This is a genomic window from Ornithinimicrobium sp. F0845 (assembly GCF_023015765.1).
In the GTDB taxonomy this organism is placed as follows: domain Bacteria; phylum Actinomycetota; class Actinomycetes; order Actinomycetales; family Dermatophilaceae; genus Ornithinicoccus.
In genome coordinates, this window is the sequence record NZ_JALKAL010000015.1 from 1 (window position 1) to 104,549 (window position 104,549).

Sequence of the window (104,549 nt, forward strand, 5' to 3'; positions counted from 1 at the left end):
GCCACCGGCGAGATCACCGACCTGGTGTCCCTGGCCACCGCCCCGGCCGCGGTGACCGGCCCGGTCGAGCGTGCGATGGCCGCCGGGGAAGCGGGCTGGACGCTGGTGCGCCGCTACCACCGCGCCTGCGCCGACCTGGACACCACCGACGCTGCCGCCCTGGCCAACGGCTTCTTCGGCCACGACCCGGGCGCCGCGGTCACCGAACGCCTGGACTCCACCGGGCAGCTCACCGGCGGGCCCTGGCCCCACACCGAGTTCAACCGGGCCCTGGACCGGGAAGTGGGCAAGGTCAAGAGCCGCGACCCCGAGCAGGCCGCCAAGGCCCGGGAACGGGCCGCGGCCAACGCCGACGTCCGGCTACGCCTGGACAAGGAAGGCACCGCCACCCTGTCCATCGCCTGCACCCCCACCCAGGGCGCCCTGGTAGCCGACCGCATCGAACGTGCCGCTCGCGCGGCCCGCGCCGCCGGCGAGCCCCGCACCCTGCGACAACTACGCACCGCCTTCGCCACCGCCCTGCTGCTGCACGGCACCCTGGACACCACCGACCTACCCGAAGACCCCGACCGGGTCAGCGTCGAACAGGCCGCGGAACTGTCCAAGATCCTGGGCGCCCTACCCCCCGCCCAGCTCAACGTCATCGTCCCCCTGTCCACCCTGCTCGGCACCACCGGCCCCCACACCACCACCGGGCACGGAGTGGAGGCCGACACCCAGCCCGGGACCATGGACGCCGCCGGTCACCCCCTACCCGCAGCCTTCGCACGCCCACCCGGCTGCACCTGCCCCTGTACCTGTCCCGCCAACAACACCCCACCACCCGATCCCCCACCACCCGATGCCCCACCACCGGATGCCCCACCACCGGATGCCGCACCACCGGATGCCTCACCGCCTGATGGCCCACCACCTGATGCCCGACCGCCGGATGCCCGACCGCCGGGTGGCGACCCGGGCGAGGCGGAGCCGGGACCGGACCCGGCCGGCGGGCAGGAGCCGGCCGGTGAGGACGGCGTCGCGGAGGTCATCGGCCGGCACAGCCTCTTCCTGTCCGGGCAGGAGGCCCGGATCCTGGCGCTGACCCCGGGCTCGACGCTGTACCGGTTGGTGACCGACCCGGCCACCGGGGCCCTCATCGAGCGCTCCACCACGGCCTACAAGTTCGACAAGGCGATGCGCGCCCACATCATCGCCGCCGACGTCTTCTGTCGCATGCCTGGCTGCCTGCGTCCGGCCTCCCGCGCCCAGATCGACCACGTCCAGGAACACGGCACCGCCGGCGGGCACACCTGCATCGGCAACGGCCAACCCCTGGACGAACCCCACCACGACCTGAAGACCAAGAAACACTGGGACGCGGTCATCCACGCCAACCGCGACGTCACCTGGACCACCCTGCTCGACCGCATCTACCGCACCAAGACCCACGACTACACCCAGTACACCAAGCTCCTGGCCGCCGCCACCACCGCCATCGACGACGCCATCGCCGGTGGACAAGCCCGGGCCGAGGCCATCGACGACGCGATCTACCAGGCCCTGACCTACCGGCCACCCAACGCACCACTACGAGCCGAGGACGACAACCCCTGGAACGAAGACGCCTTCACCGCCTGGGACATCCTGGACACCACCCACCTCAACCCCACCACCGGACGACGCACCTACCACCCCCACCCCGACACCCTCCACAACGAGAAACAACGCCACCACCACACCAGCAACACCACACGCCGCAGCGGCGATGACACAGACCCTCGCAGCAGCCAGAACACCCGTCGCCAGAGCCAGAACACCGGTCGTCGCCGGAGCAAGAACACCGACCCAGACCAGACCAGGCCCAACAACACCACACCGACCACCCCCTGGACCAACGACCCCGACGCCCCACCACCCTTCTAACAGCGGATCGCGCAGCACGGTCGCCGCCCAGGGTGAGGCCAAGGCGCACGAGCCAGGGGCGATTGATTAGCCGATCGTGCGACGCAGGGCGGTCAGCTCCGCCGCAAGGGCCACCGGATCCAGGCCAGCCTCGCCGTAGTCGTAGACCATGACGCGCAACTGGTCCATCAGCACAGCCGGACCGAGGTCGGGGACCGGAGCACACGGCATACTCTCGGCGGCGGCGACGCGGTCGGCGAGGTCCTGCACCACGTCGCGGACCCGCGGAGACACAGAGAGCGCGTGGTCCAGCGGCAGCTGCTGCCACCGGCGGACCACGCGCCCCAACTCTGTCCCGATCACCTCGCGCGCCGCGCGCGGGTCGGGGTCGGTCATGTGCGTCAGTCGCTCTGCAGGATCGCGAACAGGCGCAGGAACTCGATGTAGAGCCACACCAGGCTGGCCACTAGGCCGTGACCCATCAGCCAGGAGTACTTCTCCGGGGCACCAGCCTGGATGCCACGGTCCACGGAGTCGAAGTCGACAGCCAGCGAGTAGGACGCCAGCGCCACACCGAGCACGGAGATCAGGATCCCGAGCGGGCCCATGCCGAACACGCCCCAGCCGTCGCCGAAGCCCATGAAGCTGGCACCGAGGTTGACCAGCAGGAACACGAGGTAACCCATGGCCATCATGCCGAAGATGCGACGCGACTTGCTGGTGACCTTGATGAAGCCGACCTTCCAGGCGATGAACATGCCCGCGAAGGTGCCCATCGTGGCGACGACGGCGGTGGTCACGACGCCCGGCCACATGGCGTTGAAGGTGACGCTCACGGCTCCGAGGAACATGCCCTGCAGCACCGCGTGAGCGACGATCAGCGGGACGTTGACCTTCTTCTGGAAGGCGATGGCAAAGCTGAGTCCGAGCGAGCCGAACATGCCCAGCAGCCAGACCGGCATCGCCACCTCAGGCTGAGCACCGACGAAGAACCACGCACCGGCGGCCACGACCAGCACGATCCCGAACAGGGCCAGGGACTTCATGACCACGTCATCGAGCGTCAGACGACCGGTCTCCGCCGGCCCGGCGGGGGCCTGGCGGTACATCTGCTCGAGCTGCTCGGGGCTCATGGACTCCGAGGCACCGGGGTAGCCCATCGGCATCTGCGGCTGGCCCTGCGGCGGACCATAGCCCTGCGGGGCCCCGTAGCCCTGCTGGGGGTGCCCCTGAGGGGCGGCCTGGCCCTGCTGCGGTGCCTGATTGAAGCCGGCGTACTGCTGGGCTTCCTTGTCGATACGGTTAAAAACAGGGTTGGTCGCCATCTCTGGCCCTCCTCGTTAGCGGCACGCGTGTGTCGTCACGTCACAGTTTAGAGCGAACAGATGGCCCTGGTTGTTCCCGCCCCACACACGGGCCTCATTGTCCACAGGATTCCTCGCTTCTGAGGGTGCCCAGGGGCTACCATGAACACTCCCCCGCACGGTTGTGCCATTCCAACGACGGAGTCTGGATGTTGCGTTCTGCACCCGCGCGCCTGGCGTGCGTCACCGCCGCGGCAGCCCTTGCCGTGGCGGGAGCGGGCGTGCCCGGGGCCATGTCCGCCCCCGACGTCGCTGCGGTGGAGGTGTCCCTCGCACCCACCGAGGCCCCCCAGGGCTACCCCCGGCAGAACATCCTCGCCGAGCCGCCGGTGGACTCCTCGGACGCGGCGATCCGGCTGGGCCTGACCCCCTACCACGACATCGCACCGCAGTTGAATGCTCTGCAGCGCAGCTCCCAGCGGGTCAGCGCCGAGGCGATCGGGCAGACCGTGACCGGCCGGGAGGTCTACCTGGTCACGCTCACCGCCCCCGAGACCCGCGGCGAGACTCGACAGCAGGAGCGGATGCGTGAGCGCATCCTCACCCAGCCACAGCAGGCCGCGAAGGACCGGGGCCTGGCGCGCAAGTACAAGACGCCGATCTTCATCAACGCCAACATCCACGGCAACGAGTGGGAAGGCACCGACGCGGCGCTGCGCCTCATCGAGGACTACGCGACCAGCGACGACCCCGAGGTCGTGGAGACACTCGAGCGGAGCCGCATCTATCTCGTCATCACGATGAACCCCGACGGTCGCCACGACAACACGCGCGCCAACGCCTCGGGCTTCGACATGAACCGCGACTTCATCACGGCGACGCAGCCGGAGGTCGTCGCGGTCCGCGACGCGTTGATCCGCACGCAACCGCTGGTGATGCTCGACCTGCACGGCTACGTCAACGGCACGTTGATCGAGCCCACCACCCCGCCGCACGGCGAGAACTACGAGTACGACCTGTTCATCAAGCACGCCTACCCCAACGGCCTGGGCATGGAGCAGGCAGTGCTCGAGCTCGGCTACACGCCGGAGGACGACGGCGTGAACCCGCCCCAGATCCCCTTCCGCGACTGGGACGAGGGGTGGGACGACTGGCCACCGATCTTCACGCCGCAGTACGCCGCCTACCACGGGGCCGTCGCGCACACCGTCGAGATCCCGCTGCGCGTCAACAACGCCAGCTACAACCTGCCCGAGGAGGAGCTGCACCGTCGCTCGGCGATCAACACCAACATCGCGCACGCGGCGATCACGTCCTCGATCGGCTACGTGCAGGCCAACCGCGCGGAGCTGCTGGCGGACCAGATCGAGATCTTCCGCCGAGGGGTCACCGGGGCCGAGCCGGTCGAGGTCACCGACGAGCTGTTCCCCGAGATCGGCCCCGAGGACGTCTACCTCACCGAGTACCCCCGCGCCTACATCATCCCCGTCGGGGACGAGCAGCGCTCCGCCCCTGCCGCGGCCCGCCTCGTCGACCACCTGATCGCCAATGGCGTCGAGGTCCGCACCACCCGCGTGCCGGTCACCGTCGACGGCCAGACCTACCCGGCCGGCAGCTACGTCGTCGACATGCACCAGGCCCGCCGTGGGCTGGCGAACACCATCCTCGGGCCAGGCACCGACATCAGCGACCGGGTCGACTCGATGTATGACATCTCCGGGTGGAGCCTGGGTCTGCTCTGGGGCGCGGACGTCGCGACCATCCCCCAGGACGGCAGTATGCCGAGGGCTGGCCGGCCGATCGCGTCCGCCGAGCCGACGGGTCAGGTCACGGGCGACGGCGATCTGCTCCTGCACCTGAACGACCCGGCCGACCTGGCCGCGCTGAACCACCTGGCCCGCTCCGACGCCGGTGCGGAGTGGCTGGCCGACGGGTCCGTCCTGGTCCCGGAGGAGTCGGCCGACCGGGCCCGCGCCACGGCCGACGCCTTCGGCGTCACCTTCTCCGCGGCCCCGGTGGGGGCGAGCGGTGAGCCCGTCGACGAGCTCGTCGTTGCGGCGGCCGCTACCCCGGAGGAGCGCTGGGCCCTGAACGAGATGGGCTTCGAGGTCCGGGAGATCAACGCGACCGTCCTCAACGACGGCTTCAACTACTCCGACGTCGACGCCCTCTACGTCTCGACCGCCGCCGTCTCGTGGTCCTCGCTGGAGGACGAGGCCCGCAACGACATGGCCTCCTTCCTGCGCGACGGCGGTGGCCTCGTGGGGCGAGGCCTCCACGGTGTGCGCCTCAACGGCGAGCTCCAGCTGCTCGACGTGACGCTCGAGCTCGGCAATGGCGACGGCAACGGCGTGGTGGCGGTCGACAGCGCCGACACTGCCATCGGCAGCGGCGCGACACCACACTCCTTCGTCTACTCCCCCGCCTGGTTCACCGGCCTCGGCGAGGACATCACCGTCGACCAGCGCTACGCCAGCGAGGACGTCCTGGTCAGCGGCCACTGGGCGGGGACCGCCGAAGAGGGTGGTCAGGACGCCGCGGCCGGAGCTCCCGTGATCGTCAGCGGCACCAACGACCACGGCTCCGCCGTGCTGTTCGGCAGCCAGCCGCTGTTCCGGGCCCACCCCAAGGGTCAGTACTCCCTCGTCGGCCGCGCCCTCTTCTGGTCCACCCTCCAGGACTGAGCCGATGGCCCGCTCGCCGCAGCCCGGCGCGGACCTGGTCGTCCCGGCGGGTCCGGGACTCCCCCAGGGCATGACCATCCCTGCGGGAGAACTGCTGGAGCACTTCTCCCGCGCCGCCGGCCCGGGCGGCCAGGGGGTCAACACCACGGACAGCCGGGTGCAACTGACCTACCGTCCGGCTTCGTCCATCGCGGTGGCCGAGCTGTCGGAGGCGACCCGCGACCGGCTGCTGCGCCAGCTCGAACCACGGCTGACCGGCGGGCAGTTGGTCGTCGTGGCCGCCGAGCACCGGGCCCAGCGCCAGAACCGTCAGGCCGCCCGCGAGCGCCTGATCGAGCTGCTGCGCAAGGCGGCCGCTCCGCCGCCTCCGCCCCGTCGGGCAACCCGGCCCACACGAGGCAGCCAGCGCCGGCGACTGGAGACCAAGCGCCAGCGTTCGCAGATCAAGGCCGGTCGCGGCCGGGTCACTGGAGAGGGACACTGAGTGAGGCACACACCGCACTACCTGATGACCGACCCCGACGAGGTCAGGCGGCTCATCGTCAACAACCCCTGGGCGACGATCGTCTCCCCGACCAGCAAGGGTCTGGTCGCCTCGCACTATCCGGTGCTGCTGGATGAGGATCCACCCGCCACCACAGGTCAGGACTCACCCTCCGCCGCAGGCCAGGACTCACCACCGATCAGCATCGTCAGTCACGTCGGCCGCCCGGACGAGCAGCTGCACGAGCTCGGGCAGCACGAGGTGCTGGTGATCATCCAGGGACCGCACGACTACGTCTCGGCCAGCTGGTACGAGCCCGGCGACCTGGTCGCGACCTGGAACCACGTCACCGCCCACCTCTACGGAGTGCCGGAGATCCTGTCCGAGGAGGAGAACTACGCCGTCCTGTCCCGGCTGACCGACCACTTCGAGCACGGCCGCCCCGGCGCTCGCAGCCTGTCCGAGGACGAGGCCGGCACCCGCCGGGCTGCCAAGGGCACCGTGGGCCTGCGGCTGCGCGTCACGCGCTTCGACGCCCGCGCCAAGCTCAGCCAGAACAAGCCGTCGGCCGTCCAGGACCGGATCGTGGAGGAGCTCGGGTCCACCAACCCCGCCCTCGCCGAGGAGATGCGACGGGTTCGGTGACCGCCGACGGGCGTCCCGGCGGTTTCCTGGGTGCCCCGAAAGTTTCCGGGTGTCCTGACGGTTTCCCGGGTGCCCCCGACACGGGTGCCCCCGACGGGATTCGAACCCGCACTGGACCCATTTTAAGTGGGCTGCCTCTGCCGGTTGGGCTACGGGGGCGCCGCCAGCCTACCCATCTCCTCCCGCCGGCTGAGCGACCCGGTGACGGTCTTGCCGACGCGGGGGGGCGTCGTAGGGTGTGCCTCGACCAGGAGAGGAGGGGCGATGACGACGAGCCGTTCACGACGCGCAGCCGTCCTCGTGACGGCGCTGCTGATCGGCACCGCCTGCTCCTCGGGGGACGGCGAGAACGCCCAGGATCCGCCCGGCGACGCCTCGCCCCCTGCGGCGCCAGCACCCGCAGAATCCGCACCCCCCGATCCGGCATCCCCCACCCCGACGGCCGGGTCCGGCCGGTGGGACCCGCAGGCCTGGGAGCCAACGGTCCAGGTCACCCTGGGCACGCTCTCGTCCGCCGACCGCGAGCAGTGGCGGGCCGACTACCTGGCCCAGCTCGGTGACCAGCTCGATGGCCCCGTCCCCGACGTGCCGCTGGAGCGCTGGGTCCACCCGAAGGCGGAGTGGGACGCGGCCATGTCCGCGTGCATGGGCGACTCCGGGTTCCCGGTCGAGGTCGAGGGCGGCGGCATCTCCTACCCCGGCGGTCCCCCACCGGCGGACCAGCTGTCAGCGTGGGACCTGGCCTGGTATCAGTGCAACGCCCGGTTCACCCCGGACCCCGACTACATGCGCGACTGGACGGAGGAGCAGATCGGGCTGGTCTACGACTACTGGGACCAGTACTTCATCCCCTGCATGGAGGCGCACGGACACCCGATCAACACAGCGGTGCAGCCCAGCCGGGGCACCTACATCTCGACGTTCTTCACCCCCGAGCCCTCCTGGTGGCCCAACCGGTACATCGAGATGCTGCCGCCCGCGGAGAGGGAACGGCTGGCGCCGACCTGCGCGCCCTACCCGCCGGACGACGTCTTCTACGGGTTCTGAGCGAGGCCCCGCACGATCACAGCGACGCGATGACCTCGTCGAGCATCGCCTCGGTCAGCTTCCCGGTGAAGGTGTTCTGCTGGCTGACGTGATAGCTGCCCACCAGGCGCACCACCCGCCCGTCCGGCGTGCCCAGCTCGGCGGTGGCACCGTGACCGAACCTGGGCTTGGGCCTGGGCACGGTCCAGCCCAGCTCCCGCACGGTCCGCAGCGTGGCGTCCCAGCCGATGGAGCCCAGCGCCATGATCGAGCGCAGCGTCGGCAGCGCCAGCTCCAGCTCCCGGTGCAGCCACGGCGCACAGGTCGCCTTCTCCTGTGTCGTCGGCTTGTTCTGCGGCGGGGCGCACCGCACCGCCGAGACGATGCGGATGCCGCGCAGCTCCAGCCCGTCGCCGGCGTGCTCGGCGGTGGGCTGGTTGGCGTAGCCAGCGCGGTGCAGCGCGGCATAGATCCAGTCCCCGGACCGGTCGCCGGTGAACATCCGCCCCGTGCGGTTCGCCCCGTTCGCGGCCGGCGCGAGGCCGACCACGAGCACCGGGGCACCGGCTGGGCCGAAGCCCGCGGCGGGCCGGCCCCAGTAGGGCTGGTCGGCGAAGGAGGCCCGTCGCCCCGTCGTGGCCACGGACTCGCGCCATCGCACCAGGCGCGGGCAGGCACGGCACACGGTCACTGCTGCGTCCAGCTCGTCGGTGGTGGTGGCGCGCCGGGCCAGCCGGGCCACCTGCGCCGGGGTCCGGGCCACCGGAGTGTCGGCGGTGGCGGGATCACCTGGCCACCCGGTCCCGGGCGGGACGGGTGAGGGGAACTCCTGGCCGGTGACCGGGTGCGAGTCGGTGGTGGACATGGAGGGCAGGGAGTATGCCGTGGGTCAGGCCGGGCGCGCCTGTGACAGCGCGATCCCGTCCAGGATGTCGTGCTCGGAGGCGCGCACGGTGCTCAGCCCGGAGTCGTGCTGGACCCGCTGGATGATGCTGCGCCACACCAGTGCGCCGGCCCCGATCACGTCGACCCGGCCCTCGTGCATGTAGGGCAGGGCGGCGCGGTCCGCCCGGCTCATCTGGGCCAGCTCCGTGCACGCGGTGATCGCCTGGTCGACCGGGATCTCTGCCCCGTGGATGCGGGCGCTGTCGTAGGAGTCCAGCCGCAGCGCGTGCGCGGTTACGGTCGTCACCGAGCCCGCCACGCCGACGAGGGTCCCGACCCCCGTGAGGTCGACGTCCTCGGCGGCGCTGTTGACGGCCATCGTGATGTCCCCCAGGGCCGGCCAGATCTCGGCCTCGGACGGCGGGTCGCTCCTCAGGTGCCGCTCGGCCATCCGGACACAGCCGATGTCGACCGAGGCGGACTGCTCGACCGCCCCGTCGCCCCGGACGAACTCGGTGGAGCCACCACCGATGTCGACGACCAGGTAAGGGGCCAGTCCTCCCGTCAGGCCCGTCGTCGCCCCCGCGAAGGAGAGCTCCGCCTCCTCCCGACCGGTGATCACCTCGGGGCTGGTGCCGAACGCCGCGAAGACCTCGGTGACCCCGGACACGAACTCGTCGGCGTTGGCGGCGTCGCGCGAGGCCGAGGTGGCCACGAAACGCACCGACTCACAGCCCGCCTGCTCGCACTGTGCCGCATAGTCGGCCGCTGCCGTCAACGTGCGGGCCATCGGCTCCGCCCCGATCCGCCCCGTGGCGTCGACGCCGTGACCGAGCCGGACGATCCGCATCTCACGGTGCACCTCCTCGAGCCCGCCAGCGCCGACATCGGCGATCAGCAGCCGGATCGAGTTGGTGCCGCAGTCGATCGCGCCGACACGAGTCATGAGGTCTCCTCGGTCTCCTGCGGTTCGGCACAGCACCCGTCGTGCCACCACTCCGGCAGTGCCGCCAGCGCCTCGTCGCCGAGCGGGTTGACACCCGGTCCGACCGCGAGTGAGTGGGCGACCAGCACGTGCAGGCACTTGACCCGGGTCGGCATCCCACCGGCCGAGATGCCCTCGATCTCGGGCACCGACCCGAGCTCCGCCCGGCGGGCGAGATAGTCCTCGTGCGCCACGGCATACTGCCTGGCCAGCTCGGCATCCTGCCCGAGCCGCTCGGTCATCTCGCGCATCATCCCCTCGCTCTCCAGCGTGGAGATGGCACCGGTCAGGCGGGGGCAGGTGGCGTAGAACGAGGTCGGGAACGGGGTGCCGTCGGGCAGCCGCGGCTCGGTGCGCACCACCGTGGGGCAGCCGCAGGGGCAGCGGTGGGCGATGGCCACGACGCCGCGCGCGGGGCGGCCCAACTGCCGCTGGATGGTCAGCAGGTCCTCGTCGGTGGGGACCTCGTGGTGGTCAGGGACGCTCGGCGACATCGGTCTCCGGGAGGCCCTCGTTGGCGGTGACGACCGACTCCCAGACCTGGCCGAACCAGGGGCGGTGGGCGTGCGTGTCCTCCGTGAGCGGTGTCATGCCCGGGAGCGGCTCGCTCAGCTGCTCACCGGTGTCGTCGAGCACCGTGAAGGCCACCTCACCGGGCTTGACGAAACGCAGCCGCTCGCGGGCCTGCTGCTCGACATAGGCGTCGTCCTCCCACCGCTCCAGCTCGCTCTCGATCCGGGCGATGTCCTCCTGCTCGGCGGCGATCTGCTGCTCCGCTTTGGAGATCGCGGCGCGCTGGTCGAGGTAGCCGCGCAGCGTAGGCGTCAGGAACAGCGCGAGGAACCCGATGAGCACGATGAGGGCGCCGAGCCGCCACAGGTGCGGCGGCGTCTGTCGTCGGGCGCTGCCGCTGGAGGAGGTGGAGCGGGCCGCGGTCCGGGGTGCGCTGGCCGCCTTCGCCCGCGGCGCGGGCCGTTTGGCGGCAGGACGGGACGAGCCGCGGCCGGGGCCTCGCGTGGTGGCCATCTGCTCGTCCTCCTCCGGGGAGTATGTCGTGTGCTGGGTCTGTGAGGTTCTGCGCGGTCTGTCCGGGTGGTGGGTCAGTGGGCCGCCGCCGGCCAGGTGGTTAGGCCGACGGGGTGAAGCGCGGGAAGGCTGCGGCGCCGGCATACTCCGCGGCGTCGTCCAGCTCCTCCTCGATCCGCAGGAGCTGGTTGTACTTGGCGACGCGCTCGGAGCGAGCCGGTGCCCCGGTCTTGATCTGGCCGCAGTTGGTGGCGACCGCGAGGTCGGCGATCGTGACGTCCTCGGTCTCGCCGGAGCGGTGGCTCATCATGCAGCGGTAGCCGTTGCTCTGGGCCAGGGTCACCGCGTCGAGCGTCTCGGTCAGCGTGCCGATCTGGTTGACCTTGACGAGCAGCGCGTTGCCGACTCCCTCGGTGATGCCGCGCTGCAGCCGCTCGGGATTGGTGACGAACAGGTCGTCGCCGACCAGCTGGACGCGGTCGCCCAGACGCTCGGTCATCGCCTTCCAGCCGGCCCAGTCCTCCTCGTTCAGGGGGTCCTCGATCGACACCAGGGGGTAGCTGTCGACGAGCTCGGCGTAGTAGTCGATCATCTCCTCGGCGCTCTTGCTGCCGCCCTCGAAGGTGTAGACGCCGTCGTCGTGGAACTCGCTGGCGGCCACGTCGAGGGCCAGCGCGATGTCGCTGCCGGCGGTGTAGCCGGCCTTGCCGATGGCCTCGACGATGAGGTCGAGCGCGGCCCGGTTGGACTCCAGGTTGGGCGCGAAGCCACCCTCGTCACCGAGGCCCGTGCTCAGCGCGCGCTCCTTCAGCACCCCTTTGAGCGCGTGGTAGACCTCGGTCCCCCAGCGCAGCGCCTCGCGGAAGGAACCGGCGCCGATCGGGGCGATCATGAACTCCTGGATGTCCACGTTGGAGTCGGCGTGGGAGCCGCCGTTGAGGATGTTCATCATCGGGACCGGCAACAGGTGCGCGTTGGGGCCGCCGACGTAGCGGAACAGCGGCAGCTGCGCGGAGTCCGCCGCGGCGTGGGCCACCGCCAGGCTGACTCCGAGGATCGCGTTGGCGCCGACCTCGGCCTTGTTGTCGGTGCCGTCGACGGCCAGCATCTCCGCGTCGACGAGGCGCTGCTCGCTGGCCTCGAAGCCCAGCAGCCGCGGCTCGAGGTCGTCCATCACTGCGGTGACTGCCTGCTCGACGCCCTTGCCGAGGTATCGGCCCTCGTCGCCGTCCCGACGCTCGACGGCCTCGAAGGCCCCGGTGGACGCGCCCGAGGGCACGGCCGCACGGCCCACGGTCCCGTCGTCCAGGCCGACCTCGACCTCGACGGTCGGGTTGCCGCGAGAGTCCAGGATCTCGCGGGCGATGATCGCGTCGATGACAGCCACGACTACTCCTTGCTGGGGATGCACACGTCCGGTCGCCTTGAGCCTAACGGCCCGCGCCGCCCAACCCCCACCGGGCGCGCGGCGTTGCGTCAACAGCCCCGGAGTGCCTGTCGCTGGCGCAGTGCCTCGTGCAGCACGACCGAGCCGGCCACCGCGGCGTTCAGCGAGCTCGCGGACCCCACCATCGGGATGCTCACCACGGCGTCACACGCCTCACGCCAGGCACGGGTCAGCCCGCGGGTCTCGTTGCCGACGACCAGCACGGTCGGGCCGCTCAGATCGGCCTCGACCAGCGGCAGGTCGCCGCCCTCGTCCAGGCCCAGGACCTGCCACGCGGCCCCGTCCGCAGACCGGCCACGCACCCAGGCCAGCACCTCGGCGTGCGAGGGCACCCGCACCACCGGCACGCTCAGCAGGGATCCGGTGCTCGCCCGCACGCACCGCGGGTCGTAGGGGTCGGCCGCGTGCCCGGTCACCACGACCCCGCTGCCGCCGAAGGCGTCGACCGACCGCACCAGCGTCCCGATGTTCCCGGGGCTGCCGGGTCGGTCGAAGACCGTGACCAGCGGCTGGTGCGCCCGGCCTGGGTCGACCAAGCGGTCCAGGTCGTCGGCCGGGAGCTCCAGGACAGCCAGCAACTCGGGGGCCGACTCGTCCTTGCCGCCCAGCTCGGCCATCAGCTCCTGCGGCAGTATGACGTGCGCCTGCGCCGCGGTCCCCTGCCAGACTCCCTCGGCCCAGGAGGACAGCGGGGCCTGCGTGCGTAGCAGGGCGCGCACCGTCCACCCGCGCTCCAGCGCCAGGGTCAGCGGACGGACGCCCTGCACGACGAACTCCCGCCGCCGGGAGCGCTTGGTCCGGTTGCCCAGCAGGGCGTGCCACTCCTGGAAGGTCGCGTTGCGGCTGTGGATGCGCAGCTCGGGGCTCATGACGAGCCGGCGGCCGGGTCGGTCGCCCCCAGGTCGCGCAGCAGCCCGCGCAGCGCGGACGACGGGTCGACGCCGGCGGCCCGCGCGGCCAGCACCACGTCCATGAGCCGTGCGGCGATCACTCCGTCTGCGCCCGCACCGTCCGGGCCCACACCGACCGTGCCCGCGCCATCGTGCCCCCCGTCGTCTGAGCCCACAACAGCGAGCCGCCCATCGACCTCAGCGCGCAACCACGCGCGCAGACCGGCCCGCTCCAGGCGGGTGGCGACCTTGGTCGCGCGGGCGAGCGCCGACATACCGGCGGGGATGCCCTCGAGCGGATGCTCGCGGTGCGGCTTCTCGGTCGCCTTGAGCTGCTCCCAGTTGGCCTCGACGGCCGCCGCGTCCGCGGCCTCGACATCGGCGAAGACGTGCGGGTGGCGGTGCACGAGCTTGTCAACCAGCCGTCCGGCGATGTCGTCGATGTCGAAGCCATCCTCGCGCTCGGCGGCCACCCGCGCGTGGAAGACCACCTGCAGCAGCACGTCCCCGAGCTCCTCGGCGATGTGGCCGTCATCGCCGGACTCCAGCGCCTCGACCGCCTCGTGCGCCTCCTCGATCAGGTAGGGCACCAGGCTCTGATGGGTCTGCGCCGCGTCCCACGGGCAGCCGCCGGGCGACCGGAGCCGGTCCATGACGGCGACAACGTCGAGCAGCCGGGCACCGGGTTGGTCCCAGGACCCGACCAGGACCTCGAGCTCGGGGGCGTCGCGGCGGGTCGCCTCGGCGGCGAGTGCGTCGGTCAGGCCGGGGTCACCGTCGGGCGAGCCTACCCACGCGACGGCAGCGTCGGCAGCCCGGTCGAGCAGCTCCCGGGCCAGTGCGCGCACCTCACCGTCCGCGGCGGAGACCGCGATGCCGGCAGCGAGTATGGCGCGGGGCTGGGGATCGGTGAGGGTGCGGGCCAGCACGACGTCGGCCTCCTCGAGACTGCGCCACGCCTCGCGCGACAGCAGGCCGGGGGCCAACCGCGGTGAGGTCAGCAGCAGGCTGAGGCGACCGCTCAGTTCTGCACCTCGGCGGAGACCTCGGTGATCCAGCTCGGGGACTCCGCCATCACCTGGCGGGCCTCCGCGTCCCAGGTGCCGAAGCGCGGGTTGACCTCGATCTCGACGCCTTCGGTCGAGGGCACGTCGCCCGCCCCCTGGAGGTGGACGATCGTGCGATAGAGGTCAACCAGGTCCTGGCTGGGCTCCTCGATGCCCGCGCCCCGCAGCTGGGTGATCACCTGCGACTCGCTGATCGGTGGGTTGCCCGCGCCGGCGTAGGCCTCGGCCGCCGCGTCGCGGTAGATCAGCAGCGTGAGCACCTCGGTCGGCGCCACCGGGGTCACCGGCAGCTGGTTGAAGTCCGCGGTGGCCGCCTGCAGCTGCTTGACGGTGATCACCTCGCCGTCAACGACGGCGGCGGTGCTGCCGGACATGCCGCAACCGGTGAGCACGAGAGCCCCGACTGCCAGGGCAGTCACCGGACGGGCGGCGCGGGTCAGAGACGTTGTTGCGATCCTCACGGCGCCCATCATGTCACCCCGCCGTCGCGGCGACGGCATCCCTCGCGGACTCGACCGCTGGTCCCGCACCACTGGCGCTCACAAGTGAGCAACCTCAGTTGTCGGCACCCAACAGGCATTGTCCCGGCGCCCACCCTCCCCGTTCCATGAAGGGGTTCGTTCCGCACCCACCGTTGCGTGGGGTACCCGAAGGAAGAAGATGCGATCCACAGCACGCAAGCGCCGGGGGGTGGGCGGCGCCAGCCTGGCAGTCGCTGCCGTCTCCGGCCTGATCCTGTCCGCCCTGCCGGCCGCCAACGCCACGCCGGAGGACCTGCCCGCGGCCCCGGGGGTGGCAGTGACCGGCGACCGCACCGACAACGCCGAGACCGACACGCCGTCGATGGTCACCGGACTGCAGGCCACGACCGAGCCGGGGCAGTCCGCCGCCCAGGCAGCACGCGGGTTCCTGGCTGCCCAGCAGGGACGCTTCCACATCGACAATCCCGCCCGCACCTTGACGGAGGTGGCCACCCACCGGACGCCCGGCCAGGAGGTGGTGCGTTTCCAGCAGCAGTACCAGGGCGTCGATGTCCTGGGGGCTCAGTACGTCGTGCGCATGGAGACCACGCAGGATGCCCGCACCGTCACCGGCACCTCCGGGAAGTACTTCACCGACCTGAGCCTGGAGTCCGTTCAGCCGTCGGTGTCGGAGGAGGTGGCGGTCGAGCGCGCTGTCGCTGCTGTCGGCACTCAGTTCGGCCCCGCCCCCCTGCGGCGGGATGCCCTGACAGACGCGGCGGACACCCCACTGACCGGCACCGCCCAGGGTCTGACCATCCTGCCGCGGGGAGACGGCGTCCTCACCCGGCACGTCACCGTCACCGGGGTCAACTCAGCTGACGGCACGCCCGTCCGTCAGGAGGTGTACGTCGATGCGCAGGCGGGCTTCCCGGTGCTGAGCTACAGCTCGATCAAGTCCTTCGCCAGCGCCGACCAGGCCACCGCGAGGGGTGCAGCCGCCACCTCCGGGGCCGCCGCGACCGCCACCCCCACGAGCACCCAGTTGGTCACCGAGGGGACGGGTGTCCGCTACAACGGCTCGGAGGTGCCGCTCAACCTCTATCAGGCGGCCAACGGGTCCTACCAGATGTACGACTACGGCTTCCGCGATGATGCCACGCCCTTCGTGGGCACACTGCTCGGGACCTGGGATGCCCGCGGTGTCGACGCGACCCATGCCGCTGGCGGGTGGCCCAGCAGCGTCAAGATCTTCGCGTCCGACTCGACCCACCTCGAGGGAGAGTTCACCGAGTCGGGAGCGGTGGACGCCCACTGGGCGGCACACCAGGTCTACGACTACTACCGCACCCACTTCGGGCGGAAGGGTCTGGACGACAAGGACGGCTTCATCAACTCCCTGGTCGGCGTGACGGCCAACGGGGGTCCCTACCTCAACGCCTTCTGGGACGGCACGAAGATGGTGTACGGCCAGGGAGCCGGGGAGTATCGCACCTTTTCCGCCGATACCGACGTCGTCGGACACGAGATGACACACGGCGTCATCCAGCACAGCGCAAACCTGGTCTACGCCGGCCAGCCCGGGGCGGTCAGTGAGGCCATCGCAGACTACTTCGGCAACGCCATCGACCTGGAGGCCGAGGGAATGTCGATGAGCGATCCCGACGCCGGACTGCTCGGGGAGGACCTGTGCCGCACGCTGAGCCCCCGCGAGTGCGCCCTGCGCGACCTGGACAACGACCTCACCACCTACGACGACCTCATCGGCACCACCTTTGCCGGTGACAACGGTGGGGTGCACCTGAACTCACCGATCTTCAGCGGCGCCCTGTGGGACATCCGCCATGGGCTCGGTGGCGAGCGCGCCGACCAGATCGTCTACCGCGCACTGACTGCCTACATGACGCCCCTGGACGGATTCACGGACAGTCGTGCCGCGGTCATCGGCGCGGCCGAGGAACTCGGTGCGACCAGCGCCGAGCTGCGCACCATCTCGGACTCCTTCGCCGACCACGGCATCGTCCCGGGCTGGGAGACCGAGCTCGGCGTCGACACGACGACCCTGCTGCCCTACCTGAACATCGCCGGCACCGGAGTCGGTGCCGGCGGCGGCCACTACGCGGTGTCGCGCTCCAATGCCGACGGCAGCGAGCCGTACTCCATCTGGGTCGGTGACACCGACGGCAGGACCGAGCCACGGCTGATGAGCCCAAACAACGGCTCGTTCAACGTCTACGCCGACACCGATGGCGAGTCGGTGGTGTGGGCCGAGTACACCGGCACCGTCATCGACTTCTGGTCCCGCCCGCTGGGGCGCGGCGTGGCGACACCGATCGTGTTCAGTCACAACGGCCCCACGTCGTCCCTGGCCGTCGACGGTGATCTCGTCGTGAAGACCGTCACCGACTACACCACCGGCGTCCAGCACGTCGCCTACACCAACACCCGCACCGGAGCGAAAGGCCTCGTCGACACCGGCACTCCGGCTGTGATCACCGCCCTGCCCTCGGTGAAGGACGGCCGGATCGCCTACGCGAAGATGTGGGCTGCCAGCGACGGCTACAAGCTGGGCGTCGAGGTGTTCGACACCGAGGCGGGCACCAAGACCCTGATGCCTATCGACCCGGACGGCGTGATGGCCATCGGTCAGACCGCGCTCACCTCCGACGCCGTCTACTGGATCGAGGACAACGATGACACCGACCAGCGCAAGGCCGCGGTGCGTGGCGCCAGGCTCGACGGCACCGGCCTGAGGGAGTTGTCCGCAGAGACCGGTCCCGCCGCGCTCGCTGCATACTCGTTGACCGCGTCCGAGGACGCGGTCACCGTCACCAGCATCGCGCCGGCAACGGACTACGCCAACGAGACGCTGCCCAAGCTCTACCAGTTGTCCATCGACGGGAAGTCCAAGCGCAACCCGAGCCCGCTGCGGATGTCGTGCAACCGTGGCGAGCAGATATTCGCGGCTGCCGACGAGGGCAAGCGCGTGCTGTGGCTCGACGGCACGACCGGTGAGACGCACCTGGTGGTCCAGGATCGTCCCAAGCGTCACTGCTGACGCCAAAGCTGACATCAGCGGCTGGCTCCCCCGCCCTCCATGGGGGAGCCAGCCGCCCCTGTCTCGGGCCTGGGTCGGCGCGCCAAGGCCGCCCAATAGACTCCGTCGCATGCCTGAAGACGGCCCCGACGCGGGCGTGGCGGCAGTCCTCGCGGCAACGCCCTGGCTCGGTCTGAACCCCGAGGACGTGCACGTCTATCGCGCCATCCTGGACGCCGGAGACGCCACGGACCTCCCGGCGCTGGGCGCGACGACCGATCTGGCGCAGGAGAACATCGAGTCAGCCATCGATCGGCTGGCGCAGCGCGGGTTCATCTCAGGTCGGGTGCCGACGTCGCCGGGCAACGCGGTGCGGGCGTTCCTCCACGCGCGGATGGCCGAGGTTCACGCCGAGACGTCCGAGCTCGAGCATGCCGCCGGGCGCATTGATGAGGTCGTCACCCGGCTGGTGGGTCAGCTCCCCGAGGCTGTGGGCGCTGACGGCGTCGAGCTGGTCAACGGGGCGCGAGCCGTAGGTGAGCGAGCCACCGCAGTGATGTCCTCGGCCCGCAGCGAGGTCCTGGTCCTCAACGCGCCGCCCTATGCCCAGCTCAGCACTCCGGAGTATGCGGACCAGGCCGAGGATGCCACACCCTCGGATGCCCCTGTGAGCCCGGACCACCCCCTCAAGTCAGCGGTGAACGACGTCGCGGGGCAGGCCCTCCTGCGCGGAGTGAAGGTCCGCCACGTGATTGCCCAGCAGGGCATCGACATCCCGCATCGGATGGCTGAGATGAACGAGTTGGCCGCACTGGGGCTCGAGGTGCGGGTCCGACCGACCCTGCCGACAAAAATGATCGTCGTGGATCGCGTCACCGCCATGGTGCCGCCCTCCGCGCTGGCCGACCCAGGCTCAGCGGCCCTGGTGATCAGCAATGGTCTGCTGATGAACATCTTCTTGCCGCTGTTCGAGGAGATGTGGTCCAGCGCCCTGCCTCTGGGCACGGACGCGGAACGGGGACCGACCGAGGATGAGCGCGTGCTGCTCGGGCTCCTGGCAAGTGGGTCGAAGGACGAGGCGATCGCCCGCCAGCTCGACGTCCACGTGCACACCGCACGCCGCCGCATCTCCGCCCTGCTGCAACGACTCGGCACCGCAACCCGATTTCAGGCAGGCCTGCAGGCCACCCGACGGGGTTGGCTGTGACGGGCCGCGGCTGAGGGGGTCCAGGGGGTTGGCTGTGACTGGCCACGGCTCCGAACGGGTCCACGGCTGACCGCAGGTCACGCCACCCCAACGTCGCGTCGCCGGAAGCCCAGCACGGCCAGGGCCAGCAGCAGCCCTGCGAGCACACTGAGCGATAACGCCACACCCCAGTCCATCGACTCCAGCGGCATCCGCGGCGTCAGGTTGAACGGCGACAGGTTGCGCACCGCCTCCGGGATCTCGAGCAGGTCGCCGAGCCAGCCGACGACGAAGCACCCGGCCAGGACGACCCAGACGAGGAGGCTGAGCCGGGGTGCCCACCCGTGCAGCGCCGCGGCGAGGCCACCGATGACGGCAATGGCAGGCAGGTAGGCCGCGGTCGCAGCCAGCAGCTCACCGAAGCGTTCGGCAGACCCGCTGACCAGCGTGTCCGCGACGGCGACACCGACCCCGGTGGCCAGCGTGACGAGCACCGTGCCGACCGCGGTCACGCCGAGCCAGCCGAGCTGCCAGGACGCCCGCGGCGTGCGTGTGGCCAGCACGAGCTCGGCCCTGGCGGCGGCCTCCTCGGAGCGTAGGCGCTGCACCGAGGACACGGTGAAGCAGGCAACGATGAGCACCAGGATCAGCAGGATCAGCCCGAAGTAGCCGGCCACCAGGTCGTCCCCGCCACCGCCCAGCAGCTCGCCGAGCTCCGGGTTGTCCTCCAGCATCGTGGTGACCTCCTCCCCGAACGACCCGAACGCAAGGCCAGCCAGGAAGAGGCCGACCGACCACCACAGCAGCGACGACCGCTGCTGCCGGAGCGCCAGGCCCGGCACCGAGGAGAGCAGGTGGGAGGCCCGTGCGGGTCCCGGTCGTGGCGGCACCAGTCCCGCGCCGACGTCGCGACGACGGGTCAGCTCGACCGCGACGGCGGTGAGGCCGACGGCGGTCGCGACCGGGAGCAGCAGGGGCCACCAGCGCTCGGCGCCGAACGCGTGCACCGCCTGGACCCACCCGACCGGCGAGGCCCAGGTCAGGGCCGACTCCCGGACGTCCCCGAGGGAGCGCAGCGCCCAGGCGACACCGAGGACCGCCACGGACATCCCCAGCGCGGCGCGCGCGTGCTCGGTGAGCTGGGCGGCGACCGCGGTCACCGCACAGAAGACGACGCCCAGGCAGGCCATCGACGACCCGAAGAGCATCGACCCGCTGGCCGGCAGCCCCAGTCCAGTCAGCGAAGCCGCGAGGAGCAGACCCACCAGCAGGCTCGCACCCCCGACCACGATGAGAGCGGCGGCCAGCGGGGCGTGGCGGCCCAGCACCCCGGCCCGCAGCAGCTCGGTCCGCCCGGCCTCCTCCTCGGCGCGGGTGTGCCGCACGGTCAGGAAGATCGCCATCAGTGAGACACCGACCGCTGCGGTCAGGTTGATCTCGAACAGGGTGATGCCACCGACCGTGTCGAGCGCCTGCGGCGGCCCGCTCATGGCGATCGCGGCGGGACTGTTGGTGACGGTCGCGGCATACCCCGCCCGCAGCTCCGGGGTCGTGTAGAGGCCCTGCACGGCCGATGCGGAGGCCGCGACGATCCCGACGATGCCCACGATCCACAGCGGCAGGTGGACCCGGTCCAGCCGGAGGAAGAGCCGGACCAGCTGGCCCGTGCCGATCAGCCCGCTCACGGCCGGCCTCCCTCCACGCCGCGCTGCTGACCGGGATCGGCACCCGCCTGATCGGAGTCCGCACCCGATCGATCGGAGACCGCACCCGACTGATCGGAGTCCGCACCCGGCTGACCGGAGCCGGCGTGCTCGGGCAACCGGTCGCCATACTGCGTGAGGAAGAGCTCCTCCAGGGTCGGCGGGTGGCTGATGAGCGACCGGATCCCCAGGCTCGACAGGTGCGCCACGGCCCCGTCCAGGTGCTTGGTGTCCACCTGGAAGGTGACGCGGCCGTCGGTGCGCTCCAGGTCGCTGACCCCCGTGACCCCGGCCAGGCCGTCCGCGGGGCGGACCGTCTCGGCGATGACCGTGGTCGTGGTCAGGTGACGCAGGTCGGCCAGCGTGCCGCTCTGCACGGTGGCGCCGGCCCGGATGATCGAGACCCGGTCGCAGAGCGCCTCGACCTCGGCCAGGATGTGGCTGCTCAGCAGGACGGTGTGCCCCTCGTCCTTGACCCGCCGGATCCACGTCTGGAAGACCTCGGCCATCAGCGGGTCCAGCCCGTTGGTCGGCTCGTCGAGGATCAACAGGTCGGCCCGCGAGGCGAGCGCGGCCACGAGCGCGACCTTCTGCCGGTTGCCCTTGGAGTAGGTGCGGCTCTTCTTGGTCGCGTCGAGCTCGAAGTCCCGCAGCAGCTCGGCGCGCCGGGTCTCGTCCAGCCCGCCGCGCAGCCGGCCGATCAGGTCGATGACCTCGCCGCCGGACAGGCCGGGCCACAGCGCCACGTCACCGGGCACGTAGGCCAGGTGCCGGTGCAGCGTCGCCGCGTCCCGCCACGGGTCGCCGCCGAGCAGCACGGCCCGCCCCGCGTCCGGTCGCAGCAGCCCCAGCAGCACCCGAATGGTGGTGGACTTGCCCGAGCCGTTGGGCCCGAGGAACCCGTGCACCTCCCCCTGCTCGGCCCTCAGGTCGAGCCCGTCCAGCGCGTGGGTCGACCCGAAGGACTTGTGCAGCTGCTCCACGACAATCGGTGCATCCATACTGTAGAATCTACAGGAACTTCACGATTTTGTGAATCTAATTAACCGAGGAGGCCAGGGTGGCGGAGCAGAGTGTGCCGGAGGGCTTCACGCCCGAGCAGCTCGCCTACGTCGAGGAGCTCGCCGCGACGATCACGGCCTCCGGGGTGCAGCGGATGCCCTCCCGCGTCTACGCCGCGATCCTGGTCAGCGAGGGCGGCAGTATGACGGCGGCCGAGCTGGCCGCGACGCTGCAGGTCAGCCCGGCCGCGGTCTCGACGGCGGTCCGCTGGCTCACCCAGATCGGCATGGTGTCCCGACGCAGCGTGCCGGGAACCCGCCGCGAGCAGTATGTCGTGGACAGCGACTCCCTCATCCGCCTCATCGCGCACGACACCAGGGCCCTGCAGGCCTGGGTGGTCGGCTTCGGGCGCGGCCTGGCCGTCGTCGAGCCCGGAGGGTCCGCGGCCCGGCGCCTGACCGAGCTGCAGGAGTTCTTCGGCTTCCTCCTGGAGGAGATGGACGGGGTGATGCAGCGGTGGTACGCACGCAGCCGCGGCACCGACCCGAGTCAGTCCAGCCCGAGCCGCTCAGCCAGGAAGCGGTAGGCCAGCGCCTGCATGTGCGCGAGCTGGCCGTTGGTCGCCGCTCCCCCGTGGCCCCCCTCGATGTTCTCGTAGTAGGTCACGTCCTTGCCCGCCGCGAGCATCCGGGCCGCCATCTTCCGGGCGTGGCCGGGGTGCACCCGGTCGTCCCGGGTCGAGGTGGTGAACAGCACGGGCGGGTAGTCCCGGTCGGGGTCGAGCAGGTGGTAGGGGCTGAAGGTCGCGATGAACTTCCACTCCTCCGGCACGTCCGGGTCGCCGTACTCCGCCATCCACGACGCACCCGCGAGCAGGTGCGAGTAGCGCTGCATGTCCAGCAGCGGCACCTGGATCACGACCGCGCCGAACAGCTCGGGATACTGCGTGAGCATGTTGCCGGTGAGCAGACCGCCGTTCGAGCCGCCCTGCACGCCGAGCCGCTCGGGCGCGGTCACCCCGGTGTCCACGAGGTCGCGGGCCACGGCCGCCAGGTCCTCGTAGGCCCGGTGCCGATTGGCCTTCAGCGCGGCCTGGTGCCAGCCGGGGCCGTACTCCCCGCCGCCCCGGATGTTGGCCAGGGCGTAGGCCCCGCCGCGCTCCAGCCACGCCGCCCCCAGCCCGCCGGAGTATGTCGGGGTGAGGGAGACCTCGAACCCGCCGTAGCCGTAGAGCAGGGTCGGCGTGGTCCCGTCGGCGGGCAGGTCCGCCCGGTGGACCAGGAAGTAGGGCACCCGCGTGCCGTCGTCGGAGGTCACGAACCGCTGCTCGGCCACCAGCCCGTCGGCGTCGAAGAAGGTCGGCATCGCCTTGAGGGGCTCTGGCGCGGCAGCGCCGAGGTCCTCCGCCGCGGCAGCGCCGTAGTCCTCCAGGTCGGCCGCTGCGGCGACGTCCGCGAGTGACAGCGTGGTCGGGGTGAGGAAGTCGGTGGTGTAGAGCCAGACCAGGTCCGAATCGGTGCGGTCGACGGCCGCCACCACCGTCGTGCCGACCTCCGGGGCCCCCGCGAACGGCCGCCGGGTGAAGCCTGCCGACCCTTTGCCCTCCGCAGCGGGCGTGAGCACCTCGAGCCGGTTGGTGACGTCCTCGAGGATGTTGAGCACGAGGTGGTGCCGCGTCCAGGTGTGCCCCGCGAGCGAGCTGGTCGGGGTCGGGACGTAGAGCTCCTGCAGGTCCCGCGACCCGGCCAGGAACTCCTCCAGCGGTATGCCGAGGAGCGAGCCGGCGCGATAGGTCCGGCCCGCGGTGGTCTGGTCCCCCGTGTTCTGGTCCCCGGTGGTCTGGTCCGCAGCGTTCTGGCCTGCGGGAGTCCAGTCCTCCCGCAGCTCGACCGTGAGCCACTCGCGGGCCACGCCCGCCTCGGCCGAGTCCGGGACGTCGACCCGCACCGGCCTGCCCGCGCCGTCCAGGACGTGCAGCTCGCTGGTGTAGAAGGTGATCCCGCGGTGGATCACGTCCCGCTCGTGCCCCGGGGTGTCGTCGTGGAAGGCCCACACCCCGATGTCCGTGGACTGCCCCTCGAAGACGACCGGCGCCTGCCCCAGCTCGGTGCCCCGCCGCCAGCGGCGAGCGATCCTGGGATAGCCGCTGTCCGTCATACTGCCCGGTCCGGTGTCGGTGGAGACCAGGAGCGTGTCGGCGTCCACCCACGAGACCGAGCCCTTGGACTCCGGGCGGTGGAAGCCGCCGGTGACGAACGTCTTGGTGTGCAGGTCGAACTCGCGGGACACGTCGGCGTCGGCGCCCCCGCGGGACAGGTCGATCATGGCCAGGCGGTGGTCGTCGCTCTCGCTCCCGCTGCTGCGGCGCAGGACGGTCGCGCCGTGCCAGACCCAGTTCTCACCCTCCGCGCGGCCGAGCTCGTCCAGGTCCAGCACCGTCTCCCAGTCCGGGGCGTCGGTGCGGTAGGACTCCAGGCTGGTGCGCCGCCACAGGCCGCGCTCGTGGTCGGCGTCCTTCCAGAAGTTGTAGTAGTGCTCGCCGATCTTGGTGACGTCGGGGATCTTGGCGTCGGAGTCCAGCATCGCCAGGATCCGGTCCCGGGTCGCGACGAACTCCGGGCTGGCCGCGAGCCGCGCAGCCTCCCCGGCGTTGCGCTCCCGCACCCAGTCCAGCTGAGCCTCCCCCTCGACGTCCTCCAGCCAGGCATTCTCGTCCTCTGTCATCACGCCCCACACCGTATGCCGTACCGCTGACTCTGCTGCCAACGGACCGGCAGGCACGGAAGCCGTGACACGGGAGGTCATGCCACACGAGGTCGGTGCGAGCAGATCGGTGCGAGCACATCGGGGGCGGTGCGAGCGCCGGGCCCTCGCACCGAGCCGTTTCTGCTCGCACCGAAATCCCGGACCTGGGAGACGCGCCCCGTGCCAGGCTGCCCGGGACCGAGCCGCCTCGCCTAACCTGTGGGATCCACCGCCGAGGTTCGCGGCTCGGGCGTCGGTAATTCGGTGGTTGGTGCCCGCTGGACCGCCGTACCCTAGATCAAGCCATGCAAGACTTTCCGCCCGAGATCCGGGCCTACTCAGCGCGCGACGGCGCCCAGCCGGACACCCGCAGCCCCAGGCACTTCCTGTGGTGGGTCGTCCGCCTCGAGGGCACCCTCGCGCTGGCTGGCGTGGCCATCGCCCTGGTGTGGATGCTGCCCCAGGTGCTGGGCCCCTGGCTGGTCGGCCGGGCGATCGACGACGGGATCGTCGGCGGCGACTCCGGCGCGCTCCTGCAGTGGGTGCTCATCCTCCTGGCCGTGACCGTGATCGGTGGCCTGAGCGGCACCGTCTACCACACGGTCATCGTCCGGGAGTGGCTCGTGGCGCTCTACGGCACCACCAAGCTGGTCACCCGCAAGACCCTGCAGCTGGGCCACGTCCTGCCGCGCCGCACGCCCACCGGTGAGGTCCTCTCGGTGTCCGGCAGCGACAGCGACCAGTTCGGCGGGTTCATGGAGATCGTCACCCGCGCCTTCTCCGAGCTCGTCGCCTTCTTCTGCGTCGCGGCCATCGTGCTCTCGATCAACCCCTCCATGGGGCTGCTCGTGCTGCTGTCCGCCCCGCTGCTCGTGGTGTGCGGCATGCCGCTGCTGCGCCCGATGCAGCGCTGGCAGGGCATCGAGCGCTCCCGCAACTCCGAGCTCACGTCGATGGCCACCGACATCGTCGGCGGTCTGCGCATCCTGCGCGGCATCGGCGGTGAGGGCACCTTCGGCGGCAACTACGCCCGCCAGTCCCAGCGGGTCCGGAGCTCCGGCGTCGCGGCCGGCACCTGGCAGGCGGCCGTGGAGGCGGTGGGCGTGCTGCTCAGCGGCGCCTTCGTGGTCGCCCTCATGTGGGTCGGCGTCCGCGAGGTCGTCCAGGGGCGGCTCAGCGTTGGCCAGCTGGTCAGCGTCCTGGGCTACGGCCTGTTCCTCATCCAGCCGATGCGCACCTTCGTGGAGTTCGCCCAGAAGATGACGCGCTCGGTCGTGTCGGCCCGCAAGGCGATCGCCGTCCTGGAGCAGCGCCCGCCGTGGGTCGACCCCACGGCTCCCCGCAGCCTGCCGCACGGCGCGCCCGTGACCGACGACGCCTCCGGGCTTGTCGTCACCCCCGGCCGCCTCACCATGGTCGTCTCCGGCGTGCCCGACGACTCGGCCGCGCTGGCCAACCGCCTCGGCCGCTACCTGCCCGAGGAGCCGGACGCCCAGATCAGCCTGGAGCTCCCCGAGGAACTCAAGGGCCGGGCGGCCCGCCGCGAGCGCGCCCGCCGGGTGATCGCCCGCGCCGAGCAGTCCGTCCGCGACGAGGAGCGCGCCCGCCGCGCCTGGGGCGTGCGCGTCGGCGACGTCGACCTCGGTGAGGCGGACCTGGACGAGGTGCGCTCGCGCATCCTGGTCAGCGACACCAGCCCGCACGTCTTCGCCGGCACGCTGCGCTCGGCGATAGACCCGCACGGCCGGTTGAGCCGCGAGGCCGCCGAGTCCGCGTTGTGGGCCGCCTCGGCCGACGACGTCTTCGACGCCGTCCCGGGCGGCTGGGCGGGTGAGCTCGACGAGCGCGGGCGCGGCCTGTCCGGCGGCCAGCGTCAGCGGCTGGTCCTCATGCGGGCTCTCGCCGCCGACCCCGAGGTGCTGGTCCTGGTCGAGCCGACCTCGGCCGTGGACGCCCACACCGAGGCCCGGATCGCCGAGCGCCTGGGCAGCGCGCGCGAGGGACGGACGACGGTCGTCATGACCGCCTCCCCGCTGCTGCTGCACCACGCCGACGAGGTCGTCCTGCTGCAGGACGGCCTGGTGACCGCCCACGGGACGCACGCCGACCTGCTGGCCGGCAACCCGGCATACAGGTCGGTCGTGGTCCGTGGCGACGAGGCACCCACCATCGACCAGCCCGAGCCGGACGACACCCCGCCCCGGACCCACCGAACGATGACCCGACCAGCTCCCCAGGAGGTGTTGTGACCACCACCCAGTCCCCGCTGCTGCCGCCGGACCTGGCGGCGGAGTCGGCACGCACCTGGGACGCCGCGGACCGCCACGGCCCCGCGATCCCCGAGGAGCTGGTGCCGCCCACGACCGCCACCGTGGCCGAGCGTGCCGCGGCGATGCGCCGACGTCATCTGCTGCGCGAGCGGCGCGCCTCGGAGTTCGTGGCCGACACGATGAGCTCGACCAAGGGGCTGCCGATCGCGCAGCCGCGCCAGGTCGTGCGCTTCATCGGTCGTCTCCTCGGCGAGCGCAAGCCCTGGGTGGTCGCCGTCGTCCTGGGCAACGCCCTCGCCGCCGTGGCGGGGCTGCTGGTGCCCTGGTGGCTGGGCCGGCTGGTGGACAGCACCGTCGCCGACGTCGAGGCCGGTCGCACCGACGCGGCCATGGCCACCGCTAACTCGGTGGCCCTGGTGGTCGCCGGCATCGTCGTGTTGCAGGCGCTGCTGACCCTCGCCGCCAAGAGCGCCTCCGCCGTGCTCGGGCAGGGCATCCTGGCCTCCGCACGGGAGTATGTCGTGCGCGCCATCCTCCGCCTGCCCCTCTCGCGGGTGGAGAGCGCCAGCTCCGGTGACCTGGTCACCCGTGTCACCCGCGACGTCGGGACAATGAGCGAGAGCGTGCGCTGGGCCCTGCCGCAGGTGATCGTGGCCGGCACGACGGTCGTCGCCACGCTGGTGGCGATGATCGCCAACAGCTGGCTGCTCGCGCTGCCGTCGCTGGTGCTGCTGGCGATCTCGCTGGTGCAGGTGCGCCGCTACCTCAAGCGCGCGCCGAACGGCTACCTGACCGAGGGCGGCACCTACTCGCGGATCAACACGCACCTGACCGAGACGGTCGAGGGTGCCCGGACCGTCGAGGCGCTGCGCATCGGATCGCAGCGGTTGGGCGTCGGTGACGACGACATCGAGGTGTCGGCGCAGGCTGAGCGCTACGGCCTGACGCTGCGCAACCTGCTGTTCCTGGTGATGGACCTCGCCTTCAGCCTGCCGCGCGTGCTGGTGCTGGCGGTCGGCGCGGTGGCCTACACCCAGGACTGGGCGACGATCGGCCAGATCACCACCGCGGTGCTCTACACCGAGGCGCTGTGGGGTCCGTTCGACATGCTCGTGCACACGATCGACAACGTGCAGGTCGGCATCGCCTCGACGACCCGCCTGCTCGGCATCGCGACCGTGCCGCCGGACCGTGAGGCGGGGCAGGAGGAGCCGCTCGACTCGACGTTGGTGGGTGCGGACCTGCGCTACGCCTACCGTCCCGGGCACGACGTGCTGCACGGCATAGACCTGTCCCTCGAGCCGGGCGAGCGCCTGGCCATCGTCGGCCCCAGCGGGTCGGGCAAGTCGACGCTGGGGCGGCTGCTTGCCGGCATCCACGGCCCGCGGACCGGCTCGGTGACCGTCGGCGGGGTCGAGCTGACCGCGCTGCCGCTGGACCACCTGCGCCGGGAGGTCGCTCTGGTCACCCAGGAGCACCACGTCTTCATCGGCACCGTGCGCGACAACATCGTGCTGGCGCGCGAGGGGTCCGACGACGCGTCGGTCGAGCGCGCCCTGCGGGCGGTCGACGCCTGGGGCTGGGTCTCCCGGCTCCCGGACGGCCTGGACTCCCGGATCGGCTCCGGGGCGCAGGACCTTACTCCCGGCCAGGCCCAGCAGGTGGCCCTCGCGCGGCTGATCCTGGCCGACCCGCACACGATCGTGCTCGACGAGGCCACCTCGTTGATCGACCCGCGGACCGCGCGGAGCCTGGAGGGCTCGATGAACGCCCTGCTCTCCGAGCGGACTGTCGTCGCCATCGCGCACCGGCTCCACACCGCCCACGACGCCGATCGGATCGCGGTCGTCATCGACGGCCGGGTGGCCGAGCTCGGCAGCCACGACGAGCTCGTCGCCCTCGACGGCGAGTACGCCGCGCTCTGGCGCGCCTGGACCACCTGACCCCTCGGCGACCGGGGTCCACCCGCCGGACCTACTATCTGGCTTCCTGACGCACCTTCATTGCGCCGCTACGCTTTCTGCCGCCCGTTCTGCTCGACGGAAAGCGATCAGGAACGTCACGAGCATGACGACAGTCACCGCACCCAGTGCGAGGGAGCCGATCTCCCACTGGCTGAGCCCGGACGAGGCGATGGCGAAGATTGCCGCTGCGATGAGGAGTGCGATCGCCAGAATGCACCCGGTCCGCGCCGTGGGCCAAGCAGCCCGATGCGCCGCGGCCCACGCCTCACGTGAGGCGACCGTGGCTGGGCTTCGCATGCCAACCCACGCATTAGGCCCCTTGCGCACCATACGGTCAGGCTGCAGCTGCCACATCGACCACAGCACCAGGAGAGCCATACCAACAATGAGCAGCATCTTCCCTCCTCAAGAACTCGCAGTCACAGGGGCCCCGGCGTGGGCTCATTCGCACTCGATTCGGCTGTACATATACATGTCCCTGCGTTCGTCGCCGACCTGCTGCCAGGACCGCAGCAGGCCCTCCCTCGTGTATCCGCAGGCCTCGGCAGCGCGCCACGATCCATCGTTCCACGGCTCGACGTACAGCTCAAGGCGGTGCACGTCGTCGAGACGAAGGGCCCAGTCGGTCAAGGCATGCAGCGCAGCCGTGACGTAACCGCGGCGGCGACGCTGGGGAGCGACCCAGTATCCGGTGCTGGCGCGACCCTCGTCGATCTTTGCCAACCACAGTCCGATCTGGCCGACAGCCTCGTCCGTCCCTGCTTCCGCGATGGCAAACGAGTAGCCCGCGCCCGTGCGGAGCCGTTCGCGCTGTCGCTGGATATAGGCGATGGCATCGTCCGAGGTACCCGAGGTCGGCACGGTCGTGATCAGGGGGATCAGGGGATCAGTCGCGACCGACTGCACGAGGGCGGCGTCCTCGTCCCGAAACGCGCGCAGGACGATGGGATCGTGGCCGAGGGTCGGCACGGTGTCGGGCAGCATCACGTCATTCAGCCCGACGCATGCACGGGACTGCAAGCGGATAGACGTGGTCACCTACCCGCACGGCCACGGCCGGCAGAGTTCGCGGAGGTCAACCAACGGCTGACGATGGAAGGGTGCGTCGTGATCAGCCTCGGGATGTTCAGCCTCCCCGACCTGCCGGACTACGACTGGACGGCCGACAGCTCAGGGCTGAGGAGGCGGCTCAGCGGTGTGCACCTCCAGAAGATTCGTATGGCGGACGAGGTGTTCATCGTGGACCCGGGGGGCTACCTCGGTGAGTTGACCAGGCAGGAGATCGCCTATGCGGAGTCGCTCCGCACACCGGTGCGCTATCTGAGTCGCGAGCACCACGGGTGAGAGCAGACCTGCTCGAGCGTCGTGTTGGCCCGCCCGACCGGAGGTGCGGGCGACGGGCAATTTAGGCTGTCGCCATGAGTCCCCTGTCGCAGACCCTGCTCGATCCTGCCCGCCGCCCCGCCGTCGTGGAGAGCCTGGTGCGCGTCGTGGACGCCGAGGTGGCCGCCAAGTCGGGCATCGGCGGCAAGATCATCAAGACCGGGTATGCCGCGGTCACCAAGATCTCGGACGGCTTCACCGCCAAGGCCGTCAACCGGCTCCTGCCAGGTTTCGCACAGGCGCTGGACCCGTTCTGGGCCGAGCGCGGGACCGCCCCCTTCGCGGACACCCTGGTGGCCCGCCAGGACGAGGCGGCCGAGGCGCTGCTGGCGGTGACCGACGGGCAGGTCGCCGGCACCTCCAACGCGGTGGTGCGCAAGGTCTACGGGTCGCTGCGCAGCAAGGCGAGGGAGAACGTGGTCGCCGCCCTGCCACGCGTGGGCGCCGCCATCGAGGAGCAGGCCTCCTGACCGGAGGGTCACGCCGGTTCGGGCGGGACCAGGACGTGCACGTCGGGCTCAGTCGGTCCGCCGACTGAGGGTCAGCGTGCCGAGCGCCAGCACCACCACCGCGATCGCCACGACGACCAGCAGGTGGGTCCACGTGCCGTCGGCCACCGCCCCGTCGACGCCGGCCTGCACGCCCTGCATCGCCTCCACGGCATAGGTCAGGGGCAGGAAGTCGGAGATCACCTCAGCGGCCCGGGGCATCTGGTCCCGCGGGAGGAAGAGCCCGCACAGCAGCAGCTGGGGGAAGACCAGCGCCGGCATGAACTGCACCGCCTGGAACTCGGTGCGGGCGAATGCCGAGACCGCCAGACCCAGGGCTGTCCCCAGGAACGAGTCGGCCAGCGCGACCACCAGCAGCGCCCAGATGGGGCCACCGACCTCCATGCCCAGCACCCACACCGCCAGGGCGATCACGAGCGTGGCCTGCACCAGGCAGATCGCCACCAGCGCCAGGGCATAGCCCACCAGGATGTCCCCGCGGCCGGTCGGCATCGCCAGCATCCGCTCCAACGTCCCCGCCGTGCGCTCCCGCAGCATCGTGACCGAGGTGACGATGAACATCACCGTGAAGGGCATGAACGCGATGATCGCCGGGCCGAACCGGTCCAGCATGCCCCCGGGGACCTCCGAGAACACCCACCACAGCAGCAGTATGACGACGCACGGGAGGAGCAGCATCAGCGCCACGGTGCGGGGGTCACCCCGGAGCTGGTGCAGGACCCTGCGCGCCACCGCCAGGGTGATCCGCGGAGTCATGCCGCCGCCTCATCGATGAGCGCGAGGAAGGCCGCCTCGACGGTGTCGGCTCCCGTGCGCTCACGCAGTTGCGCGGGGGACCCGGTCGCCAGGACACGACCCTCCCGGAGCAGGGCGATCCGGTCGCACCGCTCCGCCTCGTCCATCACGTGCGTGGAGACCAGCACCGCAGCACCGGCCGCCGCAAGGTCCCGGAAGGTCGACCACAGCGACCGCCTCAGCACCGGGTCCAGACCGACGGTGGGCTCGTCGAGGACCAGCAGGGAGGGGTCACCGAGCAGCGCCGTGGCCAGAGAGACCCGCGACTGCTGACCACCCGACATCGCGCCCACCACCTGGTCCGCCGCACCGGCCAGGTCAACCGTGGTCAGCGCCGCCTCCACCTGACGCCGCCCGACCCCCTGGATCGCGGCGAAGAACTGCAGGTTCTGCCGTGCCGTGAGGTCGTCGTAGATCGACGGCGACTGGGTGACATAGCCGATCCGTCCCCTCACCGAGGGGGACCCCGCCTCCTCCCCGAGCACCCGGACCGTCCCCGCGACGTTGGCCTGCACCCCGACGATCGCCCGCATCAGCGTGGACTTCCCGCCTCCAGACGGCCCGACGATCCCCACCAACTCACCGCCCTCGACGGTGAGGTCCACCCCGTGCAGGACCTCGACACCGCCCCGGATCACGCTGAGGTCAGCCACCTGCACCACGGGACCGGACGTCATACTGCCTCCTCGGGGACCACCTGGGTGTTCACGCTAGACCCGGCCGGGCTCTCCGCTGCTCGACCGTCCCTGCCAGGTGCAGATGCAGATCTCGTTGCCGTCGGCGTCGGCGAGCACCCACCACGCGGGCGCGCGCTCGTCCGAGACCAGCCGCCCGCCGGCAGCGAGTGCCGCGGCGACGCGCGCCTCGGCGACGTCGTGCGGGAGGGTGAGGTCGAAATGGATCCGGTTGCGGTCGGTCCGCGGCGGGTCCATGTCCTGGAACCAGAGGTCGGGGAGCTGCCCAGCCGGGTCACGCAGGTCCCCGCGGGCGTCCGGCTCCAGGCCCAGGACCGCGATCCAGAAGGGCCGGATGGCGTCCGCGTCCACCGTGTCGATGGCCAGTTCGAGGGACCCGACGCGCCCCGGAGCCGACGCGGCACCGGCACCGTCGGCCAGGTCGCTGATCGCCCGAGCCAGGTCCACGTCATACTGCGTGAGGCCGTCCGCGGCCACGGTGCGGGTGCGCACGACCAGGTGGTCCGGGCGCAGGTCGATCTCCGGGTGGTGGTGCAGCCGGTCCGCCGCCTGGGTGATCGCGACGGCGAGCGCGGCGCCCTCCGCGGGGCTGCCGGTCTCGAACCTGGCCACCAGCTCCCCCAGCAGGTAGCGCCAGTCGCCCAGCCCCTCGACGTGCGTGGCGTCATAGGGGGTCACGGCGTCCGGAGAGGTCATGCCGACAGCGTCCCACCTCAGCGGGGATCACACCATCGACCGGCGCCAGCACATCCACCAGGCTCCACCGGTCGGCTCATCGGCGCGGATCGCCCCACCGCACCGGGTGTGGCACTCGGTGATGTGGCAGCACGTCCCCGCGACCACCGTGTGGTGACCGTCTCGTAGGTCCAGCCCGTCCACCGGACAGGACGCGCGCGCCCGCTCCGCCGGCTGCCACATCGTCGGTGCCCGAGGAGGGTCTCGTAGAACGGCGAGCCCAGCTCACGGCACGCCCCGGCCTGCTGCCTGGTCAGGTCGACCTGCCGACCGAGACCCGGCGCCACGTCCTGTGCTTCGACCACGCGCCCACCTCCTGACGGGTCAGCGTATGGCCCGCGCGTCCGTTCAGGTCGCGGGGACGGCCGCCAGGTCGTCCAGCAGGACGTGCCGGATGAGCGCGGACGCCCAGTCGAGGATCTCCTTGTCCCGCAGCACCTTGCCGCCGATCCTCGCGGTCTTGGGGGCCGGCACGAGGATGGTGCGGGTGGCGGCCTTGAGGATCGTCCCGGGGAAGAGCCGGTTGAGCCGGAGCTGCTGGCTCTCACGGAGCTCGACCGGGCCGAACCGGATGGTCTGCCCCTGGGTGGAGATGTCGCTGATGCCGGCTCTGCGGGCCAGGGTGCGCAGGCGCGCCACCTCCAGGAGCGTCTGCACCGGCACCGGCGGGGCGCCGTAGCGGTCGACCAGCTCCGCCTCGATCTCGGCGAGCTCTGCCTCGTCGGTCACCTTGGCCAGCTTGGTGTAGGCCTCGAGCCGGAGCCGCTCGCCGGGGATGTACTCGTGTGGCAGGTGCGCGTCGACCGGCAGCTCGATCTTGATCTCGGCGGGGGCCTCGTCCAGCTCACCCTTGAAGCCGGCGACGGCCTCGCCGACGAGGCGGACGTACAGGTCGAAGCCGACGCCCGCGATGTGGCCGGACTGCTCGCCGCCGAGCAGGTTGCCGGCGCCGCGGATCTCCAGGTCCTTCATCGCCACGGCCATGCCGGCCCCGAGGTCGGTGTTGGCCGCGATCGTCTGCAGCCGGTCGACCGCGGTCTCGGTGAGGGGCTTCTCCGGCGGGTAGAGGAAGTAGGCGTAGGCCCGCTCCCGGCCGCGGCCGACGCGGCCCCGCAGCTGGTGCAGCTGGGACAGCCCGAACTGGTCGGCCCGGTCGACGATGAGGGTGTTGGCGTTGGAGATGTCCAGGCCGGTCTCGACGATCGTGGTGCAGACCATCACGTCGAAGTTGCGCTCCCAGAAGTCGACGACGACCTTCTCCAGCTGGTGCTCCCCCATCTGTCCGTGGGCGGTCGCGACCCGGGCCTCCGGGACGAGCTCACGGATCCGGCTGGCGACCCGCTCGATCGAGGTCACCTTGTTGTGCACGAAGAAGACCTGCCCGTCCCGCAGCAGCTCGCGCCGGATCGCCGCCGCGATCTGCTTCTCGTCGTAGCCGCCCACGAAGGTCAGCACCGGGTGCCGCTCCTCCGGCGGGGTCGCCAGGGTCGACATCTCCCGGATGCCGGTCACCGCCATCTCCAGCGTCCGCGGGATCGGGGTCGCGGACATGGCCAGCACGTCGACGTTGGTGCGCAGCGCCTTGAGCTGCTCCTTGTGCTCGACGCCGAAGCGCTGCTCCTCGTCGATGACGACCAGCCCCAGGTCCTTGAAGGTCACCGAGGTGGACAACAGACGGTGGGTGCCGATGACCAGGTCGACGCTCCCGTCGGCCAGGCCCTTGATGACCTCGGCCGCCTCCCGGTCGGACTGGAAGCGGGAGAGCGCCCTGACGATCACGGGGTACTGCGAGTAGCGGTCGGAGAAGGTCTGGAAGTGCTGCTGCACCAGCAGCGTGGTCGGCACCAGCACGGCCACCTGCTTGCCGTCCTGGATCGCCTTGAAGGCCGCGCGGACCGCGATCTCGGTCTTGCCGTAGCCGACGTCCCCGCAGATCAGCCGGTCCATCGGGACGGTCTTCTCCATGTCGGCCTTGACCTCCTCGATGCTGGAGAGCTGGTCGGCCGTCTCGACGAAGGCGAAGGCGTCCTCGAGCTCCCGCTGCCACGGGGTGTCCGGGCCGAACGCGTGGCCCTGCGTGGCCATCCGGGCGCTGTAGAGCCGGATCAGCTCCGCGGCGATCTGCCGCACGTGCTTCTTGGCCCGGGACTTGGTCTTCTGCCAGTCGGCGCCGCCCAGCCGGTTCAGCGTCGGGGCCTCGCCGCCGACATACTTCGTGATCTGGTCCAGCTGGTCGGTCGGGACGTACAGCCGGTCGGCGGGCTGGCCCCGCTTGGCCGAGGCGTACTCCAGCACGAGGTACTCACGCACCGCCCCCTGCACCTGCCGCTGCGCCATCTCCACGAACCGGCCGACACCGTGCTGCTCGTGCACCACGAAGTCACCCGGCCGCAGCTGCAGCGGGTCGACCTGCGCGCGCCGGCGTGACGGCATCCGGCGCATGTCCTTGGTCGAGCCGCCGGTGCCGGCCTGACCGGTCAGATCGGTCTCGCCGACCACCACGAGCTTGGCGCCCGGCAGCACGAAGCCACGGCCCACCGACCCGGTCGTGACCTGCACGACCTCGTGCTCCAGGCGCTCGAGCGAGGTCACCAGCCGGTGCGGGACGTCGTGCTCGGCCAGCACCTCGCTGACTCGGCGCGCCAGGCCCGGCCCCTCCAGGGAGAGCACCACCTGCTGCCCGTCCGCGAGCCAGGCACGCAGGGCCTTCGCGATCGCCTCCGCATCACTCCGGAAGGCCTCGACGGCACGGGAGTCGACGGTGATCTGCCGCGCGACCGGCCCGTCGGTCGCGGTGTCGCGGCCGTCAGCGTCGGTGCCCGCGTCGCCCACCTCGGCGAAGGCGGCGAGCTCCTCGTCCCCCGCGAAGGCCGTCAGCGTCCACCAGTCGCGGCCCAGCTCCAGGGCTCGGGCGCGCATGTCGGCCACCGACCAGTAGGACGCGGTGCCGAGCACGTCCTGCAGGTCCACCGGCACGGAGTTGCCCGCGACGGCGTTGGCCCAGCTGGCCTCGAGGAACTCCAGGCTGGTCGAGACCAGGTCGTGGGCTCGGGTGCGGATCCGCTCGGGATCCAGCAGTATGACGCGGCTCCCGTCCGCGAGCACGTCCAGGATCGTCTCCATCGAGTCGACCAGGGCGGGGGTGAGGGACTCCATGCCCTCGGCGGCGATCCCCTCGGAGACCCTGCCGAGGATGTCGGCGACGCCGGGGAGCTGCTCGGCGAGCGCGGCCGCCCGCTCCCGCACCTCGGCGGTGAGCAGCAGCTCGCGGCACGGCGGTGCCCAGAGACCGCCGTCGGCGATCTCCAGGGAGCGCTGGTCGGCGACCTTGAACCAGCGGACCTCCTCGACCGTGTCGCCCCAGAACTCCACGCGCAGCGGGTGCTCCTCGGTCGGCGGGAAGACATCGAGGATGCCGCCGCGCACCGAGAACTCGCCGCGCCGCTCCACGAGGTCGGTGCGGGTGTAGGCCGCGGCGGCCAACGCCTCGACGACCTCCTCGAAGACGTGGGTCTCCCCCGCGCGGAGCTGGACCGGGACGAGCTCGCCGAGACCGGCGACGAACGGCTGGAGCAGGGCCCGGGCCGAGGCGACCACGACCTGCACCGGTCCGTAGGCGCCGCCGCCGACCGGGGAGTCAGGGGGCTCGGGGTGGGTGAGCCGGCGCAGCACCGCCAGCCGCTGACCGACGGTGTCCGAGCGCGGGCTGAGCCGCTCGTGGGGCAGCGTCTCCCAGCTCGGGAAGCTCGCGATCTGCTCCTGCGGCAGGAACTCGGCCAGGGCGGCGGCCAGGTCGTCGGCCTCGCGGCCGGTCGCGGTGACCGCCAGGACCGGTGACTTCGCGGCCAGGGAGGCGACCAGGGCCGGACGGGCCCCTGCGGCGACCGCGACGTCGACCAGCGGCTCGCGGTCGTCGGCGGCCGCGAGGACGGCGGCGGCACCGGGGTCGGTGACCAACCCGGCCAGCACGGGGGTGAGGCTCACGCGGGACCCTTCTCTCGGCATACTCATGAAGCGCACAGACAGCACAAAAGACCCGATCGAGGAACTCGTCGGGGTCTCTGCCAGTCTAAGGGCCAGGACCGACAAGGACGTTTTCACGGCCATGGTCCAGGGCCAGACCGACAGGGAAACCACCGATGCGGCCCGGGGGTGTGGTTGCGCGCTCGGGTCGGGGACAGGAAGATCACACCGTGACCCACAACGCCGAGCAGAGCCCGAGCACGACCAGGTCCTGGGGGGCCACGCTGCTCGTGGGGGCCGCGCTCGCCGTGCCCCTCACGCTCACCGCACAGGTTGCGGTGGCGGAGGAGGAGCCGCTCGAGTTGGTGGAACAGATCACCGACCCGGTGGGTGCGCTCTCCGGGAGCGAGGGCGAGGTCGAGGCGGCGATCCAGGACCTGCGGGACGACACGGGACTGCAGCTGTTCGTCGTGTATGTCGATGCGTTCGACCGGGCCAGCGGTGCCGAGTGGTCGGACGAGACCTACAACCTCAACGGCTTCGGCGGGGACGACATCCTGCTGTCCGTCGCGATCGACCAGCGTGCCTACGGCCTCTCGGGCAGCTCGGCGATCCCGGAGAACCAGCTGCAGATCGTGGCCAGTGAGTATGTCGAGCCCCGGCTCGCCGACGACGACTGGGTCGGTGCGTCGGTCGCCGCCACGCGAGGCCTGGCAGAGGTCTTCCCCGACGGCGTGAACACTCCAGGCGAGGACACCGCGACGCCGGTCCCGGGCGGGTCGTCCCATCAGGGTGAGGGCAGCGGCTTCGGCAGTGCCTTCCCGTGGTTCTTCGCCGTCCCCGTCGTGGCGGTCGCGGGGTCGAGGCTGATCTCCTCCCTGGGCAACAAGTCCGCGCGCCGGAGCCAGGAGCGGGCGGGTCAGCTGCCGGCCGAGCCCGGCCAGATCGCCCAGGTGCCCACCCAGGAGCTGCAGCGCCAGGCGGCGGCAGCCCTCGTCGGGCTGGACAACGCCCTGCGGAGCGCCGAGGAGGAGCTGAGCTTCGCCGAGGCGCAGTTCGGCCAGCAGCGCACGGAGCAGTTCCGCGACGTGCTGACCCAGGCCCGGGCCAGGTCCCAGGAGGCCTTCCAGATCCGCCAGCAGCTGGACGACGCGGACCACGAGGCCGAGCCCGTCGAGCGCAGCATGCTCGGCCAGATCATCAGCCTGTGCACCGCGGCCCAGACCAGCCTGGACGCGCACAGCGCGGAGTTCGCGCAGATGCGGTCGCTGCAGGACACCGTGCCGCAGTTCCTCGAGGAGCTCGCCGGGCGGACGCAGGAGGTGAGGGGACGGTTGCCCGTCGCCGACCAGCAGATCAACGGCCTCGCCGCGCGCTACCCCGCCCAGGCCCTGGTCACCGTGCGCTCGCACCGCGCGCAGGCGGAGCGGCTACTGGACAGCGCCCTCGGGTTCGTGGACGCCGGACGGCAGTCGGTCTCCGGCGGGGACCGCCCCTCCGCGGTGGCCGCCGCGCGCGCCGCCGAGGAGGCTCTCGGACAGGCCGTGCGGTTGCTCGACGCCGTCGGCACGGCAGACAACGACCTCGCCAACGCCAAGGAGGTGCTGGCCCGGGCGATCGCGTCCCTGACCTCCGACATCCACGACGCCGAGCGCCTGGCCCCGAAGGACACGGTGATCCAGCCGGTCGTCGAGAAGGCCCGGCAGGCGATCGCCCGCGGGCAGACCGCGGACACCTCCGGCGACCCGCTGGCCGCCCTCGCCGAGCTCGACGCCACCGAGCACGACCTGGACACCCTGCTGGACCCCCTGCGCGATGCGGAGAGCGCCCGCGCCAAGACACGCGAGGACTTCCAGTCTCGGGTGAGTCGCGTCGGGGCCCGGTTGCGCAGCATCGACGAGACCATCGCCACCCGGCGCGGTGCCGTCAACAGCGGTGCCCGCACCAGGATCTCCGAGGCGCTGCGGCTGTTCGACGAGGCCCAGCGCGTCGTGCAGGACAACCCGCGTGAGGCCGCCGGCCTGCTCACCCGCGCCGAGCAGCTGGGCGAGCAGGCTCTCAGCGAGGCCCAGCAGGACCTCGACCGGTGGGACGGACCGACGGGTGGCGGCACGCGGCGGGGTGGCATCGACCCCATGTCGGTGATCCTCGGCGGCATCCTCCTCGGCGGCGGCAACCGGCACGGCGGCGGCTGGGGTGGCGGCGGCAGTTGGGGAGGCGGGGGCGGCGGCTTCGGCGGGGGCGGAGGCTTCGGTGGCGGGGGCGGCTTCGGCGGCGGGGGCGGCTCCACGTCAGTGGGGGGCCGCTTCTGAGACGCCGACACCCCTGACGTGCAGAACACCGCGCAAGCACACGGAACCAACGGGCGGCTCCGGCCGTCCATACGTAGGACCCGACACCACGACATACTGTCTAAGGGCCTGTTGCACACCGGTCCCGATGAAAGGACACTCAGACCATGACGCAGAAGCAGACCATCCTGGGCCGGATCAGCCAGCTCGCCAAGGCCAACATCAACTCCCTCCTGGACCGTGCCGAGGACCCGGAGAAGATGCTCGACCAGCTCGTGCGCGACTACACCAACTCGATCGCCGAGGCCGAGGAGGCCGTGGCGCAGACCATCGCCAACGTGCGGATGGCCGAGGCCGACCTGCGCAGCGACGAGGAGGCCGCGCAGGAGTGGGGCCGCAAGGCCGCCGCCGCCTCGCGCAAGGCCGAGGAGCTGCGCGCCGGTGGGGACGCCGCCGGCGCCGACAAGTTCGACAACCTGGCCAAGATCGCGCTGGGCCGCCAGATCCAGCACGAGGGCGACGTCAGCGCCGCCCGCCCCGCGATCGAGCAGCAGAACGTCACCGTCGACAAGCTCAAGGAGGGCCTGGTCAGCATGAAGACCAAGCTCGAGGAGCTGAAGTCCAAGCGCGGCACCCTCGTGGCGCGCGCCCGCTCGGTGGAGGCGCAGTCCAAGGTCAACGACGCCATGCGCTCCATCGACGTGATGGACCCGACCAGCGAGCTGGGCCGCTTCGAGGACAAGATCCGCCGCGAGGAGGCCCTCGTGGCCGGCCGCGCGGAGGCCCACGCCACCACCCTCGAGGACCAGTTCGACCAGCTCGAGGACCACAGCCACGACGCCGAGATCGAGGCCCGCCTCGCGGCGCTGAAGAACCAGGGCTGACCCGACGTCAGCCGGGCCGGCACCGCCGGCCAGCAGCATCCGCGGACCCGCCGGACACGTCCGGCGGGTCCGCCGCTGCGAGGTGGTCCGCCACGGGCGCTCGCGGCACAGGGGACCGACACCACCCTCGGGGGAAGGACCACACCATGCGCACCTCCTCGCACCACCACGCCACGCCCCGCTCGAGCCACCGTTCTGACTCGACCTCGGGGGTCAGCGCGTCGGTCGCCGCGCCCGGCTGGCCGCTCGCCCGGTGGGGAGCCCTGCTCGCCGCGGTCGCGGTGACCTTCCTGCTCACCCTCGCCCCGGCCTACGGGTCCGACCCGTTCAACCTGCCGGGCGAGCTGGTCGACGAGGTGGGGGCGATCGACGACGAGACCGCTGTCCGCGACGCGCAGGAGCGGCTGCACGAGGAGACCGGGCTGCAGCTCTACGTGGTCTTCGTCGACGACTTCGGCGGGCTCAGCGGCTGGGACTGGGCGGAGCAGACGGCCGACGCGTCGCACCTGGGCGACGAGGACCTGCTCCTGGCCGTGGCCACCGGTGAGCGTTCCTGGGGCCTGTCGGTGTCCGAGGCCGCCGGCATCTCGGTGGACCAGGAGGACCGGGTCGTCGAGCGCATCGAGACCGAGCTGCGCGACAGCGACTGGGACGGGGCCGCGATGGCTGCGGCGAACGGGTTCATCGACGTCAGGGCCGAGGGGGCGAACGCCGGCCGCAACGCCATCGGGATCGGTCTGGGCGTCGCGGCCATCGGGGGCGCCGTCATCACCGTGCCACGGGTGAGGCGGCGCCTGGCCGACCGCCGGCGCAGGGAGGATGAGGCCGAGGAGCTCGCGGCCACCTCCGAGCAGATCGGTGGCCAGCTGGTCGCCCTCGACAACGCCCTGGCCTCCTCGGAGACCGAGCTGCAGTATGCCGAGGCAGAGTTCGCGCCAGAGCTCACCCGCCCCTTCCGCGAGGCGGTGGAGGCCTCGCGGGCCGAGGCGGTGGAGGCCTACCGGGTGCGTGAGCAGATCGGGGAGGTCTCCGAGGTGACCGCCTACAACAGCACGATGGACCGGTTCCGGGCGCTGCAGGAGCTCATCGCCCGCGCCGACACGCGCCTGGACGAGCACACGGAGGCGTTCAACGACCTGCGGCGCCTGTCCGACCGCGCTCCTGAGCGCATCGAGGAGCTCGCCGCCGGGATCGCCGCGGCGACCCGCACCCTGGACGACACCGAGCCGTTGCTGGCCGCCCGCACAGATCTGCGCGGTGGGCAGCGGGAGCAGTTCGGCGACGTCATCGCCGGCTGCCGGGCACTCCTCGGGCAGGGCGCAGCGTCGGTGGAGCTCGCGCGGGAGCGGTTGCGGACCGAGGGTCCGGAGGACGCGGTCCTGCCGATCAAGGCGGCCGAGCAGGCGCTGTCCGAGGTCACCGCTCAGACCGACCTGCTCGCCGACGTCGACGGGCTCGTGGCGAGCTGGAACCAGTTGCTGGAGGAGGCCGGCGCCTCCCTGATGGGGGACCTGGCCGATGCCGAGCGCCTCGCGCCGCAGGATGCAGCCGTCGGTGCCCTCGTGACGACGGCGCGCACCGCACTGGGCCGGGTCCCGGACGCTGCGGAGGACCCGGTCGACCTGGCCGCCGAGCTCGGGGAGATCGAGCGGGCCTTGGACGCGGCGCTGGCCGGCTACCGCGCCGAGGAGGAGAAGCACCTCAAGGCGGTCGGCCGCGCCGAGAGCCAGCAGCGGGTCGCAGAGGCCCGGGTCAAGTTCATGGACAGCGACCTGCAGCGGGTCTGGTCGTTGACTCCGGAGTCGCAGCGTCGCAGCGCCCAGGCGGCACGCGACCTGCTGGCCCAGGGTGTCGCGCTCGTGCAGTCCGACCCCGAGACCGCCGAGCGCACCCTGCAGCAGGCCGCCAGCCGAGCTGACGCAGTGGCCCGCGCGCTGCCCACCGTCAGCGTGCAGACCGGCGGCGGGTCGGGTTGGGGTGGCTCGGGCTGGGGTGGCTCCGGCAGTTCCCGCAGCAGCTTCAGCAGCTCACGGAGCTCGTCGCGCTCGCGCAGCTCCTCTCGGCGGTCGAGCTCGCGTCGATCGAGTTCCCGTCGGTCGAGCTCCCGCCGCTCGAGCTCACGTCGTTCCCGCGGCGGCCGCTTCTGAACCTGCCGGACGGAGGTCTGGAGCCCACAGCAGGTCCTGGCGCAGCCGTCCACGCCGGCAGTTCGTCTTCGAGCGCCTCCCGTCTCATCGGGCCGACTGCAACCGGCTCGAGGATGAGCTAGGGGCTCGAAGACGAGCCACTGCCGTCGCAAAGCGCCCTCAGACGACAGCCGCCCGCGGCGCCCTCAGCTCAGCGACCGTGGAACCGGCCCTGTGTCGCTTCAAGCCCCGTGTGCACCAGTTCGGTCACCGCGTCGGCGCCGTCACCGATGAGCAGCTCGACGTCGACCCGGTCCCGGGAGGGGAAGTCGGAGTGCACATAATCCGCGGGGTCCTGGCGCCCCGGCGGACGCCCGATGCCCAGCCACACCCGCAGGTAGTCCTTGGTCCCCAGGGAACCCGTTGCGGCCACCCCTCACCCCCACCACGCTTGAGCTTGATCGCACCGAAGTCGATGTCCAGCTCGTCATGCACCACCACGACCTGCTCCAACGGCACCTAGTAGAACCGCACCAGCGCAGCCACCGGGCCACCGGAGACGTTCAGGGTGCATCAGCACGTTTCTGCATCCGATAACTCATGAGTTATCATCGACGTGTGCCCGACTACGGCGACATCGTGAGGACGAGGCGCGAGTTGCTCGGGCTGTCGCAGCGCGCACTCGCCGGGCGGGTCGGCGTGACACAGCCGATGATCAGCGCGATCGAGGCCGGTACGCGGACCCCGACGGAGCCGGTTCGGGCAGCGATCGATGCCACCCTTGCGATCCGACCGTCAACAGCACTGCACGCCCGTCTCGGTGAGGTCCGAGCCATGGTTCGGCGGCACGGCGGCCTGCACGCCACGTTGATCGGCTCGGCCGCCCGCGGCCAGGACACGATCGGTTCAGACCTCGACCTCTTGGTCGAGTTCGAGTCCGACCGCGACATCGTTGACCTGCTGGCACTCGAGGCCGACCTGGCCGAGCTCCTGACCGTCCCGGTGGATATCGTCTCGGCCGGCTCCACCGGTCCGGTCGTCGAGGACCTGCAACGAGGGGCCGTCCCGCTGTGACCGATGCCCGGCTCGCTCGCCGACTTTCCGATCTGACCGCGTTCGCGAGGGAGGCAGAGCACGTCGTTGCGCAGGGGCGGGACAGGTACCTCGCTGACGATGCTGATGGCGCGCTGCTCCGCAACGCGGGCGAGCGGGTCCTGATCAAGGTGGCAACAGTCGTCGAGAAGCTGCCGGACTCGTTCCGGCAATCGCACCCGAACGTGCCATGGGTCGCGATCATGCGGATGCGCAACCTCGTGGCCCACCACTACGACAAGGTGAATGCCGACCTCATGTGGACCGCGCTCACCACACGAATCCCTGGTCTCGCCCGTGAGCTCGGGCTGACCGAGGACTGATCGGCGGTACCTCTTCGACGGACGGCAGCCGCACCGCATCCGGCGCCGCGCGATACTAGGCAGATGATCTCCGACGCTCTCGCTCGGGCCCTCCGCGAGGCCGGCGTGCGCTGGGAGACCGCCTCGTGACCGACCCCACGGCATACATCGAGGCAGGCCCCCCGGCTAAGCGAAGTGCATCCCGATACCGCTAGAGGCGCTGCACCCACCCCGTGAGAAGCCGCCAACGCCAAACCCCGACGAGGCCAGCGCCGGTGGCCGGAGCAACAGTCAGCGGCTGTGGAACCGGCCCTGCGTCGTCTCGAGGCCCGTGTGCACCAGGTCGGTCACCGCGTCGGCGCCGTCGCCGATGAGCAGCTCGACGTCGACCCGGTCGCGGGAGGGGAAGTCGGAGAGCACATAGTCGGCCGGGTCCTGGCGCCCCGGCGGACGCCCGATGCCCAGCCGCACCCGCAGGTAGTCCTTGGTGCCCAGGGACTGGCTGATCGAGCGCAGCCCGTTGTGGCCGCCCTCGCCGCCACCGCGCTTGAGCTTGATCGCACCGAAGTCGATGTCCAGCTCGTCGTGCACGACGATGACCTGCTCCAACGGCACCTTGTAGAACCGCACCAGGGCTGCGACCGGACCACCAGAGACGTTCATGTAGGTCATCGGCTGGGCCAGGATCGCGCGCGGACCGGGGGCGCCCCCGGGCATCGTGCCGAGGCGGACCTCACTGACCCACGCCCGGCCCTTGTGCTCCTTGGCCGAGGCTCCCGCCTGCTCAGCAAGCTCCGCGATCACCATCGCGCCGATGTTGTGCCGGTGCCCGGCATACTTCGGCCCGGGGTTGCCCAGGCCCACCACCAACCAGGGGTCCATCGTTGCTCCTCGGGTCGCGAACTACGGGCAGGGAACGGCAGCGGGGTTGCCCCGGACGCGTGGTCCGGGACAACCCCGAGAGTATGCCGTGCGCCGCGGTCTCGCACGGACGTTTCAGGCGCGTGCGGCGAGAGTGCGCGCCGCGATCAGGGGCGCGCTCGTGCGTGCGGCGGTCGTGCGGAAGGCTCAGGCGTCCTCGGCCGGGGCCTCGGCGGCGGCCTCCTCGTCGGCAGCAGCCTCGGTCTCCGGCTCGTCCGCTTCGATGCCGGCCTCGCTCTCGGCCTCGGCCAGCTCGGCCTCCAGCGCCTCCTCGGAGATCTGCTGGGTGACGTTGACCAGCAGGGCCTCCGGGTCGGTGACGAGCGTGACGCCCTCGGGCAGCTCAACCTGGCCGGCCAGGATCTGGCTGCCGGCCTCCAGGCCCTCGACGGAGACGGTGAAGGACTCCGGGATGCTCGTGGCGTCGGTCTCGACGGCGACCTCGGTGTAGTCGGTCGTGACGACCGTGTCCGGGGCAGCCTGGCCCTCGACGTGGATCGAGATGTCGACGACGACCTTCTCACCCTTGCGGATGATGACCAGGTCGACGTGCTCAATGGTGCGCTTGATCGGGTCGCGCTGCACGTCCTTGGCCAGCGCCAGGTGCTGCTCTCCATCGACGTCCAGGGTGAGGACCGCGTTGGTGTGCTTCAGCGCCATCATCGTGGCGTGGCCCGGGAGGGTCAGGTGCAGCGGCGGGTTGCCGTGTTCGTAGAGGACCGCGGGGATCTTGTCGGCGCGGCGGACGCGACGGGCCGCGCCCTTGCCGAACTCGGTGCGCTTCTCGGCGGAGATGGAAAGGTAGTCAGCCATGTCTGGGCCTCCGTGGGGTCAGGTCCGTGGGGTCGGAATCAGCGGTGGGGCCTCGACGCGGGGCGCGGCACGACACGGCAGCGGGCCGCGTGGAACGGCTCAACCGCGTCGATTCACGGACGCGGCCACTCCTTCGTGCAGCGTCCCTCGCCGAGGCAACAGTGGATCAGTCTAGGTCAGCCGGTCCCCACCGGCCAACTCGGTCAGCACCAGCGGCGGGAGACCTCGGCCAGCACCTTGGCGGTGCGTGCGCTCGACAGCCCCAGCGCGCCGGCCAGCGAGGTCCCGAGCGGGTCGACGTCGCCCGGTGTCGCGTGGCTCCACATCATGTTGACGCTGCGCCCGTGCACCACGATCCGGGTCTGGTCGGTGGACCGTTCCTCCACCGCGGCCATCACCTTCCGCGACGGCGCCTCCCGCAGCAGGCTGATGTAGTGCCGCTGGAGGGGACCGGACCGCTCCCCCAGCCCTACGGCATACTCGCTCAGCTCGGAGAGCTCCGCCTGGCCGAAGACGATGGTGGGCACCTCGAAGCCGCGGTCGGCCAGGAAGGCCGACTCCAGGGCGTCCTCGACCCGGGCGAGCGATCGCATCCGGGTGGTCACGCAGAGGTTTCCGGTGTTGAGGTAGGTCTCGACGTCGGTGAAGCCGGCTGCCTCCGCGCTCGCCCGGACCGCGTCCTTGGGGAACTTGCGGGTGGACCCGAGGTTGATCGCCCGCAGGAAGCCGACGTAGGTGGGCATCGGCCGCTCAGGCGTGTCCGTCGAACATGCTCGTGACCGACCCGTCCTCGAAGACCGCGCGGATCGCCTGGCTGATCAGCGGCGCGATGGACAGCTCGGTGATCTTGTCCAGCGCCCGGGCCTCGGCGCTGATCGGCAGCGTGTTGGTGACGACCACCTCGCGGGCCACCGAGTTGGCCAGCCGCTCGACGGCCGGACCGCTGAAGATCGCGTGCGTCGCGGCGATCACGACGCTGGCGGCCCCGTCCTTCATCAGCGCGTCGGCCGCCTGGCAGATGGTGCCGCCGGAGTCGATCATGTCGTCAACCAGGATGCAGGTGCGGCCGGCGACCTCACCGACGACCCGGTTGGCGACGCTCTCGTTGGGGCGGGTGATGTCGCGGGTCTTGTGGATGAAGGCCAGCGGGGCACCGCCCAGGCGCTGGCTCCACTGCTCGGCGACCTTGATGCGGCCGGCGTCCGGGGAGACGATCGCCAGGTCCTCCTTGCCGTAGTTCTTGCGCACGTAGGAGGCCAGGATCGGCAGCGCCATCAGGTGGTCGACGGGGCCGTCGAAGAAGCCCTGGATCTGTGAGGTGTGCAGGTCGACGGCCATCAGCCGGTCGGCTCCGGCGGTCTTGAACAGGTCGGCCATCAGGCGGGCCGAGATGGGCTCGCGGCCCCGGTGCTTCTTGTCCTGGCGGGCGTAGCCGTAGAACGGCAGCACCACCGTGATCCGCTTGGCCGAGGCGCGCTTGAGCGCGTCAACCATGATCAGGTGCTCCATGATCCACTCGTTGACCGGCGCGGTGTGGCTCTGGATCACGAAGGCGTCGCAGCCGCGGACCGACTCGTTGAACCGGACGTAGATCTCGCTGTTGGCGAAGCTGTAGGCGTCGGTCGGCACCAGCTCGGTGCCCAGCGTGGTGGTCACCTCCTCGGCCAGGCTGGGGTGCGCCCGGCCGCTGAAGACCATGAGGTTCTTCTGGGTGGCCTTCTGGATGCCGGTCACGCCTGGCTCCCTTCGTCCTGGGAGTGAGTATGCCGTGCGCCCGGCTCGGTCTGCCCGGTCGCCTCCGTCTCGTCCCCGGACGGTGAGCTCTCCGCGGGTGCGGCCGTGGCGCCGGCGGGTGCCGGTGCTGCCGCGGCTGCTGCCTCCGCCGCGGCCGCGGTCCGGGTGCCGGCGCGCTTGCGGGCCACCCACCCGTCGATGTTGCGCTGGCGGGCCCGGGAGACGGCGATCTGCCCGGGCTCGACGTCGCCCGTCAGGGCCGACCCGGCACCGACGTAGGCCCCGTCGGCGACGTTGACCGGGGCGACGAGCACGGTGTCGGAGCCGACGAAGGAGTGGCGCCCGATCGTGGTGTGGTGCTTGTCGACGCCGTCGTAGTTGGCGAAGATCGTGCCCGCCCCGATGTTGGCGCCCTCCTTGATCGTGGCGTCCCCGGCGTAGGTCAGGTGCGGGACCTTGGCCCCCTCGCCGATCACGGCGTTCTTCGTCTCCACGAAGGCACCGATCTTGCCCGCGGCACCGAGCTCGGTGCCGGGCCGCAGATAGCTGAACGGGCCGACGGTGGCTTTCGGTCCGATGACGGCCAGCTCGGCCTGGGTCCGGACCACGCTGGCGCCGTCCCCGACCTCCACGCTGGTCAGCGTCGTGTCCGGCCCGATCACGGCGTCCGCCCCGATGGTGGTGGCCCCCAGCAGCTGGGTGCCGGGCCGGATCACCGTGTCGCGACCGATCGTGACGTCCACGTCGATCCAGGTGGTCGCCGGGTCGACGACGGTGACCCCTTCCCTCATCCAGCGGGTGACCGTGCGCTCGTTGAGGATCCGGCCCAGCTGGGCGAGCTGGACCCGGTCGTTGACGCCCTCGGACTGCCAGCGGTCCTCGACCACGTGCGCCCGCACGGGTCGGCCCGCCGCCCGGGCCAGGCCGAGCACGTCGGTGAGGTACTTCTCGCCCTGGGCGTTGTCGGTGCCCACCTGCGCCAGGCAGTCCCGGAGCACCTGGGCGTCGAAGGCGTAGATCCCCGAGTTGATCTCGCGGATGTCCAGGGCATCAGCGTCCTCGCCGCCCTCGTCGCGGGCCTTCTGGGCGTCCTTCTGCTCGACGATGCGCAGGACCTGGCCGTCCGCGTCACGCACCACCCGGCCGTAGCCGGTGGGGTCCTCCAGCACGGAGGTGATCACCGTGACGGCGTTGCCGCCCGCCTCGTGGGCGGCGGTCAGGGCCTGCAGTGTCTCGGTCGTCAGGAGCGGCACGTCGCCGTAGGTCACCAGGACGGTCCCGGACAGGTCGGGCGGCAGGACGTCCAGGCCGCACTCCACCGCGCGACCGGTGCCCTTCACCTCGTCCTGGTCGGCGATGCGCGCCTGCGGGTCGACCTCGGTCACGTGCGGCGCCACGAGCTCGCGCCGGTGCCGGACGACGACCGCCAGGTGCTCGGGCGCGGTGCCTCGGGCGGCGTGGATGGCGTGGCCCACCAGGGTGCGCCCCGCGATCGGGTGCAGCACCTTGGGGGTCTCGGACTTCATCCTGGTGCCCTCGCCAGCGGCGAGGATGATCACGGCAACCGGGCGGTTCTCGCTCACGCGGAGTCGCTCCCAAGGTCTCGGGGATATGGCACGGTGGCGGCCCTCGGGGTCACCCCACTGGATGCTACCTGTCCGTCAGGACCGGTGCCTCTCGCGGGCCTGACGCCAGGCGGCGAAGGCTTCCCGGCTGGTCAGCCGGGGGACGTAGCCGAACTCGGTCTTGAGCCGGGTGTTGTCCAGCACGGGGCGGTAACGCAGGAAGTCGGTCTGCTCCGGGCCGTAGGGCGTGGCCCGCAGCCGCTTGGCCACCGCGAGCGCGGCGCGCAGCACCGGCTCGGGCACCGTGACCGTGCGCTTGCCGAGCGCCGCGGCGATCTCGTCGACGGTCACCACGCCGTCGCCGGCGACGTTGACCGGCCCGGTGACGGGGGAGTCGACGGCCCGACGGATGATCGCCACGACGTCGGTGTCCCAGATGAAGACGAAGGGCGACTCCGAGCCGCGGATCTTCAGCAGGCGCGGCCAGTCCCACAGCGCGGTGATCTGGTTGTCCACCCGCTCCCCCAGGATCGTCCCGATCCGCAGAACGACCTGCTCGAGCTGCGGCGCGCTGTCCCGCAGCGCCGCGAGCAGCTCCTCGACCTGCCGCTTGTGGTCGCTGTAGGCGAAGGCGGTGTTCCCGCGGACCTGGTGCTCCTCGGTCAGCCACTCCGGGTTGTCCGCGTGATAGCCGTAGGCCGCGCCGCTGCTGGACACCACGACCCTGCGGACCCCGTGGTCCAGGCACGCCCGGAGCACGTGGCGCGTGCCCAGCACGTCCACGGCATACTCCTGCGTCCGGGTGGTGCCTGGCCCGGGCGTGACGATCGAGGCCAGGTGCACGACCACCTCGGGCCGGTGCTCCCCGACCACCTGGTCCACCGCGGCCTCGTCGGTGACATCCATCAGGACGTGCGTGGCCCCCGCGACGGGAGCGGACGGCATACGGAGGTCGGTGCTGACCACCCGGTGACCGTCGGCCACCAGACCGGGCACGACCGAGGACCCCAGGAAGCCCGAGCCGCCGGTGACCAGCACGGTGCTCACGCTGCCACCTCGACCCGCGGGCGGTCCGCCGAGCGGCGCCGCCAGACGGTGGCCACGGCCAGGCCCGCGATGATGTCCCAGATGCCCCACCATGCGGCGACCAGCGCCATCCCGCCGAGACCGTCGAAGTAGGTGAAGACCAGCAGCAGACCCAGCCCGGCGTTGCGGATGCCCACCTCGAAGGTCATCGCCTTGGTGCTGTCCTCCGGCAGCCGGGTGGCCCGGCCGATGCCGTAGCCCAGGGCCAGCGCGAGCGCGTCGTGCAGGAAGACGGCCACGACCACCAGGCCGATGTACGTGACGAAGATGTCCCAGTTGTTGGTGACCCCGACGACGATGATCCCGGTGAGGCCGAGAAACGCCAGCGGGCTGACGATGCGCTTGCCCACCTCGGCGACGCGGGGCAGCCACCGCACGATCGCCAGCCCCACGACGAACGGGACGCCGATGACCAGGCCGACCTCGGCGAGCATGTCCATCGGCTCGAGGGCGATGCCGCGCAGCACCTCCCGGCCGGTGGGGTGCAGGCTTCCCCAGAGCGCCAGGTTGACCGGCATCAGGAAGATCGAGAGCACGTTGCCCACCGCGGTCATCGACACCGACAGGGCGACGTCGCCGCCGGCCCGGTGGGTCAGGATGTTGGAGACGTTTCCTGGCGGGCAGCAGGCCACCAGGATCAGTCCCAGCGCGAGGGAGGCGCGCAGGTCCAGGACGAGGGTGAGCACGAAGGTGATGGCAGGCAGCAGCAGGAACTGGGCGGCGATGCCGATCGCGATGGTCCCGGGCCGGCGCAGCGCCCGGGCGAAGTCCTCCAGCCGGGTGTCCAGCGCGACGCCGAACAGGATCGCGGCGATCACGATGCGCAGTGTGGTCAGCGACGCCTCGTCGAAGGCGATCCGGATGCTGTCGACGTCGTTCACGGCCGCTCCCGCAGGGTCTCGATCTCCCGCCGCACGGCACGTCGGTAGGCGTCCTTGTTGACGTAGTAGGCCATCCGCTCCAGCCCCAGGTAGTGGTAGCCGCCAGAGGTGTCCGGCGGCGGTCCGGCGACGCGCTCGTCGAACGCGGCGGCCACGGCCGGCGCCTCCCGCCGCGCCGTCAGGTAGGCCGCGACCATCTCGCCCTGCTCGTAGCGCCCCTGCCAGCCGATGCCCGAGGCCTCGATCATGCCGACGACGAACAGTCCGGGCGCCGTGGGGCTCACCACGTTGAGGTAGAGGTCGGGCGCCATCCCGGTCCAGTTCAGGTGCTCCCGCGCGACGAACGGGTAGTGCAGCCGGTAGCCCGTCGCCAGCACCACCATGTCGTAGGCGTGCCGGGAGCCGTCCCGGAAGACCACGCCGTCGCCGTCCAGCCGCTCCACGTCCGGCCGGACCCGCACGTCGCCGTGCCCCACGTGGTGCAGGATCAGGCTGTTCACGATCGGGTGCGACTCGTAGAGCTTGTGGTCCGGCTCGGGGAAGCCGAAGGCCGTGGGGTCGCCGGTGAACAGCTTGAGCAGCCGCGAGTCGATTGCCTGCTTGAGCCGGGCCGGCAGCGGACGCCCCTGGTTGAGGGTGTCGGCGGGCCTGCCGAGGAGGTACTTGGGCACGAAGTGGTAGCCCCGTCGCACGCTGATGTCCACCGAGGCCGCGTGGTGCACCGCGTCGACCACGATGTCGCAGCCGGAGTTGCCCGCCCCCACGACCAGCACCCTCTTGCCGGCGAAGACCTGCGGCCGCTTGTAGGCGCTGGTGTGGATGATCTCGCCGTCGAACTGGCCGGGCAGGGTGGGGACGTTGGGTTCGCTGAGGGTGCCGTTGGCGACGATGACGGCAGTATGCCGGGCGCTCACCTCCTGCTCCCCGTCCCGGTAGGTGACGGTCCAGCCGGCGCCGTCGTGCGTGCTGCCCGACCCGTCGTGCCCGTCCGGCTCCACGCGGATCACCTCGGTGCCGAAGCGGTAGTGCTCACGCAGCCCGAACCGGTCGGCGAAGGAGCGGAAGTAGTCGAGCAGCTCCGCGTGCGAGGGGTAGTCTGCGGTGCCTGGCGGCATCGGGTGCTCGGTGAACTCGGTCGTCGTCCGGGAGGAGATCAGGTGGGCCGACTCATAGACCGTGCTCCGTGGGGCCTGGATGTCCCACAGCCCTCCGACATCGCTGTGCAGCTCGTAGCCCTGCCAGGGCAGCCCCGCCCGCTGCAGGCTGCGGGCGGCGGCCAGGCCGGACGGCCCGGCTCCGATGATCGCGGTCGTCATGAGCGCCGATTCTGACAGGTGACGGGGTCAGGACCGCACGTCGCCCGGAATCTTCTGGCCCCGACCAGCGTTGACCATGGTGTCGGCCTGCGGCTCCGCCTGCCCCCGCCGTGAGCCCTCCGGGTCCGACTCGCACGCGACAGAAGGACACCACCACATGCCGTTCTCCCAGGGCCAGCTCGTCGTCCACCCCCACCACGGTCCCGCCACCGTGCAGGAAGTCATGACCCGCGTCGTCGGCGGGGTGGAGCGCACCTATCTCTCGATGCTGGTCCACCGGAGCAACCTCACCGTGTCCGTGCCCGAGGACTCGGCCGAGGAGATCGGCCTGCGCAAGGTGCTCTCCCCCGAGGAGCTCCAGGAGGTGCTGGACGTCCTGCAGGCTCCGAGCGAGCCGTTCGACAAGCAGTGGTCGCGCCGGATGAAGGACCAGCGCGAGCGGCTGCTGCTCGGCGAGCTCCCGGTGACCGCCGGCGTCGTGCGCGACCTGCTGCGGCGCGACCTGGAGGACGGCCTGTCCCCCGCGGAGAAGGACCTGCTCAAGACCGCGTCCCGGCCGCTGCTCGGCGAGTTCGTCGAGGCGCTCGGGGTGAGCGATGAGCGGGCCGAGGAGCTGCTCGTGGCCGCCGTGACCGGGCAGGACGTCCCGACGCCCACGGAGCTGGCCGAGGCCGGCGCCCTCACCAGCACGACCTGACGGCCCGCACGGCTAGCTCGAGCGCAGCTCCGGGAAGTCGCTGTCCCGCCACTCCCGCGTCTCCTGGCCGATGGTGCCCGGCATCGCGGCCTCGCTCGCCAGCTCCTGCTCGCGGCTGCGCAGCTCGACGCGGCGGATCTTGCCGGAGATCGTCTTCGGCAGCTCGTAGAACTCGATGCGTCGCACCCGCTGCCAGGGCGCGAGGTTCTCCCGCGCGTGCCGCAGGATCGACAGTGCGGTCTCCCGGGTGGGCTCGTGTCCCGGCGCCAGCGCGATGTAGGCCTTGGGGATGGCCAGCCGCACCTCGTCCGGCGCCGGCACGACCGCGGCCTCCGCGACCGCGGGGTGCTCGATCAGCACCGACTCCAGCTCGAAGGGGCTGATCTTGTAGTCGCTGGCCTTGAACACGTCGTCGGTCCGGCCGACGTAGGTGATCATGCCGTTCGCGTCCCGCTCGGCCACGTCACCCGTGTGGTAGAAACCGCCCGCCATCGCCTCGGCGTTGCGGGCATCGTCGCCCTGGTAGCCGGTCATCAGCGCGACCGGCGCCGCGGACAGGTCCAGGCACAGCTCCCCCTCGCCCGGCCCCTCGACCACCTGACCGGACTCGACATCGACCAGGACTGACGGCATACCGGGCAGTGGTCGGCCCATGGAGCCCGGCTTGACCCGCTCGCCCGGCATGTTGCCCACCTGCGCGGTGGTCTCGGTCTGGCCGTAGCCGTCCCGCAACGTCAGGCCCCACTGCCGGCTCACCTGGGAGATGACCTCGGGGTTGAGCGGCTCACCGGCGCCGATGATCTCGCGGAGCGCCCCGGGGCCGCCGGACAGGTCGGCGTTGATCAACATCCGCCAGACGGTCGGCGGCGCGCAGAAGGTGCTCACCCGGTAGGCCCGGAGCACCTTGAGCAGGGCCGCCGCGTCGAACCGGACGTAGTTGTAGACCATGATCGTGGCCTCGGCGATCCACGGCGCGAAGAAGCAGGACCAGGCGTGCTTGGCCCAGCCGGGGCTGGAGATGTTCAGGTGCACGTCGCCGGGGCGGACGCCCAGCCAGGCCATGGTCGACAGGTGCCCGACCGGGTAGGACGCCTGGGTGTGCTCGACCAGCTTGGGACGGCTGGTGGTCCCCGAGGTGAAGTAGAGCAGCAGCCGGTCCGTCGGCGCCGTGCCCGGATGGTCGCTCGGGGGCACCGACCGGGAGTATGCCGTCAGCAGGTCGGCCCAGCCGCTCACCTCCCCGATGCTCACCCGGGCGTAGTCACCGGGAACCTCCTCGAACTTGCCGGCGTCGGCGGGGTTCACCACGACACAGCGGGCGTCGCCCCGGGTGATCCGATCCCTCAGGTCCGCGGGGCCGACTGCGGTGGTGGTCGGCATGATGACCGCGCCGAGCTTCATGATGGCCAGCATCGTGTCCCACAGCTCGACCTGGTTGCCGAGCATCACGATGACGCTGTCGCCCTTCCTGACCCCCTGCTCCGCCAAGAAGGCCGCGACCTGGTCGGACCGGGTGGCGATCTGGTCGAAGGTGAGCCGCTGGTCGGTGCCGTCCTCCTCGACGACGATCAGACCGGGTGTGTCGTTGCCCCGGGCGAACGCGTCGAACCAGTCGATCGCCCAGTTCCAGAGCGGACCCACGTCCGGGTAGCGGAACTCCGCCCTGGCCCGCTCGGCGTCTCCGGCCAGGTCCAGCAACTGGTCTCGGGCAGCGCGGTAGGCCGTCGTCGGGTTGGTGTGCTCGCTCATCACCGCAGTCTCGCACCGCTCTCGGCCTCTGGCCAGGGTCGGCCGGGATCACCGGTCAGTGCGGTCGTCCAGCTCACGCACCAGGGTGGCCGGTGCGGTGAGCCGGTAGGACATCTCCACCAGCTCCCCCACCTCCTGCCAGTCCACGTCGTCGACCCCGCCGACCAGGTGGAAGCTCAGCCCCAGCCATCCCGACGGCCCGAGGTAGGCGGGCACGAAGAACCGCTCGTCCCCGATGAGGGCCTCCCGCTCGGAGTCGTCCGGCAGGAAGAGCAGCGCGTTGCGCGCCACCGGCGCGTAGTGATCCCCCTTGAGCGAGCCGCCGAAGACGGCGAAGACCTTGCGGGTGAAGAAGGTCGGGCTCCCGTGCGACCGCTTCTCCTCCGCGCGGGGCAGGGCCAGGGCGATCTTGCGCACCGCCTCAAGGTGGGGATGGTCGTCGGGGATCCTGGCCGGGTGCGGTTCCGCCATGGGTCGAGTATGCCGTGCGGCCACCCGGTCGTGTGTCGGTCGGTCGGCACGGTCGTCTGTCGGTCGGTCGGCATGGCCGTGTGCCGGTCGGTCGGCACTGCCTCCTCCTCAGCCGGCGTGCGGGCGGGGCGCATCTCCCTACCGTCGAGCCCCTGGGGTGCTGTGGGGTTTTGGCCATCAGAGCGCACGAATCCCACAGTGCCTGCCCGGCAGTGCGGTCGGCGCGGGCCCGCACGCTGCCCTGAACTCCGTCGCCGCCTCCTCCTCAGCCCGCGAGCGGGCGGGGCGCATCTCCCTACCGTCAAGCCCTTGGGTGCTGGCTCGGTCGGCTCCCCGGGAAGGAATCGAACCTTCGTCGCTAATCCTGATTCAAAGTCAGGCGGCCCCTACCAGCAGAGCAACCGGGGAACGCCGGTGCGCGCACCGGACGGGTCAAGGTTAGGACAGTTCCGGGCCGGGACGTGCAGCGCTCCCACGGGCGCAGGGCACAATGGGGGCCGTGAGCCGTCCAGACCCGAAGTTGACCGTGCCTGCCGCCCGCCACCGGATGACCGGACCACAACGGCGTGAGCAGCTGGTCTCCATCGGTCGGACGCTGTTCTCCGAGAAGGGCTTCGAGGGAACGACCGTCGAGGAGATCGCCGTCAAGGCCGAGGTCTCCAAGCCGGTGATCTATGAGCACTTCGGCGGCAAGGAGGGGCTGTATGCCGTCGTCGTTGACCGCGAGATCCAGCGGCTGCTGAACGCCATCACCGACGCCCTGTCCGAGCCGGGACACCCGCGGGCGCTGCTGGAGCGGGCGGCGCTGGCGCTGCTGGACTACATCGAGAACTCCACCGACGGCTTCCGCATCCTGGTCCGGGACAGCCCGCCCGGGCAGTCCACCGGTTCGTTCGCCTCGCTCATCAGTGATGTCGCCAGCCAGGTCGAGCACATCCTGGCAGCCGAGTTCAAGCGACAGAAGCTGGACCCGAAGATGGCCCCGCTCTATGCCCAGATGCTGGTCGGGATGGTGGCCACGCCGGGAGGCTGGTGGCTGGACTCGCGCAAGATCAAGAAGGAGGACGTGGCCGCCCACGTCGTCAACCTCGCCTGGAACGGGCTCTCCGGCCTGGAGTCCAAGCCGGCCCTGCGCCTGGTGCACCCCAAGGGCAGGTAGGCAGGGCTACCACCCCTCCAACGGCACCACCGACTCCCCTACCTCTCCTCGAACGCCACTACCAACTCCCTACCCCTCTTCGAACGGCACGACCAACCGGCGCAACAGGTCGGTCAGGACGTCGCGTTCTCGCCCGGACAGGCCGGCGAGAAGGCTCCGCTCGTCAGCCACCAGGTCGGCGAGGGCTCCGTCCACCGCCTCACGCCCGGTCGCGGTCAGTGAGATGAGCACGGTGCGGCGGTCGCTGGTCGAGTGCGCCCGCGAGACCATGCCGCGGGACACCAGCCGGTCGATGCGGTTGGTCATCGTGCCACTGGTGACCAGGGTCTGCCGGACCAGCTCACCGGCCGACAGCTCGTAGGGCTCCCCGGACCGGCGCAACGCCGAGAGCACGTCGAACTCCCAGGCCACGAGCCCCCACTGGTCGAACGCGTGCCGCCGCGCCAGATCCAGGTGACGGGCGAGCCGGCTGACCCGCGAGAGGATCTCCAGCGGTGAGACGTCAAGGTCGGGCCGCTCCCGCTGCCACGCCGCGACGATGCGATCGACCTCGTCTGTCGTCCGGTCCGCCATGTCCTCAGGGTAGACCGGCTGCACGATCGGTCAAGATGTTCGACGTCGAGAGATCGTGGAGCACCCGAAGAGGTGTGGATCCGAGTGCGGCCGCCTGCAGCCGTCAGTGCCCCGACCGCACTTCGACGTCCCGCAGCCCGAAGTCCGGGTCTGCCTCGACCTGGGCGATCGCCCACCTGGCCCACTCGGCGGTGGCCCGGTAGCTGTGGATGCCGTACTGAGCGGTCAGTCCCAGTGGCCCGCCCGAGTCGCTGCCGGTGCCCTCCTGCAACCGCGCGAACTGCTCGGTGAGGTGCTCCAACTGGGTGGTCGCGCCCTCCTCCGTCCGACGGAGCACGACGAGGGCCTCCTCACGCCCCAGCGCCCCGAGGAGGAAGAGCCGCAGCACGTGCTCGTTCCGCACGCCCCCGGGCCGCGCGGGCGGGGCCATCAACCAGGCGCGCAGCGCGGCCAGCCCCTCGGAGGTGCACCGGTAGGTCGTGCGTCCCCGCGCCCCACGCTCCGCGACCTCGATCAGGCCCTCGCCCTCCAGCTGGCGGAGCTCGGGGTAGATCTGGCTGTGCCTGGCGTCCCAGGCATAGGCACCGACCACCTCCTCGAACCGGCGCGCGAGGTCGTAGCCGCTGCCCGGACGGTCCAGCAGGAGACCGATGAGCGCATACCGCAGAGCCATGTCCCCATAATACGACAATCTCGACATGTCGAGTTTGATATGTCACACTCGGCGAGTGACCGCGTGGATGGGTGCCCTCGTCGTCGAGCTCGTCCTCGACGTCGGCCTCGGGCTGCTCGCGTACTGGGTCGTGGTGTCCGCGGGCTGGGGGGTGACCACAGCGCTGGTCGTGGCTGGCGCGGTCGCCGTCCTGCGCGCCGCGTGGGCGACGGTGCGCCGAGGCACCCTGGACCCCACCCTGGCGCTGATCGTCCTCACCTTCCTCCTGACGCTCGCGCTCAGCCTGGTCAGCGGGGACGCCCGCGTCCTCCTGCTCAAGGGATCGGCCGGGCTCGCCCTGTTCGGGCTCGTCGCGGCGGGCAGCCTCGTGTGGGGCCGGCCGCTGCTGTTCTCCATCGTCCGCCGCTTCGTCGCCCCCGGCGAGTCCGGACGCCGCGAGTGGGAGGAGCTGTGGCAGGGCAGCTCACCGTTCCGGTGGCTCTACCACCGGCTGACCCTCGTCTGGGCTGTGACCTACCTGCTCGCGGCCGGGGCGCACGCCGCCGCCGTGCTGGCGCTGCCCGTGGAGGTCACCGCTCCGCTCCTGCGCACAGCCACCCCGGCTCTGTGGCTCCTGATGGTGGGGTGGACGATCTGGTTCACCCGGCGGGCCGAGCGCAGCCTCGACCGACCGCTGCTGGACGCGGCGGCCGACCTGGCAGCACCCACCCGGCCCTGAGCGACAGGCTCATGCCCGCTCAGGACTCCGCGATCTCGGCAGCCTCCAGCCACTCCAGCTCCAGGCCCTCGCGCTCGGCGTGGATCTCGTCGAGCTCGGCGCTGAGCCGCATCATCGCTCCGGCGTCGGTGGCACTGGCGACCATCTGCTCGTGCACCCGGGTCTCGCGCTCCCCCAACCGCGTCAGCGACTTCTCGACCCGGGCGATCGTCTTGCGCGCCTCGCGGAGCTCGGCCGCGCGGGGAGCGGCGCCGGCGGCAGGCGCAGTTCCACCGACGGCAGCGGTGCCGGCGGCGGGTGCGGCAGCCGAGCCGGCGGACGCCCGACCGGACCGCGTCGCCCGGTCCTGCCGCTCAGCGCGGTCACGCCGCTCAGCGAGGTCACGCCGCAGCTGCAGGTACTCGTCCACCCCGCCGGGCAGGTCGCGCAGACCACCGTCACCGAGCAGGGCGACCTGGCGGTCCGTCATACGCTCCAGCAGGTAGCGGTCGTGCGAGACGACCAGGAGGGTGCCCGCCCACCCGTCGAGCACGTCCTCCATCGAGGTGAGCGTGTCGATGTCGAGGTCGTTGGTCGGCTCGTCGAGCAGGAGCACGTTGGGCTCGTCCATGAGCAAGCGCACGAACTGCAGCCGGCGCCGCTCGCCGCCGGAGAGGTCACCGACCCGCGACTGCTGCCGACCTCCTGTGAAGCCGAGCCGGGTCGCCAGCTGACTGGCCGAGATCTCCTTGCCGCCCAGCACGGTGAACGAGCGAACCTGCGTGATCGCGTCGATCACCGTGCGCCCTTCCACCTGCTCGAGCTCGCGCAGGTCCTGGCTCAGACAGGCAAGCCGCACCGTCTTGCCGGTCTTCAGCGTGCCGGTCTCGAGGGGCACCTGCCCCATGAGTGCGCGCAGCAGGGTGGACTTGCCGGCACCGTTGACGCCGACGATCCCGAACCGGTCGCCAGGTCCGATGCGCCAGGTCACGTCGTCGAGCAGCACCCGGTCACCGAGCCGGACGGTGGCGTCGAGCAGGTCGAGGACGTCCTTGCCCAACCGGGTGGTGGCGAACCGGACCAGCTCGACGGTGTCCCGTGGTGGTGGCTCGCCGGCGATGAGCGCCTCGGCCGCATCGATGCGGAAACGCGGCTTGCTGGTCCGTGCCGGGGCGCCGCGCTGCAGCCAGGCCAGCTCCTTGCGGAGCAGGTTGCTGCGCCGCTCCTCGGTGACGGCGGCGACCCGGGCCCGCTCGGCACGGGCGAGCACATACGCCGCATAGCCCCCGTCGTAGCTGTGCACCTGACCGGCGGTGACCTCCCAGGTGCGGGTCGCCACGGCGTCCAGGAACCAGCGGTCGTGGGTTACGAAGGCCAGGCCGCTGCCGGGTCGCGGACGGCGCGTGGACAGGTATGACGCGAGCCAGGCGACGCCTTCGACGTCCAGGTGGTTGGTGGGCTCGTCGAGCAGGATCAGGTCGGGGTCGCGCACCAGGAGCGCCGCCAGCGCCAGTCTGCGCAGCTCACCTCCGGACTTGGCACCGACGGTCGAGTCGAGGCCGCCGAGCGCGCTGGCCTCCAGGTCCCCCAGCAACCCGGTCAGGATCTCGCGCACCCGGGGGTCACCGGCCCACTCGTGCTCGACCAGGTCGCCCAGCACGACCTGGCGCACGGTCGCCTCCGGGTCGAGCACGTCCGCCTGAGCGAGCATCCCGACGGTCACGCCTGCCGGCCGCATCACCCGCCCGGAGTCGACGGGACGGTCGCCGGTCAGCACCCGCAGCAGCGAGGTCTTGCCTCCGCCGTTGCGACCCAGGACGCCGATCCGCTCCCCGTCGAGCACGCCGAGGGAGACCTCGTCCAGGAGCACCTGCGTGCCGGCGATCAGCCGCGCGCGGTCGGTCGCGATGAGGTTGGCCATGGACTCAGCCGGTGAAGGTGGGCGGGCCGGCGGGCGCCACGGACTGCACCACCTGCGCGCCGGCGACCGGACCGGTGGCGCGGCGGATGTCCCCGGCGGGCCCCCGGGCGGCCAGCCCCACGGACAGGTCGATCGCCTGCGCCTGGGTGCCGACCAGGAAGGCGACCGTCGGGCCGGAGCCCGACACGATCGCGCCCTGGGCACCCAGCGAGGTCCCGGCCTCCAGGACGTCCTCCAGCACCGGGTAGAGCGAGCAGGCGGCCTCCTGCAGGTCGTTGCGCAGCGCGGCACCGACCGCCGAGGTGTCCATGGTGCGCAGCGCCGCGATCAGCTCACCCGAGGGCGCCGGGTCGGGCACCGGCTCACCGGCGGCCTCGCGCAGACGGTCGCACTCGGCATACACCTCCGGGGTGGACAGGCCCGAGCCGGTGCTCACCCAGAGCACCCAGTGCAGCTCCCCGCGGGCCAGGACCGGGGCGAGGCGCTCTCCCCGGCCGGAGCCGATCGCGGTGCCCCCGTGCAGCAGGAAGGGCACGTCCGAGCCGAGGCGGGCGGCGAGTGGCTCCAACTCGTCGCGGGAGACCTGCAGCTCCCAGAGCGCCTCGCAGGCCACCAGGGCTGCGGCCGCGTCGGCCGAACCCCCCGCCATGCCCCCCGCCACCGGGATGTTCTTGTCGATCGAGAGCGCCGCGGCCTCCTCGACGCCGTAGCGGCGGGCCAGGGACTTGGCGGCCTTGAGCGCCAGGTTGTCGGCTCCGGTCGGCACCCCCTCCGCCGTCTGACCGGAGACCTGCACGGACCAGGTCGCCGCCGGGGTGGCCGTGACGTGGTCGTAGATGCCGACGGTGTGGAAGACCGTGGCCAGCTCGTGGAAGCCGTCCTCGCGGAGTGGCCCCACCACCAGCTCCAGATTGATCTTCCCCGGCACGCGCACGGTGACGCCACGGGACTCGACGGCCTGACTCATGCGGCCACCCTATGCGTCAGAGCGGTCCGGGTGACCAGCCCCGGCCTCGGCGATGGCGGCAAACTGCTCCACCGTCAGCCGTTCGCCGCGCGCACTCGGGTCCACGCCGGCCCGGCGGAGGGCCTCCTCCGCCGCGGGGGCCGAGCCCGCCCAGCTCGCCAGGGCCGCCCTCAGCGTCTTGCGCCGCTGGGCGAAGGCAGCGTCGATCACCGCGAAGACCTCGCGCCGGCCGGCCGTGGTGACCGGCGGCTCGCGGCGCACCATCCGCACCAGCCCGGAGTCGACATTGGGGGCCGGCCAGAAGACGTTGCGACCGATCCGCCCCGCGGGTGACACCTCGGCATACCAGGCGGCCTTGACGCTGGGCACGCCGTAGACCCGGCCCCCCGGAGCTGCGGCGAGCCGCTCGGCGACCTCGAGCTGGACCATCACCAGGACCTTCTCGAGCGTGGGCAGCGACTCCAGCAGGTGCAGCACCACCGGGACCGCCACGTTGTAGGGCAGGTTCGCCACCAGGGCGGTCGGCTGCGGGTCGGGCAGCTCGGTGACCCGCAACGCGTCCTGCTGGAGCACGGTCAGCCGGCCTGCTCGTTCCGGCGCGTGCTCGGCCACGGTCCGCGGCAGCTGCTCGGCCAGCGCGGGGTCGATCTCGATGGCGGTGACCCGGTCGACGACCTGCAGCAGCGCCAGGGTCAGCGAGCCCAGACCCGGCCCCACCTCGACCACCACGTCCTGCGGGCCGACGCCAGCCTGACGGACGATCTTGCGGACCGTGTTGGGGTCGATGACGAAGTTCTGCCCCCACGACTTGGTCGGCCGCACGCCGAGCCGGGCCGCCAGGTCCCGGATCTCTACGGGCCCGAGCAGGGCGGCTCGCGCGAGCGTCTCCTCCTCGGGTGGCTCCATGGCAGGTCAGCGTACTGGTCGCACACCCGCCCGCTGCGCGACCCATTGCCACCCGCCGCGCCGGTCAGTAGGGTCCGGTCCACACACCGCACGACGACCGAGGGAGTTCACATGACCACCCCGCCGCAGGATCCGGGCGACCAGCACCCGCAGCAGCCCGGCACGCCCGGTCCGCAGCAGCCACCGCCATACCAGTCGCCCCAGTCTCAGTCGCCCCAGCCCCCGTCGCCCCAGTACGGCACGCCGCAGCAACAGCCGCCCGGCGGCCAGTGGCAGAGCAACCAGCAGGGCAGCGGCGGCGCGGAGGCCATCGATGCCAAGGGCTTCTTCTCCGCGCTGCTCGACTGGCGCTTCCACACCCTCATCACGCCGAAGATCGTGAGCATCGTCTACCTCATCGGCATGGTCCTCATCGGGCTGATGTGGCTCGTGTCGCTCATCAGCGGCTTCACGACCGAGCCCCTCGTCGGCCTCTTCGTCCTGATCATCGGCCCAGTCATAGGCCTCATCTACCTGGCGTTCTGGCGGATGACCCTGGAGTTCTACTTCGCCGTCGTGCGGATGTCCGACGACATCCACCGGAGCAGCAACGCACCCCGGCTCTGACGGCATACTGCCGGCCTGCGGGGATCACCACAGATCCCCGCAGGCCGGCCCTCGTCCCATCCCCCGCAGCTCGGCCCTCGTCCCCCCGGACCACTATGCGCCACCCCCACCCCGAACCGCCGTGAGCGGTTGCGGCTAAGTTGGCTGTAGGACAGGCTCGAAGCCTGTGGACGTCTACGACTGAGGAGCTGTTTGCTGTGGCTGACTACGCACTTCCCGACCTTCCCTACGACTACGGTGCCCTCGCCCCGCACATCTCCGGCGAGATCATGGAGCTGCACCACTCCAAGCACCACAACGCCTACGTCACCGGCGCCAACACCGCGCTCGAGCAGCTCGCGGAGGCCCGCGACAAGGACTCGCTCGGCAGCGTCAACATGTTGTCCAAGAACCTCGCGTTCAACCTGGCCGGCCATGTGAACCACTCGGTGTTCTGGCCGAACATGTCCCCCGACGGCGGCGACAAGCCGACCGGCGAGCTGGGTGCCGCGATCGATGACACCTTCGGCAGCTTCGACGCCTTCCGCGCCCACTTCACGGCCAACGCGCTGGGCATCCAGGGCTCCGGTTGGTCGATCCTGGCCTGGGACACCCTCGGGCAGAAGCTGATCCTGTGCCAGCTCTACGACCACCAGGGCAACCTCTCCGTCGGCCTGGTGCCGCTGCTGATGCTGGACATGTGGGAGCACGCCTTCTACCTGCAGTACAAGAACGTCAAGGCCGACTACGTCACCGCGTGGTGGAACGTCGCCAACTGGGCCGACGTGCAGGCGCGGTTCGAGGCCGCCCGGTCCACGACCGGCGGGCTGATCGTCCCCAACGCCTGACCCTGCTCCGCCTCAAGGGCCTCGGCGCACCGCGCCGGGGCCCTCGTGCGTGCGGGTGAAGCTTCCCGCCTGCGAGACGTTTCCCCGCCCGCGACACGTTGGCCCCGCCTGCGACACCGCGTTGTGTCCTGCATCTGCAGGGTTCTGACCCTGTAGGTGCAGGACACAAGCGGCGCAGGGGAGGACCGGCGCCACGGCTTGCTCACCAGGGGCCGTAGACCGCCTCGGAGTTCGCCGACAGCGCCTCGCACAGGGTGGGCACGGCGACGTTCAGGGTGGCCGCCATCGCGCGCACGGTGTGCGGCACCAGGTAGGGCGCGTTGGTCTGCCCCCGGTGCGGGCTGGGCGTGAGGTAGGGCGCGTCGGTCTCCACCAGCAGGTGCTCCAGCGGGGTCACGGCGAGCGCGTTGCGCAGGTCGCGGGCGTTCTTGAAGGTCACGGTGCCGGCGAAGGACAGGTAGTAGCCGCGTCGCACGCACTCGCGGGCCATCTCCATGTCGCCGGAGAAGCAGTGCAGGACGACCCGCTCGGGAGGGCCCTCCTCGGCCAGGATCCGCAGCACGTCCTCATGCGCGTCGCGGTCGTGGATCTGCAGCGCCAGGCCGGTCCGTTTGGCGATCTCGATGTGCGCCCGGAACGACTCGTGCTGGGCCCCGACCCCGTCCGGGCCGGTGCGGTAGTAGTCCAGGCCGCTCTCCCCGATGACCCTGACGCGAGCGTGGGCAGCAAGCTGCTCGATCTCGGTGAGCGCCTCCTCGAGCTCCCCCGCCGCGGCGTGCCTGGGTGCCTCGTTGGGATGGATCGCCACCCCTCCCAGGAGGGCGGGGTGATCATCGAGTATGCCGACAGTCCAGCGGGCGCTCTCGCGGTCACACCCGATCTGCACCAGTCTGTTGACGCCCACCCTCGTGGCGGCCGAGACCTGGTCGGCGACCTCGGCAGCCGGGCCGTCCCGGCCGATGTCCAGGTGGCAGTGGTTGTCCACCACCGGGATCGGCAGCGGCTCGGGCTCCGGGGGGAGCTCCGCGTGGCGGGAGTCGGTCATGACGCGTGGTCGGCGCCGGTGCCCGGGTCATCCGGATCGTCGCTGTCCCCGTGTGTGCTGTCGTCGCCGTCCACGGGTGTGCTGTCGTCGCCGTCCACGGGTGTGCTGTCGTCGCCGACCCCGCGTGTGCTGTCGTCGCCGTCCCCGGCTGTGGGGTCGTCGCCGTCCCCGGCTGTGGGGTCGTCGCCGGTGTCGTCGTCGGGGATCTCGTGGCCCTCGTCGTCCACCAGCCCGAGGCGCCGCCGCTCCTCGTCGATGATCGAGGTGTCGAGCTTGGTGAAGATCGGCGTGGGCTTGGCCACCGGCGCACCCACCCGGACCGGGCGGTGTTCCCAGTGCGGCGCGTCCGCGTAGTCGCCGGTGATGATCGGGTAGTCCGGGCGGGACGGGTCGTCCAGGTCAGACACCCGTCGCACCTCCGGCATCGGCTGGAAGACGCCCTGCCCGCCGAAGATCTGGTGCACGGCGGTCGAGGAGTGCGGCAGGTAGGGCGACAGGATCGTGTTGAGGTCCACCACGGCCTGGGCCAGCACGTGCAGGACGGTCCCGAGCCGGTCGCGCTGGTCCTCACCCTTGAGCTTGAACGGCTCGGTGGTGGAGACGTAGGCGTTGGCCTCGCCGACGAGCCGCATGGCCTCGGCGAGCCCGGCCTTCTGCCGGTGGGTGCCGATCAGCCCACCGACGCTGCCGAAACCGTCGGAGATCTGCCGCAGCAGCGCGCGGTCCACGTCCTCGAGCTCGCCGGCCGCCGGGATCTCGCCAAAGTTCTTGGCGATCATCGCGGCGGTCCGGTTGACCAGGTTGCCCCAGCCGGCGACCAGCTCGTTGTTGGTGCGCTCGAGGAACCCTGGCCAGGAGAAGTCGGAGTCGGCCGTCTCGGGAGCCGCCGCCGACAGGAAGTAGCGCAGGGCGTCGGGCTGGTAACGGGCCAGCACGTCGCGGACGTAGATGACCACGCTGCGGGAGGTCGAGAACTGGCGGCCCTCCATGGTGAGGAACTCGCTGGAGACCACCTCGGTGGGCAGGTTGAGCCGGCCGAACGGCCCCCGCTCACCGCCGAGCGAACCCTCGCCGTTGTGGGCCAGCATCTCGGCCGGCCAGATCTGGGAGTGGAAGGTGATGTTGTCCTTGCCCATGAAGTAGTAGGACAGCGCCTCCGGATCGTTCCACCAGTCGCGCCACCGCTCGGGCTCGCCGAGCCGTCGCGACCACTCGACCGAGGCCGAGAGGTAGCCGATGACCGCGTCGAACCAGACATAGAGCTTCTTGGTGGGGTTGTCCTCCCAGCCCGGGAGCGGGATCGTGATGCCCCAGTCAATGTCTCGGGTCATGGCCCGGGGCCGGATCTCCTCGAGGATGTTCTGGGAGAACTTGATGACGTTGGGGCGCCACAGGCCGCTGGCCTCGCGCCCGTCCAGCCACTGACCCAGCGCCTCGGCCAGGGCGGGGAGGTCGAGGAAGAAGTGCTGGGTGTCGGTGAACTCCGGGGTCTCGCCGTTGATCTTGCTGTGCGGGTCGATCAGGTCGGCCGGGTCCAGCTGGTTGCCGCAGTTGTCGCACTGGTCGCCCCGCGCCTCGGCATACTTGCAGATCGGGCAGGTGCCCTCGATGTAGCGGTCCGGCAGGGTGCGTCCCGTCGAGGGGCTGATCGCGACCTGCTGGGTCTGCTCGACCATGTAGCCGTTGGCGTGGCAGGCCAGGAACATCGCCTGGACGACCTGGTCGTGGTTCGCCGTCGTGGTGCGGGTGTAGAGGTCGTAGGAGACGCCGAGCGCCGTCAGGTCCTCGGTGATCGCCGCGTGGTTGACGTCGATGAACTCCTGCGCGCTCATCCCGGCCTTGTCGGCCTGCACGAGGATCGGCGTCCCGTGCTCGTCGGATCCCGACACCATGAGGACGTCGTGCCCGGCCATCCGCATATAGCGGCTGAAGACGTCGGAGGGCACGCCGAAACCGGCGACGTGGCCGATATGGCGCGGGCCGTTGGCGTACGGCCAGGCGACGGAGGACAGGACGTGGGTCATGGCTGGCGAGTCTAGTTGCCCGGCACTGGCAGGCCCGCACGGAGGCGGCCTCCGTGCGGGCCCACCCTGACAGTGTGCGGACGGTTCCACCTGTTGCACCGGCGGTGGCGCAGATCACGTGTCCGTCACGGAACCTGTGGACGTGGGAACACGTCAGAACGCCGCATGGTTGACTATTCCGACGGAACCCGGCCGGGGACCGCCGTACACCGAAGGGGGCGAGGCTACACATGCTCGCTGCACTCACTGGCGCTGGACTTTCCGCTGCGGCGGGCCTGAACGCCTACATCCCGTTCCTGATCGTGGCCCTGATGGCCCGGTTCACCGACTACATCACGCTGCCCGAGCAGTTCGCCTGGATCGAGTCCAACTGGGCCATCGGCGGGGCCGCCGTCCTGCTCGTCGGTGAGGTCGTGTTCGACAAGATCCCTGTGGTCGACCACATCAATGACGCTGTCGGCACGTTCATCCGGCCTGCCTCCGGTGGTCTGATCTTCGCCGCCACACAGGCCGCCGAGGACTTCGAGCAGGGCTCGTCCTTCTTGGCCGACAACCCGTGGATCGGTGTCGTGCTCGGCATCGTCACCGCGGGCCTGGTCCACACCGGCAAGGCCGTCACCCGCCCCGTGGTCAACGCCACCACGCTGGGCGTCGGCGCACCCCTGGTCTCCACCGCGGAGGACACCGCCTCGGTCGGGCTGAGCGTCGTGGCGATCTTCTTCCCGATCCTGGTCTTCGTCCTGCTGATCCTCATGGCCTGGGGCGGCATCGTCCTGTGGCGCAAGGCGCGCAAGCGCACCCGCGAGCGGGAACAGGCGGTCACGGCCTACTACGGCTGAGCCGTTCGCGGGCTTCATCCTCCCTGTCCCAGCGGTCCCAGCGCTGCGGCATGTCCTCTCCCGCTGTCGTCTCTCGCACGATCATCGCCGTCGCCGTGGCCGGGTCCTCTCTCGCGTGCGTCGATACCGAGCCGATACCGCCGGGGCACCGCACTGATACCCCGCGGTCGCACCGTGTTCGGACAGGGCTCACGCCGTGGGCCCACGCACACGGAGAGGACCCGTGCGATGAAAACCTCAACCACGACCGTCGTGGTCGCTCTGCTCGCCGGCACGCTCGCTCTCGGAGCGTGCGGGGCCGAGGGCGACAAGTCTCCCACCCCGGGCGATGACAACCAGGTGCCGGTCAGCCAGCAGTCCGCAGGATCAGACGACGGCTCCCCGTCGCCCACGCCCGCCAGGGGCGGCTTCGTCTCGGACCCCGACAAGGTCCACCGGTTCGAGTGAACCGGAGTTACGGGTGGCCCCACCCCACAACCCCCGCAGCAACGCCCACAGTCTTCGCACCATCAGGACACGAAAGGAGGCATCCCATGTCCCCACTGGACCTACTCGTGGCGCAGAGCATCGCTCACGAACGTGAGCGTGACCTGCAGCTGAGGCTGCGCCAGGAGCACGACGCTCACGGCCGCGGCTCCCACCTCCCGCAGACGGCACCCCCACGCGGGGGAGCCCCCCGGCGGACGGCAACCCCGCGCGAACACCACCTGCTCCGCAGCCTGATCGAGCACCTCCACATCCCGCGTCCGCACCCGCACTGAACGCGCCGCCTTACCGGGATGCTGCACGAGAAGAGGCCGGGGACCCTGACCTGGTCCCCGGCCTCAGGTCACCGCCCGCCGCTGACCTCGTGGCGCGCCGTGATCGCCGCCTCATAGAGTGCCTTGGCCGAGACACCGGTCCGGGGCGCCACGTCGCGGCAGACGTCCTTGAGCCGCTCGCCGGCGGCGCTGCGCTCCAGGATCTCGGGAAGCACGTCGGCCACCTCCAGCCTCGGACCGGCCGCGGGATCGCTGCCCGAGACGACCACGGTGATCTCCCCCCTGACACCGTCCGCGGCCCAGTCCGCGAGCTCGGCCAGCCCACCGCGGCGGACCTCCTCGTAGGTCTTGGTGAGCTCCCGGCATACTGCCGCAGGACGGTCCTCCCCCAGCACCGCAGCCATCGACGTCAGCGTCGCGGCCAGCCGGTGCGGCGCCTCGAAGAAGACCATCGTCCGTGGCTCGGCCACCAGCTGTGCGAGCGCCCGCTCCCGCTCACCGGTCTTGCGCGGCAGGAACCCCTCGAAACAGAACCGGTCGACGGGCAGGCCGCTCACGGCCAGGGCCATCAGGACGGCCGACGGACCAGGGACGCAGGTGACCGGCAGGTCCGCCGCGACGCACGCGCCCACCAACCGGTAGCCGGGGTCGGAGACCGACGGCATCCCGGCGTCGGTGACCAGCAGGACCCGCTCACCGGCGGCGATCCGAGCGACCAGTTCCGGGGTCCGCGAGGCCTCGTTGTGCTCGTGATAGCTGATCACCTCGCCGGACACCGTCACCCCGAGGCGCTCGGTGAGCCGCCGCAGCCGACGGGTGTCCTCGGCGGCGATGACGTCAGCGCCAGCCAGCTCGTCCCGGAGCCGCGGTGAGGCGTCGCGGGAGTCGCCGATCGGCGTGGCGGCCAGCACGAGCGCTGCGCGGTGAGCGGACAAAATCTCCCCAAGAGTGCGTGGCGAGCGTAGGGAATCTCCCCAAGCTTGGTCAGGCCTGGTGCCGCTGCGCGCGGAGCAGGTCGCCGTTCATCTGGGAGATGACGTTGAGCGGGATGCCCTTCGGGCAGGCTCGCGAGCACTCGCCCAGGTTGGTGCAGCCGCCGAAGCCCTCAAGGTCGTGCTGGGCGGTCATCGACATGACGCGCGCGTCACGCTCCGGCTGGCCCTGCGGGAACTCGCCGAGGTGGGTGATCTTGCTGCCCATGAAGAGCATGCCGGAGGCGTTGGGGCAGGCCGCCACGCAGGCGCCGCAGCCGATGCACTCGGCGGCCATGAAGGCCCGGTCGGCGTTCTCCTTGGGCACCGGGGTCGCGTGCGCGTCGGGCGCCGACCCGGTGTTGGCCGAGATGTAGCCGCCGGCCTGGATGATCCGGTCGAAGGCACCGCGGTCGACGCAGAGGTCCTTGATGACCGGGAAGGCGTCCGCGCGCCAGGGCTCGATCACGATCTCGTCGCCGTCACGGAAGCTGCGCATGTGCAGCTGGCAGGTGGTGGTCCGCTCCGGGCCGTGCGCCTCGCCGTTGATCATCACGCCGCACATGCCGCAGATACCCTCGCGACAGTCGCTGTCGAAGGCCACCGGCTCCTCGCCCTCGGCGATCAGGCCCTCGTTGAGCACGTCGAGCATCTCCAGGAAGGACATGTCCTCGGACACGCCGTCGATGGGGTAGGTGACCACGCCGCCCCTGTCCTCCGGGCCGGACTGCCGCCAGATCTTCAGGGTGAGTTTCATCGGGGCCCCCGCAGGGTCTCGGCGTGAGGAACGGACGTAGAACTGTGTGGGTACTTCACTTGTAGCTCCGTTGCTTCAGCTCGATGAACTCGTACTCGAGGGCTTCCTTGTGCAGGACCGGGTTGCCGTCCTCGCCGCCCCACTCCCACGCGCCGACGTAGAGGAACTCGTCGTCGTGCCGCAGCGCCTCGCCGTCCTCGGTCTGGCTCTCCGCGCGGAAGTGGCCGCCGCAGGACTCGCGGCGGTGCAGCGCGTCGATGCACATCAGCTCACCGAGCTCGAGGAAGTCGGCGACCCGCCCGGCCTTCTCCAGCGACTGGTTGAGGGTGTCGGCCGCACCGAGCACCCGCACGTTGCGCCAGAACTCATCGCGCAGCGACCGGATCAGGTCGATCGCCTTGCGCAGCCCCTCGTCGGTGCGCTCCATGCCGCAGTACTCCCACATGATGTGGCCGAGCTCCTTGTGGAAGGAGTCCACGCTGCGGTCGCCGTTGATGCCCAGCAGGGTCTGGATCCGGTTCTCGACCGAGTCCTGCGCCTCGATGACGGCGGGGTGCTTGGCGTCGATCGCTTCGTAGGGACCGTCCGCGAGGTAGTTGCGGATCGTGTTCGGCAGCACGAAGTAGCCGTCGGCCAGGCCCTGCATCAGCGCCGAGGCACCGAGCCGGTTGGCGCCGTGGTCGGAGAAGTTGGCCTCGCCGGCGACGAACAGCCCCGGGATGGTGGCCTGCAGGTCGTAGTCGACCCAGAGCCCGCCCATCGTGTAGTGGACCGCCGGGTAGATGCGCATCGGCACCTGGTAGGGGTCCTCACCGGTGATCTGCTTGTACATGTCGAAGAGGTTGCCGTACTTGGCGCGGACCGCGTCCTCGCCCAGGCGGCCGATGGCCTCCTTGAAGTCCAGGTAGACGCCGCGCCGGAAGTCCCCGACCTTCGGGCCGACACCGCGCCCCTCGTCGCACATGTTCTTGGCCTGGCGGGAGGCGATGTCGCGCGGCACCAGGTTGCCGAACGAGGGGTAGAGACGCTCCAGGTAGTAGTCGCGGTCCTCCTCGGGGATGTCCCGCGGGTCCTTCTCACAGTCCTCGCGACGCTTGGGCACCCAGATCCGCCCGTCGTTGCGCAGCGACTCCGACATCAGCGTGAGCTTGGACTGGTGCTCTCCGGAGACCGGGATGCACGTCGGGTGGATCTGCGTGTAGCAGGGGTTCGCGAAGTAGGCGCCCTTGCGGTGTGCGCGCCACGACGCGGTGACGTTGCAGCCCATCGCGTTGGTGGACAGGAAGTAGACGTTGCCGTAGCCGCCGGAGGCGAGCACGACGGCGTCGGCCAGGTGCGTCTCGATCTCACCGCTGACCATGTCCCGGGCGATGATCCCCCGCGCCTTGCCGTCGACCACGATCAGCTCGAGCATCTCGTGGCGGGAGTACATCTTGACCGAGCCGGCGGCGATCTGGCGCTCCAGCGCCTGGTAGGCACCGATCAGCAGCTGCTGGCCCGTCTGCCCGCGGGCGTAGAAGGTGCGGGACACCTGCACCCCACCGAAGGAGCGGTTGTCCAGCAGGCCGCCGTACTCGCGGGCGAAAGGCACTCCCTGCGCCACGCACTGGTCGATGATGTCCGCGCTGACCTCGGCCAACCGGTAGGTGTTGTCCTCGCGGGAGCGGTAGTCGCCGCCCTTGACCGTGTCGTAGAAGAGCCGGTAGATCGAGTCGCCGTCGCCCTTGTAGTTCTTGGCCGCGTTGATGCCGCCCTGCGCGGCGATGGAGTGCGCCCGGCGGGGGCTGTCCTGGTAGCAGAAGGACTTGACGTTGTAGCCCGCCTCGCCCAGCGTCGCGCCCGCGGAGGCGCCGGCCAGGCCGGTGCCGACGATGATCACATCCAGCTTGCGCCGGTTGGCGGGGTTGACGAGCTGGTTGTCGAACTGGTGCTTGGTCCACTTCTCGGCGATCGGCCCGTCGGGAGCCGCGGTGTCAGCGATCGGGTCGCCCTCGCGGTAGAGGCCCTCGATGAGAGGTGCGGTCATCGTGTGTGCTCCGTCCTGGTGCGCCCGTCGGTCAAGCGGTGTGCGGTCATGGGATCAGTCCGAGGAAGATGGCCAGTGGGGGTAGGGCGAAGCCGACGACCACGACCACCGCGACGAGGATCGCGGTCAGGCGCAGCCGCTCCGCGGCGTCCAGGCTGGTGTTCAGGCCGAGCGTCATGCCGGCCGACCAGATGCCGTGCAGCAGGTGCATCCCGAGGCACGCGACCGCGAACAGGTAGATCAGGACGGCCCACCACACGCCGAAGCTGTTGAGCAGCCGGTCGGCGGGGTTGTCGTAGTTGCCGCCGATCTGGATGGTGTTGGTCGTGAAGTGCAGGATGTGGAAGACCACGAAGATGAGCAGCGCGGCACCGCCCCAGCGCATCGACCGCTTGACGAACGTGGCCCACTGTCCCTTGCGCTGGACGTAGCGGACCGTCCGGGCCTTGCCGGCACGGGCCCAGAGCGCGAACGCCGAGGCGGCGTGCAGCACCAGGCTGACGAGCAGGGTGATCCGCATGATCCACAGGAAGCCGCCCTCGGGCAGCATCGGGGAGCCGAGCTCGCGCAGGTGGTGGGCGTACTCGTTGAACGCCTCCCGACCAGCGAAGATCATCAGGTTGCCGTACATGTGCGCGAGGATGAACCCGACGAAGATCAGCCCCGTGACGGCCATCACCGTCTTGAGCAGGATGCTCCCGGTCTTGGGGCGCTGTCTCCCGGCGATTGTTGAGGTGGCCACGGTCAGGACTGTACTACTCGGCCGCACGCCGCCGTCGGATACCTGGCGCGCACGCCCGCGGACGGCAGTCCTCACACCTTCCCCGCCTACTATGACGCCGTGACGGAACCGACCGGGGGCGTGGCCAGCCTGCGCGCACGCCTGCTCGGCCCGGCGCCCGGTGCGCGCGCCGCGGCCTGGGGCTGGTGGGGGCCGCTCATCGTTATGGTCCTCGGTGGTCTCATCCGGTTCGTCAACCTCGGTCACCCCAGCACGCTGGTCTTCGACGAGACCTACTACGTCAAGCAGGGCTGGTCGCTGATCAGGTTCGGCGTCGAGATGGACATCAGGGAGGGTCTGGAGGAGCCGGACGTCCTGTTCAACGCCGGCAACCCGGACGTCTTCGGGACCACCCCGGACATGGTGGTGCACCCGCCCGTCGGCAAGTGGATGATCGGCATCGGCCAGTGGCTGTTCGGCGTCGAGAACGCGTTCAGCTGGCGGGTCGCCGCCGCCGTCGTCGGCACCCTGTCGATCCTGATGCTCGGCCGCGCGGCGTGGCGCATGTTCCACAACCCGCTGCTGGCCACCGCCGCCGCGACCCTCCTCGCCGTCGACGGGCACCACTTCGTCCACTCCCGCACCGGCCTGCTGGACATCTTCGTGATGTTCTGGGCGCTGGCCGCCTTCTGCCTGCTCCTCGTCGACCGGGACGACGGCCGGCGCCGTCTCGCGGCGCGGGTCAGCGCCCTGGCCCCGACACCGGGGAGTATGTCGTGGGGCCCGGGCCTCGGCATCCGCTGGTGGCGGGTGGCGGCGGGGGTCAGCCTGGGGCTGTGCATCGGCACCAAGTGGTCGGGCCTGTTCTTCCTGGCCGTCTTCGGGCTGATGACCGTCTGGTGGGACATGGGGGCGCGCCGCGCGGCCGGCGCCCAGCAGTGGTTCCTCGGCTCCCTGGTGCGCGACGGCATACCGGCCTTCCTGCAGATGGTGCCGGTGGCGCTGGTGACCTATGTGGGCAGCTGGGCCGGCTGGCTCCTCACCGACCACGGCTACAAGCGGCAGTGGGCGACGGAGAACCCGGCGGTCGGGCTGGGGTCGCTGGTGCCGGACCCGCTGCGCTCCCTCTGGGCCTACCACCAGGAGATGATGAGCTTCCACGTCGGCCTGGCCAACGAGCACGCCTGGTCCTCCAACCCGTGGTCCTGGATCGTGCAGGGCCGACCGACGCTGTTCTACGCCCGCTGGCCGAAACTCGGCGAGGGCGGCTGCGAGGTCAACGACTGCGTCACCTACATCGCCTCGCTGGGCAATCTGTTCGTCTGGTGGGGCGCCACGGCCGGGCTGCTGGTCGTGGCGTTCATGTGGCTCATCGGCCGGGACTGGCGCGCGGGCGCGGCCCTGTCCGGCGTGGTCGCCGGCTGGCTGCCGTGGTTCATGTACCAGTCGCGCACCATCTACAGCTTCTACGCCGTGGCGTTCGTCCCGTGGCTGGTGCTGATCGTGACCTACTGCCTCGCCCTGGTCTACGGCCGCGCCGAGGACCCGCTCGTGCGACGGCGTTGGGGGGCCGCGATCGTGATCCTCTATGTCACCGCCGCAGTGGCGCTGTTCATCTGGTTCTTCCCCGTGCACACCGCCGTGACCATCCCGCGGGAGGAGTGGCGGCTGCGCCTCTGGTTCGACTTCTGGAACTGAGTGCGGAACCAGCAGGCCCCACCCCGGCGCGCGCCGGAACGCTCGTCCGGGACGCGGTGCTCGGCGGCGGCCGGCACGCTCGTCCGGGCACGATCGTCCGGGACGCGGTTGCTCGGCGGCGGCCCGGCACGTGCCCGCCTTCTACCCAGGGTCTCGAATCAGAGTGGGTAGAAGACGTGCACCTGCCTCGTCCCCGCCTCAAGCACGGGAGCTGGCTAATGGTCTCGGTGACCACCACCCGTCATCGACCCCGCCGAGTCCAGGCGACGGCCAGCACCGGCAGCGCCTGTGCCGACTTTGACGGTTGGCCGCTGGAGCCCGTCACAAGTCGGTGGACTGGGCGGGCCGCGGACCGGGCCCACCCGCACGGCCGACGCCTACTCCGTCAGGCCCATCGCCTCGGCGATCTTCAGGTGCTGGCGGCCCTCCTCGGCGCGGCCCGCGCGTTGGAGCGTGCGTGCGAGCAGCAGGTGGGCGTAGGCCTCGCTCGGCCAGCGGCCGACGACAGCCGTCAGGGTCTCCTCGGCGCGGCGGAGCTGCGCCGAGTGGTAGTAGGAGCGGGCCAGCCACATCCGCGCCTCCAGATGGTCCGGCTCCGCCTCGACGAGCTGGCCGAACAGCTCGGCGGCCTTGACGAACTCCTTGTTCTCGAACAGGAAGGTCGCCCGGTCATAGGTGCGGGTCAGATCCTCAGCCATCATGGCTCCTCTCCGGCCGACCGGAACTGGTCGACCACCGTCGGGTTGACCTGGCGTGCGAGCGCAAGCGCCCACGGCAGCGGGATGTCGGACACGGTCACGACCTCCGGCCCGGCGGCCGTGGTGGCCAGCAGGTCCGCCAGGCCACGGCGGCGCTGGAAGAAGGACTGCCGCACCACCCAGCCGATGACCCCTGCGCGTTCGAGCACGACCCGCTGCCGCTGGAGCGCCCCGGACCGGCTCACGATGTGCTCCGAGGTCAGCTGGTGCCCCAGGTTGCGGTAGGCGAGCTGGGCCAGACCGAGGTTGACCAGTCCGGCACCCACCGCCACGGCGGCCACGATCCACCAGTCCCAGGACAGCCACCAGGTCAGCCCCGCGACGCCCGCGGTGAGGAACAGGGTGGGCCACAGGCTCTGCACCAGGAGCCGCCGGTGGGCAGCCGGGCCGTGGCTGCGCACGGACACGGTCAGCGGCCCGTCGAGACGGTCGTCACCCCCGGTGCCGGGGTCGTGCGGGGTGTCGCCCGTCGGGTCCAGCAGCCGCTCCCCCGTGCCCAGCACGCTGTGCCCGACCGACTCGGCCACCCGCCGCGGGCACGGCGGCAGCAGCTTGGTCGTGCCACCGGACCCGACGCCCGTCGCCAGCGAGGTCAGCTCGCCACCGCCGACCGCCCTTAGCAGTAGCGGCTCGGTGAGCTGGACGCCGCGGATCCGGGCCTCCTCCACCGTGGTGGAGGTGGTGGTCAGCAGGCCGCGCGTCAGCCGGATGGTGCCTCCCGGCTCGCGCACGAGCCGCAGGTTCCACCACTGCAGGACGTAGTTGGCGGTCGACACGAGCAGCCACCCGACCAGGAGCACCAGCAGGCCACCGAGGACGAGCGCGAGGATCGCCTGGGCCAGGAGCCACTCGTAGGTGCCCTCCACCCGGTCCTGGCTGAGGATGCCGAAGTCGTCACCGAACTGAAAGAGCACACCCAGTGCGGTCGCCACGATGACCAGGCTGGAGAGGCTGAACGGCGCGAACCGCAGCCAGGACCAGTCGATCTCGGCGAGCACCTCCTCCTGGGCGAGGCCCGCGGAGCCGGGCTGGCCGGGGTCGAACCGCCCCCCGGCGGGTTGCTCGCCGGCGGGTTGCTCGCCCGCGGGCTGCTCACCCCCTGGCCCGGCGGGGAGACCGGGCGCACCCGGCATACTGCCGGGAGACTGCCCTGCGGCGCCGGTGACGGTCCCGGCGCGGCCGCCCGCCCCGCGCAGGAGCAGGTACTCGCGCAGCTGCGCCGCGTCGTCCTGGGCCAGGCCGTCCAGCTCCACGCGGGACTCGTCGACGCCGGTGCCGATCTTGGCGCGCGCCAGCCCCAGCACGCGGTGCAGCGGCGGCGACTCCAGGTCGACGCTGCGCACACGGTCCAGGGGCGCGGTCGTCTCGGACTTGTTGATCAGGCCCTTGCGGACCTGCAGCTGGGTCTCGGTGAACCGGTAGTGCGTCGTGAACCACGGGATCAGCCCTAGCGCGAGCGCCCCGATCACCAGCACCGGTAGCAGCCGGACCGACCAGGTGCCGTCGGACTGGTTGATCCCGATGAACGCGATGACGATCGGCACCGCCATCGACCACAGCACCCGGAACGGGTGGATGACGAGCATCTTCGGCGACTGGCGGTGCCACTCGCGGTCCCGGACCACCTGCGGGGCCGGCAGGTCGTATGCCGGGCCCTCCGGGGGCGGGGCGGCTGCGGGCCCGGCTGGGGCCGGCAGGTCGTAGGCCGGTCCCTGCGGGGTCCGCGCGTCGTCGGCCGGTCCCTGGGGGGTCGGCGCGTCGTGGGCCGGTCCCTGTGGGGTCGGCGCGTCGTCGGCCGGTCCCTCGGGCGGGTCGTGGGCCGGCCCCTCGGGACGTGGGTCGCCGGGCAGGCTCACGTGGCGTCGCCCTCGTCGCGGCTGGTGATCTCGGTCAGGTCGGCGACGACCCGCCGGGCCTCGTCCTGGTCGAGGCAGTTGATCTCGATGGCACCGGCGGCCGACGCGGTGGTCACCGTGATGGAGGCGAGCCGGAACATGCGCTGGATCGCGCCCTGCTCGGAGTCGACGGTCTGCACCCGGGACAGGGGGGCGATCCGCTGCTCGACGTTCAACCAGCCCGAGCGGGTGTAGATCGCGGAGTCGGTGACCTCCCAGCGGTGCACGGCATACTTGAACCGCGGCACGATCAGGACCTCGACGATGGCCCCGACCACGGCCAGCACGAGGATCGCGGTCGCCCACCACCAGCGCTCGGGCAGCACCACGAAGTACACGACGGAGAGGCCGGCCACCAGGATCCCCTCCCAGATCAGGGCGGTGGTGGTCCAGTAGCCGATGGCACGCGAGGACACCTTGCGGGCCGGGTCGCGGAGGGCGGGGTCACCGGTCGTCGTGCTCATGCCGGCCCCGCGATCGTCGCGACCATCAGCGCCTTGATGGTGTGCATCCGGTTCTCCGCCTGGTCGAAGACGATGCTGGCCTCGGACTCGAAGACCTCGTCGGTGACCTCGGCACCCGGAGCCAGGTGGGGATACTCCTCGACGAGCTCGCGGGCGACGTCGGTGCCGGTGTCGTGGAAGGCCGGCAGGCAGTGCATGAACTTTGCGGCGGGGTTGCCGGTGGCCCCCATCAGGTCGCTGTTGACCTGGAACGGCAGCAGTATGCCGATCCGCTCACCCCAGGCCGCTGCGGGCTCGCCCATCGAGACCCAGATGTCGGTGTGCACGAAGTCGACGCCGCGCACCGCCTCGACCGGGTCCTCGGTCAGCGTGAGCCGCGCACCGGTCTGCTCGGCGATCTCGCGGCACCGCGCGACCAGCTCCTCGGCGGGCTGCAGCGCCCGGGGAGCACCGATCCGCACGTCCATGCCGAGCTTGGCGCCGATGAGTAGCAGCGAGTTGCCCATGTTGTTGCGGGCGTCCCCGACGTAGGCGTAGGCGATCTGGTCCAGCGGCTTGTCGGTGTGCTCGACCATGGTGAGCACGTCGGCCAGCATCTGGGTCGGGTGCCAGTCGTCGGTCAGGCCGTTGTAGACCGGCACCCCGGCATACTGCGCGAGCTCCTCGACCACGGACTGCTCGGCCCCGCGGTACTGGATGGCGTCGAACATCCGCCCCAGCACGCGCGCGGTGTCCCTGATCGACTCCTTGTGGCCGATCTGGGTGGACGCGGGCTCCAGGAAGGTGGTCGAGGCGCCCTGGTCGTGCGCGGCCACCTCGAAGGAGCTGCGGGTGCGGGTCGAGGTCTTCTCGAAGATCAGCGCGACGTTCTTGCCGACCAGGCGTCGCTCCTCGGCACCGGCTCTCTTCGCGGCCTTGAGCTCGGCCGCGAGGTCCAGGAGACCGCGGATCTCCTCCGGTGTCTCCTCGAGCAGGCTGAGCAGGCTGCGTCCCCGCAGATCCATCGCCATGTGGTCCTCCTGTGCCGGTCGCCCGTGTGCTGGTCCCTCCGCAATCCTCGCACTGTTCCGGCCAGCGACCGTGCACGCCCCACCAGCTCGCTTCGCATCCGTGGCGTGGGGGCCGTCGGAGGCCGGTGGTAGGCATGGGCCATGGGACGGGTGGAGCTGAGGGCGGTGGGCGGACTCGAGCTCGCCCCGCTGGCGGCGACCCTGGCGCACCACGCGGTGCCGGGCAGTGAGGAGATCCGGATCGAGTCGGCGGACGGCGGGGTGGCGCGGCGGGCGGAGCAACGCGTGAGCTACCGGCGCCTGCTGGAGCTCGACGGCATCCCGACGGGCGTGACCCTCCACGTGCACCCGGCGGGCGTGACGATCGAGGCGCCGGGCCAGCTCATCGCTGAGGCCTCCGCGCTGGTCGCCTGGTGGTTCGCCCTGGACACCGACCCGGCGGAGGCCACCCGCGCGTTCGTCGGCGACCCACTCCTGGGTCCGCTGGTCGGGGCGCGCCCGGCGCTGCGTCCGTTGCGGCACCCGGCGGGGTGGGAGGCGAGCATCGACACCGTGCTCGGCCAGCAGGTGACCCTCGCCTCGGCGCGACTGTTCGGCCAGCGGTTGCGCACGGCATACTCCCCCGGCGCGGTGGACGGGCTGCGACCGTTCCCCACCGCCGACGTGCTGGCTCGCGCTCCGCTGGAGGAGCTCCGGGTCGTTGTCGGGCTCACCACCGCGCGGGCGCGGACGGTCCGGGCGGTCGCCGCGCTGTTCGCCGACGGGTTCGCCCTGGGGCCGGCCACCGACCCCGCTCTCGCGCGGTCCGAGCTCCGGCGCGTGCCAGGCGTCGGCCCGTGGACGGTGGAGTATCTGGCGCTGCGCGCCCTCGGCGACGACGACGCCTTCCCTGCCTCCGACGCGGTGGTGCGCCGGGCGCTGGGTGGCGCACCCGCACAGGAGGCGGAGCGCCTGGCGCAGGCGTGGCGGCCGCACCGCGCCTGGGCGACGGCGCACCTCTGGGCCGGTGAGATGGCGGGCTGAGGTCCCGCGTGGTCAGGCGAGGCCGCGGCGTCCGTCGCGCTGCCGGGCGACCAGCTTGAGCAGCTCGTCGAACCACAGCACGGAGCTGGCCATCGCCGCGCACACCAGCCAGTGCCTCAGGTCCAGCGGCGCGGTGCCGAAGGCGACTTGGAGCACTGGCAGGTGCACGATCGCCACCTGCGAGACGACGCCGAGGGCGACGGCGGCCAGCAGCCACCTGTTGCCGAACACCCGATGGAACGCGCTGGTGGTCTGCGAGCGCGAGTTGAAGACGTTGTAGAGCTGCGCCAGCACCAGGGTGGTGAAGCCGGCCGTGCGGGCGACCTCGAGGGGGTCGGTGCCCTCGATGAGCCCGCCGGGCAGGAAGAGGTCGATAGTCAGCAGCGTCGCGGCGGCCATGACCACGCCGACGGCGAGGATGCCGCCCCACATCCTGGCGTCGATCACCCGCTCGCCCGGGGCGCGTGGACGCCGTGCCATGACATCGTCGGTCTCGGGGTCGACGCCCAGCGCCAGGGCGGGTGCCGAGTCGGTCACCAGGTTGATCCACAGGATCTGGGTGGCCAGCAGCGGCAGCACGATCGACTCCTGGCTGGCCTCGGTGAGCCCGATGACCCCGGCGAGCACGACCCCGAGGAAGACGGTCAGGACCTCCCCCACGTTGGAGGAGAGTAGGTAGCGCAGGAACTTCTTGATGTTGTCGAAGATCACCCGCCCCTGTCGGACGGCGGCGACGATCGTGGCGAAGTTGTCGTCGGCCAGGATCATCGACCCAGCCTCCTTGGTCACCTCGGTCCCGGCGATGCCCATCGCGACACCGATGTCCGCGGACTTCAGTGCGGGGGCGTCGTTCACCCCGTCACCGGTCATCGCCACGACGGCCCCCTCGGCTTGCAGCGCGTCGACGATGCGCAGCTTGTGCTCTGGGGCGACGCGGGCGAAGACGTTGACCCGGGCCACTGCCTCGGCGAACCCCACCTCGTCGAGCGCATCCAGCTCGGTGCCGGTGACCGCGGTGCCGTCGTCCCCGACGATCCCCAGGTCCTGGGCTATCCGCAGGGCCGTCGAGGGGTGGTCCCCGGTGATCATGATGATCCGGATGCCGGCCCCGCGTGCCTGGTGCACCGCCCGGGCAGCCGTCTCCCGCGGAGGGTCGATCATCCCGACCGTCCCGACGTAGATCAGGTCGTGCTCGAGTGGCTCCGCCAGCTCCGCGGGCACCCGACCGGAGGTGATGGCCTCCCTCGGCACCTCGGTCGCCGCGAGCGGTCGGTAGGCCACTCCCATGGTGCGCATCGCCCGGCCCGAGAGGTCCTCGACGTCCCCGAGGATCCGGTCCCGGGTCTGCTGGACGAGCGGCTCGGTCCGCAGACCGGTGCGCACCTGGGTGCAGCGTCCCAGCAGCACGTCCGGTGCACCCTTGCTGATCAGCACCGCCTCGTCGCCGTGCTCGTGGTCGAGGTGCACCGTCGACATCCGCTTGCGCTCGGAGGTGAACGGCACCTCACCCACCCGGGTGAACCGTGCCGTGCGTCGCTGCGTCAGACCCATCTTGCGCTCGGCGACCAGGAAGGCCGCCTCAGTGGGGTCACCGATCACCTGCCACTCCCCCGCCGACTCGCGCAGCTCGGAGTTGGACGCCAGAGACCCCCCGGCGAGGACGACGACGTCCTCGGCACGCTGGGCGTCCAGGTCCGTCTCACTGCGCTCCCCACCACCTGGCGCCCGCTGGGCGATGACCTCACCGTCGGGCCGGTAGCCCACCCCTGTGACGTCCGAGGTGCCGGAATGGGTCACCACCACCTGCAGGGTCATCTCGTTGCTGGTCAGCGTGCCGGTCTTGTCCGAGCAGATCACCGAGGCGGACCCGAGCGTCTCGACGGAGTTGAGGTTCTTGACGATCGCGTTGCGCGCAGCCATGCGCTGCACCCCGATCGACAGCACCACGGACAGGATGGCGGGCAGCCCCTCGGGGACCGCCGCGACCGCCAGGGACACCCCCAGCAGGAGCACGGTGACCGCGTCATCGAGCGAGTCGACCCCGCTGATCAGCCAGACCGTGGCCATCACGACGACGGCGATGACGACCACGATGCCGCCGAGCATCTTGCCGATCAGTGAGATCTCGCGCTCCAGTGGTGTCGGCTCGCGTTGCGTCTGCTCGAGCATCGTGGCAATGGCACCCATCTCCGTGTCCATGCCGGTGCCGGTGACCAGGACCCGGGCGGTGCCCTGGGTGACCGCTGTGCCGCGGAACACCATGTTGGTGCGGTCTCCGAGCGGCTCGCCGCCGGCGAGCACGCCTGGTGCCTTGGTCACCGCGGTCGACTCTCCGGTGAGCGATGCCTCCGCGACCCGGAGGGCGTTGGACTCCAGCACCCGTCCGTCGGCCCCGACGCTGTCGCCTTCACTCAGCAGCAGGAGGTCACCGCGCACGAGCGCTGAGGCCGGCACCACGTCGGTCTGCCCGTCGCGGACCACCGTGGCGTTGGACTCCGTCATCCGCTGCAGGGTCGCCACGGCCTGCTCGGCCCTGGACTCCTGGTTGTAGCCAAGGATCGCGTTGGCGATCACGATCAGCGTGATGACGATCGAGTCGGTCGGCAGCCCCTCGGCCCCCTCGACCAGCCAGGCGAGCGTGGCGATCACGACCGCGGCGAGCAGGAGGTAGATCAGCGGATCCTGGAACTGGGCGAGGAGCTTGCGCCACGCCGGCACCGGGGGCGCGCTCTGGAGCTCGTTGGGCCCGTCGGACTCCAGCCGACGCGCCGCCTCGGCCGTGCTCAGACCGCGTCCGGGATCGGTGTCAACCTGCGCGACGACCTCGGCCGTGGTCAGGACGGAGGGGTTCACCTGCATGGGAGGCACGCTGTCATGGTCCTGGGCGCTCCGCGCGGGATGAGTCCGGCTGCTCTCACGACGTGGTCGTTGCCGCGGGTCTCCCGGGTGGGGAGGTGGCGCGGCCGGGGCCGGGCCGCAATACGCTCGACCCATGAGCCGTCCCCCTGCCCTGCCGAGCGATCTGGAGATCGCGAGCGCCGCCATACTGCGCCCGATGGCCGAGGTCGCCGCCGACCTGGGCGTCGACCCTGACCACGTCGAGCCCTACGGCCGGGACGTCGCCAAGATCGACCTGGCCGCGGCCGACGACGCACCGCGGGGGAAGTATGTCGTGGTGTCGGCGATCACCCCGACTCCCCTGGGCGAGGGCAAGACCACCACGGTGGTGGGGCTCACCCAGGCCCTGCAGCGGCTGGGGAAGACCGCGGTGGCCACGCTGCGGCAGCCGTCGATGGGCCCGACCTTCGGGATCAAGGGTGGGGCGGCCGGTGGTGGCTACAGCCAGGTGGTGCCGATGGAGCGACTCAACCTGCACCTCACCGGTGACTTCCACGCCATCACCGCCGCCCACAACCTGCTCGCCGCGGCGGTCGACAACCACCTGCACTTCGGCAACGAGCTCGGCCTGGACCTGCGCAACATCACCTGGCGGCGGGTGATGGACGTCAACGACCGGTCCCTGCGCAACATCGTCGTCGGGCTGGGCGCCCGGGGGGACGGCCTGGTGCGGGAGACCGGCTTCGACATCACCGCGGCGTCGGAGGTGATGGTGCTGATGACGCTGGCCACGTCCTATCAGGACATGCGCGCCCGGCTGGGCCGGATCGTGGTGGGCTACACCGTCGAGGGCAAGCCGGTCAGCGCCGAGGACCTCGGCGTGGCCGGTGCCATGGCGGTGATCCTGCGGGATGCCCTGAAGCCCAACCTGCTGCAGACCCTCGAGGGCGGGCCGGCCCTGGTGCACTGCGGCCCGTTCGGCAACATCGCCACCGGCACCTCCTCCGTGGTGGCCGACAAGGTCGCGCTGAGCCACGCCGACGTCGTGGTCACCGAGGCCGGCTTCGGCGCCGACATGGGCGCCGAGCGGTTCTTCAACGTCGAGTGCCGTCTCGGCGGGCTGCGGCCGGACGCCGCCGTCGTCGTCGCCACCGTGCGGGCGCTGAAGGTCCACTCCGGCCACTACGACATCAGGGCCGGGAGGCCGCTGCCGGAGAGCCTGTTCGCCGAGCGTCCGGACGAGGTGCGAGCCGGGCTGGAGAACCTGCGGGCACACCTGGAGATCATCCGGGGCTTCGGGGTCAGCCCGGTCGTGGCGATCAACGCCTTCCCCCAGGACCACGACAGCGAGCACGCGGTGATCGCCGGGTTGGCGGAGGAGATGGGCGTCCGGTGCGCGGTCACCCGGCACGTGGCACAGGGTGGCGCCGGCGCGGAGGACCTGGCCCGCGAGGTGCTGGACGCGACGGAGGAGCCCACCCGGTTCACCACGACATACTCCCTGGAGGACTCCCTCACGGAGAAGATCGAGGCCATCGCGACACGGGTCTACGGCGCGGACGGCGTGGACTACTCGCCCGCGGCGGCCAAGGCCCTACAGGGCTGCGAGGACACCGGCTTCGGAGACCTGCCGGTGGTCATCGCCAAGACGCACCTGTCGATCAGCTCCGACCCGACGCTCGTGGGCGCACCGCGCGGGTGGCGGCTGCCGGTGCGGGAGGTGCGGGCCAGCGTCGGCGCGGGCTACGTCTACGCGATCGCCGGCGACATGCGCACGATGCCCGGCCTGTCCCGGCACCCCAACGCCGAGCGGATCGAGCTCGCGCCGGACGGGACGATCACCGGATTGTCCTGAGGCACAGCAGCACTCCTCGGGCGCCTGCGACGCGATCACCCGCTCCTCGAGCGTCCTCGTTCCCGCGGAACCGTCACGTGAGCAGTGCTACGTTCATGACTGACGCACGTGACTCACGTGCCGACATCCGGACGACCTGCGAGGAGCCGTGTCGTGTCAGATCTGCCTCCGGAGACGACCCACGACCTCGAGTCCGGCGGTCCCGCGGGGTCGCAGGACCCACGATCACCTGCGTGGCGCCCAGTCGTGGTGGTGATCTGCGTGGTGCTGGCGGGTCTGCTGACCGTGCCGGCCGCGGTGGCCTACTGGGGACAGCGGACGCTGAACGACACCGCACGCTACGTCGACACGGTCAGTCCGCTCGTGGACTCCCCCGAGGTCCAGGAGGTCATCGCCACCCAGGTCACCACCGCCATCGAACAGCGGGTCGATGTCGAGGCGATCCTCGACGACGTGTTCTCCGGGGTGATCACCGACCGGCCACGCCTGCAGCGTCTGACGGGAGTCCTGGCCGGGTCGATCAACGCGCAGATCGAGCGGGTCACCCGCGAGTTCATCGCGTCGCCGACGTTTGCGGAGATCTGGGACCGCGCGCACACCCGTGCACAACAGGGCCTCCAGCGCGCGCTGCGGGGCAACGACTCCGGGCTTGTGTCGCTCCAGGGGGATGAGGTCGTGCTTGACCTGGACGAGCTCATCGACCAGGTGAGTCAGCGGCTGGTCGACCGTGGCATCCCCGTCGTGTCCCGCGTGCAAGCTCCCGAGACCGACCGGCAGATCGTGCTGCTCGAGGCTCCCGCGCTGCGGGATCTCCGCACGATCTATGCCTTCGCCAACCCCGTCGCCACCTGGCTCCTCCCGGTGGTCGGCCTGCTTTATCTGGCCGCCTTTGTGGCCGCCCGGCGCCGCCCGAGGATGGCGGTCACCATCGGTGTGCTGATCGCCGCTAACGCGCTGCTGCTCGCCCTGGCGCTGTCGGTGGGCCGCCAGCTGTTCGTCAACCACCTGACAGGCACGGCCTTCGGCCCGGCCAGCAGGGTCTTCTACGACACCCTGTTGTCCTACCTGTTGCGTGGCCAGCAGGTGCTCCTCGCGGCAGGCCTGATCCTCATCATCGCCGGCTGGTTCGCGGGGGCCACATCGGTCGGAGCCAGTGTCCGGGGCGCCGTGGTCAGCGGCCTGGAGGGCACCGGCGCCCGCATCGCCGAGTCCGCCGGTGACGGCCGGGTCGGTGCGGCGGGCCGCTGGGTCGCGGCGAACATCCGGTGGTTGCGGCCTGTCGTCGTGGCGGTCGGAGTCGTCGTGCTGTTGTGGGGGAACAACCCGACGCTGCCCCGGCTGTGGTGGGTTCTTGCCCTGACCCTGATCCTCCTCGCCTGCCTGCAGGTCCTGGTCGGCACGGGGCACCACAGCGTGGTCAGGCACAGGGCACCGCCGCCCCAGGCTCCCCCCGCTGCGGCACCGTAGCCAAGAGGACGCGGCCCCCCGTCGGCGCACAGACGAAGAAGCCCTGCCACCGACGACGGGGCAGGGCTGGGACTTCGACCAAAGGGTGGAGCTGAGGGGATTCGAACCCCTGACCTTCTCATTGCGAACGAGACGCGCTACCAACTGCGCCACAGCCCCAAGGTGTACCGGCGGCTACAGACTGTAGCACCGGCAGACCCGATTTTCCGATTCCGGAGTCCGGTGACACGGGGGCCGGACCGGTCTCCGGCGCACTGCCGACTCAGAGCTCGGCGAGGTCCTCCGCGGACGGCTCCCACAGGCCGGCCGCCGCGTTGCTGCGCACCTGGTCGGCACTGGTCACCCCGGCGATGACCGAGGCGACGGCGGGCTGGGCCGCGAGCCCACCGATGGCCACCTGGAGGAGGGAGAGGCCGCGCTCCTCGGCATACTGCTCCAGTCGTTCGATCTCGTCCCAGTCGGCCCCGGCGAGCCGCTGCGCCTGACTGTCCAGCGCCAGACGGCTGCCCTCGGGAGGAGTCTGGTCGCGCCGGTACTTGCCGGTGAGCAGTCCGTACTCCAGCGGGAAGAACGGGAGTATGCCGACGCCCACCGTCTCACAGGCCGGCACCAGTTCCTCCTCGGGCTCGCGATCGAGGAGGGAGTACTTGTTCTGCGCGGAGACGAACCGCTGGTGGCCGCCGGCCCGCGCCGTCCAGTCGGCGTCGACGACTTGCCAGCCGGCCAGGTTGCTGGACCCGATGTAGCGCACCTTGCCCTCGGTGACGAGCTCGGACAGCGCGGACAGGGTCTCCTCGATCGGGGTGACCGGGTCTGGACGGTGCAGCTGGTAGAGGTCGATCCAGTCCGTGCCGAGGCGACGCAGACTGGCCTCGACCGCACGTCGGATGTAGCGCCGCGACCCGCGCGCACCCCAGTCCGGGCCGTTAGCACCCTGCATGTCCATGCCGAACTTGGTGGCCACGACCACGTCGTTGCGGCGCGCGTTCAGCGCCTCGCCGAGCAGCGTCTCGGACTCCCCGCGTCCGTAGGTGTCGGAGGTGTCGAAGAAGGTGATCCCCGCGTCGATCGCGGCGTCGACGATCTCCTGGACCGTGTCGCCCCCGATCCTGGAGCCGAACGCGTTGCAGCCGATGCCGACGGTGCTGACCCGCAGGCCGGAGTCACCCAGCGGGCGGTAGGTCATCTCAGTCATTGGTCAAACGTAGCCCCCGAGAACGAGAGGTCCTGACGGCAGGTGTGCAGGCCCGCTCGGTGGGGTCATCCGGCGGCGCCCGCGGCGGCGTTGCGCTTGCGGATGATGTGGGAGATCCACAGCAGGAAGAGCTGGTGCGCCGGGGGCACGGACGGGTCGACGTCCAGCACGGGCCGGGACGACCATGCGCCCGCCGTGTGCGCGGTGCCGACGCGCCGCCCGTCCCGCAGGACGCGCTGGGTCCGGCCGAAGAAGCCCTCGGAGCCGATGTCGTAGGTGACACCCTCACCCGTGACAACCCAGCCGTCCCGCCAGACCTTGGGCTTGGTGGCCCGGAGGGCGACCTTGGGGTTGCGCGCCAGGCGGGCGATGCGGTCTCGGCCGTCCCGCTCGAACCGCCAGGTCTGGTCGGCGATGACGAGCTCGGCACCTTCGCGCCAGAACTCCGGGTCGACGGTGGCGACCTGCTCGCCGTCCAGCAGGATCGGCACCACCCCGCCCTTCTTCGCGCCCCACTCCAACATGTCGGCAGCCTAGCTCCCCTGGTCCGGCTCCCGGGATGTCCGCGCGAGGGCCTACCGTCAGGTCGTGGACGTGCGGGTCGTGGACGTGGTGGTGGTGCCGACGCGCGCCGGCGCTCTCGTCGCGGACCCCGGCGTCGAACACGGACCGGCCGAGATGTCCTGGGACGAGGCCGCGGCGTGGATCGCCAACCGTCAGCGGGTGGCGGGCGAGGACGGCGTCCGGTGGGTGTGGCCCGACACCGGCTCGGTCTACGCCCGGCTGCTCGCCGCCGGCACGCGGGTCGGGCGGTGCGTCGACCTGCGCCTGTGCCACGCCATCCTGCGCTTCGCGACCCCCAAGCCCTGGACGGCCCCGCCCTGGTTGGCGCCGGCACCCGTCGAGGCGCCCGCCCCCACCCTCCTGGACGACCTGACCCCTGACACGACCCCCACGGTGGAGGAGGTGCGCGCCGAGCACGACCGGCAGCAGGCGGCCGTCGCCGCGGCCGACGACCCGGGCCGGCTCCGGTTGCTCCTCGCAGCCGAGTCCGCCGGTGCGCTGATCGCGGCGGAGATGCGCGCCGACGGGCTCCCCTGGGACCGGGCCCGGCACGACGCGATCCTGACCGCGGAGCTGGGACCGCGGCCACCGCGGGGGATGCGCCCCGAACGGCTGGAGCAGCTGGCCGTCGAGATCCGGGAGCTGCTGCACAGCCCGGGTCTGAACCCCGACTCCCAGGTCACCCTGCTGCGGGCGCTGCGCCATGCCGGCCTGGACATCACGTCGACGGCCAAGTGGGAGCTGACCGGGCAGGCGCACCCCGTGGTGGCACCGCTGCTGGAGTACAAGCGGCTGGCCCGGCTGCTCTCCGCGAACGGGTGGAGCTGGCTCGACACGTGGGTTGAGCCAGGCACGCTCGGGCGGTCCGACCGCTTCCGCACCGACTACGTCCCCGGCGGCGTGGTGACCGGCCGCTGGGCCACGAGCGGGGGCGGGGCGCTGCAGATCCCGAAGGCGGTCCGGGCCGCCGTCGTCGCCGATCCCGGATGGCGGCTCGTGGTCGCCGACGCCGCACAGGTCGAGCCGCGGGCCCTGGCCGGCATGGCCGGCGACCTCGCCCTGGCGAGGGCCGGGCAGGACGGCGACCTGTATGCCGGGCTGGTCGCCTCCGGCGTCGTCGAGACCCGCGACCGCGCCAAGGTCGGCATGCTCTCCGCGCTCTACGGCGGCACCGCCGGTGAGGCGGGTGTGCTGCTGCCGCGCCTGCGGCGTGCCTACCCCCTGGCCACCGGCCTGGTCGACCGGGCCGCGCAGGTCGGCGAGCGCGGCGGCACCGTCCGGTCCTGGCTCGGTCGCACCAGCCCGCCGCCGGGTCCCGCCTGGCACTCCGTCCAGGGCCGGGCGGGAGAGACCGACGCGGACCAGGGTGACGAGCGGCGCGCCCGCGCCCAGGCCAGGGACCGGGGCCGGTTCACCCGCAACTTCGTCGTGCAGGGCACCGCCGCCGAGTGGGCTCTGTGCTGGATGGCCGAGACGCGTCGACGTCTCCGGGCACTGACTCCCCTGGCGGACGATCCTGGCGCGGCACGTGGCCGCAGCGCGACGGCTACGAGCGGTGCCGGCACGGCTCCCGGCCAGGGCAGGCCGCACCTGGTCTTCTTCCTGCACGACGAGATCGTGGTCCACACACCGGAGCCGCTGGCCGCCCAGGTCGCGGAGATCGTCCAGGACTCGGCGAGCACCGCCGGACGGCTGCTCTTCGGTGGGTTCCCACTGTCCTTCCCGCTGCACGTCGCGACCGTGCAGACCTACGCCGAGGCGGACAAGACCTGAGCACACCCGAGGGTCGCGCTGGCGCGCTGTGCCGGCTGGGCGGACCCTGGTCGCCAGCGGCTCAGCCGACCGAGTGGACCGGGGGCAGGTCCTCGAACTCCTCGTCGAAGGCCAGCGCGTGGCCGTCGAAGGGCAGGTCCTCGACCTGGCCGGTGGACTCCGCCTGGACGGCGCCCGTCGCTGTGGCCTGCGCGGGGTCGGAGGACGGCGCGCCGGGTCGGCTGGCACGCGCCTTGAGGGTGTAGGTCGGCGGCGGGACCGGGACCGGAGCCCAGGTGCCGGGCTGGAGCTCGGCGGTGGGCAGGGTGCTCGCCCCCTTCGCAGCTGCACCCGCCTGACTCTCCGCGCGGTCGTGGGCCTCGACGTCGAAGAACTGTGCGTCCCTGGCCACGGCCGCTACCGGCGCAGATGCCGCCGTGTCCGCAGTCGTCAGGGTCGGAGCGCTCGCAGCCGGAGCCGAGGAAGCCCGAGCCGTCGCGGCCGCGGCCGACCGTCGCGGGGCCGGTCGGACCGACCTGCGGCGGGCGGTCTTCGGACGTGCGCCCCGGCGACGCGTGGCCTTCGAGCGCGGGCCCTCAGAACTCGTGGGCTTCCGGGCGAGCTGGGTCGCGCCCACCTCGTGGCGGCGCGCACCGGGACGCACCGGCGAGGTCGCACGACGGCGCTGGCGACCCACGGAGATGCGGATGAGCGTGAGGGCGAGCAGCAGACCCGCGCCCCCCGCCGCGGCAGCCCACCAGGGGGCCATCGCGAGGGAGTAGAGCGTGATGCCCGCAGCCAGGGCGAGCACCCCGACGACCAGGAGCATGGCCCGCAGGGTCGCGGCCGAGGGACGCGGCAGGCGGCATCGGGCACGGCGCGGGGCGGGCTCGGCAGCACCGTGGCGCGCACGCTTGACCACCACGTCGGGGTGGGCGGGACGCGTCAGGGAGACGGCGTAGGACTTGGGCGCCGGCACCGTGAGGTCGGCCCGGGGGGCGGCGCTCTGCCGGCGCTCCAGGACGCGCATCGCCTCGGAGAACCGGTCGACGGACCTGGCCGTGGCGACGTGGTCGCGACGACGGATCCAGTGCTGGATGAGATAGGCAGCCCACACCGCGAGGATGACCGCGAAGATCAGGCTGTTGGGCACACCCAAACCATAGGGAGACCCACGGCGGTTACCACGCAGTTCTGGTGCGTGTCGCGGAAGTGACTGGTGTGACTGACGTGGTGCGACGTGTCAGTCGTCGGCGCGCGGGCCGTCCCGGCGCAGCCGGTCGACGAGACGCTCGGTGCCCAGCTGCTCGGCGGTGATCGCGAACTCCACGTGGTCACGCCAGGCGCCGTCCACGTGCACCAGCCCGGCGCGGAACCCCTCGTCGGGCAGGCCGAGCCGCCGGGCGACGGCAAGGCTGGCGAGGTTCTCCGGGCGGATCGCGACCTCGACCCGGTGCAGGCCCACGTCGTGCAGGGCGTGGTCGATGAGCATCGCGAGCGACCACGCCGCCACCCCACGGCCGGTGGCGCGACGGTCCAGCCAGTAGCCGGCCGACGCCGTCCAGCGCGATCCCCACACGATGTCGAAGAGCTGCATCTGCCCCTGGAGCACGCCGTCGACCTCGATGACGAACGGCAGCACCCGGCCCTCGCGCGCAGCCCGGTCCAGGAGACGTCGCAGCCGGATGAACCGCAGGGTCGGCTCCGGGCCGGTCGGCACGGTCGCCTCCCACGGCCGCAACCAGTCCAGGTTGGCCGTGCGCATCTCGTCCCACCGCGCACGGTCGGCGCGGGTCAGGCCCCGCAGAACGATCTCGACCCCGTCCGGGCGGACCTCGTGCAGCCGGACCGGCCAGGTCATCACGACGGTCGGGCCCAGTCCCCGGAGCGGCCGCCGGACTTGGCCACCACCATGACGTCGGTGATCACGGCGAGCTTGTCGACGGCCTTGATCATGTCGACCATCGCGAGCGCGGCGACGCTCACGCAGGTCAGCGCCTCCATCTCGATGCCGGTCCGGTCAGCGGTGCGCACCGTCGCCCGGATGTCCACCCCCTCGTCGACCACGGTCAGGTCGACCTCGACGGCGTGGACGGCGACCGGGTGCGCCAGCGGCACCAGGTCCGGGGTCTTCTTGGCCGCCTGGATGCCGGCCAGCCGGGCGACCCCCAGGGCGTCACCCTTGGGGGCGGTCCCCTCCCGCAGCGCGCGGACCGCCTCGGCGGACAGGCGCACCCGGCCCGTGGCGGTGGCCTCGCGGGCGGTGACCTCCTTGCCGCTGATGTCCACCATGTGGGCCGTGCCGTCCGCCCGCAGGTGACGCAGCGCCTCGTTCACCCCGCCTCCCCGTCGGAGCGGTCGGACCGGTCCTCATCGGCCGAGGACACCAGGTCGGCCTCGATCTCCTCCAGCGGCCGCAGCGGCAGCACCGGCACCGCGGAGCCGGTGGCCACGTCGGTGACCTCGGCGGGCACGACCGCCAGGCCGTCGGCGAGCGCCAGCCCACCCACGAGGTGCGACCCGGGGCCACCGACCGGCTCCGCGGCATACTGCCCGCTGGCGTCCCTGCTCAGCCGCACGCGGTGATACTGCTGGCGCCCCTCCGGGGAGGACCATCCGCGCGCCACGACCGCCGGCACCGTCACCGGCGTGTGCGTGCGGCCGCCGAGACGCGCCAGCGCGGGGCGCAGGAAGACCTCGAAGCTGACCAGGACGCTGACCGGGTTGCCGGGCAGCGTGAAGACCGGCACCCTGCGCTTGCCGAGCAGCCCGAAGCCCTGGGGTTTGCCCGGTTGCATGCCGACCTCGGTGAACTCCATCGACCCGCTCCCGGTGAGCACCGCCTTGACCGCGTCGTAGGAGCCGCCCTTGCTGACGCCCCCGCTTGTGATCACCGCGTCGGCCTGTCGCAGGTGGTGGTCGAGTGTCTTCTTGATCACCTTCTCGTCGTCGGGCAGGTGTCCCGTGTGCACGACCTCGGCTCCCGCCGAGCGGACCAGTGCCGCCAGCATCGGCCCGTTGGAGTCGTTGATCTGGCCCGGGCCGACCGGCTGTCCGGCCGGCACGAGCTCGTCCCCGGTGGAGAGCACCACGACCCGCACCGGCCCGGTGACGGCCACCTCGGCGACCCCGGCTGCGGCCAGGACCGCGATCTGGGGTGCGCCGACACGGGTGCCGCGCCGCAGGATGACGTCGCCGGCCCGCACGTCCTCCCCCGCCGGCCGGATGTTGTCCCCCACCTCCGGCGCCCGGGAGATCAGCACCTCGCGGGGACGGCCGTCGGTGTCCTCCACCCGCACCACCGCGTCGGCCCCCTCGGGCACCGGTGCGCCGGTCAGGATCCGCCAGACACTGCCCTCGCGGTGAGTATGCCGTGCGGTCGAGCCCGCGGGGATGTCACCGAGGACCGGGACGGACCGGGGGTGCTCGGCGTCGACGCCGGCGAGCTCGGCGGCCCGCACGGCATAGCCGTCCATCGCGGAGTTGGCGAAGCGCGGCAGGTCGACGTCGCTGGTGACGTCGCGGGTCAGCACGAGGCCGAGCGCCTCGTGCAGCGGCACCTCCACCTCCGGGACCGGCTCGATCGCGGCGAGCACCGACTCCAGGTGCTCGTCGACCGTGGTCACCTGGCATCCCCCCGGACGAAGTCGTCCAGCCAGGCCGCGAAGTCCGTGCCGAGCTCGGGGTGCTCCCGACCCAGCCGGACCACGGCCTTGAGGTAGTCGAGCCGGTCGCCGGTGTCGTAGCGGCGGCCTCGGAAGACCACGCCGGTCATGCCGCTGCCCTCGCCGTCGGCGCCGGCCAGCTCCAGCAGCGCGTCGGTCAGCTGGATCTCACCACCGCGCCCCGGCGGGGTCTGCTCCAGCACCTCGAAGACGCGCGGGTGGAGCACGTAACGGCCGATCACGGCCAGGTTGGACGGCGCCTCGTCGACGGGCGGCTTCTCCACGAGACCGGTGAGGCGGACGACGTCGGAGCCCTCGTCGGCGGGGTCGATGGCCGCGCAGCCGTACTTGTCGACCTGGTCGCGGGGCACCTCCATCAGCGCCACGACCGACCCGCCCCGCTCGGCCTGCACCTCGATCATCTGCTCCAGCAGGTGGTCGCGGGCGTCGATCATGTCGTCGCCGAGCAGCACCGCGAAGGGCTCGTCCCCGACGTGCGTGCGCCCGCAGAGCACCGCGTGGCCGAGCCCCTTGGGCACGCCCTGGCGCACGAAGTGCACCTCGATGTCCGTGCTGGCATCGACCCGGTCGCGGCGCTCCTGGTCACCCTTGGCATCCAGGGCACGCTCGATCTCGGGGTGGCCGTCGAAGTGGTCCTCGATCGCCCCCTTCCCGCGACCGGTCACCATCAGCACATCGCTGAGCCCGGCACGGACGGCCTCCTCCACGATGTACTCGATCGCGGGGCGGTCGACGACCGGCAGCAGCTCCTTGGGGACGGCCTTCGTCGCGGGCAGGAAGCGGGTGCCGAGACCGGCCACCGGGATCACTGCCTTGCGCGGGCGCGGGGTTGGCTCGCTCATGCTGACCCACCCTAGTGGCCGTCACGGACCGCGGCCCCTCGGGGACAATGCCGGCATGGACGGGATCAGCGCGGCCAAGAAACAGGCACGGGCCGGGGTCCGGGCGCGACGCCGGGAGGTGGTCGAGGGCCAGGGCCCCGCGGGTCGGGCCGAGCAGGCCGACGCACTGGCCACCGTCTTCCTCACCTGGCTCCGGGAGTATGCCGGGGGGCTGGGTCGACCGGGCCTGTCCGGTCTGACGATCACGGCCTTCCGGGCGCTGCCCGGCGAGCCGCCGGTCGGGGCACTCGTGCAGGCCGCGCTCGCGGAGGGGGCGCGGGTGCTGCTGCCGGTCACCGTGCGCGGGGAGCACGACCTGCACTGGGTGCCCGCCGCGGAGACGACCGGGGACGGTGTGGCCGAGGACGTGATGCACGGTGTAGCGCTGACCGGTGACGAGCTCGGGCCGGAGGCCCTGCACGGCGTGGACGTCGCGCTGATCCCCGGCCTCGCCGTGGACTCCGATGGGCACCGGCTGGGCCAGGGTGGCGGTTACTACGACCGGGCCCTGCCGCGACTGCGCCCCACGGTCCCGGTCATCGTGGCCCTGCACGACCACGAGGTGCCCACCGACCGAGCCGGCGGGCACCTGCCCCACGCACCCCACGACATACTGGTGGACGGGGTGCTGACCACCGCCGGGGTGAGGCTGGTGCGCTGACCGGGTGGACCGACCGGGCTACGGCGTCAGGGTGAGCGTGTGGACCGCGGTCTCCTCCACGGCCTCGCGTGAGTGCGGCCACGGGTAGGACCCGCCCTCGAGCCAGGCCTGCACCTGGTCGTTGTAGTTGGGGTGGAAGGCGTGGCCGGAGTTGCCCGCCTGGTTCACCCAGGTGGAGGCGTCCAGGTCGGACAGGTCGACGACCATCCGCATCGACGGGCCTGAGGTCACCCGGAAGCTGCCGGTGCTGGCCTCCCAGTTGAAGGCGTTGACCATGGCCGAGCTGCCCGAGGCCGGGTAGGGGCCGTCGTTGAAGGCCCACCGGACCAGGTCGGGGATCCCGTCGCCACCGAGCACCTCGTGGCGCAGCGGCACGTTGTGGAGCGAGCCCCACTGCCAGTCCTGGGGGTTCTTGCCGATGCGCTGGGTCAGGTCGAGCCGGGCGTTGATCATGGCCTGGCGCAGGATCTCGTCGCGCGTCTCCACCACGCCCGCGGTGCGCCGGTCGTCCCACCAGTCGTCCGCGGGGCGGTCCAGCAGCTGGTCGACCACCAGCATCCACCGGGAGTTGCCGTCGGCCGACAGGTCGGAGGGCAGCTCGTCGTCGAAGGTCAGGTCCAGGATGTTGGCCCACACCGCGTAGTAGTACATCGCGGCGGCGGACTGCTCCCCGTCGGCCGGGGCCGTCCGGTCCCACTCCGTCAGCATCTGCTGCGGCTCCCGGTAGAAGTCCGAGGAGGGCACCTCGACCTCGAGCAGCGCACCGATCAGGTCGTCGGCGAAGGCGTTGTAGCTGTCGGCCTGGATGTCGTGCATGTCCTCGACGGTCAGCGGCCCCTGCGCCATCTTCTCGGTGAGCAGGTCCAGGATGCGCTGGGAGCGGTAGCCCATGTCGGGCTCGGAGGTCAGGAACGGCCGGCTGCCCTCGGCGACCGCCTGGTTGGCGGTGACGATCACGCCGTCGGCCGGGTTGTAGACCGACGGCATCTCGCTGAACGGCACCCACCCCTTCCAGTCGTAGGCGGACAACCAGCCCTGCGCGGGGAAGAAGCCGGGGGGCGCGCCGTTGGTGCTCGGCTCCCGCACCGGGACCAGACCAGGTGCCTGGTAGCCGATGTTGCCGTCGGTGTCGGCATACAGCAGGTTCTGGCTGGGCACCGCGAACAGCCGGGCCGCCTCCTGGAAGGACTCCCAGTCGGTCGCGGCGTTGAGCAGGAAGACCGCGTCGGCGGTGCGGGTCTCCTCCAGGCCCGTCCAGGCCATCGAGACGTCGTATGACGTGAGCGTCTCGACCCCGTTGATCGGGGCGGTCTGTCCCGCTTGCGCGACGCCGTCGATCACGTCGGAGAGGATCGGGCCGTGCCGGGTCTCCCGCACGGTGATGCGCACGTCGTCCTCGCCGGCGACCTTGATCACCTCGCTGCGCTGCTCGACCGGCTCCCAGGCCGAGCCGCGCCGGACCTGGCCGTCCGCGTTGACCTCCTCCAGGTAGAAGTCCGTGACGTCCGGGTCGAGGTTGGTGAAGCCCCAGGCGATGTCGTTGTTGTGGCCGATGATCACGCCGGGGAAGCCGGCGAAGGTGAAACCCGTGACGTCGAAGGGGCAGGACTCTGAGACCTCCCGGCAGTGCAGCCCGGTCTGCATCCAGACGCCCGGCTGCTGGATGCCCAGGTGCGGGTCGTTGGCCAGCAGCGGCAGACCGGTCTCGGTGTGCTCGCCGGAGACGACCCACGAGTTCGAGCCGATGCCCGCTCCCTCCCCGAGCAGGTTGGGGACCGCGGCCAGTGCGCCCAGCGTGCTGTCGTAGCTGGCGGCCAGGTCGGCATCGACGGGCGGACCGCTGCCCTCGCGGTCCTCGACGGGGGCGTAGGTCCCCACGCCCTGGTCGGGGTCGGCGTCCGGGCCGTCCACTCCCCCGCGGTCCTCGCTGGCGGGTTCGACCGGCGGCGGCTCCCACTCGTCCTCGGACAGGATCGGCGCGTGCTGGTCGACCGGGAACTCCGGATACAGCGCGCCCAGCTGCTGCCGGGAGACCTCACCCACCAGCCGGGCGCGGCCGAGCTCGTCGGAGTAGTTGCCCCGCAGGTCCCAGGCCATCGCCTTCAGCCAGGCCACCGAGTCGGCGTCCGTCCACGGCTCGATGCGGTAGTCCGGCGCGCTCTGTCCCAGCACGACATACTCCAGCGACACCTGGGACGGGGAGGGATTCTGCTCCAGGTAGGCGTTGACCCCGGCCGTGTAGGCAGCCAGGTAGCGCCGGGTCTGCGGGTCCAGTCTGGGCAGCTCCGCCTCCGCGACGCGACGCCAGCCCATGGTGCGGATGACCTTGTCGGTCTCCAGGCCGGGCTCACCGACCAGCTCGGCCAGGCGTCCGGCGGTCACGTGCCGGCGCAGGTCCATCTGGAAGAACCGGTCCTGGGCGGCGGCGAAGCCCTGGGCGGAGAACAGGTCCTCCGGGGTGTCGGCGTAGATGTGCGTGACGCCCTGGTCGTCCCTGATCACCTCGACGTCAGCGGTCAGGCCCGGGAGTGCCAACTCACCGCTGACCTGCGGAAAGGACCTCCTGACCAGCCCCACTCCGAGCACGCCGGCGGCGACGGTCACCAGGATCAGGGCCGCGATCACGGGCACGACGACGCGACGCATGACACTTCGGGACACGCACTGAGCGTAAGCCACCGAATCGGTGCTGGGCCGCATCCCACGTACAATCGTGCACCGTGCCGACCTACTCCTACGCCTGCAAGGACTGCGACAACGCCTTTGACGTCCAGCAGGCCTTCAGCGACGACTCCCTGACCGTGTGCCCCCAGTGCGGTGGTGCGTTGCGCAAGCGCTACGGGTCGGTCGGGGTCGTCTTCAAGGGCTCGGGGTTCTACCGCACCGACTCCCGCAAGGGCTCTGTTGCCTCCTCCTCCGCCGCAGCGGGCTCCGACGCGTCGTCCAGCACCTCCTCGACGGGGTCCGGTGGCTCGTCCTCGAACGGGTCCGGGTCGTCGGGGTCGGCGGGGTCGTCCACAGCGGGTTCCACCCCGGCCGCAGCGTCCACAGGCTCGTCGAAGACCGCCGCAAGCGCCTGACTGCTTCCCTAACCTCCCCGTGTGACCAGGTCTCCACGGGTGTCGATGCGCGCCTCGATCCGGGCCGCGCAGGAGCGCGGCCGGCGTCGGGACGCCGACCGCCGTGCCGTCTGGCGCCGGGGCGTCCTGCGTAAGGCTCTGGCCGCAGTCCTGTGTGGGGCTGCGGTGTATGCCGCAGTCACCGCGCTGGCCCCCGAGCCGCCGGCCCCAGGTCCGCTCGTGCTCGTCGCGGACCATGACGTGCCGGTCGGGGCTGAGCTGGGTGCTGACTCCGTGCGCGTGACCCGCGTGCCCGAGGGCCTGGTGCCCGGGGGCGCACTGTCCGATCCCGCGCAGGTGCAGGGGCGCGTCACGACGGCACCGCTGCGCGCCGGGGAGATCCTCACCGACCTGCGGGTCTCGGCCTCGGCGTCACTGGAGGGTCTGGACCCGGAGCTCGTTCTCGCGCACCTGCCCCTGCGCGACGCGTCCCTCGCGGGAGTGCTGCAGCCCGGGACCCGGGTGGACGTGCTGACCACCACGGACGGCGCGGTCCTCGCCGCGGACGTCCTCCTCGTCCGCCGGGTCACGGACCAGGACGCAGCGGGCCCGCCACGTGCCGACGCGGACGCGCTCAGTTTCCTCGTGGCGGTGACGCCCGAACAGGCGGGCCGGCTCGCGGCCGGTGGCGCTGACCTGCCGGGACACGGCCTCACCGTGGTCATTCGTGGCTGAGGGCCGTGGCGCCGCAGATCTTCCGAGACACTGCCTCGCCGTGGTCACCCGTGGCTGAGGGCCCATGTATGGTCCTGAGTTTGGCGGTCTGGCGCTGCCTTCCGCTAATGTCTCCGTCGCCCTGCGCCAGACGGCGTGGGAGTCAGGACACAACGCGCGTCCCACGGGATGCCCACTCGGAGGAACACATGCTGCAGGGATTCAAGGACTTCATCATGCGGGGCAACATCGTCGACCTCGCGGTCGCGGTCGTCATCGGCACCGCCTTCGCAAAGGTAGTCGAGGTTGTGGTCGGGTCCATCATCACGCCGCTGCTGAACGCCATGGGCGGGGCCGAAGCGAGCGGTCTGGGCTTCCGCATCATCTCGACCAACCCGGGCACCTACGTCGACTTCGCCGCCGTGATCAACGCGCTGATCGTCTTCCTGATGACTGCCCTGGTCGTCTACTACGTCATCGTCGTGCCGATGAACAAGGTGAACGACAAGATGGGCTTCGGCGCCGAGGAGGACGCGGCCCCGGCGGAGGACGTCGCACTCCTCACCGAGATCCGCGACCTGCTCGCCCGCCGCAACGTCTGACGCGCCCCACCCTCCCGGGCTGAGCCCGGAACGGCCCGGTCCCCCGTCGGGGCCGGGCCGTCGTGGTCCCTGGGCGTCGCACTGCGTCCTCGCGCCGCGTCCAAGCCCTGCGCGGCGATGACGGACCGGGTAAGCCCCGGTTAGCCCCAGTGCGGCGGTCGCTGCGCCCGCCACCACTCGTCGGTGCCGATCTCCTGCGCCAGGTCGCCCTCTGCCTCGCCGGAGTCCTGCGGGTCGACCCGCGGCTCGCTGAAGTCCGGGTCGTCCTCGGGCAGGGCGTTCGTCGCGGGCGCCACCACTCGTCGGTGACGACGGGCTCGGTGCGGCACCTGCTCCTCGGTCATCGACCACGCTCCGCGGAGGCACGGCGCGCCAGCTCGACGATCCGGGCGACCTCCCGGGCCGGGTCGCGGAAGACGTCCGTGGTCCAGACCCGCAGCGGCGTCCAGCCGAGGCGGCGCAGGTGCAGGGACCTGTTGCGCAGACGTGCGGGGTCCAAGACCCCCGGCTCCAGCTCGCGCGATCCGGCGTCGCCCGGCTCGGGCCAGGTGTCGGTGTCGATGGCCAGGAGCGGCCGACCGGGCTCACCCGGATCGTCGACCACCAGCTCGATCCGGTGCGGCCCCGTGCCGAACCCGACCCGCACGGTGAGGTCCTCGGCGCGCAACCGGGCGGCCAGGTCCTCCAGCAGAGCGGTACCCCCGGACCGCCCGTCGACCGGCAACGCCAACCGGTCTGCGGACTCCGACGTGTCTGTGGAGTCCGACCTGTCGCCGTCGTCCGGAGTATCGGCGTCGTCGGCCGGTCCGCCCTCGCCGGCGGGTGCGAGGTGTGCGTCGGGCGGAACGGCCGCGGCCTCGAGAGTCGCCCGGATGACGGCGATGCCTCCCGAGTCAGGGAGGTCGGCGAAGGGACGATCGGCCACCACGACGACCGACCTCCTGGCAGAGCCCAGAGCAGCGACCGCCCACGACTCGTCCAGGCCGGAGCGACCTGACAGGACCACCAGCAGCCGGTCCCGCACGTCACCGGCCGCGTGCTCGACGGTGCTCACCAGGAACGGCTCTGCGACGTCCTCCCGGAAGGAGCCGGCCAGATCTGCCTCGACACCGACCCGTGCCCACAGGCCCTCTTCGAGGTCGGCGACGAGGTGGCCGTCATCCACCAGGACGGCGAGGGAGTGCTGCGGGGTGCGCCGCGCGTGGTCCACGACCCGCTCCACGACCGCCGCGACCAGGTCGTCGCGGCCGTCGGCCTCCAGTGCGGTGACCCGCGGCGCGAGCAGCACGCCCGGATAGCCAGCCAGGGGGCGGGTGACCTGTCGTGGGACCATGCGCTGATCCAGCGAGCGGTAGTGCGTGTCGAGGTGCCGGACCGGCAGGTGCACCGAGGCAGCGGCCAGCAGGTCTTGCCCGTCGGCCTCCGCGGGGCGCACGTGCTCGTCGACGACGCTCACGAAGGGCAGTCCGGGCAGTCCACCGGAGTCTCCGACGATGAGCGCCCGGTCCGCGCGCGCCAGTGCCGGGACTGCCCGGGCGATCGGGAGCCGATGAGCCTCGTCGATGACGACGAGGTCGACCTCGGCGTCCTGCGGGATCGTGGCGGGGATCGTCAGGGGGCTGGCGAGCCAGCACGGCCGCAGCGCACGGACCAGATCGGGCGCTGCCGCGATCAGGTCGATCAGCCGCAGCGGCGGGCCAGCGTCGACGACGGCGCGCAGGGCGGCCTCCTGCGTGGGGTGACCGCTCAGCGCGGCCTCGACCTGGTCGTGGGCGGCGGCGCGGACGGCAGCCCTGGCCCGCTCGATCCGCGCCTCCTCCTGCGCCACGAGGTCGTCCGCAGCCTGGCGCAGCGCCGCGCCGTCGGCGTGTGCCCCCCTTTGGGTGATCTGGTCGTGGACCGAGGCCCAGAACACCAGGTCCGCCTCGGCCTCCACGTGCTCGACGGCCACTCCCCTGGCGGCCAGGTCATCGACGAGTCGCCCGAGGCCACGGTCCCGCAGTGGTTGCAGATCGCTGTGGACGGCAGCCACGACCGCGAGCCGGTCGGCTCGGGCGTCCAGCCGGACGAGCCGTTCGAGCAGCAGGTCGAGGTGCGTGGTCTCCAGGTCCTTGCCCTGCGCCGTGGTGACCAGCACCCCGGCGAGCCAGGACAGCTCGCGGTGCATCTCGGCATACTGCTCGGCGGCCTCCTCCCAGCCACGCGGTGTGCTCGGGCGTGCCGCTCGGCCGGCCAGGCCCTCCCACTCGGCCCGTTCGTCGCGGGCAGCCGCCAGTCGGTCACCAAGGTCTGGCGGCGGGGTGCCGGGTCGCAGCAGCGCCCTGGCCTGGCGACGCAGCCGGGACCGGGACATGGCCGGCAGCTTGTCCTGGCTGCCCCGGGGTTGCCTGGCGGTCCCCCGGACCAGCTCGTCCAGCGGAGCCTCGTAGACCTGGGGGGTGAAGACGTCGAGGGTGTCGCGGACCCGGCGCAGGAGCTCGAAGGTGCGGGTCCACTGCTGGAGGTTGGCGGGAGCGGGCAGACCGGCGGCCCGGGCGATCCTCGTCACGTCGTCGCGCGCCTCGGTGAAACGCCCGCTGACCAGCTCGCTGACGATGGACGCGGCCCGCTCCGCCTCCTCCGGATTGGTGACCAGGGCGCCGAACCACGGGTCCTCCAGCCGGCGTTTCCAGGCTCCTGCGGTCACCGCACGCGTCAGGGCGTCCCGGACCTCACCTATCGCCGTCGGGGTCAGGTCCTTGAGCACCTCCGCCTCGAGACGGACGTGCGAGGTGGGCGGGTGAGGCAGCTTCGCCAGGCGGGTCAGCACGTCGTGCGTCTGGGCGAGCGACACCCCCCACGGCTCGCGGCGACCGTGCAGGTGCTCGTCGTGGGCGCGCAGCACCGCGAGCGGGTCGCCGAAGGACTCCGGGTCGGTCGACGCCGGGTGAGCGTCGCGCTCGCCCGACTGGTGCCGGTCCAGCGCGTCGATCAGTTCCGCGGCCGCCCGGCGCGCCCCGGCAGCGGTCTCCCGGATGTCGAGCACGAGGTCACCCAGTCCGATGCTGCGGAGTCGCTCGTGCACGCCTTCCAGGGCGCGGCGCTGCTCCGCCGCCACGAGGACGGAACCACCGCCGATGACGGTCTGGGCGATGGCGTTGACGATCGTCTGGGTGCGACCCGTGCCGGGCACGGCGTCCAGCACGACGGACTGCTTCGCTGCGAGCAGGCCCAGCACCTCACGCTGGGCCCGGTCGGCCTCCAGGACCAGCGACAGCCGGCCATCCGGCGCTGGTCCGTCCGTGGCCTCGGCCTGTGGTGAATCTTCCTGCGGAGGTGCGGCACCACCCGCCAGCGACACCAGCAACGGTCGTGCCGTCCACCGCTCGAGCGGCCCGCTGAGCTCGGCGACGAGGGGCAGCTTGGCCAGCGGATAGGTGCTCAGCACCAGCTGGGGCCCGATGCCGAACTGCGGAATGCCTGCGCAGAGCTCCTCGAGAGCGTCGTACGTGGGACGAGGGTCGAAGCCCTGACGCCCGGTGCTCGCCCGGGCCAGGGCGTGGCCGTCCAGCTCCACACCACGCTCCCCGCGCAGGTAGTGCTCCAGGGCAGGGTTGAAGATGACGTCCGCGTCCAGCCTCAGGACGTAGTCGCGCCGGGACGCGTCGGTGGGACGGATTCGCGCTCCCCGCAGGAGGACCGGTGCCCGCGGCGGGATCGGGGCACGGGGCAGGTGCCAGGAGGCCATCCCGACCGCGAGGAAGAGTGTGCTCATGCCGTGCTCACGCTGCAGCTCGACAGCCTTGGCACGGATGGCGGCGACCCGGCGCCGCACCTCCGTCAGGGCCACGGACTCGCGCACCAACTCCGAGAGGAGCGTGTTGTGGCCGGCCAGGAGCTTGGCGACCCCGCCCGGGTGCGCCACCGTCAGGTCGATCGTCCCGGTGGGCAGGTCGCGGTGCCACATCAGACTGTTCCGGCCGCCGAGCTCGGCCAGCTCCGTGCGCCATCGGACCCTGGCGTCCTCGAGCACCTGTTCCGGCGTCACCGCGGGCGCGGGAGAGTCGACGCGGGGCCCCTGGGCGTCGACTGGTTCACTCACCCCGCCAGGTTAACCAGTCGACCTGCCCGATCCCGGCAGACACCCAACCACCACGAGGTCCGGTAACCTCTCCGAGTGGCTCGGCACGCGTGCGGGCCCTGGACCGGGGCACCCGGTCCTCCCCGCCCTCGTAGCTCAGGGGATAGAGCACCGCTCTCCTAAAGCGGGTGTCGCAGGTTCGAATCCTGCCGGGGGCACATTTGCGCAGGTCAGCGGCCTATCGGGGTGTGGCTCTCCGGGGGGTGAGCACCGCTTTCGCGGTGGGGAACGACTCACCCCCGTGGGGCTCGGACAACGTGTGCGCAGGTCAGCGGCCTCCCACTGCCAGTGCAAAGCACCGCTTTTCCGGCGCGCGTGGGAGCGGGTGTCAACGACCCGGGAACCAGGGTGAAATTGTCCCATACCCGCAGTTCACAGCAGGAACGGCCCTTCTCAGCGACCGTGCAGACGTGATCCTTGGAACGGCTCCGGTACGTGAGTGGTACGTGCTTGACGGACCAGCCAGCCATGCGCGCACGACAACCGCCAGAGTAGGCAATGCCCTGAACTACGATCGCGCATCGCCCCACCGCGGATGGGGGCGTCTTGCGGCGGCAGTGCGCATCTGATCTGAGGAGCGGGCAACTCGCCGCAATACCGGATGGGATAGCCGGCGCGCGTGCCGTGGGGAGTGAATGCGCAGGGCGTGAGACGCGCCAGGTGGAGAATTGGAAGAACGAGTCGAACGGTGAACAACCAGCAGGGAGCGCGGTCATGACGACGGTAACCGACCACGACGCTTACATCGCCGCAGCGCGAGCCCTTTCAGCCCGCGCTGGAACGGTTGCGCGCGACGCTGACCCGGGCCCTGCCGGAGGCCGAAGAGATCGTGGCCTACAACATGCCGGGTTTCAGGATCGGCGGCTCGGTGGTAGCGAGCTATGCGGCGTTCAACAAGCAGTGCGGGCTGTATCTCCTTCCAGGCACACTCTCCCAACACGCAGAAGAGATCGCAGCCGCCGGTCTGAAGGCGACTAAGACCGGCATCACCTTCTCGCTGGCCAAACCGATCCCGGATGATCTCGTCGAACGGGTGGCGCGGACAGCGCGAAAGCAGGCTGAGGCCTGACTGCTCAGACTGGTCCACCGACCTCGTCGGCGCGAGCGAACTGCGGCAGATGAGTGCGTCACGGGCGGCGAGCTGGCGCATATGGCGGCTGACGACCAGCGGCACGCTCGAGCGGTCTCGTTGGCCTTGCGGCGCGCAGCATGTGTCAACTACAGTTAACATGTGGTGGAAGTCATCCGATCAGCGACGTTCGACCAATGGCTGACCAAGTTGAGGGACCAGCGTGCGGCCGCGCGCGTGCTGATCCGGATTAACCGGCTCGCGGCAGGCGACCCTGGCGACGTCAAGCCCGTCGGAAAGGGCGTCTCCGAGCTGAGAGTCAACTTCGGCCCGGCTATCGCATCTACTACCTGCACCACGGCCACCAGGTCGTCCTGCTCCTGACCGGCGGCGACAAGTCCACCCAGGATGCGGACATCCGCAAGGCCCACCTGATCGCCGCCGAAAGGAGAAGGAACCGATCATGACCAACGAGACGTTTGCCCCGTTCGACAGTGCGGATTACCTCAACACGTTCGACGACGTGCCCGCCTACCTAGAAGCAGTCCTCGAGAACGCCGAGGACGACCCGAAGGTCATCGCGGCGGCGCTCGGTGCCATCGCTCGCTCCCGCAACTTGAGCGAGATCGCACGACAGGCCGGGATGAGCCGGGAAGGTCTCTACAAGGCACTCTCCGCGGACGGCAATCCCACGCTCGCAACCGTCGTGAAAGTCGCACACGCACTCGGCCTTCGGCTGCACTTCGAAGCCATCGCGTAAGGGCTGCGCAGTCTCCAGCAGCGACGTCCCCATTGCGGCCATTGTGCGAGCGTCCCTCGCGGCGAAATGACGCACCCCTGCCCGGCCCCGTCGCGCTCTTGGACGCGCTGGTTCCGGGCCTGGAGTAGGGCGGCGGCATCGTGCTTAAGTGGCTCTTTCCAAACGAGGGTGTAGCGGTGGTGTGATCGGCGGCGGGTCGCTGCGGGGGTGAGGGTCGAGGTCTTCCGATGATGGGAGTTCTCACACAGCCCTCGATCTGGAAGACCTCGACGTGCCTGACTGTGAGTGTATGGGTGGCTGGT

Annotated in this window: 92 protein-coding genes, 4 tRNA genes and 2 pseudogenes; 38 read left to right on the forward strand and 60 right to left on the reverse strand. The window is 71.3% G+C overall.

Going from position 1 to position 104,549, the window contains the following annotated elements; genetic code table 11:
* Nucleotides 1-1,905: HNH endonuclease signature motif containing protein (locus tag MWU75_RS16960; RefSeq protein ID WP_247093145.1), on the forward strand; the 1,905-nt coding region annotated here is incomplete at its 5' end.
* A gap of 66 nt (nucleotides 1,906-1,971) precedes the next feature.
* On the opposite strand, the gene MWU75_RS16965 is transcribed toward MWU75_RS16960, so the two are convergent.
* Nucleotides 1,972-2,280, reverse strand: a complete 309-nt coding sequence (locus tag MWU75_RS16965; RefSeq protein WP_247093147.1) for a hypothetical protein — start codon at nucleotides 2,278-2,280, stop codon at nucleotides 1,972-1,974.
* Nucleotides 2,281-2,285: 5 nt separating this feature from the next.
* Entirely contained in the window at nucleotides 2,286-3,209 is a 924-nt protein-coding gene (locus tag MWU75_RS16970; protein WP_247093149.1) for a Bax inhibitor-1/YccA family protein, read from the reverse strand.
* A 188-nt stretch (nucleotides 3,210-3,397) separates the two neighbouring features.
* Here MWU75_RS16970 and MWU75_RS16975 point away from each other — a divergent pair, with 188 nt between their 5' ends.
* From MWU75_RS16975 to MWU75_RS16985, 3 genes are read left to right on the forward strand one after another with little or no spacing between them, the layout of a single operon-like run.
* Nucleotides 3,398-5,872: a M14 family zinc carboxypeptidase gene (locus tag MWU75_RS16975; protein ID WP_247093151.1), complete on the forward strand. Its 2,475-nt coding sequence runs from the start codon at nucleotides 3,398-3,400 to the stop codon at nucleotides 5,870-5,872.
* A 4-nt stretch (nucleotides 5,873-5,876) separates the two neighbouring features.
* Complete coding sequence (gene arfB, locus MWU75_RS16980) at nucleotides 5,877-6,356, forward strand: alternative ribosome rescue aminoacyl-tRNA hydrolase ArfB (protein WP_247093154.1); 480 nt, start codon at nucleotides 5,877-5,879, stop codon at nucleotides 6,354-6,356.
* Nucleotides 6,357-7,001, forward strand: coding sequence for an FMN-binding negative transcriptional regulator (locus MWU75_RS16985; RefSeq protein WP_247093156.1), 645 nt, complete (start codon nucleotides 6,357-6,359; stop codon nucleotides 6,999-7,001).
* 85 nt (nucleotides 7,002-7,086) lie between these two features.
* Here MWU75_RS16985 and MWU75_RS16990 read toward each other — a convergent pair.
* Nucleotides 7,087-7,160, reverse strand: a tRNA-Leu gene (locus MWU75_RS16990).
* A 105-nt stretch (nucleotides 7,161-7,265) separates the two neighbouring features.
* Here MWU75_RS16990 and MWU75_RS16995 point away from each other — a divergent pair.
* Nucleotides 7,266-8,048, forward strand: coding sequence for a hypothetical protein (locus MWU75_RS16995; RefSeq protein WP_247093158.1), 783 nt, complete (start codon nucleotides 7,266-7,268; stop codon nucleotides 8,046-8,048).
* 16 nt (nucleotides 8,049-8,064) lie between these two features.
* Here the strand turns inward: MWU75_RS16995 and MWU75_RS17000 are convergent, their stop codons facing one another.
* The 8 genes from MWU75_RS17000 to MWU75_RS17035 form a co-directional block, all read right to left on the reverse strand.
* Entirely contained in the window at nucleotides 8,065-8,892 is an 828-nt protein-coding gene (locus MWU75_RS17000; protein WP_247093160.1) for a uracil-DNA glycosylase, read from the reverse strand.
* A gap of 24 nt (nucleotides 8,893-8,916) precedes the next feature.
* Nucleotides 8,917-9,858 (reverse strand): Ppx/GppA phosphatase family protein, encoded by a 942-nt coding sequence (locus tag MWU75_RS17005; RefSeq protein ID WP_247093162.1) that lies wholly within the window; start codon nucleotides 9,856-9,858, stop codon nucleotides 8,917-8,919.
* Nucleotides 9,855-10,391 carry a DUF501 domain-containing protein gene (locus MWU75_RS17010; protein WP_247093164.1) on the reverse strand — a complete coding sequence of 179 codons (537 nt, stop codon included), beginning with the start codon at nucleotides 10,389-10,391 and terminating at the stop codon, nucleotides 9,855-9,857. The genes MWU75_RS17005 and MWU75_RS17010 overlap by 4 nt, the downstream gene beginning before the upstream one ends.
* The gene (locus tag MWU75_RS17015; protein ID WP_247093166.1) at nucleotides 10,372-10,923 is read right to left on the reverse strand and encodes a septum formation initiator family protein; all 552 of its coding nucleotides are present in this window, start codon (nucleotides 10,921-10,923) and stop codon (nucleotides 10,372-10,374) included. Before MWU75_RS17015 ends, MWU75_RS17010 begins: the two co-directional genes overlap by 20 nt.
* Nucleotides 10,924-11,023: 100 nt before the next feature.
* The gene (eno, locus tag MWU75_RS17020; RefSeq protein WP_247093168.1) at nucleotides 11,024-12,310 is read right to left on the reverse strand and encodes a phosphopyruvate hydratase; all 1,287 of its coding nucleotides are present in this window, start codon (nucleotides 12,308-12,310) and stop codon (nucleotides 11,024-11,026) included.
* A gap of 89 nt (nucleotides 12,311-12,399) precedes the next feature.
* Entirely contained in the window at nucleotides 12,400-13,239 is an 840-nt protein-coding gene (locus tag MWU75_RS17025) for a TrmH family RNA methyltransferase (RefSeq protein ID WP_247093169.1), read from the reverse strand.
* Nucleotides 13,236-14,246, reverse strand: a complete 1,011-nt coding sequence (locus MWU75_RS17030; RefSeq protein ID WP_247093171.1) for a MazG family protein — start codon at nucleotides 14,244-14,246, stop codon at nucleotides 13,236-13,238. The genes MWU75_RS17025 and MWU75_RS17030 overlap by 4 nt, the downstream gene beginning before the upstream one ends.
* 35 nt (nucleotides 14,247-14,281) lie before the next feature.
* Nucleotides 14,282-14,788, reverse strand: a complete 507-nt coding sequence (locus MWU75_RS17035; RefSeq protein ID WP_247093173.1) for a hypothetical protein — start codon at nucleotides 14,786-14,788, stop codon at nucleotides 14,282-14,284.
* 199 nt (nucleotides 14,789-14,987) lie between these two features.
* Between MWU75_RS17035 and MWU75_RS17040 the strand changes: the two genes are divergently transcribed.
* Both MWU75_RS17040 and MWU75_RS17045 read left to right on the forward strand, forming a co-directional pair.
* The gene (locus MWU75_RS17040; RefSeq protein WP_247093175.1) at nucleotides 14,988-17,846 is read left to right on the forward strand and encodes a M4 family metallopeptidase; all 2,859 of its coding nucleotides are present in this window, start codon (nucleotides 14,988-14,990) and stop codon (nucleotides 17,844-17,846) included.
* A gap of 109 nt (nucleotides 17,847-17,955) precedes the next feature.
* The gene (locus MWU75_RS17045; protein ID WP_247093177.1) at nucleotides 17,956-19,032 is read left to right on the forward strand and encodes a hypothetical protein; all 1,077 of its coding nucleotides are present in this window, start codon (nucleotides 17,956-17,958) and stop codon (nucleotides 19,030-19,032) included.
* A gap of 77 nt (nucleotides 19,033-19,109) precedes the next feature.
* Here the strand turns inward: MWU75_RS17045 and MWU75_RS17050 are convergent, their stop codons facing one another.
* Together MWU75_RS17050 and MWU75_RS17055 are read right to left on the reverse strand one after the other, a co-directional pair.
* Nucleotides 19,110-20,696 (reverse strand): polyketide antibiotic transporter, encoded by a 1,587-nt coding sequence (locus tag MWU75_RS17050; protein ID WP_247093180.1) that lies wholly within the window; start codon nucleotides 20,694-20,696, stop codon nucleotides 19,110-19,112.
* Nucleotides 20,693-21,715 carry an ABC transporter ATP-binding protein gene (locus tag MWU75_RS17055; protein WP_247093182.1) on the reverse strand — a complete coding sequence of 341 codons (1,023 nt, stop codon included), beginning with the start codon at nucleotides 21,713-21,715 and terminating at the stop codon, nucleotides 20,693-20,695. The genes MWU75_RS17050 and MWU75_RS17055 overlap by 4 nt, the downstream gene beginning before the upstream one ends.
* Before the next feature lie 59 nt (nucleotides 21,716-21,774).
* Here MWU75_RS17055 and MWU75_RS17060 point away from each other — a divergent pair, with 59 nt between their 5' ends.
* Entirely contained in the window at nucleotides 21,775-22,302 is a 528-nt protein-coding gene (locus MWU75_RS17060) for a MarR family transcriptional regulator (protein WP_247093184.1), read from the forward strand.
* Here MWU75_RS17060 and MWU75_RS17065 read toward each other — a convergent pair.
* Nucleotides 22,266-24,521 (reverse strand): prolyl oligopeptidase family serine peptidase, encoded by a 2,256-nt coding sequence (locus tag MWU75_RS17065; RefSeq protein ID WP_281497439.1) that lies wholly within the window; start codon nucleotides 24,519-24,521, stop codon nucleotides 22,266-22,268. The genes MWU75_RS17060 and MWU75_RS17065 overlap by 37 nt on opposite strands.
* A 245-nt stretch (nucleotides 24,522-24,766) precedes the next feature.
* On the opposite strand from MWU75_RS17065, the gene MWU75_RS17070 reads away from it, so the two are divergent.
* Nucleotides 24,767-26,710, forward strand: coding sequence for an ABC transporter ATP-binding protein (locus tag MWU75_RS17070; protein WP_247093186.1), 1,944 nt, complete (start codon nucleotides 24,767-24,769; stop codon nucleotides 26,708-26,710).
* Nucleotides 26,707-28,674 (forward strand): ABC transporter ATP-binding protein, encoded by a 1,968-nt coding sequence (locus MWU75_RS17075; protein WP_348647799.1) that lies wholly within the window; start codon nucleotides 26,707-26,709, stop codon nucleotides 28,672-28,674. The genes MWU75_RS17070 and MWU75_RS17075 overlap by 4 nt, the downstream gene beginning before the upstream one ends.
* A 57-nt stretch (nucleotides 28,675-28,731) precedes the next feature.
* Here the strand turns inward: MWU75_RS17075 and MWU75_RS17080 are convergent, their stop codons facing one another.
* Nucleotides 28,732-29,091: an SdpI family protein gene (locus MWU75_RS17080; RefSeq protein ID WP_247093188.1), complete on the reverse strand. Its 360-nt coding sequence runs from the start codon at nucleotides 29,089-29,091 to the stop codon at nucleotides 28,732-28,734.
* A 45-nt stretch (nucleotides 29,092-29,136) separates the two neighbouring features.
* Entirely contained in the window at nucleotides 29,137-29,679 is a 543-nt protein-coding gene (locus MWU75_RS17085; protein ID WP_247093190.1) for a GNAT family protein, read from the reverse strand.
* Nucleotides 29,680-29,802: 123 nt separating this feature from the next.
* Between MWU75_RS17085 and MWU75_RS17090 the strand changes: the two genes are divergently transcribed.
* Both MWU75_RS17090 and MWU75_RS17095 read left to right on the forward strand, forming a co-directional pair.
* Nucleotides 29,803-30,039, forward strand: coding sequence for a hypothetical protein (locus MWU75_RS17090; protein WP_247093192.1), 237 nt, complete (start codon nucleotides 29,803-29,805; stop codon nucleotides 30,037-30,039).
* Nucleotides 30,040-30,113: 74 nt separating this feature from the next.
* Nucleotides 30,114-30,548, forward strand: coding sequence for a hypothetical protein (locus MWU75_RS17095; RefSeq protein ID WP_247093194.1), 435 nt, complete (start codon nucleotides 30,114-30,116; stop codon nucleotides 30,546-30,548).
* 48 nt (nucleotides 30,549-30,596) lie between these two features.
* Here MWU75_RS17095 and MWU75_RS17100 read toward each other — a convergent pair whose 3' ends face one another.
* From MWU75_RS17100 to mfd, 4 genes are all read right to left on the reverse strand, one after another.
* Complete coding sequence (locus tag MWU75_RS17100) at nucleotides 30,597-31,343, reverse strand: ABC transporter permease (RefSeq protein WP_247093196.1); 747 nt, start codon at nucleotides 31,341-31,343, stop codon at nucleotides 30,597-30,599.
* Nucleotides 31,340-32,059 carry a heme ABC exporter ATP-binding protein CcmA gene (ccmA, locus tag MWU75_RS17105; RefSeq protein WP_247093198.1) on the reverse strand — a complete coding sequence of 240 codons (720 nt, stop codon included), beginning with the start codon at nucleotides 32,057-32,059 and terminating at the stop codon, nucleotides 31,340-31,342. Before ccmA ends, MWU75_RS17100 begins: the two co-directional genes overlap by 4 nt.
* A 33-nt stretch (nucleotides 32,060-32,092) precedes the next feature.
* Nucleotides 32,093-32,773: a VOC family protein gene (locus tag MWU75_RS17110; protein WP_247093200.1), complete on the reverse strand. Its 681-nt coding sequence runs from the start codon at nucleotides 32,771-32,773 to the stop codon at nucleotides 32,093-32,095.
* Nucleotides 32,774-33,160: 387 nt separating this feature from the next.
* Entirely contained in the window at nucleotides 33,161-36,796 is a 3,636-nt protein-coding gene (gene mfd, locus MWU75_RS17115) for a transcription-repair coupling factor (protein WP_247093201.1), read from the reverse strand.
* 209 nt (nucleotides 36,797-37,005) lie between these two features.
* On the opposite strand from mfd, the gene MWU75_RS17120 reads away from it, so the two are divergent.
* The 3 genes from MWU75_RS17120 to MWU75_RS17130 all read left to right on the forward strand — a co-directional run bounded on the left by MWU75_RS17120 (nucleotide 37,006) and on the right by MWU75_RS17130 (nucleotide 42,097).
* On the forward strand, nucleotides 37,006-39,087 hold the full coding sequence (locus MWU75_RS17120) for a TPM domain-containing protein (protein WP_247093203.1): 2,082 nt from the start codon (nucleotides 37,006-37,008) through the stop codon (nucleotides 39,085-39,087).
* Nucleotides 39,088-39,233: 146 nt separating this feature from the next.
* Nucleotides 39,234-39,950: a PspA/IM30 family protein gene (locus MWU75_RS17125; RefSeq protein ID WP_247093205.1), complete on the forward strand. Its 717-nt coding sequence runs from the start codon at nucleotides 39,234-39,236 to the stop codon at nucleotides 39,948-39,950.
* 146 nt (nucleotides 39,951-40,096) lie between these two features.
* Nucleotides 40,097-42,097, forward strand: coding sequence for a TPM domain-containing protein (locus MWU75_RS17130; protein ID WP_247093207.1), 2,001 nt, complete (start codon nucleotides 40,097-40,099; stop codon nucleotides 42,095-42,097).
* A 190-nt stretch (nucleotides 42,098-42,287) separates the two neighbouring features.
* Here the strand turns inward: MWU75_RS17130 and MWU75_RS20065 are convergent, their stop codons facing one another.
* A complete protein-coding gene (locus tag MWU75_RS20065; RefSeq protein WP_348647800.1) occupies nucleotides 42,288-42,509 on the reverse strand; it encodes a hypothetical protein in 222 nt (73 codons plus the stop codon).
* Between the two features lie 185 nt (nucleotides 42,510-42,694).
* Between MWU75_RS20065 and MWU75_RS17140 the strand changes: the two genes are divergently transcribed.
* Nucleotides 42,695-43,150 carry an XRE family transcriptional regulator gene (locus tag MWU75_RS17140; protein WP_247093209.1) on the forward strand — a complete coding sequence of 152 codons (456 nt, stop codon included), beginning with the start codon at nucleotides 42,695-42,697 and terminating at the stop codon, nucleotides 43,148-43,150.
* Nucleotides 43,147-43,491 (forward strand): HepT-like ribonuclease domain-containing protein, encoded by a 345-nt coding sequence (locus MWU75_RS17145; protein WP_247093211.1) that lies wholly within the window; start codon nucleotides 43,147-43,149, stop codon nucleotides 43,489-43,491. Before MWU75_RS17140 ends, MWU75_RS17145 begins: the two co-directional genes overlap by 4 nt.
* Nucleotides 43,492-43,761: 270 nt before the next feature.
* On the opposite strand, the gene pth is transcribed toward MWU75_RS17145, so the two are convergent.
* The 8 genes from pth to MWU75_RS17185 form a co-directional block, all read right to left on the reverse strand.
* A complete protein-coding gene (pth, locus tag MWU75_RS17150; RefSeq protein WP_247093213.1) occupies nucleotides 43,762-44,352 on the reverse strand; it encodes an aminoacyl-tRNA hydrolase in 591 nt (196 codons plus the stop codon).
* Between the two features lie 186 nt (nucleotides 44,353-44,538).
* Nucleotides 44,539-45,204 carry a 50S ribosomal protein L25/general stress protein Ctc gene (locus MWU75_RS17155; protein WP_247093215.1) on the reverse strand — a complete coding sequence of 222 codons (666 nt, stop codon included), beginning with the start codon at nucleotides 45,202-45,204 and terminating at the stop codon, nucleotides 44,539-44,541.
* A 203-nt stretch (nucleotides 45,205-45,407) separates the two neighbouring features.
* On the reverse strand, nucleotides 45,408-45,947 hold the full coding sequence (locus MWU75_RS17160) for a DUF1697 domain-containing protein (protein ID WP_247093217.1): 540 nt from the start codon (nucleotides 45,945-45,947) through the stop codon (nucleotides 45,408-45,410).
* A gap of 7 nt (nucleotides 45,948-45,954) precedes the next feature.
* The gene (locus tag MWU75_RS17165; protein WP_348647801.1) at nucleotides 45,955-46,938 is read right to left on the reverse strand and encodes a ribose-phosphate diphosphokinase; all 984 of its coding nucleotides are present in this window, start codon (nucleotides 46,936-46,938) and stop codon (nucleotides 45,955-45,957) included.
* Nucleotides 46,935-48,521 (reverse strand): bifunctional UDP-N-acetylglucosamine diphosphorylase/glucosamine-1-phosphate N-acetyltransferase GlmU, encoded by a 1,587-nt coding sequence (gene glmU, locus MWU75_RS17170; RefSeq protein ID WP_247093219.1) that lies wholly within the window; start codon nucleotides 48,519-48,521, stop codon nucleotides 46,935-46,937. The genes MWU75_RS17165 and glmU overlap by 4 nt, the downstream gene beginning before the upstream one ends.
* A 78-nt stretch (nucleotides 48,522-48,599) precedes the next feature.
* On the reverse strand, nucleotides 48,600-49,550 hold the full coding sequence (locus MWU75_RS17175; protein ID WP_247093221.1) for an SDR family oxidoreductase: 951 nt from the start codon (nucleotides 49,548-49,550) through the stop codon (nucleotides 48,600-48,602).
* Nucleotides 49,547-50,470, reverse strand: a complete 924-nt coding sequence (locus MWU75_RS17180) for a bile acid:sodium symporter family protein (protein ID WP_247093223.1) — start codon at nucleotides 50,468-50,470, stop codon at nucleotides 49,547-49,549. Before MWU75_RS17180 ends, MWU75_RS17175 begins: the two co-directional genes overlap by 4 nt.
* Nucleotides 50,467-51,786 carry an NAD(P)/FAD-dependent oxidoreductase gene (locus MWU75_RS17185; RefSeq protein ID WP_247093225.1) on the reverse strand — a complete coding sequence of 440 codons (1,320 nt, stop codon included), beginning with the start codon at nucleotides 51,784-51,786 and terminating at the stop codon, nucleotides 50,467-50,469. The genes MWU75_RS17180 and MWU75_RS17185 overlap by 4 nt, the downstream gene beginning before the upstream one ends.
* A gap of 157 nt (nucleotides 51,787-51,943) precedes the next feature.
* Between MWU75_RS17185 and MWU75_RS17190 the strand changes: the two genes are divergently transcribed.
* Nucleotides 51,944-52,483 (forward strand): CarD family transcriptional regulator, encoded by a 540-nt coding sequence (locus MWU75_RS17190; RefSeq protein ID WP_247093228.1) that lies wholly within the window; start codon nucleotides 51,944-51,946, stop codon nucleotides 52,481-52,483.
* Nucleotides 52,484-52,495: 12 nt separating this feature from the next.
* Here MWU75_RS17190 and MWU75_RS17195 read toward each other — a convergent pair whose 3' ends face one another.
* From MWU75_RS17195 to MWU75_RS17205, 3 genes are all read right to left on the reverse strand, one after another.
* Nucleotides 52,496-54,232 carry an AMP-binding protein gene (locus MWU75_RS17195; protein ID WP_247093230.1) on the reverse strand — a complete coding sequence of 579 codons (1,737 nt, stop codon included), beginning with the start codon at nucleotides 54,230-54,232 and terminating at the stop codon, nucleotides 52,496-52,498.
* Between the two features lie 48 nt (nucleotides 54,233-54,280).
* Nucleotides 54,281-54,703, reverse strand: a complete 423-nt coding sequence (locus tag MWU75_RS17200; RefSeq protein ID WP_247093232.1) for an MmcQ/YjbR family DNA-binding protein — start codon at nucleotides 54,701-54,703, stop codon at nucleotides 54,281-54,283.
* A gap of 329 nt (nucleotides 54,704-55,032) precedes the next feature.
* Nucleotides 55,033-55,111, reverse strand: a tRNA-Gln gene (locus MWU75_RS17205).
* A gap of 139 nt (nucleotides 55,112-55,250) precedes the next feature.
* Here MWU75_RS17205 and MWU75_RS17210 point away from each other — a divergent pair.
* A complete protein-coding gene (locus tag MWU75_RS17210; protein ID WP_247093324.1) occupies nucleotides 55,251-55,862 on the forward strand; it encodes a TetR/AcrR family transcriptional regulator in 612 nt (203 codons plus the stop codon).
* 69 nt (nucleotides 55,863-55,931) lie between these two features.
* Here the strand turns inward: MWU75_RS17210 and MWU75_RS17215 are convergent, their stop codons facing one another.
* A complete protein-coding gene (locus MWU75_RS17215) occupies nucleotides 55,932-56,435 on the reverse strand; it encodes a MarR family transcriptional regulator (RefSeq protein ID WP_247093234.1) in 504 nt (167 codons plus the stop codon).
* 103 nt (nucleotides 56,436-56,538) lie between these two features.
* On the reverse strand, nucleotides 56,539-57,108 hold the full coding sequence (locus MWU75_RS17220) for a PadR family transcriptional regulator (protein WP_247093236.1): 570 nt from the start codon (nucleotides 57,106-57,108) through the stop codon (nucleotides 56,539-56,541).
* 55 nt (nucleotides 57,109-57,163) lie between these two features.
* Here MWU75_RS17220 and MWU75_RS17225 point away from each other — a divergent pair, with 55 nt between their 5' ends.
* A complete protein-coding gene (locus MWU75_RS17225; RefSeq protein ID WP_247093238.1) occupies nucleotides 57,164-57,826 on the forward strand; it encodes a VC0807 family protein in 663 nt (220 codons plus the stop codon).
* Nucleotides 57,827-57,845: 19 nt separating this feature from the next.
* Here the strand turns inward: MWU75_RS17225 and MWU75_RS17230 are convergent, their stop codons facing one another.
* From MWU75_RS17230 to rsmA, 3 genes are read right to left on the reverse strand one after another with little or no spacing between them, the layout of a single operon-like run.
* A complete protein-coding gene (locus MWU75_RS17230; protein ID WP_247093240.1) occupies nucleotides 57,846-59,726 on the reverse strand; it encodes an ABC-F family ATP-binding cassette domain-containing protein in 1,881 nt (626 codons plus the stop codon).
* Between the two features lie 4 nt (nucleotides 59,727-59,730).
* Entirely contained in the window at nucleotides 59,731-60,693 is a 963-nt protein-coding gene (locus MWU75_RS17235) for a 4-(cytidine 5'-diphospho)-2-C-methyl-D-erythritol kinase (RefSeq protein ID WP_247093242.1), read from the reverse strand.
* Nucleotides 60,694-60,702: 9 nt separating this feature from the next.
* Nucleotides 60,703-61,599 carry a 16S rRNA (adenine(1518)-N(6)/adenine(1519)-N(6))-dimethyltransferase RsmA gene (gene rsmA / locus MWU75_RS17240; protein WP_247093244.1) on the reverse strand — a complete coding sequence of 299 codons (897 nt, stop codon included), beginning with the start codon at nucleotides 61,597-61,599 and terminating at the stop codon, nucleotides 60,703-60,705.
* A 111-nt stretch (nucleotides 61,600-61,710) separates the two neighbouring features.
* On the opposite strand from rsmA, the gene MWU75_RS17245 reads away from it, so the two are divergent.
* Nucleotides 61,711-62,205, forward strand: coding sequence for a DUF4282 domain-containing protein (locus tag MWU75_RS17245; protein WP_247093246.1), 495 nt, complete (start codon nucleotides 61,711-61,713; stop codon nucleotides 62,203-62,205).
* Between the two features lie 197 nt (nucleotides 62,206-62,402).
* The gene (locus tag MWU75_RS17250; RefSeq protein ID WP_247093248.1) at nucleotides 62,403-63,032 is read left to right on the forward strand and encodes a superoxide dismutase; all 630 of its coding nucleotides are present in this window, start codon (nucleotides 62,403-62,405) and stop codon (nucleotides 63,030-63,032) included.
* Nucleotides 63,033-63,234: 202 nt separating this feature from the next.
* On the opposite strand, the gene MWU75_RS17255 is transcribed toward MWU75_RS17250, so the two are convergent.
* Nucleotides 63,235-64,077: a TatD family hydrolase gene (locus MWU75_RS17255; RefSeq protein ID WP_247093250.1), complete on the reverse strand. Its 843-nt coding sequence runs from the start codon at nucleotides 64,075-64,077 to the stop codon at nucleotides 63,235-63,237.
* On the reverse strand, nucleotides 64,074-66,101 hold the full coding sequence (gene metG, locus MWU75_RS17260) for a methionine--tRNA ligase (RefSeq protein WP_247093252.1): 2,028 nt from the start codon (nucleotides 66,099-66,101) through the stop codon (nucleotides 64,074-64,076). The genes MWU75_RS17255 and metG overlap by 4 nt, the downstream gene beginning before the upstream one ends.
* Before the next feature lie 230 nt (nucleotides 66,102-66,331).
* Here metG and MWU75_RS17265 point away from each other — a divergent pair, with 230 nt between their 5' ends.
* From MWU75_RS17265 to MWU75_RS17275, 3 genes are all read left to right on the forward strand, one after another.
* Complete coding sequence (locus MWU75_RS17265; RefSeq protein WP_247093254.1) at nucleotides 66,332-66,940, forward strand: DUF4126 domain-containing protein; 609 nt, start codon at nucleotides 66,332-66,334, stop codon at nucleotides 66,938-66,940.
* 228 nt (nucleotides 66,941-67,168) lie between these two features.
* The gene (locus MWU75_RS17270; protein ID WP_247093256.1) at nucleotides 67,169-67,387 is read left to right on the forward strand and encodes a hypothetical protein; all 219 of its coding nucleotides are present in this window, start codon (nucleotides 67,169-67,171) and stop codon (nucleotides 67,385-67,387) included.
* A gap of 86 nt (nucleotides 67,388-67,473) precedes the next feature.
* Nucleotides 67,474-67,701, forward strand: coding sequence for a hypothetical protein (locus tag MWU75_RS17275; RefSeq protein ID WP_247093258.1), 228 nt, complete (start codon nucleotides 67,474-67,476; stop codon nucleotides 67,699-67,701).
* A 68-nt stretch (nucleotides 67,702-67,769) separates the two neighbouring features.
* On the opposite strand, the gene rsmI is transcribed toward MWU75_RS17275, so the two are convergent.
* The 4 genes from rsmI to MWU75_RS17295 are packed head-to-tail and all read right to left on the reverse strand — an operon-like array spanning nucleotide 67,770 to nucleotide 72,197.
* Nucleotides 67,770-68,636: a 16S rRNA (cytidine(1402)-2'-O)-methyltransferase gene (rsmI, locus tag MWU75_RS17280; protein WP_247093260.1), complete on the reverse strand. Its 867-nt coding sequence runs from the start codon at nucleotides 68,634-68,636 to the stop codon at nucleotides 67,770-67,772.
* Between the two features lie 49 nt (nucleotides 68,637-68,685).
* The gene (locus tag MWU75_RS17285; RefSeq protein ID WP_247093262.1) at nucleotides 68,686-69,429 is read right to left on the reverse strand and encodes a succinate dehydrogenase/fumarate reductase iron-sulfur subunit; all 744 of its coding nucleotides are present in this window, start codon (nucleotides 69,427-69,429) and stop codon (nucleotides 68,686-68,688) included.
* 55 nt (nucleotides 69,430-69,484) lie between these two features.
* Nucleotides 69,485-71,455 (reverse strand): fumarate reductase/succinate dehydrogenase flavoprotein subunit, encoded by a 1,971-nt coding sequence (locus tag MWU75_RS17290; RefSeq protein ID WP_247093264.1) that lies wholly within the window; start codon nucleotides 71,453-71,455, stop codon nucleotides 69,485-69,487.
* Nucleotides 71,456-71,501: 46 nt separating this feature from the next.
* Nucleotides 71,502-72,197, reverse strand: a complete 696-nt coding sequence (locus tag MWU75_RS17295) for a succinate dehydrogenase cytochrome b subunit (protein WP_247093266.1) — start codon at nucleotides 72,195-72,197, stop codon at nucleotides 71,502-71,504.
* A gap of 99 nt (nucleotides 72,198-72,296) precedes the next feature.
* Between MWU75_RS17295 and MWU75_RS17300 the strand changes: the two genes are divergently transcribed.
* The gene (locus tag MWU75_RS17300; RefSeq protein WP_247093268.1) at nucleotides 72,297-73,874 is read left to right on the forward strand and encodes a phospholipid carrier-dependent glycosyltransferase; all 1,578 of its coding nucleotides are present in this window, start codon (nucleotides 72,297-72,299) and stop codon (nucleotides 73,872-73,874) included.
* Nucleotides 73,875-74,251: 377 nt separating this feature from the next.
* Here MWU75_RS17300 and MWU75_RS17305 read toward each other — a convergent pair whose 3' ends face one another.
* The 4 genes from MWU75_RS17305 to MWU75_RS17320 are packed head-to-tail and all read right to left on the reverse strand — an operon-like array spanning nucleotide 74,252 to nucleotide 78,001.
* Complete coding sequence (locus MWU75_RS17305) at nucleotides 74,252-74,572, reverse strand: tetratricopeptide repeat protein (protein WP_247093270.1); 321 nt, start codon at nucleotides 74,570-74,572, stop codon at nucleotides 74,252-74,254.
* Nucleotides 74,572-76,488: a PH domain-containing protein gene (locus MWU75_RS17310; RefSeq protein WP_247093272.1), complete on the reverse strand. Its 1,917-nt coding sequence runs from the start codon at nucleotides 76,486-76,488 to the stop codon at nucleotides 74,572-74,574. The genes MWU75_RS17305 and MWU75_RS17310 overlap by 1 nt, the downstream gene beginning before the upstream one ends.
* The gene (locus MWU75_RS17315) at nucleotides 76,485-76,991 is read right to left on the reverse strand and encodes a PH domain-containing protein (protein WP_247093275.1); all 507 of its coding nucleotides are present in this window, start codon (nucleotides 76,989-76,991) and stop codon (nucleotides 76,485-76,487) included. Before MWU75_RS17315 ends, MWU75_RS17310 begins: the two co-directional genes overlap by 4 nt.
* On the reverse strand, nucleotides 76,988-78,001 hold the full coding sequence (locus tag MWU75_RS17320; protein ID WP_247093278.1) for an ornithine carbamoyltransferase: 1,014 nt from the start codon (nucleotides 77,999-78,001) through the stop codon (nucleotides 76,988-76,990). Before MWU75_RS17320 ends, MWU75_RS17315 begins: the two co-directional genes overlap by 4 nt.
* A 141-nt stretch (nucleotides 78,002-78,142) precedes the next feature.
* Between MWU75_RS17320 and MWU75_RS17325 the strand changes: the two genes are divergently transcribed.
* Nucleotides 78,143-79,024, forward strand: coding sequence for a hypothetical protein (locus MWU75_RS17325; RefSeq protein WP_247093280.1), 882 nt, complete (start codon nucleotides 78,143-78,145; stop codon nucleotides 79,022-79,024).
* A 12-nt stretch (nucleotides 79,025-79,036) separates the two neighbouring features.
* Here the strand turns inward: MWU75_RS17325 and MWU75_RS17330 are convergent, their stop codons facing one another.
* A complete protein-coding gene (locus MWU75_RS17330) occupies nucleotides 79,037-81,883 on the reverse strand; it encodes a cation-translocating P-type ATPase (RefSeq protein WP_247093282.1) in 2,847 nt (948 codons plus the stop codon).
* Nucleotides 81,884-82,016: 133 nt separating this feature from the next.
* Between MWU75_RS17330 and MWU75_RS17335 the strand changes: the two genes are divergently transcribed.
* Together MWU75_RS17335 and MWU75_RS17340 are read left to right on the forward strand one after the other, a co-directional pair.
* Nucleotides 82,017-83,717 (forward strand): formate--tetrahydrofolate ligase, encoded by a 1,701-nt coding sequence (locus tag MWU75_RS17335; protein WP_247093284.1) that lies wholly within the window; start codon nucleotides 82,017-82,019, stop codon nucleotides 83,715-83,717.
* A gap of 153 nt (nucleotides 83,718-83,870) precedes the next feature.
* Nucleotides 83,871-85,184, forward strand: coding sequence for a hypothetical protein (locus tag MWU75_RS17340; protein WP_247093286.1), 1,314 nt, complete (start codon nucleotides 83,871-83,873; stop codon nucleotides 85,182-85,184).
* Nucleotides 85,185-85,270: 86 nt separating this feature from the next.
* On the opposite strand, the gene MWU75_RS17345 is transcribed toward MWU75_RS17340, so the two are convergent.
* The 3 genes from MWU75_RS17345 to MWU75_RS17355 form a co-directional block, all read right to left on the reverse strand.
* Nucleotides 85,271-85,343, reverse strand: a tRNA-Ala gene (locus MWU75_RS17345).
* 103 nt (nucleotides 85,344-85,446) lie between these two features.
* Nucleotides 85,447-86,379 carry an aldo/keto reductase gene (locus MWU75_RS17350; RefSeq protein WP_247093288.1) on the reverse strand — a complete coding sequence of 311 codons (933 nt, stop codon included), beginning with the start codon at nucleotides 86,377-86,379 and terminating at the stop codon, nucleotides 85,447-85,449.
* Nucleotides 86,380-86,444: 65 nt separating this feature from the next.
* Nucleotides 86,445-86,903 carry a hypothetical protein gene (locus MWU75_RS17355; RefSeq protein ID WP_247093290.1) on the reverse strand — a complete coding sequence of 153 codons (459 nt, stop codon included), beginning with the start codon at nucleotides 86,901-86,903 and terminating at the stop codon, nucleotides 86,445-86,447.
* 64 nt (nucleotides 86,904-86,967) lie between these two features.
* On the opposite strand from MWU75_RS17355, the gene MWU75_RS17360 reads away from it, so the two are divergent.
* Nucleotides 86,968-88,716, forward strand: a complete 1,749-nt coding sequence (locus tag MWU75_RS17360; RefSeq protein WP_247093292.1) for a bifunctional 3'-5' exonuclease/DNA polymerase — start codon at nucleotides 86,968-86,970, stop codon at nucleotides 88,714-88,716.
* A 61-nt stretch (nucleotides 88,717-88,777) separates the two neighbouring features.
* On the opposite strand, the gene MWU75_RS17365 is transcribed toward MWU75_RS17360, so the two are convergent.
* From MWU75_RS17365 to MWU75_RS17385, 5 genes are all read right to left on the reverse strand, one after another.
* Nucleotides 88,778-89,848, reverse strand: coding sequence for a hypothetical protein (locus MWU75_RS17365; protein WP_247093294.1), 1,071 nt, complete (start codon nucleotides 89,846-89,848; stop codon nucleotides 88,778-88,780).
* 90 nt (nucleotides 89,849-89,938) lie between these two features.
* Complete coding sequence (locus tag MWU75_RS17370; protein ID WP_247093296.1) at nucleotides 89,939-90,556, reverse strand: GNAT family protein; 618 nt, start codon at nucleotides 90,554-90,556, stop codon at nucleotides 89,939-89,941.
* Nucleotides 90,556-90,987: a cyclic pyranopterin monophosphate synthase MoaC gene (gene moaC, locus MWU75_RS17375; RefSeq protein ID WP_247093326.1), complete on the reverse strand. Its 432-nt coding sequence runs from the start codon at nucleotides 90,985-90,987 to the stop codon at nucleotides 90,556-90,558. Before moaC ends, MWU75_RS17370 begins: the two co-directional genes overlap by 1 nt.
* 41 nt (nucleotides 90,988-91,028) lie before the next feature.
* Nucleotides 91,029-92,321, reverse strand: coding sequence for a gephyrin-like molybdotransferase Glp (gene glp, locus MWU75_RS17380; RefSeq protein WP_247093298.1), 1,293 nt, complete (start codon nucleotides 92,319-92,321; stop codon nucleotides 91,029-91,031).
* Complete coding sequence (locus MWU75_RS17385) at nucleotides 92,318-93,223, reverse strand: UTP--glucose-1-phosphate uridylyltransferase (RefSeq protein WP_247093300.1); 906 nt, start codon at nucleotides 93,221-93,223, stop codon at nucleotides 92,318-92,320. The genes glp and MWU75_RS17385 overlap by 4 nt, the downstream gene beginning before the upstream one ends.
* 55 nt (nucleotides 93,224-93,278) lie before the next feature.
* Here MWU75_RS17385 and MWU75_RS17390 point away from each other — a divergent pair, with 55 nt between their 5' ends.
* The gene (locus tag MWU75_RS17390) at nucleotides 93,279-93,923 is read left to right on the forward strand and encodes a 5-formyltetrahydrofolate cyclo-ligase (protein ID WP_247093302.1); all 645 of its coding nucleotides are present in this window, start codon (nucleotides 93,279-93,281) and stop codon (nucleotides 93,921-93,923) included.
* Nucleotides 93,924-93,941: 18 nt separating this feature from the next.
* On the opposite strand, the gene MWU75_RS17395 is transcribed toward MWU75_RS17390, so the two are convergent.
* Entirely contained in the window at nucleotides 93,942-96,584 is a 2,643-nt protein-coding gene (locus MWU75_RS17395) for a penicillin acylase family protein (protein ID WP_247093303.1), read from the reverse strand.
* 59 nt (nucleotides 96,585-96,643) lie between these two features.
* Here MWU75_RS17395 and MWU75_RS20400 point away from each other — a divergent pair.
* A pseudogene (locus MWU75_RS20400) lies at nucleotides 96,644-96,784 on the forward strand (FmdB family zinc ribbon protein); the annotation flags it as partial.
* Nucleotides 96,785-96,798: 14 nt separating this feature from the next.
* Here MWU75_RS20400 and MWU75_RS20405 read toward each other — a convergent pair.
* Nucleotides 96,799-96,942: a hypothetical protein gene (locus MWU75_RS20405; RefSeq protein WP_348647802.1), complete on the reverse strand. Its 144-nt coding sequence runs from the start codon at nucleotides 96,940-96,942 to the stop codon at nucleotides 96,799-96,801.
* 82 nt (nucleotides 96,943-97,024) lie between these two features.
* On the opposite strand from MWU75_RS20405, the gene MWU75_RS17405 reads away from it, so the two are divergent.
* The gene (locus MWU75_RS17405; protein WP_247093307.1) at nucleotides 97,025-97,717 is read left to right on the forward strand and encodes an SAF domain-containing protein; all 693 of its coding nucleotides are present in this window, start codon (nucleotides 97,025-97,027) and stop codon (nucleotides 97,715-97,717) included.
* A 188-nt stretch (nucleotides 97,718-97,905) separates the two neighbouring features.
* Nucleotides 97,906-98,298: a large conductance mechanosensitive channel protein MscL gene (mscL, locus tag MWU75_RS17410; protein WP_247093309.1), complete on the forward strand. Its 393-nt coding sequence runs from the start codon at nucleotides 97,906-97,908 to the stop codon at nucleotides 98,296-98,298.
* 140 nt (nucleotides 98,299-98,438) lie between these two features.
* Here the strand turns inward: mscL and MWU75_RS17415 are convergent, their stop codons facing one another.
* Nucleotides 98,439-98,642 (reverse strand): hypothetical protein, encoded by a 204-nt coding sequence (locus MWU75_RS17415; RefSeq protein ID WP_247093311.1) that lies wholly within the window; start codon nucleotides 98,640-98,642, stop codon nucleotides 98,439-98,441.
* Nucleotides 98,639-102,379: a DUF4011 domain-containing protein gene (locus MWU75_RS17420; protein ID WP_247093313.1), complete on the reverse strand. Its 3,741-nt coding sequence runs from the start codon at nucleotides 102,377-102,379 to the stop codon at nucleotides 98,639-98,641. Before MWU75_RS17420 ends, MWU75_RS17415 begins: the two co-directional genes overlap by 4 nt.
* Nucleotides 102,380-102,503: 124 nt before the next feature.
* Here MWU75_RS17420 and MWU75_RS17425 point away from each other — a divergent pair.
* From MWU75_RS17425 to MWU75_RS17440, 4 genes and pseudogenes are all read left to right on the forward strand, one after another.
* Nucleotides 102,504-102,576: transfer RNA gene (locus MWU75_RS17425), tRNA-Arg, on the forward strand.
* 626 nt (nucleotides 102,577-103,202) lie between these two features.
* Entirely contained in the window at nucleotides 103,203-103,487 is a 285-nt protein-coding gene (locus tag MWU75_RS17430) for a DUF1801 domain-containing protein (protein ID WP_247093315.1), read from the forward strand.
* 162 nt (nucleotides 103,488-103,649) lie between these two features.
* A pseudogene (locus MWU75_RS20410) lies at nucleotides 103,650-103,954 on the forward strand (type II toxin-antitoxin system RelE/ParE family toxin).
* Entirely contained in the window at nucleotides 103,951-104,247 is a 297-nt protein-coding gene (locus MWU75_RS17440) for an addiction module antidote protein (RefSeq protein WP_247093317.1), read from the forward strand. Before MWU75_RS20410 ends, MWU75_RS17440 begins: the two are co-directional and overlap by 4 nt.
* Nucleotides 104,248-104,549 lie beyond the last annotated feature (302 nt).

What these genes read in the sequence shown, in the direction of transcription:
- MWU75_RS16965 (WP_247093147.1), bottom strand. Translation starts at nt 2,280, where the DNA reads ATGACCGACCCCGACCCGCGCGCGGCGCGCGAGGTGATCGGGACAGAG.
- MWU75_RS16970 (WP_247093149.1), bottom strand. Translation starts at nt 3,209, where the DNA reads ATGGCGACCAACCCTGTTTTTAACCGTATCGACAAGGAAGCCCAGCAG.
- MWU75_RS16975 (WP_247093151.1), top strand. Translation starts at nt 3,398, where the DNA reads ATGTTGCGTTCTGCACCCGCGCGCCTGGCGTGCGTCACCGCCGCGGCA.
- arfB (WP_247093154.1), top strand. Translation starts at nt 5,877, where the DNA reads ATGGCCCGCTCGCCGCAGCCCGGCGCGGACCTGGTCGTCCCGGCGGGT.
- MWU75_RS16995 (WP_247093158.1), top strand. Translation starts at nt 7,266, where the DNA reads ATGACGACGAGCCGTTCACGACGCGCAGCCGTCCTCGTGACGGCGCTG.
- MWU75_RS17000 (WP_247093160.1), bottom strand. Translation starts at nt 8,892, where the DNA reads ATGTCCACCACCGACTCGCACCCGGTCACCGGCCAGGAGTTCCCCTCA.
- MWU75_RS17005 (WP_247093162.1), bottom strand. Translation starts at nt 9,858, where the DNA reads ATGACTCGTGTCGGCGCGATCGACTGCGGCACCAACTCGATCCGGCTG.
- MWU75_RS17010 (WP_247093164.1), bottom strand. Translation starts at nt 10,391, where the DNA reads ATGTCGCCGAGCGTCCCTGACCACCACGAGGTCCCCACCGACGAGGAC.
- MWU75_RS17015 (WP_247093166.1), bottom strand. Translation starts at nt 10,923, where the DNA reads ATGGCCACCACGCGAGGCCCCGGCCGCGGCTCGTCCCGTCCTGCCGCC.
- MWU75_RS17025 (WP_247093169.1), bottom strand. Translation starts at nt 13,239, where the DNA reads ATGAGCCCCGAGCTGCGCATCCACAGCCGCAACGCGACCTTCCAGGAG.
- MWU75_RS17040 (WP_247093175.1), top strand. Translation starts at nt 14,988, where the DNA reads ATGCGATCCACAGCACGCAAGCGCCGGGGGGTGGGCGGCGCCAGCCTG.
- MWU75_RS17045 (WP_247093177.1), top strand. Translation starts at nt 17,956, where the DNA reads ATGCCTGAAGACGGCCCCGACGCGGGCGTGGCGGCAGTCCTCGCGGCA.
- MWU75_RS17055 (WP_247093182.1), bottom strand. Translation starts at nt 21,715, where the DNA reads ATGGATGCACCGATTGTCGTGGAGCAGCTGCACAAGTCCTTCGGGTCG.
- MWU75_RS17065 (WP_281497439.1), bottom strand. Translation starts at nt 24,521, where the DNA reads ATGACCTCCCGTGTCACGGCTTCCGTGCCTGCCGGTCCGTTGGCAGCA.
- MWU75_RS17070 (WP_247093186.1), top strand. Translation starts at nt 24,767, where the DNA reads ATGCAAGACTTTCCGCCCGAGATCCGGGCCTACTCAGCGCGCGACGGC.
- MWU75_RS17080 (WP_247093188.1), bottom strand. Translation starts at nt 29,091, where the DNA reads ATGCTGCTCATTGTTGGTATGGCTCTCCTGGTGCTGTGGTCGATGTGG.
- MWU75_RS17085 (WP_247093190.1), bottom strand. Translation starts at nt 29,679, where the DNA reads ATGCTGCCCGACACCGTGCCGACCCTCGGCCACGATCCCATCGTCCTG.
- MWU75_RS17095 (WP_247093194.1), top strand. Translation starts at nt 30,114, where the DNA reads ATGAGTCCCCTGTCGCAGACCCTGCTCGATCCTGCCCGCCGCCCCGCC.
- MWU75_RS17100 (WP_247093196.1), bottom strand. Translation starts at nt 31,343, where the DNA reads ATGACTCCGCGGATCACCCTGGCGGTGGCGCGCAGGGTCCTGCACCAG.
- ccmA (WP_247093198.1), bottom strand. Translation starts at nt 32,059, where the DNA reads ATGACGTCCGGTCCCGTGGTGCAGGTGGCTGACCTCAGCGTGATCCGG.
- MWU75_RS17110 (WP_247093200.1), bottom strand. Translation starts at nt 32,773, where the DNA reads ATGACCTCTCCGGACGCCGTGACCCCCTATGACGCCACGCACGTCGAG.
- MWU75_RS17125 (WP_247093205.1), top strand. Translation starts at nt 39,234, where the DNA reads ATGACGCAGAAGCAGACCATCCTGGGCCGGATCAGCCAGCTCGCCAAG.
- MWU75_RS17130 (WP_247093207.1), top strand. Translation starts at nt 40,097, where the DNA reads ATGCGCACCTCCTCGCACCACCACGCCACGCCCCGCTCGAGCCACCGT.
- pth (WP_247093213.1), bottom strand. Translation starts at nt 44,352, where the DNA reads ATGGACCCCTGGTTGGTGGTGGGCCTGGGCAACCCCGGGCCGAAGTAT.
- MWU75_RS17155 (WP_247093215.1), bottom strand. Translation starts at nt 45,204, where the DNA reads ATGGCTGACTACCTTTCCATCTCCGCCGAGAAGCGCACCGAGTTCGGC.
- MWU75_RS17160 (WP_247093217.1), bottom strand. Translation starts at nt 45,947, where the DNA reads ATGCCCACCTACGTCGGCTTCCTGCGGGCGATCAACCTCGGGTCCACC.
- MWU75_RS17185 (WP_247093225.1), bottom strand. Translation starts at nt 51,786, where the DNA reads ATGACGACCGCGATCATCGGAGCCGGGCCGTCCGGCCTGGCCGCCGCC.
- MWU75_RS17190 (WP_247093228.1), top strand. Translation starts at nt 51,944, where the DNA reads ATGCCGTTCTCCCAGGGCCAGCTCGTCGTCCACCCCCACCACGGTCCC.
- MWU75_RS17195 (WP_247093230.1), bottom strand. Translation starts at nt 54,232, where the DNA reads ATGAGCGAGCACACCAACCCGACGACGGCCTACCGCGCTGCCCGAGAC.
- MWU75_RS17200 (WP_247093232.1), bottom strand. Translation starts at nt 54,703, where the DNA reads ATGGCGGAACCGCACCCGGCCAGGATCCCCGACGACCATCCCCACCTT.
- MWU75_RS17210 (WP_247093324.1), top strand. Translation starts at nt 55,251, where the DNA reads ATGACCGGACCACAACGGCGTGAGCAGCTGGTCTCCATCGGTCGGACG.
- MWU75_RS17215 (WP_247093234.1), bottom strand. Translation starts at nt 56,435, where the DNA reads ATGGCGGACCGGACGACAGACGAGGTCGATCGCATCGTCGCGGCGTGG.
- MWU75_RS17220 (WP_247093236.1), bottom strand. Translation starts at nt 57,108, where the DNA reads ATGGCTCTGCGGTATGCGCTCATCGGTCTCCTGCTGGACCGTCCGGGC.
- MWU75_RS17230 (WP_247093240.1), bottom strand. Translation starts at nt 59,726, where the DNA reads ATGGCCAACCTCATCGCGACCGACCGCGCGCGGCTGATCGCCGGCACG.
- MWU75_RS17235 (WP_247093242.1), bottom strand. Translation starts at nt 60,693, where the DNA reads ATGAGTCAGGCCGTCGAGTCCCGTGGCGTCACCGTGCGCGTGCCGGGG.
- rsmA (WP_247093244.1), bottom strand. Translation starts at nt 61,599, where the DNA reads ATGGAGCCACCCGAGGAGGAGACGCTCGCGCGAGCCGCCCTGCTCGGG.
- MWU75_RS17245 (WP_247093246.1), top strand. Translation starts at nt 61,711, where the DNA reads ATGACCACCCCGCCGCAGGATCCGGGCGACCAGCACCCGCAGCAGCCC.
- MWU75_RS17255 (WP_247093250.1), bottom strand. Translation starts at nt 64,077, where the DNA reads ATGACCGACTCCCGCCACGCGGAGCTCCCCCCGGAGCCCGAGCCGCTG.
- metG (WP_247093252.1), bottom strand. Translation starts at nt 66,101, where the DNA reads ATGACCCACGTCCTGTCCTCCGTCGCCTGGCCGTACGCCAACGGCCCG.
- MWU75_RS17265 (WP_247093254.1), top strand. Translation starts at nt 66,332, where the DNA reads ATGCTCGCTGCACTCACTGGCGCTGGACTTTCCGCTGCGGCGGGCCTG.
- MWU75_RS17270 (WP_247093256.1), top strand. Translation starts at nt 67,169, where the DNA reads ATGAAAACCTCAACCACGACCGTCGTGGTCGCTCTGCTCGCCGGCACG.
- MWU75_RS17275 (WP_247093258.1), top strand. Translation starts at nt 67,474, where the DNA reads ATGTCCCCACTGGACCTACTCGTGGCGCAGAGCATCGCTCACGAACGT.
- MWU75_RS17285 (WP_247093262.1), bottom strand. Translation starts at nt 69,429, where the DNA reads ATGAAACTCACCCTGAAGATCTGGCGGCAGTCCGGCCCGGAGGACAGG.
- MWU75_RS17290 (WP_247093264.1), bottom strand. Translation starts at nt 71,455, where the DNA reads ATGACCGCACCTCTCATCGAGGGCCTCTACCGCGAGGGCGACCCGATC.
- MWU75_RS17305 (WP_247093270.1), bottom strand. Translation starts at nt 74,572, where the DNA reads ATGGCTGAGGATCTGACCCGCACCTATGACCGGGCGACCTTCCTGTTC.
- MWU75_RS17315 (WP_247093275.1), bottom strand. Translation starts at nt 76,991, where the DNA reads ATGAGCACGACGACCGGTGACCCCGCCCTCCGCGACCCGGCCCGCAAG.
- MWU75_RS17320 (WP_247093278.1), bottom strand. Translation starts at nt 78,001, where the DNA reads ATGGCGATGGATCTGCGGGGACGCAGCCTGCTCAGCCTGCTCGAGGAG.
- MWU75_RS17325 (WP_247093280.1), top strand. Translation starts at nt 78,143, where the DNA reads ATGGGACGGGTGGAGCTGAGGGCGGTGGGCGGACTCGAGCTCGCCCCG.
- MWU75_RS17330 (WP_247093282.1), bottom strand. Translation starts at nt 81,883, where the DNA reads ATGCAGGTGAACCCCTCCGTCCTGACCACGGCCGAGGTCGTCGCGCAG.
- MWU75_RS17335 (WP_247093284.1), top strand. Translation starts at nt 82,017, where the DNA reads ATGAGCCGTCCCCCTGCCCTGCCGAGCGATCTGGAGATCGCGAGCGCC.
- MWU75_RS17350 (WP_247093288.1), bottom strand. Translation starts at nt 86,379, where the DNA reads ATGACTGAGATGACCTACCGCCCGCTGGGTGACTCCGGCCTGCGGGTC.
- MWU75_RS17355 (WP_247093290.1), bottom strand. Translation starts at nt 86,903, where the DNA reads ATGTTGGAGTGGGGCGCGAAGAAGGGCGGGGTGGTGCCGATCCTGCTG.
- MWU75_RS17370 (WP_247093296.1), bottom strand. Translation starts at nt 90,556, where the DNA reads ATGACCTGGCCGGTCCGGCTGCACGAGGTCCGCCCGGACGGGGTCGAG.
- moaC (WP_247093326.1), bottom strand. Translation starts at nt 90,987, where the DNA reads ATGGTGGACATCAGCGGCAAGGAGGTCACCGCCCGCGAGGCCACCGCC.
- MWU75_RS17385 (WP_247093300.1), bottom strand. Translation starts at nt 93,223, where the DNA reads ATGAGCGAGCCAACCCCGCGCCCGCGCAAGGCAGTGATCCCGGTGGCC.
- MWU75_RS17390 (WP_247093302.1), top strand. Translation starts at nt 93,279, where the DNA reads ATGGACGGGATCAGCGCGGCCAAGAAACAGGCACGGGCCGGGGTCCGG.
- mscL (WP_247093309.1), top strand. Translation starts at nt 97,906, where the DNA reads ATGCTGCAGGGATTCAAGGACTTCATCATGCGGGGCAACATCGTCGAC.
- MWU75_RS17415 (WP_247093311.1), bottom strand. Translation starts at nt 98,642, where the DNA reads ATGACCGAGGAGCAGGTGCCGCACCGAGCCCGTCGTCACCGACGAGTG.
- MWU75_RS17440 (WP_247093317.1), top strand. Translation starts at nt 103,951, where the DNA reads ATGACCAACGAGACGTTTGCCCCGTTCGACAGTGCGGATTACCTCAAC.